Annotated in this window: 101 protein-coding genes, 1 tRNA gene and 3 pseudogenes; 71 read left to right on the forward strand and 34 right to left on the reverse strand. The window is 65.1% G+C overall.

The window, feature by feature from the left end; genetic code table 11:
- From EZJ19_RS03000 to EZJ19_RS16550, 5 genes and pseudogenes are all read left to right on the forward strand, one after another.
- On the forward strand, positions 1–889 hold an 889-nt coding region (locus EZJ19_RS03000), incomplete at its 5' end, for a large ribosomal subunit assembly factor BipA (RefSeq protein WP_476704067.1).
- A gap of 416 nt (positions 890–1,305) precedes the next feature.
- Complete coding sequence (locus EZJ19_RS03005; protein ID WP_131444818.1) at positions 1,306–2,088, forward strand: M90 family metallopeptidase; 783 nt, start codon at positions 1,306–1,308, stop codon at positions 2,086–2,088.
- On the forward strand, positions 2,069–2,452 hold the full coding sequence (locus EZJ19_RS03010) for a thioredoxin family protein (RefSeq protein WP_131444819.1): 384 nt from the start codon (positions 2,069–2,071) through the stop codon (positions 2,450–2,452). Before EZJ19_RS03005 ends, EZJ19_RS03010 begins: the two co-directional genes overlap by 20 nt.
- Before the next feature lie 97 nt (positions 2,453–2,549).
- Positions 2,550–3,221 (forward strand): annotated as a pseudogene (locus EZJ19_RS16545) (aminotransferase class I/II-fold pyridoxal phosphate-dependent enzyme); the annotation flags it as partial.
- Between the two features lie 122 nt (positions 3,222–3,343).
- Entirely contained in the window at positions 3,344–3,604 is a 261-nt protein-coding gene (locus EZJ19_RS16550; protein ID WP_276320095.1) for an aminotransferase class I/II-fold pyridoxal phosphate-dependent enzyme, read from the forward strand.
- Here the strand turns inward: EZJ19_RS16550 and cysC are convergent, their stop codons facing one another.
- From cysC to EZJ19_RS03025, 3 genes are read right to left on the reverse strand one after another with little or no spacing between them, the layout of a single operon-like run.
- Positions 3,605–4,225 carry an adenylyl-sulfate kinase gene (gene cysC / locus EZJ19_RS03020; RefSeq protein WP_131444820.1) on the reverse strand — a complete coding sequence of 207 codons (621 nt, stop codon included), beginning with the start codon at positions 4,223–4,225 and terminating at the stop codon, positions 3,605–3,607.
- 25 nt (positions 4,226–4,250) lie between these two features.
- Positions 4,251–4,514: a TSUP family transporter gene (locus EZJ19_RS15980; protein WP_206199299.1), complete on the reverse strand. Its 264-nt coding sequence runs from the start codon at positions 4,512–4,514 to the stop codon at positions 4,251–4,253.
- On the reverse strand, positions 4,466–5,155 hold the full coding sequence (locus EZJ19_RS03025) for a sulfite exporter TauE/SafE family protein (RefSeq protein ID WP_206199300.1): 690 nt from the start codon (positions 5,153–5,155) through the stop codon (positions 4,466–4,468). Before EZJ19_RS03025 ends, EZJ19_RS15980 begins: the two co-directional genes overlap by 49 nt.
- Positions 5,156–5,344: 189 nt before the next feature.
- Between EZJ19_RS03025 and EZJ19_RS03030 the strand changes: the two genes are divergently transcribed.
- Positions 5,345–6,487 carry a sigma-54 interaction domain-containing protein gene (locus EZJ19_RS03030; protein ID WP_206199301.1) on the forward strand — a complete coding sequence of 381 codons (1,143 nt, stop codon included), beginning with the start codon at positions 5,345–5,347 and terminating at the stop codon, positions 6,485–6,487.
- A 55-nt stretch (positions 6,488–6,542) separates the two neighbouring features.
- Here EZJ19_RS03030 and EZJ19_RS03035 read toward each other — a convergent pair whose 3' ends face one another.
- Both EZJ19_RS03035 and EZJ19_RS03040 read right to left on the reverse strand, forming a co-directional pair.
- On the reverse strand, positions 6,543–6,746 hold the full coding sequence (locus EZJ19_RS03035; protein WP_131444822.1) for a hypothetical protein: 204 nt from the start codon (positions 6,744–6,746) through the stop codon (positions 6,543–6,545).
- A 142-nt stretch (positions 6,747–6,888) separates the two neighbouring features.
- A complete protein-coding gene (locus EZJ19_RS03040) occupies positions 6,889–8,046 on the reverse strand; it encodes a cupin domain-containing protein (protein WP_131444823.1) in 1,158 nt (385 codons plus the stop codon).
- Positions 8,047–8,096: 50 nt separating this feature from the next.
- Here EZJ19_RS03040 and EZJ19_RS03045 point away from each other — a divergent pair, with 50 nt between their 5' ends.
- From EZJ19_RS03045 to tilS, 4 genes are read left to right on the forward strand one after another with little or no spacing between them, the layout of a single operon-like run.
- The gene (locus EZJ19_RS03045; protein WP_131444824.1) at positions 8,097–8,561 is read left to right on the forward strand and encodes a peroxiredoxin; all 465 of its coding nucleotides are present in this window, start codon (positions 8,097–8,099) and stop codon (positions 8,559–8,561) included.
- The gene (locus EZJ19_RS03050) at positions 8,562–9,053 is read left to right on the forward strand and encodes an FKBP-type peptidyl-prolyl cis-trans isomerase (protein WP_131444825.1); all 492 of its coding nucleotides are present in this window, start codon (positions 8,562–8,564) and stop codon (positions 9,051–9,053) included.
- Positions 9,054–9,106: 53 nt separating this feature from the next.
- Positions 9,107–10,102 (forward strand): acetyl-CoA carboxylase carboxyltransferase subunit alpha, encoded by a 996-nt coding sequence (locus EZJ19_RS03055; RefSeq protein ID WP_131444826.1) that lies wholly within the window; start codon positions 9,107–9,109, stop codon positions 10,100–10,102.
- Between the two features lie 56 nt (positions 10,103–10,158).
- On the forward strand, positions 10,159–11,475 hold the full coding sequence (gene tilS / locus EZJ19_RS03060; protein ID WP_131444827.1) for a tRNA lysidine(34) synthetase TilS: 1,317 nt from the start codon (positions 10,159–10,161) through the stop codon (positions 11,473–11,475).
- Here the strand turns inward: tilS and EZJ19_RS16555 are convergent.
- The gene (locus EZJ19_RS16555) at positions 11,447–12,058 is read right to left on the reverse strand and encodes an SPOR domain-containing protein (protein WP_131444828.1); all 612 of its coding nucleotides are present in this window, start codon (positions 12,056–12,058) and stop codon (positions 11,447–11,449) included. The two genes, tilS and EZJ19_RS16555, sit on opposite strands and share 29 nt — an antisense overlap.
- A 101-nt stretch (positions 12,059–12,159) precedes the next feature.
- On the opposite strand from EZJ19_RS16555, the gene ndk reads away from it, so the two are divergent.
- The 41 genes and pseudogenes from ndk to EZJ19_RS03270 all read left to right on the forward strand — a co-directional run bounded on the left by ndk (position 12,160) and on the right by EZJ19_RS03270 (position 56,379).
- Entirely contained in the window at positions 12,160–12,585 is a 426-nt protein-coding gene (gene ndk / locus EZJ19_RS03070) for a nucleoside-diphosphate kinase (RefSeq protein WP_131444829.1), read from the forward strand.
- Positions 12,585–13,667 carry a dual-specificity RNA methyltransferase RlmN gene (rlmN, locus tag EZJ19_RS03075; protein ID WP_131444830.1) on the forward strand — a complete coding sequence of 361 codons (1,083 nt, stop codon included), beginning with the start codon at positions 12,585–12,587 and terminating at the stop codon, positions 13,665–13,667. The genes ndk and rlmN overlap by 1 nt, the downstream gene beginning before the upstream one ends.
- Positions 13,664–14,455 (forward strand): type IV pilus biogenesis/stability protein PilW, encoded by a 792-nt coding sequence (gene pilW, locus EZJ19_RS03080; RefSeq protein ID WP_131444831.1) that lies wholly within the window; start codon positions 13,664–13,666, stop codon positions 14,453–14,455. Before rlmN ends, pilW begins: the two co-directional genes overlap by 4 nt.
- Positions 14,452–15,420: a helix-turn-helix domain-containing protein gene (locus tag EZJ19_RS03085; protein ID WP_131444832.1), complete on the forward strand. Its 969-nt coding sequence runs from the start codon at positions 14,452–14,454 to the stop codon at positions 15,418–15,420. Before pilW ends, EZJ19_RS03085 begins: the two co-directional genes overlap by 4 nt.
- Positions 15,417–16,643 carry a flavodoxin-dependent (E)-4-hydroxy-3-methylbut-2-enyl-diphosphate synthase gene (gene ispG / locus EZJ19_RS03090; RefSeq protein WP_131444833.1) on the forward strand — a complete coding sequence of 409 codons (1,227 nt, stop codon included), beginning with the start codon at positions 15,417–15,419 and terminating at the stop codon, positions 16,641–16,643. Before EZJ19_RS03085 ends, ispG begins: the two co-directional genes overlap by 4 nt.
- Before the next feature lie 55 nt (positions 16,644–16,698).
- Complete coding sequence (gene hisS, locus EZJ19_RS03095) at positions 16,699–17,964, forward strand: histidine--tRNA ligase (protein WP_131444834.1); 1,266 nt, start codon at positions 16,699–16,701, stop codon at positions 17,962–17,964.
- 2 nt (positions 17,965–17,966) lie between these two features.
- Complete coding sequence (locus EZJ19_RS03100) at positions 17,967–18,596, forward strand: YfgM family protein (RefSeq protein WP_165873435.1); 630 nt, start codon at positions 17,967–17,969, stop codon at positions 18,594–18,596.
- A 1-nt stretch (position 18,597) separates the two neighbouring features.
- On the forward strand, positions 18,598–19,770 hold the full coding sequence (gene bamB / locus EZJ19_RS03105) for an outer membrane protein assembly factor BamB (protein WP_165873436.1): 1,173 nt from the start codon (positions 18,598–18,600) through the stop codon (positions 19,768–19,770).
- Positions 19,767–21,164 (forward strand): ribosome biogenesis GTPase Der, encoded by a 1,398-nt coding sequence (gene der / locus EZJ19_RS03110; protein ID WP_131444837.1) that lies wholly within the window; start codon positions 19,767–19,769, stop codon positions 21,162–21,164. Before bamB ends, der begins: the two co-directional genes overlap by 4 nt.
- Before the next feature lie 209 nt (positions 21,165–21,373).
- Positions 21,374–21,607 (forward strand): RNA chaperone Hfq, encoded by a 234-nt coding sequence (hfq, locus tag EZJ19_RS03115; RefSeq protein WP_131444838.1) that lies wholly within the window; start codon positions 21,374–21,376, stop codon positions 21,605–21,607.
- Positions 21,608–21,705: 98 nt separating this feature from the next.
- On the forward strand, positions 21,706–22,866 hold the full coding sequence (hflX, locus tag EZJ19_RS03120) for a GTPase HflX (RefSeq protein ID WP_131444839.1): 1,161 nt from the start codon (positions 21,706–21,708) through the stop codon (positions 22,864–22,866).
- Positions 22,853–24,049 (forward strand): FtsH protease activity modulator HflK, encoded by a 1,197-nt coding sequence (hflK, locus tag EZJ19_RS03125; RefSeq protein WP_131444840.1) that lies wholly within the window; start codon positions 22,853–22,855, stop codon positions 24,047–24,049. The genes hflX and hflK overlap by 14 nt, the downstream gene beginning before the upstream one ends.
- The gene (hflC, locus tag EZJ19_RS03130) at positions 24,046–24,921 is read left to right on the forward strand and encodes a protease modulator HflC (RefSeq protein WP_131444841.1); all 876 of its coding nucleotides are present in this window, start codon (positions 24,046–24,048) and stop codon (positions 24,919–24,921) included. Before hflK ends, hflC begins: the two co-directional genes overlap by 4 nt.
- Complete coding sequence (locus EZJ19_RS03135) at positions 24,918–25,109, forward strand: DUF2065 domain-containing protein (protein WP_420813098.1); 192 nt, start codon at positions 24,918–24,920, stop codon at positions 25,107–25,109. The genes hflC and EZJ19_RS03135 overlap by 4 nt, the downstream gene beginning before the upstream one ends.
- Positions 25,106–26,257, forward strand: a complete 1,152-nt coding sequence (locus tag EZJ19_RS03140) for an ATP phosphoribosyltransferase regulatory subunit (protein WP_131444842.1) — start codon at positions 25,106–25,108, stop codon at positions 26,255–26,257. The genes EZJ19_RS03135 and EZJ19_RS03140 overlap by 4 nt, the downstream gene beginning before the upstream one ends.
- Positions 26,258–26,279: 22 nt before the next feature.
- Positions 26,280–27,572, forward strand: a complete 1,293-nt coding sequence (locus tag EZJ19_RS03145) for an adenylosuccinate synthase (protein ID WP_131444843.1) — start codon at positions 26,280–26,282, stop codon at positions 27,570–27,572.
- A 221-nt stretch (positions 27,573–27,793) separates the two neighbouring features.
- Positions 27,794–28,972: an XrtB/PEP-CTERM-associated polysaccharide biosynthesis outer membrane protein EpsL gene (epsL, locus tag EZJ19_RS03150; protein ID WP_131444844.1), complete on the forward strand. Its 1,179-nt coding sequence runs from the start codon at positions 27,794–27,796 to the stop codon at positions 28,970–28,972.
- 229 nt (positions 28,973–29,201) lie between these two features.
- A complete protein-coding gene (locus EZJ19_RS03155; RefSeq protein ID WP_131444845.1) occupies positions 29,202–29,789 on the forward strand; it encodes an FxDxF family PEP-CTERM protein in 588 nt (195 codons plus the stop codon).
- Between the two features lie 57 nt (positions 29,790–29,846).
- On the forward strand, positions 29,847–30,344 hold the full coding sequence (locus tag EZJ19_RS03160; protein WP_131444846.1) for an FxDxF family PEP-CTERM protein: 498 nt from the start codon (positions 29,847–29,849) through the stop codon (positions 30,342–30,344).
- A gap of 76 nt (positions 30,345–30,420) precedes the next feature.
- The gene (locus EZJ19_RS03165; protein ID WP_131444847.1) at positions 30,421–31,392 is read left to right on the forward strand and encodes an EpsD family peptidyl-prolyl cis-trans isomerase; all 972 of its coding nucleotides are present in this window, start codon (positions 30,421–30,423) and stop codon (positions 31,390–31,392) included.
- Between the two features lie 52 nt (positions 31,393–31,444).
- Positions 31,445–32,248, forward strand: coding sequence for a polysaccharide export protein EpsE (epsE, locus tag EZJ19_RS03170; protein ID WP_206199302.1), 804 nt, complete (start codon positions 31,445–31,447; stop codon positions 32,246–32,248).
- A 17-nt stretch (positions 32,249–32,265) separates the two neighbouring features.
- Positions 32,266–33,630: a chain length determinant protein EpsF gene (gene epsF / locus EZJ19_RS03175; protein ID WP_131444849.1), complete on the forward strand. Its 1,365-nt coding sequence runs from the start codon at positions 32,266–32,268 to the stop codon at positions 33,628–33,630.
- Between the two features lie 10 nt (positions 33,631–33,640).
- A complete protein-coding gene (gene epsG, locus EZJ19_RS03180; protein ID WP_131444850.1) occupies positions 33,641–34,498 on the forward strand; it encodes a chain length determinant protein tyrosine kinase EpsG in 858 nt (285 codons plus the stop codon).
- Between the two features lie 33 nt (positions 34,499–34,531).
- Positions 34,532–35,437: an exosortase B gene (gene xrtB, locus EZJ19_RS03185; protein ID WP_240754630.1), complete on the forward strand. Its 906-nt coding sequence runs from the start codon at positions 34,532–34,534 to the stop codon at positions 35,435–35,437.
- Positions 35,438–35,454: 17 nt separating this feature from the next.
- A pseudogene (locus tag EZJ19_RS03190) lies at positions 35,455–37,196 on the forward strand (bifunctional sulfate adenylyltransferase/adenylylsulfate kinase).
- Positions 37,196–37,888: an exosortase-associated protein EpsI, B-type gene (epsI, locus tag EZJ19_RS03195; RefSeq protein ID WP_131444852.1), complete on the forward strand. Its 693-nt coding sequence runs from the start codon at positions 37,196–37,198 to the stop codon at positions 37,886–37,888. Before EZJ19_RS03190 ends, epsI begins: the two are co-directional and overlap by 1 nt.
- 349 nt (positions 37,889–38,237) lie before the next feature.
- Complete coding sequence (locus EZJ19_RS03200; RefSeq protein WP_165873437.1) at positions 38,238–39,641, forward strand: hypothetical protein; 1,404 nt, start codon at positions 38,238–38,240, stop codon at positions 39,639–39,641.
- Between the two features lie 10 nt (positions 39,642–39,651).
- Positions 39,652–40,842 carry a glycosyltransferase family 4 protein gene (locus tag EZJ19_RS03205; RefSeq protein ID WP_165873438.1) on the forward strand — a complete coding sequence of 397 codons (1,191 nt, stop codon included), beginning with the start codon at positions 39,652–39,654 and terminating at the stop codon, positions 40,840–40,842.
- Positions 40,843–40,845: 3 nt separating this feature from the next.
- Positions 40,846–41,760: a sulfotransferase family protein gene (locus tag EZJ19_RS03210; protein ID WP_131444855.1), complete on the forward strand. Its 915-nt coding sequence runs from the start codon at positions 40,846–40,848 to the stop codon at positions 41,758–41,760.
- A 115-nt stretch (positions 41,761–41,875) separates the two neighbouring features.
- Positions 41,876–43,423 (forward strand): hypothetical protein, encoded by a 1,548-nt coding sequence (locus EZJ19_RS03215; protein WP_131444856.1) that lies wholly within the window; start codon positions 41,876–41,878, stop codon positions 43,421–43,423.
- Between the two features lie 121 nt (positions 43,424–43,544).
- Entirely contained in the window at positions 43,545–44,930 is a 1,386-nt protein-coding gene (locus EZJ19_RS03220) for a lipopolysaccharide biosynthesis protein (protein WP_165873439.1), read from the forward strand.
- A gap of 189 nt (positions 44,931–45,119) precedes the next feature.
- Complete coding sequence (locus EZJ19_RS03225; RefSeq protein ID WP_131444858.1) at positions 45,120–46,178, forward strand: glycosyltransferase family 2 protein; 1,059 nt, start codon at positions 45,120–45,122, stop codon at positions 46,176–46,178.
- 52 nt (positions 46,179–46,230) lie between these two features.
- Complete coding sequence (locus EZJ19_RS03230) at positions 46,231–47,067, forward strand: sulfotransferase domain-containing protein (protein ID WP_131444859.1); 837 nt, start codon at positions 46,231–46,233, stop codon at positions 47,065–47,067.
- A 72-nt stretch (positions 47,068–47,139) separates the two neighbouring features.
- Positions 47,140–48,345, forward strand: coding sequence for a glycosyltransferase family 4 protein (locus EZJ19_RS03235; RefSeq protein ID WP_131444860.1), 1,206 nt, complete (start codon positions 47,140–47,142; stop codon positions 48,343–48,345).
- Between the two features lie 3 nt (positions 48,346–48,348).
- Positions 48,349–49,500, forward strand: a complete 1,152-nt coding sequence (locus EZJ19_RS03240) for a radical SAM protein (RefSeq protein ID WP_131444861.1) — start codon at positions 48,349–48,351, stop codon at positions 49,498–49,500.
- Between the two features lie 35 nt (positions 49,501–49,535).
- Positions 49,536–50,636, forward strand: a complete 1,101-nt coding sequence (locus EZJ19_RS03245) for a glycosyltransferase family 4 protein (protein ID WP_131444965.1) — start codon at positions 49,536–49,538, stop codon at positions 50,634–50,636.
- Between the two features lie 382 nt (positions 50,637–51,018).
- The gene (epsA, locus tag EZJ19_RS03250; RefSeq protein WP_240754631.1) at positions 51,019–51,771 is read left to right on the forward strand and encodes an XrtB/PEP-CTERM-associated transcriptional regulator EpsA; all 753 of its coding nucleotides are present in this window, start codon (positions 51,019–51,021) and stop codon (positions 51,769–51,771) included.
- A gap of 129 nt (positions 51,772–51,900) precedes the next feature.
- Positions 51,901–53,208, forward strand: coding sequence for an undecaprenyl-phosphate glucose phosphotransferase (locus EZJ19_RS03255; RefSeq protein ID WP_240754638.1), 1,308 nt, complete (start codon positions 51,901–51,903; stop codon positions 53,206–53,208).
- Positions 53,209–53,336: 128 nt separating this feature from the next.
- Positions 53,337–54,641: a nucleotide sugar dehydrogenase gene (locus EZJ19_RS03260; RefSeq protein WP_131444864.1), complete on the forward strand. Its 1,305-nt coding sequence runs from the start codon at positions 53,337–53,339 to the stop codon at positions 54,639–54,641.
- A gap of 64 nt (positions 54,642–54,705) precedes the next feature.
- Entirely contained in the window at positions 54,706–55,725 is a 1,020-nt protein-coding gene (gene galE / locus EZJ19_RS03265; protein ID WP_131444865.1) for a UDP-glucose 4-epimerase GalE, read from the forward strand.
- A gap of 141 nt (positions 55,726–55,866) precedes the next feature.
- The gene (locus tag EZJ19_RS03270; protein ID WP_165873440.1) at positions 55,867–56,379 is read left to right on the forward strand and encodes a PEP-CTERM sorting domain-containing protein; all 513 of its coding nucleotides are present in this window, start codon (positions 55,867–55,869) and stop codon (positions 56,377–56,379) included.
- Between the two features lie 319 nt (positions 56,380–56,698).
- Here EZJ19_RS03270 and EZJ19_RS03275 read toward each other — a convergent pair.
- Positions 56,699–56,785, reverse strand: a tRNA-Leu gene (locus tag EZJ19_RS03275).
- Between the two features lie 54 nt (positions 56,786–56,839).
- Between EZJ19_RS03275 and rnr the strand changes: the two genes are divergently transcribed.
- The 14 genes from rnr (at position 56,840) to EZJ19_RS03345 (ending at position 75,232) form a co-directional block, all read left to right on the forward strand.
- On the forward strand, positions 56,840–59,173 hold the full coding sequence (gene rnr, locus EZJ19_RS03280; RefSeq protein WP_131444867.1) for a ribonuclease R: 2,334 nt from the start codon (positions 56,840–56,842) through the stop codon (positions 59,171–59,173).
- A gap of 264 nt (positions 59,174–59,437) precedes the next feature.
- Positions 59,438–60,181 (forward strand): 23S rRNA (guanosine(2251)-2'-O)-methyltransferase RlmB, encoded by a 744-nt coding sequence (rlmB, locus tag EZJ19_RS03285; protein ID WP_131444868.1) that lies wholly within the window; start codon positions 59,438–59,440, stop codon positions 60,179–60,181.
- A 2-nt stretch (positions 60,182–60,183) separates the two neighbouring features.
- Positions 60,184–60,732 (forward strand): hypoxanthine-guanine phosphoribosyltransferase, encoded by a 549-nt coding sequence (locus EZJ19_RS03290; protein ID WP_131444869.1) that lies wholly within the window; start codon positions 60,184–60,186, stop codon positions 60,730–60,732.
- Positions 60,733–60,734: 2 nt separating this feature from the next.
- Positions 60,735–61,493 carry an S-methyl-5'-thioinosine phosphorylase gene (locus tag EZJ19_RS03295; protein WP_131444870.1) on the forward strand — a complete coding sequence of 253 codons (759 nt, stop codon included), beginning with the start codon at positions 60,735–60,737 and terminating at the stop codon, positions 61,491–61,493.
- 155 nt (positions 61,494–61,648) lie between these two features.
- Complete coding sequence (locus EZJ19_RS03300) at positions 61,649–62,470, forward strand: flagellin (RefSeq protein ID WP_131444871.1); 822 nt, start codon at positions 61,649–61,651, stop codon at positions 62,468–62,470.
- A 71-nt stretch (positions 62,471–62,541) separates the two neighbouring features.
- Positions 62,542–63,213: a hypothetical protein gene (locus EZJ19_RS03305; protein WP_131444872.1), complete on the forward strand. Its 672-nt coding sequence runs from the start codon at positions 62,542–62,544 to the stop codon at positions 63,211–63,213.
- 7 nt (positions 63,214–63,220) lie between these two features.
- A complete protein-coding gene (locus EZJ19_RS03310; RefSeq protein WP_131444873.1) occupies positions 63,221–63,619 on the forward strand; it encodes a flagellar biosynthesis repressor FlbT in 399 nt (132 codons plus the stop codon).
- The gene (gene flaF, locus EZJ19_RS03315) at positions 63,600–63,977 is read left to right on the forward strand and encodes a flagellar biosynthesis regulator FlaF (protein WP_131444874.1); all 378 of its coding nucleotides are present in this window, start codon (positions 63,600–63,602) and stop codon (positions 63,975–63,977) included. Before EZJ19_RS03310 ends, flaF begins: the two co-directional genes overlap by 20 nt.
- Positions 63,978–64,059: 82 nt before the next feature.
- A complete protein-coding gene (locus tag EZJ19_RS03320) occupies positions 64,060–64,896 on the forward strand; it encodes a class I SAM-dependent methyltransferase (RefSeq protein WP_131444875.1) in 837 nt (278 codons plus the stop codon).
- 12 nt (positions 64,897–64,908) lie between these two features.
- Positions 64,909–67,542 carry a glycosyltransferase gene (locus EZJ19_RS03325; RefSeq protein WP_206199304.1) on the forward strand — a complete coding sequence of 878 codons (2,634 nt, stop codon included), beginning with the start codon at positions 64,909–64,911 and terminating at the stop codon, positions 67,540–67,542.
- 118 nt (positions 67,543–67,660) lie between these two features.
- Positions 67,661–73,177, forward strand: a complete 5,517-nt coding sequence (locus tag EZJ19_RS03330) for a rhamnan synthesis F family protein (protein WP_165873441.1) — start codon at positions 67,661–67,663, stop codon at positions 73,175–73,177.
- 37 nt (positions 73,178–73,214) lie between these two features.
- Complete coding sequence (locus EZJ19_RS03335; RefSeq protein WP_131444877.1) at positions 73,215–73,583, forward strand: DUF2802 domain-containing protein; 369 nt, start codon at positions 73,215–73,217, stop codon at positions 73,581–73,583.
- Positions 73,584–73,713: 130 nt separating this feature from the next.
- On the forward strand, positions 73,714–74,961 hold the full coding sequence (gene fliK, locus EZJ19_RS03340; protein WP_131444878.1) for a flagellar hook-length control protein FliK: 1,248 nt from the start codon (positions 73,714–73,716) through the stop codon (positions 74,959–74,961).
- The gene (locus tag EZJ19_RS03345; protein WP_131444879.1) at positions 74,948–75,232 is read left to right on the forward strand and encodes an EscU/YscU/HrcU family type III secretion system export apparatus switch protein; all 285 of its coding nucleotides are present in this window, start codon (positions 74,948–74,950) and stop codon (positions 75,230–75,232) included. The genes fliK and EZJ19_RS03345 overlap by 14 nt, the downstream gene beginning before the upstream one ends.
- Here the strand turns inward: EZJ19_RS03345 and EZJ19_RS03350 are convergent.
- Complete coding sequence (locus EZJ19_RS03350) at positions 75,229–77,784, reverse strand: [protein-PII] uridylyltransferase (RefSeq protein WP_131444880.1); 2,556 nt, start codon at positions 77,782–77,784, stop codon at positions 75,229–75,231. The genes EZJ19_RS03345 and EZJ19_RS03350 overlap by 4 nt on opposite strands.
- 98 nt (positions 77,785–77,882) lie before the next feature.
- A complete protein-coding gene (gene map / locus EZJ19_RS03355) occupies positions 77,883–78,686 on the reverse strand; it encodes a type I methionyl aminopeptidase (RefSeq protein ID WP_131444881.1) in 804 nt (267 codons plus the stop codon).
- A gap of 102 nt (positions 78,687–78,788) precedes the next feature.
- Here map and EZJ19_RS16755 point away from each other — a divergent pair, with 102 nt between their 5' ends.
- Complete coding sequence (locus EZJ19_RS16755; RefSeq protein ID WP_131444967.1) at positions 78,789–79,292, forward strand: putative metalloprotease CJM1_0395 family protein; 504 nt, start codon at positions 78,789–78,791, stop codon at positions 79,290–79,292.
- Positions 79,293–79,823: 531 nt separating this feature from the next.
- Here EZJ19_RS16755 and EZJ19_RS16680 read toward each other — a convergent pair.
- Positions 79,824–80,864 (reverse strand): annotated as a pseudogene (locus EZJ19_RS16680) (methyltransferase domain-containing protein); the annotation flags it as partial.
- 127 nt (positions 80,865–80,991) lie between these two features.
- On the opposite strand from EZJ19_RS16680, the gene EZJ19_RS03375 reads away from it, so the two are divergent.
- A complete protein-coding gene (locus EZJ19_RS03375; protein WP_131444882.1) occupies positions 80,992–81,573 on the forward strand; it encodes a TMEM175 family protein in 582 nt (193 codons plus the stop codon).
- Positions 81,574–81,593: 20 nt separating this feature from the next.
- On the opposite strand, the gene EZJ19_RS03380 is transcribed toward EZJ19_RS03375, so the two are convergent.
- Together EZJ19_RS03380 and metG are read right to left on the reverse strand one after the other, a co-directional pair.
- On the reverse strand, positions 81,594–82,073 hold the full coding sequence (locus EZJ19_RS03380; protein WP_131444883.1) for a Crp/Fnr family transcriptional regulator: 480 nt from the start codon (positions 82,071–82,073) through the stop codon (positions 81,594–81,596).
- 40 nt (positions 82,074–82,113) lie between these two features.
- Positions 82,114–84,186 (reverse strand): methionine--tRNA ligase, encoded by a 2,073-nt coding sequence (gene metG / locus EZJ19_RS03385; protein ID WP_131444884.1) that lies wholly within the window; start codon positions 84,184–84,186, stop codon positions 82,114–82,116.
- Between the two features lie 204 nt (positions 84,187–84,390).
- Here metG and EZJ19_RS03390 point away from each other — a divergent pair, with 204 nt between their 5' ends.
- From EZJ19_RS03390 to EZJ19_RS03400, 3 genes are all read left to right on the forward strand, one after another.
- A complete protein-coding gene (locus EZJ19_RS03390) occupies positions 84,391–85,224 on the forward strand; it encodes an N-acetylmuramoyl-L-alanine amidase (RefSeq protein WP_131444885.1) in 834 nt (277 codons plus the stop codon).
- A 55-nt stretch (positions 85,225–85,279) separates the two neighbouring features.
- Positions 85,280–85,705, forward strand: a complete 426-nt coding sequence (locus EZJ19_RS03395) for a hypothetical protein (RefSeq protein WP_131444886.1) — start codon at positions 85,280–85,282, stop codon at positions 85,703–85,705.
- A gap of 111 nt (positions 85,706–85,816) precedes the next feature.
- Positions 85,817–87,145 (forward strand): MFS transporter, encoded by a 1,329-nt coding sequence (locus tag EZJ19_RS03400; RefSeq protein WP_240754632.1) that lies wholly within the window; start codon positions 85,817–85,819, stop codon positions 87,143–87,145.
- Here the strand turns inward: EZJ19_RS03400 and EZJ19_RS03405 are convergent.
- The 21 genes from EZJ19_RS03405 to EZJ19_RS03505 all read right to left on the reverse strand — a co-directional run bounded on the left by EZJ19_RS03405 (position 87,102) and on the right by EZJ19_RS03505 (position 114,193).
- Positions 87,102–88,733 carry an ATP-binding domain-containing protein gene (locus EZJ19_RS03405; protein ID WP_131444887.1) on the reverse strand — a complete coding sequence of 544 codons (1,632 nt, stop codon included), beginning with the start codon at positions 88,731–88,733 and terminating at the stop codon, positions 87,102–87,104. The two genes, EZJ19_RS03400 and EZJ19_RS03405, sit on opposite strands and share 44 nt — an antisense overlap.
- A gap of 14 nt (positions 88,734–88,747) precedes the next feature.
- Positions 88,748–89,086 carry a hypothetical protein gene (locus EZJ19_RS03410; RefSeq protein WP_131444888.1) on the reverse strand — a complete coding sequence of 113 codons (339 nt, stop codon included), beginning with the start codon at positions 89,084–89,086 and terminating at the stop codon, positions 88,748–88,750.
- A 53-nt stretch (positions 89,087–89,139) separates the two neighbouring features.
- Positions 89,140–90,837, reverse strand: coding sequence for a TadG family pilus assembly protein (locus EZJ19_RS03415; protein ID WP_131444889.1), 1,698 nt, complete (start codon positions 90,835–90,837; stop codon positions 89,140–89,142).
- Positions 90,838–90,861: 24 nt separating this feature from the next.
- Positions 90,862–91,167, reverse strand: coding sequence for a DUF3613 domain-containing protein (locus EZJ19_RS03420; protein ID WP_131444890.1), 306 nt, complete (start codon positions 91,165–91,167; stop codon positions 90,862–90,864).
- Positions 91,157–91,774, reverse strand: a complete 618-nt coding sequence (locus EZJ19_RS03425) for a response regulator (RefSeq protein ID WP_131444891.1) — start codon at positions 91,772–91,774, stop codon at positions 91,157–91,159. Before EZJ19_RS03425 ends, EZJ19_RS03420 begins: the two co-directional genes overlap by 11 nt.
- Before the next feature lie 61 nt (positions 91,775–91,835).
- Positions 91,836–92,576, reverse strand: a complete 741-nt coding sequence (locus tag EZJ19_RS03430; RefSeq protein ID WP_131444892.1) for a tetratricopeptide repeat protein — start codon at positions 92,574–92,576, stop codon at positions 91,836–91,838.
- The gene (locus EZJ19_RS03435; RefSeq protein WP_131444893.1) at positions 92,573–93,517 is read right to left on the reverse strand and encodes a type II secretion system F family protein; all 945 of its coding nucleotides are present in this window, start codon (positions 93,515–93,517) and stop codon (positions 92,573–92,575) included. Before EZJ19_RS03435 ends, EZJ19_RS03430 begins: the two co-directional genes overlap by 4 nt.
- Positions 93,518–93,528: 11 nt before the next feature.
- Positions 93,529–94,461: a type II secretion system F family protein gene (locus EZJ19_RS03440; protein ID WP_131444894.1), complete on the reverse strand. Its 933-nt coding sequence runs from the start codon at positions 94,459–94,461 to the stop codon at positions 93,529–93,531.
- Positions 94,458–95,759 carry a TadA family conjugal transfer-associated ATPase gene (locus EZJ19_RS03445; protein ID WP_165873442.1) on the reverse strand — a complete coding sequence of 434 codons (1,302 nt, stop codon included), beginning with the start codon at positions 95,757–95,759 and terminating at the stop codon, positions 94,458–94,460. The genes EZJ19_RS03440 and EZJ19_RS03445 overlap by 4 nt, the downstream gene beginning before the upstream one ends.
- A gap of 13 nt (positions 95,760–95,772) precedes the next feature.
- Entirely contained in the window at positions 95,773–96,957 is a 1,185-nt protein-coding gene (locus tag EZJ19_RS03450) for a CpaE/TadZ family protein (RefSeq protein WP_131444896.1), read from the reverse strand.
- A gap of 13 nt (positions 96,958–96,970) precedes the next feature.
- Complete coding sequence (locus tag EZJ19_RS03455; protein WP_131444897.1) at positions 96,971–98,350, reverse strand: type II and III secretion system protein family protein; 1,380 nt, start codon at positions 98,348–98,350, stop codon at positions 96,971–96,973.
- 38 nt (positions 98,351–98,388) lie between these two features.
- Complete coding sequence (gene cpaB, locus EZJ19_RS03460; RefSeq protein WP_165873443.1) at positions 98,389–99,387, reverse strand: Flp pilus assembly protein CpaB; 999 nt, start codon at positions 99,385–99,387, stop codon at positions 98,389–98,391.
- A gap of 32 nt (positions 99,388–99,419) precedes the next feature.
- Positions 99,420–99,866, reverse strand: a complete 447-nt coding sequence (locus EZJ19_RS03465) for a TadE/TadG family type IV pilus assembly protein (protein WP_131444899.1) — start codon at positions 99,864–99,866, stop codon at positions 99,420–99,422.
- 7 nt (positions 99,867–99,873) lie between these two features.
- Entirely contained in the window at positions 99,874–100,362 is a 489-nt protein-coding gene (locus tag EZJ19_RS03470; RefSeq protein ID WP_131444900.1) for a prepilin peptidase, read from the reverse strand.
- A 58-nt stretch (positions 100,363–100,420) separates the two neighbouring features.
- The gene (locus EZJ19_RS03475; RefSeq protein WP_131444901.1) at positions 100,421–100,591 is read right to left on the reverse strand and encodes a Flp family type IVb pilin; all 171 of its coding nucleotides are present in this window, start codon (positions 100,589–100,591) and stop codon (positions 100,421–100,423) included.
- 336 nt (positions 100,592–100,927) lie between these two features.
- Positions 100,928–101,332: a response regulator transcription factor gene (locus tag EZJ19_RS03480; protein ID WP_206199305.1), complete on the reverse strand. Its 405-nt coding sequence runs from the start codon at positions 101,330–101,332 to the stop codon at positions 100,928–100,930.
- A gap of 6 nt (positions 101,333–101,338) precedes the next feature.
- Positions 101,339–103,909 (reverse strand): PAS domain S-box protein, encoded by a 2,571-nt coding sequence (locus tag EZJ19_RS03485; protein ID WP_165873445.1) that lies wholly within the window; start codon positions 103,907–103,909, stop codon positions 101,339–101,341.
- A gap of 132 nt (positions 103,910–104,041) precedes the next feature.
- Positions 104,042–106,096: a putative bifunctional diguanylate cyclase/phosphodiesterase gene (locus EZJ19_RS03490; RefSeq protein WP_165873446.1), complete on the reverse strand. Its 2,055-nt coding sequence runs from the start codon at positions 106,094–106,096 to the stop codon at positions 104,042–104,044.
- A 254-nt stretch (positions 106,097–106,350) separates the two neighbouring features.
- Positions 106,351–106,626, reverse strand: a complete 276-nt coding sequence (locus EZJ19_RS03495; protein ID WP_131444904.1) for a hypothetical protein — start codon at positions 106,624–106,626, stop codon at positions 106,351–106,353.
- Positions 106,627–106,650: 24 nt separating this feature from the next.
- Positions 106,651–106,929, reverse strand: coding sequence for a hypothetical protein (locus EZJ19_RS03500; RefSeq protein ID WP_131444905.1), 279 nt, complete (start codon positions 106,927–106,929; stop codon positions 106,651–106,653).
- A gap of 115 nt (positions 106,930–107,044) precedes the next feature.
- On the reverse strand, positions 107,045–114,193 hold the full coding sequence (locus EZJ19_RS03505; RefSeq protein ID WP_131444906.1) for a retention module-containing protein: 7,149 nt from the start codon (positions 114,191–114,193) through the stop codon (positions 107,045–107,047).
- Positions 114,194–114,347: 154 nt separating this feature from the next.
- Here EZJ19_RS03505 and EZJ19_RS03510 point away from each other — a divergent pair, with 154 nt between their 5' ends.
- Positions 114,348–114,545 carry a hypothetical protein gene (locus EZJ19_RS03510; RefSeq protein ID WP_131444907.1) on the forward strand — a complete coding sequence of 66 codons (198 nt, stop codon included), beginning with the start codon at positions 114,348–114,350 and terminating at the stop codon, positions 114,543–114,545.
- A gap of 298 nt (positions 114,546–114,843) precedes the next feature.
- Here EZJ19_RS03510 and EZJ19_RS03515 read toward each other — a convergent pair whose 3' ends face one another.
- Positions 114,844–115,056 carry a hypothetical protein gene (locus tag EZJ19_RS03515; RefSeq protein WP_131444908.1) on the reverse strand — a complete coding sequence of 71 codons (213 nt, stop codon included), beginning with the start codon at positions 115,054–115,056 and terminating at the stop codon, positions 114,844–114,846.
- Positions 115,057–115,343 lie beyond the last annotated feature (287 nt).

A 115,343-nucleotide genomic window follows, 5' to 3' on the forward strand; every position in this document is an offset into this window, starting at 1 on the left:
CATGAACTTCCAGGTCAACTCCTCGCCCTTCGCCGGCAAGGAAGGCAAGTACGTCACCAGCCGCAACATCCGCGACCGCCTGCAGAAGGAACTCAACACCAACGTCGCCCTGCGCGTCGAGGACACCGCCGACACCGACGTGTTCAAGGTCTCCGGCCGCGGCGAGCTGCACCTGACCATCCTGCTGGAGAACATGCGCCGGGAAGGCTACGAACTGGCCGTGTCGCGGCCGCAGGTGGTCACCCGCGAGGTCGACGGCGAGAAGCAGGAGCCTTACGAGCTGCTCACCATCGACGTCGAGGAGGAGCACCAGGGCGCCATCATGGAGGAAATCGGCCTCCGGCGCGGCGACATGCTGGACATGGTGCCGGACGGCCACGGCCGCGTCCGCCTCGAATACCGCATCCCGGCCCGGGGCCTGATCGGCTTCCAGGGCGAGTTCCTGACCATGACCCGGGGCACCGGCCTGATGAGCCACGTCTTCGACGACTGGGGCCCGATCCGTCCGGACATGCCCGGCCGCCGCAACGGCGTGCTCATCTCCGCCGAAGACGGTCCCGCCGTGGCCTACGCCCTGTGGAAGCTGCAGGACCGCGGCCGCATGTTCGTCAACCCGGGCGACCCGCTCTACGAGGGCATCATCGTCGGCGTGCACAGCCGCGAGAACGACCTGGTGGTGAACCCGATCAAGGGCAAGCAGCTCACCAACGTGCGTGCTTCGGGAACGGATGAAGCGGTGCGCCTGGTACCGCCCATCGAGATGTCCCTGGAGCGCGCCGTCGAGTTCATCGAGGACGACGAACTGGTCGAGATCACGCCCAAGTCGATCCGCCTGCGCAAGCGCCATCTCAAGGAACACGAGCGGCGGCGTGCGGCGCGCGAGGCCTGAGTGTCGGCGGAGGCTGACATGGGCGCAGCGCATGTCAAGCCGCGCAGCGGCGGCCGTAGCCAACACCCTGGGCGTGCGGCGCGCGAGGCCTGAGTGTCGGCGGAGGCTGACATGGGCGCAGCGCATGTCAAGCCGCGTAGCGGCGGCCGTAGCCAACACCCTGGGCGTGCGGCGCGCGAGGCCTGAGTGTCGGCGGAGGCTGACATGGGCGCAGCGCATGTCAAGCCGCGCAGCGGCGGCCGTAGCCAACACCCTGGGCGTGCGGCGCGCGAGGCCTGAGTGTCGGCGGAGGCTGACATGGGCGCAGCGCATGTCAAGCCGCGTAGCGGCGGCCGCAGCCAACACCTTGGGCGTGCGGCGCGCGAGGCCTGAAATGGCCGCTCGCCCGTGCCGGGCGCGCTGCGCCGGGTGAGGGCATGGCCGGCTTCCTGAAGTCCCTGTTTTCGGCCGGGCAGTCCCTGCAGCTGGACCCGGGCGCCTGGGCGGAGGCCCTGGCGCTGCCGGTATTCGACGGCCTCGCGGCCGATGACGCCGCCAGGTTGCGCGAATTGGCCGGCCGCCTGCTTGCCGACAAGACGTTCAGCGGTGCCGCCGGCCATGCCGTCGACGCCGCCATGGCGACCCGGATCGCCGCCTTCGCGGCCCTGCCGGTGCTCAACCTGGGCTACGACTGGTACAAGGGCTGGAGCGAGGTCATCGTCTATCCGGCCGAGTTCGTGCCCGAGCGCGAGATCGTCGACGACTACGGCATCGTCCACCGGGTGCGCCAGCCGCTGTCCGGCGAGGCCTGGGAGGGCGGGCCCCTGGTGTTGTCCTGGGACGACGTGCTGTATTCGGGCGGCGGCCAGGGCTACAACGTGGTGATCCACGAGTTCGCCCACAAGCTCGACATGAAGAACGGCGCCGTCGACGGCCTGCCGCCGCTCCATTCCGGGCTCGCGGTGGCCGACTGGGCGGCCGCGTTCGGGCAGGCCTATGCCGATTTCTGCCGCCGGGTCGACGCCGGCGAGGAGACCGCCATCGATCCCTATGCCTCCGAGAGTCCGGCGGAGTTCTTCGCCGTCCTGTCGGAATGTTTCTTCGAGATGCCGGACGTCTTGGCGGACGACTATCCGGCGCTCTACGAACGCCTGCGGCGTTTCTACAAACAGGATCCCCTTTCCCGTCTGGAGAGTTCATATGACACTGCAACTACATGACCACGACCATCAGGACGCGGTGTGCGACAAGTGCATCTTCGACACCGACACCCATCACTTCGACGCCGACGTCATCGAGGGCTCCAAGAGCCATCTCGTCCTGGTCGACCTGTGGGCGGACTGGTGCGGGCCGTGCCATTTCCTCACCCCGGTGCTCACCAAGGTGATCCCGGAGTACGGCGGCAAGGTGCGCCTGGCCAAGGTCGAGGTCGACGAGGGCGACAACATGAAGATCGCCGGCCGCAACGGCGCGAGAGGCTTCCCGACCGTGCTGGTGTACAAGAACGGCGAGGTGGTGGACCGCTTCCACGGCGCCAAGCCCGAGCACTTCGTCCGTGAACTCATCGACAAGCATCTGGCCTGAGCCGGCGGACCGGCTCGCCGACATCGAGCCCTTCCGGGTCATGGCCGTGCTCACCCGGGCACGGGCCATGCAGGCGGCCGGGCGGGACATCGTCCACATGGAGGTGGGCGAACCGGACTTCGCGACCCCGGAACCGATCGTCGAGGCCGGCATCCGGGCCCTGCGCGCCGGCCATACCCACTACACGCCGGCCCTCGGCCTGCCCGAGCTGCGTTCGGCGATCGCCGGCTACTACGCGGCCCGGCACGGGGTCGCCGTCGCGGCCGAGCGGGTGGCGGTCACGCCGGGCGCGTCGGGTGCCCTGCTCCTGGTCATGGCGGCGCTGTTCAACCCGGGCGAGGAGGTCCTCCTGGCCGATCCCGGTTATCCCTGCAACCGCCACTTCGCCCGCCTGGTCGAGGCCGCGGGCGTCGGCGTGCCGGTCGGCCCGGAGACCGGCTTCCAGCTCACCGCCGAGTTGGTCGAGCGGCACTGGGGGCCGCGCACGCGCGGCGTCCTGGTCGCCAATCCGGGCAACCCGACCGGCACCGTCATCCCGGCCGCCGAACTGGCCGCCATCCACGCCGCGGTGCGCGCGCGCGGCGGCTGGCTGATCGTCGACGAGATATACCACGAGCTGATCTATGGCGCCGACGAGCCCAGCGCGGCCGGCCTGGGCGAGGACGTCGTGGTCGTCAACAGCTTCTCGAAATACTGGCTGATGACCGGCTGGCGCCTCGGCTGGCTGCTCGCCCCGGCCTTCCTCATGGCGGCCATCGAGCGCCTGGCCCAGAACGTCTTCCTGGCCGCGCCGACTCCCGCCCAGCACGCGGCCCTGGCGGCCCTGGGCCGGAGGCGCGCGCCCTGCTGGAGGCGCGCAAGGCGGAATTGGCGCGGCGGCGCGACTACCTGGTGCCGGAACTGCGCCGGCTGGGCTTCGGCGTGCCGGTGGTGCCGCAGGGCGCCTTCTACGTCTATGCCGACGTCGGTGGCTTCGCCGCCGACGCCGAGTCCTTCGCCGCCGACCTGCTCGAGCGGGCCGGCGTCGCGGTCACGCCGGGCAGCGATTTCGGCCGCTACCGGGCCGAGCGCCACGTCCGCTTCGCCTATACGACCGAGGTCGCGCGCCTGCAGGAGGCGGTGGCCCGGATCGCCGCCCACCTGGCCCGTTAGCTAGGCCGCGTCGACGTCCAGGTAGCGGAGCACCTGGGCGGTCGCCTCCTGGGGCGTGAGGATGTCGTTCCTGAGTACGATCTCCGGTGCCTCGGGCGCCTCGTAGGGATCGTCGATGCCGGTGAAGCCGAGGCCGTGGCCGGCCGCCAGGGCCTCGCGCGCCTTGCGGTACAGGCCCTTGGGATCGCGGCTCTCGCAGACCGCGATGGGGACGTCGACCAGCACCTCGACGAACGGCAGGCCGACTTCGCGGTGCAGTTGCCGGACCCGGTCGCGGTCGGCGCGATAGGGGCTGATGAAACTGGTGATGGCGATCACGCCGGTGTCCGCGTACAACCGGGCCACTTCGCCGATGCGGCGGATGTTCTCCTCGCGGTCGGCGGCACTGAAGCCGAGATTCTTGTTGAGGCCGTGGCGTATGTTGTCGCCGTCCAGGACGTAGGCCAGGCGGCCGCGCCCGAGCAGGGCATGTTCCAGGGTGAAGGCGAGGGTGCTCTTGCCCGAGCCGCTCAGGCCGGTGAACCAGATGGTCATGCCTTTCTGGCCGAGCAGGGCCTCGCGTTCGGTGCGGCTGACGTGGCCGCTGTGCCAGGTGATGTTGGTGGCGCGTATTTCGGTCATGCGGGGGCTCCGGTGGCGCGGGGGATCAGATCAACTTGAGCAGGGCGAAGGCGCCGAGCAGCAGGGTGGCCCAGCCGACCACGCCGCGCAGGGCGGCTTCCGAGGTCCGGCTGACGGTGAGCGTTGCCATCGGCACCGAGAGCATGGCGCCGGCCATGAGCGGCGCGGCCAGTTCCCAGGCGATCGACTTGCCGGCCGCCAGGTAGGCCAGGACCCCGACCAGGCAGGTGAGCGACTCGGCTACCGAAGTGACCGCGACGGCATGTTTGGCGGGCAGGCCGGAGACCACCTGGCCGGCGGTGACCAGGGGCCGTAGCCGCCGCCGGAGAGGCCCTTGTTGAAGGCGGCGACGGCGCCCACGGCGACGATGCCACTGGCCCGGTAGGGCACCTGGCGGCGCCGCGTAAGCAGGATCACGACGCCCATGGCCAGGATGATGGCGGTGATGCCGATGCCGAGCCAGAACTTCGAGATGCTCACCGCCAGCCAGACCGCGAGCAGGGCGCCGACGCCGCTCAGGCTGGCGAGCAGCAGTACGGTCCGGCGCGCGTGGCGGTCACCGAGGAAGTCGACGTTGCCGTCGTGCTGGTGCAGGACCCCGGCCGCGACGCCGGTCATCAGTTCGCTCAGCAGGATGGCCGGGACGATCTGCAGCGGTTCGAAGCCGGCCACCAGGAGCAGTGGCGTCAGCGTGGTGCCGTAGCCCATGCCCAGGCTGGAGTCCATGAACTCGCAGGCCAGGGCGGCCAGGAAGATGGCGAGCAAGGTGAACCCCGGCAGGCCGAGGGCGCTCCGCGTGGCGAGGTCGCCGCCGGGCAGGAAATGCAGGCCGGTCAATACCAGCACCGTGGCGCCGACCAGGCCCAGCCAGACCCGGGTGCGCCGGCTCGACAGCGGTGGTAGGGCGGCGGCGAAGGCGAGGGCAGGCATGGCGGGCTCCTTGATGACGGACGCCACGGCCCACGCAAGCGGCGTGCCGGCTCTGCCCGGCCGCCCCGGAAGCCGCCCGGGGGCAGGGCCTGCCGGGGAAACGCGACTGGCGTAACGTGGCGCCCTGGCCTAGTCTGTTAAATATCACGGATAAATCATTTATATTTCATGGAAAACGATGATATTTCATTGGACTCAGGTGAAATCTCTGAGCTGGACGCCCTGGCGGCGTTGTGTGTCGAGGACGACGCCGGCGTCGACGACTTTCTCGTCGAACTGGGCCGCAACCTGGGGCCGGGCAGTCGCCGCCTGCTGCAGCGGCTGGCCGCGGAACGCCAGGCCGGGCGCCAGAAGCGGCCGGGCGGCAACCAGGCCATCGTCGGCGCCGAGGCCGGGCTGCGCGAGGTCATGGCGGCGGTGCGTCAGGTCGGTCGCTCCGACGCCCCGGTCCTGATCCTGGGCGAGACCGGGACCGGCAAGGAGGTCGTGGCGCGGGCGGTGCACCAGCATTCCCGGCGCGCCGGCGGCCCGTTCCTGCGCGTGAACTGCGGGGCCATCCCGGCGGAACTGATCGACTCGGAACTGTTCGGCCACGAGCGCGGCAGCTTCACCGGTGCGGTGGCCACGCGCAAGGGCTGGTTCGAGCGCGCCGACGGTGGCACCTTGTTTCTGGACGAGATCGGCGAACTGCCCCTCGCGGCCCAGGTCCGCCTGCTGCGCGTCCTCCAGGACGGCAGTTTCCAGCGCGTCGGCGGCGAGCACGTGCTCAACGTCGACGTCCGCCTGGTCGCGGCCACCAACCGCGACCTGCGCCAGGCGGTCGGCGTCGGCGCGTTCCGCGAGGACCTGTGGTTCCGCATCGCGGTGTTCCCCATCCCGTTGCCGCCCTTGCGCGAACGCCTGCAGGACATCCCGGCCCTGGCCGCGCATTTCTCGCTCCGGGCGGCCGAGCGTCTGGGTTTGCCGCCGCGCATGCCGGACGCCGCCGACCTGGACCTGCTGGCGGCCTATCCCTGGCCCGGCAACGTGCGCGAACTGGCGTCGGTGATCGAGCGTGCGGCCATCCTCGGCGACGGACACAGGCTGGAGGTGGCGCGGGCCCTAGGGGCGGTGCCCACGCCGGCGCGCGCGACCGTCGGGGAGACCTCGCCGGCGGCCCCGGTCGAGGACCTGGAGACGGTCATCCGCCGCCATATCGAAAGCGTCTTGGCCTCCTGCCACGGCCGCGTCGAAGGTCCGCACGGCGCGGCCCGGTTGCTGCGCGTGAATCCACATACCCTGCGTTCGAAGATGCGCAAGCTGGGCGTCGACGCCGGACGTTTCCGCGCCTAGCGCGGACATAAAAAAAGCCGGCCCGAAGGCCGGCTTCCACGCGACAAGTAACGAATTACTTGGCGGGTTCGGCGGGAGCAGCCGGGGCAGCTTCCGGGGCCGGGGCGGCAGCTTCGGGAGCCGGAGCAGCCGGGGCGGCTTCAGGAGCGGGAGCCGGAGCGGCGGCTTCGGGAGCCGGCATCGGAGCGGCTTCTTCCTTCTTGCCACAGGCGGACAGACCCAGGGCCAGGAGGGCGGCGAGCAGGACGGAATATTTCATTTGATATTTCCTTAATAAAAAGTTGATCAACGAACTTGCGATCCGCGGCAAGTAGCTAACGAATCGACGCTGGATTCTAGCAAAACGATCAACTAATGCTAGAGGTTCCGATAGTCTTTTTTATACTCGTGTCACCCTAGTATTAATGTCCGATGTGCAGGTATCCGCTGCAGTACCAGTCGTGCAGGAGCGCCGCCGCAACCGCGTCCGCTTCCCCGGCCGGAAGGGTCCGGCTGTCGGCCAGTTGGCGCAGCATGGGGGCCAGGCCGGGCTCGGCGTCCAGGCGTTCGCCGTTGATGTAGAAGGCGTCACCCAGGTAGAGCATGAGGGTGCGCGGATCCAGGCGCGCGCCCTTGGCCGCCAGGCGGCGCCCGAACGCGGCGGCGGACAGTGGCCGCTCGGGCGGGTCGAAGAAGATGTGCGGTTTCGGCTCGCTGAGGTAGCGGCCGATGAACTCGTCCATGTCGGCATCGTTCCAGCGTACGCGCCGGATCATGTCCTTGAGCCCGCGCACCATGCCGTCGGGAATGCGGCCGGGCTGGCGGGAATAGCGCAGGTCCGGATCGGCGTAGACGCCGTCCAGGCACAGGGTGTCCTGCAGATAGATCAGGAACTGGGTGGCGATCTCCTGCGTGTTGGGAGTGCGGAAGCCGATCGACCAGGTCATGCAGTCGGTCAGCGCGACGCCGTTATGGGCGTACTGCGGCGGCAGGTAGAGCATGTCGCCGGGTTCCAGGTCCCAGGATTGGTCGACCCGGAAGCGCTTGAGGATACGCAGCGGACAGTCGTCGACCACCTCCAGGTCGTCCTGGGCGCTGATCTCCCAGCGCCGGCGGCCGAGGCCCTGGATCAAGAAGACGTCGTAGGCGTCGAAGTGGGGCCCGACGCCGCCGCCGGGCGGGGCGAAGCTGACCATGAGGTCGTCGAGGCGCGCGTAGGGGACGAAGTTGAAGGCGTTCAGCAGGGCGTCGCCGCGGCCATCGAGCAGGTTGACGCCGGACACCAGCAGGCTCCAGTCCTTCCTGGGCAGGGCGGCCAGTTCGGCCGCCGTGAACGGACCGTGCTTGACCCGCCAGTTGTCGCGCACGTGGCGCACCAGGCGGCTTTCGGCTTCCTCGCGGCAGGCCAGATCCATCAGCCCGGCGCCGTCGATGACGTGCTCCAGGCCGGGGACGGCATTGCGGATGAGCAGGGGTTTCTTGTGCCAGTATTCGCGGAAGAAACGGGTTGGCGAGAGGCCGCCCAAAAGGGCTTTCAGATCGGGAACTGCGAATTCAATCGGGCGATTGCGCTTTGTCATGGCCGGGCTCATATAATGGCTGCGTGTCCCACTGATGTCATGAGGTCGATATGTTGAAACCGGGCGACGAGGCACCGGATTTCGAATTGCCGGATGCCGACATGGAGATCGTCCGGCTGGCGGATATGAGAAAGGAGCGCAACGTCGTGCTCTATTTCTACGTTCGCGATAATACGCCCGGCTGCACGACCGAGGCCATTGAATTCAGTGACCTGGAAGGCGATTTCGCCCGGCTCGGCTGCGTTGTGCTGGGCGTGTCGCGCGACGATTGCATCAGCCACGGGGTATTCCGCGACAAGCACGGCATCTCGGTCCGCCTGCTGGCCGACAAGGACTGCGTCGTCTGCCGGGCTTACGGCGTGCTGGTGAACAAGGAGGTGGATGGCGTGATGCGGGAAAGCGCGCAGCGTTCGACCTTCCTGATCGACCGTGCCGGCAAGGTGCGTCAGGCGCTCTACGGCGTGACGGCCAAAGGCCACGCCGAGGAAATGCTCAAACTGGTAAAGGAACTCTAAATGCAAATTGGCAAGGACACCGTCGTCTCCATCTCCTACCGTCTCACCACCGGTCAGGGCGACCTGCTGGAGGAGGCTTCCAGCGACCATCCGGCCGCCTATCTGCACGGTGGCTACGACGGCATCTTCCCCAAGGTCGAGGCGGCCCTGGAAGGCAAGGAAGCCGGCGCCGAGGCGGAGGTCATGCTGGAGCCCGAGGATGCCTTCGGCGACTATGACGCCGAGCTGGTGCGCATGGAGGACGTCAACCTGTTCCCGGCCGAGGTCGCGGTCGGCATGCAGTTCGAGGGCGTCAGCGAGGATGGCCAGCACCGCATGCTCTACACGGTTACCGACATCGCCGACGGCAAGGTCGTGGTGGACGGCAACCATCCGCTCGCCGGCCAGTCCCTGCGTGTCCAGTGCCGCGTCGTCGACGTGCGCGCCGCCCTGCCGGAAGAGATCGAGCACGGCCACGTGCACGGTCCCGAAGGCCACCATCACCACCACTGAGGGGGCCGGCGCGGTACAATGCGCGCCCCCGACATCGATACCCGTTCCGGCACATGAAAGTCACGTTCCTGGATTTTGAACAGCCGATCGCCGAGCTGGAAGCCAAGATAGAAACCCTCCTGGAAGGGACCGAGAAGGAAGCCGGTTCCGACGAGCAGGAGGAGAAACGGGTCGACCTGGCGCCGGAGATCCAACGCCTGCGCAAGAAGAGCGTCACCCTGACCAAGGACATCTACGCCAAGCTGAACGCCTGGCAGATTTCCCAGGTGGCCCGGCATCCGCAACGGCCCTACACCCTGGACTACATCAAGGGCCTGTTCACCGATTTCGAGGAGCTGCACGGCGACCGTGCGTTCTCGGACGACGCCGCCATCGTCGGCGGCCTGGCCCGCTTCCAGGGCGAGCCGGTGGTGGTGATCGGCCACCAGAAGGGACGCGACACCAAGGAGCGCCAGTACCGCAACTTCGGCATGCCGCGCCCGGAAGGCTACCGCAAGGCCCTGCGCCTGATGCGCCTGGCCGAGAAGTTCCAACTGCCGGTGATGACCTTCATCGACACCCCGGGCGCCTATCCCGGCATCGACGCCGAAGAGCGCGGGCAGTCCGAGGCCATCGCCCGCAACCTGTACGTCATGGCCGAGCTGAAGACGCCCATCATCTGCACGATCATCGGCGAGGGCGGTTCCGGCGGTGCCCTGGCGATCGGTGTCGGCGACGTGGTGCAGATGCTGCAATACTCCACCTATTCGGTGATCTCGCCGGAAGGTTGCGCCTCCATCCTGTGGAAGAGCGCCGACAAGGCGCCGCTGGCGGCCGAGAGCCTGGGCATCACGGCGCCGCGCCTGAAGACCCTGGGCCTGATCGACAAGGTCGTCCATGAGCCGGTCGGCGGTGCCCAGCGCGACCCCGACGCCATGATGGAAAACCTGCGCGACGCCCTGGTCGATGCCCTCATGGAGGTGCGCGAGCAGCCCATGGACGTCCTCCTCAACACCCGCTATGCCCGCCTCATGGGCTATGGCAAGTTCAAAGAGACGCGCGCCCGCTGAAGCCGCCGCGGCCGGCCGGCCCGGCCGTCCGGGCGCCCGGACGGGCTACGGTTGCAATGGCCGTTGACCTGGCCGCGCATGTCCGCGATTTCCTGAGCCCCCGCCTGCCGCCCGCCGCCCGCCTGTGCGTGGGTTATTCCGGCGGCCTCGATTCCTCCGTCCTCCTGCACATCCTGGCCGATTTGCGCGGCCAGCTGGGCTACGCGCTCGCCGCCGTGCACGTGCACCACGGCCTGGCGGCCGAGGCCGATGCCTGGGCGGCGCACTGTGCCGCCCAGTGCGACCGCCTCGGGGTGCCGCTCAGCGTGCGTCGGGTCGCCGTCGGCCGGCACGGACACGGCCTCGAGGCGGCGGCGCGCGCGGCCCGCTACCAGGCCTACCGCGACCAGGCGGCCGACTTCATCGTCCTCGCCCACCACCGCGACGACCAGGCCGAGACGCTGTTGTTCCGGCTCCTGCGCGGTGCCGGCGTGCACGGTCTGGCGGCCATGGCGGCGGAACGTGCCGATCCGGCCGGGCGTCTGCTCAGGCCGCTCCTGGCGATTCCCCGCGCCGACCTGGCGGCCTACGCACGCGAGCACGGCGTCGCCCACGTCGACGACGCCAGCAACGGCGACCTCGCGCTCACCCGCAACTGGCTGCGCCACACCGTGCTGCCGGAGCTGGAATCGCGTTTTCCGGCCAGCCGCGTGGTACTCGCGCGCACCGCCGAACAACTGGCCGAGAGTGCCGGCCTGCTCGACGATCTGGCGGCCGCCGACCTGGCCCGCTGCGGCGACACTGACGGTCTGCGCCTGGCCGCCCTGGCCACCCTGGCGCCGGCCCGGGCGCGCAACCTGCTGCGCTATTGGCTGCACCGGCAGGCGGGTGTCCTGCCCGGGCGCGCCTGGCTGGCCGAGGCCATGGCGCAACTGCTCGACGCCGGCACGGACCGGCAGCCCGAACTGGCGCTCGGCGAGTGGCGCCTGCGCCGCCGCCACGGCCTCGCGGTGCTGGTGGCGCCGGGCCCGGAAACGGCGCCGGAACGCTTCTGGCAAGGCGAGCCGGAACTGGACCTGGGCGGCCGCGGCCGCCTGCGTTTCGAGCCGGCGCTCGGCGACGGGCTGGCGGCCGGCTGCCTGGCCGGGCAGGCGGTACGCGTCGGCTGGCGGGCCGGCGGCGAGCGCCTGCGTCCGGATTGCCGGCGCCCGGGCCGGACCCTGAAGAATCTCCTGCGCGAGGCCGGCATTCCGGCCGACCAGCGCGGCCAGCTGCCGTTGCTGTTCGTCGGCGACCGGCTCGCCTGGGCGGCCGGCCTGGGCGTCGATTGCGCCTGTCAGGCCGGCCCGGGGGCGCCCGGCTGGCTCATTTCGTGGTGCCCACCAGGCCGCTGACACCGAGGCGCTTGAGTTCGGCCTGGGCCTTCTCGGCCTCGGCGCGGTCGCGGAACGGCCCCACCTGGACGCGCGTCTCCGTGTAGGCGCGGATGCCCTGGCGATTCAGGCGGGCGACCAACTCCTGGGCGTTGCGCGGGTTGCTGAACACGCCGAGTTGGACCACGTAGTCGCCACTGGCGGCGGCGGGTTGCGGCGCGGCCGGCCGGGGCGCGGGGGTTGCGCTGGCGGCCGGGGCGGGCGGGTGGTTGGCGCGTGCCGGCGGCGTGACGGGTACGGCCATCTGCGGGGCCGGCGGGGGCGGCGGTGCGACCGGGGCGTCGGCGGCCGGGGGGCTGGCCGCGTCGCCCGGTTCGGTGCCAGGCGCGTCGCTCGCCTGCGGTGCCGCCGGCGGCGGCGCGACCGGGGCGGACACGATGGGCGACGGGGGCGTCGGCTTCGCCGCCGGCGCTGCCTTGCCGGAGCGGTCCAGCCACCACAGGGCGGCCAAGGCAAGGGCGGTCACCAGCCCGGCGACGGCCAGGCGCGCGGTTGCCTTGCGACGGATGTCGGAGCCTTCTTCCCGGACGCTTTCCTCGGCCACGGCGATCTCCTGTTGTCATTGAATCGCCTTCATTTTAAGGGGGTTTCGTGCTATTTTTGCCGGCCTTTTACAGTCCTTTTTTCCATCCGGAGATTTACCAAGTGGCTATCCAACGCACCCTGTCCATCATCAAGCCCGATGCCGTCGGCAAGAACGTGATCGGCAAGATCTACAGCCGGTTCGAATCCAACGGCCTGAAGATCATCGCCGCCAAGATGTTCCACCTGTCGCGCGCCGAGGCCGAAGGCTTCTACGCCGTGCACAAGGGCCGCCCGTTCTTCAACGACCTGGTCGAGTTCATGATCTCCGGCCCGGTCATGGTCCAGGTCCTGGAAGGCGAGGAAGCCATTGCCAAGAACCGCGAACTGATGGGCGCCACCGACCCGAAGAAGGCCGACCCGGGCACCATCCGCGCCGATTTCGCCCAGTCCATCGACGCCAACGCCGTGCACGGCTCCGACGCCCCGGAGACCGCCGCGGTCGAGATCGCCTATTTCTTCCCCAGCCACGAGATCTATTCTCGTTGATGGCCGTCAATCTGCTCGACTTCGACCTCAAGGGCCTCACCGACTGGTTCCAGGAAATCGGTGAGAAGCCCTTCCGCGCCAAGCAGGTGCTGCGTTGGCTGCACCAGTACGGCGCGGACGATTTCGAGCAGATGACCGATCTGGCCAAGAGCCTGCGCGCCAAGCTGCAGGAGATGGCCGAGATCCGCCCCCCGGTGCTGCTCAAGGAGCAGTCCTCCGACGACGGCACCCGCAAATTCCTGCTCGAAGTCGGCCCCGGCAACCATGTCGAGACCGTCTTCATCCCCGACGGCGAGCGCGGCACCCTGTGCGTGTCCACCCAGGTGGGCTGCGCCCTGGAATGCCGGTTCTGCTCGACCGGCCGGCAGGGCTTCAACCGCAACCTGACGGTGGCCGAGATCATCGGCCAGCTCTGGTGGGCCAACAAGGCCCTCGGGCGTGACCCGAAAGGGGAACGGATCATCTCGAACGTGGTCCTGATGGGCATGGGCGAGCCCCTGCTCAACTACGACAACACGGTCAAGGCCGTTTCCCTGATGCTGGACGACCACGCCTACGGGCTGTCGCGCCGGCGCGTCACCGTGTCCACCTCCGGCATCGTGCCGGCCATGGACCGCCTGCGCGAGGACATGCCGGTGGCCCTGGCGGTGTCGCTGCATGCGCCCAACGACACGCTGCGCGACGAACTGGTGCCGGTCAACCGCAAGTACCCGCTGGCCGAACTGATGGCCGCCTGCCGGCGTTACCTGGACAACGCGCCGCGCGACTTCATCACCTTCGAATACGTCATGCTGGACGGCGTCAACGACCGGCCCGAGCATGTCGAGCAACTGGTCGAACTGGTGCGCGACGTGCCGTGCAAGTTCAACCTGATCCCGTTCAATCCCTTCCCCAACTCGGGTTATCGCCGTTCCCCCGGCGAGCGGGTGCGCGCCTTCGCCGCCCGCCTGATGGCCGAGGGCATCGTCACGACGACGCGCAAGACGCGCGGCGACGACATCGACGCTGCCTGCGGCCAACTGGCCGGACAGGTGGTCGACAAGACCCGACGCACCCTCAAACGCATGGAGACCGCAGCATGAAGACTGGCTGGTTTTCCCTATTCGTCGCCATCGTCCTGGGCGGCTGTGCCGCCCAGCCCGGCACCCAGCCGGCCGGGCAGGACAGCGCGGCCATGGAGTCGGCAAGTCCGCGTGCCCGCGTGCATACCGAACTGGCGGCGCTCTACTACACCCGGCGCCAGTTCGCCATCTCCCTGCAGGAACTGCAGGAGGCCTTGCAGGCCGACGGCGCCTACGCCCCGGCCTACAACATGAGCGGCCTGGTGCACGCCGAACTCCTCGAGGACAAGCAGGCCGAGGCCGACTTCCTCCGCTCCCTCGAGCTGGCGCCGCAGTATGCCGAGGCGCACAACAACTACGGTTATTTCCTGTGCACGCGCAAGCGCCGCGACGAGGCCATGGCCCAGTATGAGCTGGCCTGGAAGAATCCCCTCTACCCGACCCCGGAACGCGCCCTGGCCAACGCCGGACTGTGCGCCCTGCGCGCCGGCAACCTGGACGAGGCGGAGAACTACGCCAAGCGCGCCCTGGTCCGGGCCGAATACCAGCCCCAGGCCACCCTGGTGATGGCCGAGATTCACCTCCGCCGCGGCAATGCCCCGATGGCCCGGTCGCTGCTGCGCCAGGTCGAGGCGCACGGCGGCCTCGATGCCGGCGCGCTCTGGCTCGCCGTCAAGGTGGAACGCGCCTCCGGCAACCGCGAGGCGGAGGCCAGCTACGGCCTGCAACTGCGGCGCAGCTATCCGGAGGCGCCGGAGACCGCCTGGCTGCTGAACAGCCAGTACGACATGCCGGGGGACCGGCCATGAGCGAGGTGTTGAGCGAAGGCTACGGCCGCATCCTCGCCGAGGCACGCGAGGCCAAGGGCCTGACGGTCGCCCAGGTCGCCGACAAGCTGAAGCTGACCGGCCGGCAGATCGAGGCGATCGAGGCCGAGGACGCCAGCCGCCTGCCGGCACCGGTGTTCGTGCGCGGCTTCGTGCGCAACTACGCCCGCCTGGTCGGGGTTTCCGTCGATGCCCTGCCGGTGGCCGAACAGGCCCCGGTGGCGAGCACGCAGGCGATCACCGCACATTCCGAGGAGGTCCATTTCCGGACCTCGCCGGTGCGCCGCTGGCTGCTCCTGCCGATGGTCGTCTTCCTGCTCTTCCTGCTGGTGGTGGCGGCCCTGTACGCCTGGCTGAGCCAGGGCGAGGAGGCCTATCTGCCGACGCCGCCGGCGCCGACCAGCCAGCCGGTGCCGTTGCCCGCCATGCCGGACGCCACCCTGCCGGCGCCGATGGCACCGGTGCCGCCGGCGGAGGGCGGCGTGCCCGGCCAGCCGGGCGCCGAGGCCGCCCCGGCGACCGCGGTGGCGCCGTCGGCGGCCGTGCCCGCGGTGTTGCCGCCGGCCGCCCAGCCGGTCCCGGTCCCGCCGGCTCCGGCCAAGCCCGTCCCCGTCCAGGCGCCGGTGGCGCAGGCCGCCCCGGCCGCGGCGCGGGCGCCCGTGCCGCCGGTGCCCGAGTTGCCGGTCTTCCCGCCGGCCCCGGCCGGGCCGGCGCACGTCGTCCAACTGGTCGCCGAGCAGAACGATTCCTGGATCCAGGTTATGTCGGGCGACGAGAAGCGCTACAGCCGGCTGCTGCGGATCGGTGAGCAGCTCACCCTGCGCGGCACGCCGCCGTTCCGCCTGGTGGTCGGCAACGCCGCCGGCGTGCGTCTGCAATACGACGGCCGCGGCATCGACCTGAAGCCGTATACCGGCGACAAGGTAGCGAGGTTGACCCTGGAATGAGCCATCCCGTGGTGCGGCGCCCGGCGCGGCGCGTTCTGGTCGGCGGTGTCCCGGTGGGCGGCGGCGCGCCGGTCGTGGTGCAGTCGATGACCAACACCGACACGGCCGACGTCGCCGCCAGCGTGGCGCAGACCTATGACCTCTGGCGCGCCGGCTCGGAACTGGTCCGGCTCACGGTCAACACCCTGGAGGCCGCCGCGGCGGTGCCGCTCATCCGCGCCAAGCTCGACGCCATGGGCTGCCAGGTGCCGCTGATCGGCGATTTCCACTTCAACGGCCACAAGCTGCTCACCCAGGTGCCCGAGTGCGCGCAGGCCCTGGCCAAGCTGCGCATCAATCCCGGCAACGTCGGCCGCGGCGCCAAGCGCGACGACCAGTTCGCCACCCTGATCGAGATCGCCTGCCGGTACGACAAGCCGGTGCGCATCGGTGTCAACTGGGGCAGCCTGGACCAGGAACTGCTGGCCCGCATGATGGACGACAACAGCCGGCGTGCCGAGCCGCACGCCGCCGAGGACGTCATGCGCCACGCGCTCATCGCCTCGGCCCTGGAGTCGGCCGCGCGCGCCGAGGAACTGGGCCTGGGCGCCGACAAGATCATCCTGTCCTGCAAGCTGTCCGGCGTGCAGGACCTGGTGCGCGTCTACCGCGACCTGGCGGCGCGTTGCGACTACGCCCTGCACCTGGGCCTGACCGAGGCCGGCATGGGCTCCAAGGGCATCGTCGCGTCGACGGCCGCGCTGGCCATCCTGCTCCAGGAAGGCATCGGCGACACCATCCGGGTATCGCTCACGCCGGAGCCGGGCGAATCGCGCACCAAGGAGGTCCAGGTCGGCCAGGAGATCCTGCAGACCATGGGCCTGCGCTCGTTTACCCCGCTGGTGACCGCCTGTCCCGGCTGCGGCCGGACCACCTCGACCTTCTTCCAGGAGCTGGCGCAGCGCATCCAGAACTGGCTGCGCAACCAGATGCCGGTCTGGCGCGGCCTCTATCCGGGCGTCGAGGACATGAGCGTGGCGGTGATGGGCTGCGTGGTCAACGGCCCCGGCGAGTCCAAGCACGCCAACGTCGGCATCTCGCTGCCGGGCAGCAACGAGACCCCGGTGGCGCCGGTCTACGAGGACGGCGTCAAGACCGTCACCCTCAAGGGCGAGCACATCGCCGAGGAATTCCAGGCCATCGTCGAGGCCTACGTGCAACGAACCTACGGGGGCGGGGCGTGACCGGCGCCGGGTCGGCGCGCCGCGACTCCGAACTTCCATCCTTGACGGCTTCACCATGAACGACAACCTGCGCGCCGTGCGCGGCATGAACGACATCCTGCCCGGAGACATCGCGCTCTGGCAGCACTTCGAGGCGACCATCCGGGACTGGCTGGCGAGCTACGGCTACCTGGAGATGCGCACCCCCATCCTGGAACACACCGCCTTGTTCAAGCGCGCCATCGGCGAGGTCACCGACATCGTCGAGAAGGAGATGTACACCTTCGTCGACGAGCTGAACGGCGAGTCGCTCACCTTGCGCCCGGAAGGCACCGCGTCGGCCGTGCGTGCGGCGGTCGAGCACAACATGCTGTTCGACGGTGGCAAGCGGCTCTGGTACCAGGGCCCGATGTTCCGCCACGAACGGCCGCAGAAGGGCCGCTACCGGCAGTTCCACCAGGTCGGCGTCGAGGCCCTGGGCTACGCCGGCCCCGACATGGACGTCGAGCACCTGCTGATGACCGCCCGGCTCTGGAAGGCGCTCGGCCTGGCCGAGTTCGTGCGCCTGGAGATCAACACCCTGGGCGGCGCCGAATCGCGCGCCCGTCACCGGGCCAAGCTGATCGAGTACTTCGAGGCGCACAAGGAGCAACTGGACGAGGACGCCCAGCGCCGCCTGTACAGCAACCCGCTGCGCATCCTGGACACCAAGAACCCCGCCATGCAGGCCCTGGTCGAGGCGGCGCCCAAGCTGATCGACGAACTGGACGAGGCGGCCCTGGGCCATTTCGCCGCGGTCAAGCAGGGCCTCGAGTCGGCCGGCATCGCCTACACCGTCAACCCGCGCCTGGTGCGCGGCCTGGATTACTACAACTACACCGTGTTCGAGTGGGTGACCGATCGGCTCGGCGCCCAGGGCACGGTGTGCGCCGGCGGCCGCTACGACGGCCTGGTCGCCCAGTTGGGCGGCAAGCCGGCCCCGGCCTGCGGCTACGCCATGGGCGTGGAGCGGCTGCTGGCGCTGCTCGCCGAGACCGGGCAGAATCCCGCCGGCGCGACGCCCGACGCCTACCTGGTCAACGTCGGCGAGGCGGCTACCCGCTTCGCCATGACCGTGGCGGAGACCCTGCGCGATGCCGGCCTCAAGGTCGTCCTGCACTGCGGCGGTGGCAGTTTCAAGTCACAGATGAAGAAGGCCGACGCCAGCGCCGCCCGGTTCGCCGTGATCATCGGCGACGACGAGGCGGCGGCGGGCGAGGCCTCGGTCAAGCCGCTGCGCGGCGAGGGCGCCCAGGAACGGGTCGGACTGGCCGGTCTGGCGACGATTATCAGCAAGGAATGAAGATGGCACTCGATCTCGAAGAACAGGAACAGTTGGACGAATTCAAGGCTTGGTGGAAGCAGAACGGTACCTACGTGATCGCCGCCGTGGCCGTGTTCGTGATCGGCGTGTCGGGCTGGAAAGGCTGGCAGATCTGGTCGGCCAAGCAGGCCGGCGAAGCGATGGCCCTCTACGAGCGGGCGGTGCAGGCGGCCATGGCCAACGACCCGAAGACGGTCAAGGAAGTGACCGGGCAGATCATGGACGGCTATAGCGGTTCCGGCTACGCGGTTCCGGCCGCCTGGCTGGCGGGCAAGACCAATTTCGTGGCCGGCGACCTGAAGAGCGCCCGGGCCCAGTACCAGTACGCCCTCGACCATGCCGGCGACAAGGGCCTGCAGCAGCTGGCCCGTCTGCGTCTGGCCTCCGTCCAGTTGGACGAGAAGGATTACGACGGCGCCCTCAAGACCCTGGCGGTCGAGCCGGACGCCGCCTTCGCGGCCCTGTTCGCGGATCTCAAGGGCGACGTCCTGGTCGAGCAGGGCAAGAAGGACGAGGCCCGGGCCGCCTACCAGCTGGCCCTGGACAAGATCGACGCCACCAGCCCGATGAAGGCCATGGTGGAAGCCAAACTGGATGGCCTGGGAGGCTGACATGAAGGTATTGCTGGCACTGTTGTTGGCGGCCGCTCTGGCTGGCTGCAGCACCACCAAGAACGTCATCGGGGACGTCGGCGGCTGGTTCGGCCTGTCCGGCGGTTCGGCCAAGACCAAGCCGGCCGAACTGGCGGAGATCAAGCCGGTCGCCAAGCTCACCCGCCTGTGGGACGTCAACGTCGGCGCGGGCAAGCCGTACGCCTTCTCGCCGGCCAGCGACGGCCAGGCGGTCTACGCGGCGAGTGCCGACGGCCGCGTCGTCAAGCTCGATCTGGCCACCGGCAAGGAAGTCTGGCGCGCCGAGGCCAAGCAGAGCCTGTCGGCCGGCGTCGGCGTCGGCTCCGGCGTGGTCCTGGTCGGTACGCCCAAGGGCCAGGTGCTGGCCTTCCGGACCGACAACGGCCAACTCGACTGGACCGCGACCCTGTCGGGCGAGATCCTCACCGCGCCGGTCGCGGCCGGCGGCCTCGTGGCGGCGCGCGGCAACGATGGCCGCATCTGGCTGTTCGATGCCGCCGACGGCAAGCAGCGCTGGGTCTACAGCCGGGTCCTGCCCGCCCTCATCTCGCGCCTGCAGGGCGACCTCCTGCTGACCAGCCGGGCCTTGTTCGCCGGCCACCCGGGCGGCAAGCTGACCGCCCTGTCGCTGGCCAACGGCGCCCCGCTCTGGGAGGCCAACGTGGCCCTGCCCAAGGGCGTGACCGAACTCGAACGCATCGCCGACGTCGCCGGCGCGCTGGCGGCGGACGACCACCTGGTCTGTGCCGGCGCCTACCAGGGCCGGCTCGGCTGTTTCGACCAGACCACCGGCAACCCGGTCTGGATGCGCGACTTCTCGAGTCCGGGCGGTGTCGCCATGGGCCCGCGCTTCCTGTTCGCCGCCGACGAGCATTCCATCATCCAGGGCTACGACAAGCTGCGTGGCGCCAGCCTGTGGAAGCAGGAGAGCCTGCTCGACCGCGAGGTGCTGACGCCGGTGGTATTCAGCAAGTACGTTGCCGTCGCCGACTACCAGGGCATCGTGCACCTGCTCAGCCTGGAAGAGGGCGCCCTGGTCGGCCGGGCCGGCACCGACGGCAGCGCGGTGATCGGCCACATGCAGGCGCTCGGTGACGACGGCCTGCTGGTGCAGACCGTCAACGGCGGCGTGTACGCGTTCAAGATCCAGTGAAACCCACCATCGTCCTGGTCGGCCGCCCCAACGTCGGCAAGTCGACCCTGTTCAACCGCCTGACCAAGACCCGGGCGGCGCTGGTGCATGACCAGCCCGGCCTGACCCGCGATCGCCACTACGGCCATGGCCGGGTCGGCGGCAAGCCCTACCTGGTGGTCGACACCGGTGGCTTCGAGCCCGTGGTGGACGGCGGCATCCTGGCCGAGATGGCCCGGCAGACCCTGCAGGCGGTGGACGAGGGCGACGCCATCGTCTTCCTGGTCGATGGCCGCGCCGGCGCCACGCCCCAGGACAAGATCATCGCCGACCGCCTGCGCCGGACCGGCCGGCCGGTGTTCGTGGCCGTCAACAAGACCGAAGGCATGCGTTCGGACGTCGCCGTCTCGGAGTTCCACGAACTCGGCCTGGGCGCGCCCTATGCCGTGTCCGGGGCCCACGGCGAGGGCGTGCGCGAACTCATGGAACTGGTCCTGGAAGCCTTCGAGGCGGCCGAGGACGAGAGTGTCGAGGACCATCCGCGCATCGCCATCGTCGGCCGTCCCAACGTCGGCAAGTCCACCCTGGTCAACACCCTGGTGGGCGAGGAGCGCGTGATCGCCTTCGACCAGCCGGGCACGACGCGCGACTCGATCTACGTCGAATTCGAACGGGCGGGGCGCAAGTACACCCTGATCGACACCGCCGGCGTGCGGCGCAAGGGCAAGGTCACCGAGACGGTGGAGAAGTTCTCCGTCATCAAGACCCTGCAGGCCATCGAGGACGCCAACGTCGCCGTCCTGGTCCTGGACGCCAAGCAGGATATCGCCGAGCAGGATGCCCACCTGGCCGGCTTCATCCTCGAGGCCGGCCGCGCCCTTGTGGTGGCGATCAACAAGTGGGACGACACCGACGACTACCGGCGCAACCAGATCAAGCAGGAACTGGCCCGCAAGCTGGATTTCCTCTCCTTCGCCAAGTTCCACTACATCTCGGCCCTGAAGAATACCGGGGTGCCGAGCCTGTTGAAGTCCATCGACGAGGCCTACCGGGCGGCCATGATCAAGCTGCCGACGCCGCGCCTTACCGCCGTCCTGCAGGAGGCGGTGGCCCGGCACAACCCGGCCCGCGCCGGCCAGTTCCGGCCGAAGCCGAAGTACGCCCACCAAGGGGGCATGAACCCGCCCGTCATCGTGGTGCACGGCAACCACATGGAGAGCCTCGAAGGCGGTTACCAGCGCTATCTGGAGAACTGCTTCCGCGAGGCCTTCGAGATCCAGGGCACGCCGCTGCGGGTGGAATTCCGGACCGGCCACAATCCGTTCGAGAACCGCAAGCCGAAGGCGCCGCCATCCAAGGACGAGGTCCACAAGGCCCTGCGCCTGCGCCGCCAGCGCACCAAGAAATTCGGCTGAGCCGGCGCCTGGCACGGCGCCGCGCCGGGCGATGGCGAGGTGGCCCGGCGGGAACGGAACTTGCCGGCGCCGGCGACGTCCATGTGGTTGGCAATATTTGCAAAATCCTGCATATTCAGGATGCATGTATCCGGCGATAGGTTAAAATCCCGGTCCCGCGGGTCGCGTCGCGACTTGCGCAATTGAATTGATTCATAAGGAATAACGCCATGAGCAAAGGGCAGCAGTTACAAGACCCGTTTTTGAACGCACTGCGCCAGGAGCAGGTGCAGGTTTCCGTTTATCTTGTGAACGGCATCAAGTTGCAGGGCTATATCGACAGCTATGACCAGTACGTCGTGCTGCTCAAGAATGCCGTGACCCAGATGGTCTACAAGCACGCCATCTCCACCGTGGTGCCGGCACGCGCCGTCGCCTACCGTCAGCCGGGCGAGGAAGACTGAGCGTCCCCGCCTGCGTTGCCCGCCCGCCTGGCGGCCCAGCCCTCCCGTTTCCGGCAGGCAGGCCGGCGCCGGCCCCCGGGCACCCGAATTGAACCTCGATGTTTGATCGTCCGCAGACGTCCGATGCCACCGGACGCGGGTTGTCCGTGGTCCTGGCCAGCGTCAACTTCGGCGACCCCGAGTACGCCGACAGCCTGGCCGAACTCAAACTGCTCGCCGGCGGCGCCGGCCTGGCCGTCGCCGAGGTTGTGCAGGGCCGCCGCGAGCGTCCGGACGCCGCCTTGTTCGTCGGCAGCGGCAAGGCCGACGAGATCGCCGAGGCGGCCCGGGCGACCGAGTCCAGCCTGGTGATCTTCAACCACGAACTCTCGCCGGTACAGGAGCGCAACCTGGAACGGCGCATCCAGTGCCGGGTGCTCGACCGCACCGCCCTGATCCTGGAAATATTCGCCCAGCGTGCCCGCTCCAACGAGGGCAAGCTGCAGGTCGAACTGGCCCAGTTGCGCCACTACGCCACCCGCCTGGTGCGCGGCTGGAGCCACCTGGAGCGCCAGAAGGGCGGCATCGGCATGCGCGGCGGTCCGGGCGAGACCCAGCTCGAGCTGGACCGCCGGATGATCAACGCCAAGATCAAGAACATCGAGGGCCGCCTGGCCAAGCTGGAGAAGAGCCGTGCCCTGCAACGGCGGGCCCGCCAGCGCGGCGGCGCGCTCTCGGTCTCCCTGGTCGGCTACACGAACGCCGGCAAGTCGACCCTGTTCAACACCCTGACCCGTGCCAAGGTGTACGCCGCCGACCAGCTGTTCGCCACCCTCGACACCACCTCGCGCAAACTCTGGCTGCCGGACGTCGGCCAGGTGGTGCTGTCCGACACGGTGGGTTTCATCACCCATCTGCCGCACACCCTGGTGGCCGCCTTCCACGCCACCCTGGAGGAGACCGCCAAGGCGGACCTGCTCCTGCACGTGGTCGACTCGGCGAGCCCGAACCGGGATCGCCAGGTCGAGGAGGTCGACAAGGTGCTGGACGAGATCGGCGCCCACGAAGTGCCGCGCATCGTGGTCATGAACAAGATCGACCTGACCGGTGTGGAGCCGGCGGTCGCGCTGGACGAGTGTGGTAACATTTCGCGCGTGTCGCTGAGCGCCAGAACGGGCGCCGGCATCGATCTGCTGCGGCAGGCACTGGTGCAATTCGCCCAGGACCGGCGCGGGCCGGAATCACAACAAACTGAAATCGGACAAGATGGCTTGGAATGATCCCCAGTGGGGTAACGACCGGGGCGGTGGCAATGGTGGTCCGCCCGACCTGGACGAGCTTTGGCGGCGCTTCAACCAGCGCCTGAACGGCCTGTTTGGCGGCAAGCAGGGTGGCGGCAACGTCAACGGCAGCGGCGGTCGCGGCGCGGCGAACTTCCATGTCCCGGGCGGCGCCGGCCTGTTGCTGATCTTGGCGGTCATGGTCTGGCTGGCCTCCGGGTTCTACATCGTCGATACCGGGCAACGCGGTGTCGTCCTGCGCTTCGGCAAGTACGTCGAGACGACCCAGCCGGGTCCGCGCTGGCATCTGCCGTATCCGTTCGAGTCCGCCGAGGTGGTCAACGTCGAGCAGGTGCGTACCGTCGAGGTGGGCTACCGGGGCGGCGGCGGCAAGAACCTGTCCGAATCCCTCATGCTGACCGACGACGAGAACATCATCGACCTGCAGCTTTCCGTGCAATACACCCTGAAGAGCCCGGAAGACTGGCTGTTCATGAACCGCGATCCCGAGGAGACCGTCAAGCAGGCGGCCGAGACCGCGATCCGCGAGATCGTCGGCAAGAACAAGATGGACTTCGTCCTCTACGAGGGCCGCGCCGAGGTGACCGACCGGGCCAGCAAGCTGATGCAGAACATCCTCGACCGCTACAAGACCGGTGTCGCGATCAGCAAGGTCAACCTGCAGAACGCCCAGCCGCCCGAACAGGTGCAGGCGGCCTTCGACGACGCCGTCAAGGCCGGCCAGGACCGCGAGCGCCTGAAGAACGAGGGCCAGGCCTACGCCAACGACGTCATCCCGAAGGCCAAGGGCGTCGCCGCGCGCCTGAACCAGGAAGCCCTCGGCTACCAGCAGAAGGTGGTTGCCGACGCCCAGGGCGAGGCCGACCGTTTCAGCAAGATCGCCGTGGAGTACGCCAAGGCACCCCAGGTGACCCGCGAGCGCATGTACCAGGATGCCATGCAACAGGTGATGAGCAACACGACCAAGGTCCTGGTCGACGACAAGCAGGGCGGCAACCTGCTCTATCTGCCCCTCGACAAGCTGATGCAGGCGGCCGGAGCCGCGTCCGCCCAGGCGGCCACGCCGGCCACCCCGGCGGCCACGACCAGTGCCCCGGCGGCCGATACCGACCCGCGCAACCGGGATCTCTTCCGCGGACGTGATCGGGAGGCCCGGCCATGAAACTGCTCGGCAGCCTGATCGTTCCCATCGTCCTCGCCCTGGTGCTGCTGTCGCTGTCGATCTTCACGGTCGACCAGCGCCAGGCGGCCATCGTCTTCCAGCTCGGCGAGGTGGTCAGCATCAAGCGCGAACCGGGGCTCTACTTCAAGTTGCCCCTGGTGCAGAACGTGCGCTGGTTCGATACCCGCATCCTGACCCTGGACGCGGTCGATCCGGAGCGCTTCCTCACCTCGGAGAAGAAGAACGTCCTGGTCGACTACTTCGTCAAGTGGCGCATCTTCGACGTCCAGAAGTTCTACGTCAGCTTCGCCGGCGACGAACAGCGCGCCCTCAACCGCCTGGCGCAGACGATCAACGACGGCATGCGCGCCGAGTTCGGCAAGCGGACGGTGCATGACGTGGTGTCGGGCGAACGCGACGACATCATGGAGAAGCTGCGTGCCTCGGCCGACCAGGATGCCCGCCGGTTCGGCGTCCAGGTCATGGACGTGCGCATCAAGCGGGTCGAGCTGCCCACCGAGGTGAGCGATTCGGTCTACCGGCGCATGGAGGCGGAACGGAAACGGGTCGCCAACGAGCAGCGCTCGACCGGCGCGGCCGAAGCCGAGCAGATCAAGGCCGACGCCGACAAGCAGCGCGAGGTGATCATCGCCGAGGCCTATCGCGACGCCCAGAAGATCAAGGGCGACGGCGACGCCAAGGCCACCGCCATCTACGCCGCCGCCTACACCAAGAACCCGGAGTTCTATGCCTTCTATCGCAGCATGGAGGCCTACAAAGCCAGCTTCAGGGACAAGACCGACGTCCTCGTGCTGCAGCCGAATTCCGATTTCTTCCGCTACATGAAGTCGCCCCGTGGCAGCAGCAAGTGAACCTGGGCGACATCTTCGTGCCCGCGCTGGCACTGATGCTGGTGCTGGAAGGCGTCCTGCCCTTCCTGGCTCCGGCCACCTGGCGTGAGGCCTTTGTCCGCATGACCGCCCTGCGGGACGGCCAGATCCGCTTCATGGGTCTGGCGTCCATGCTGAGCGGCCTGTTTCTGCTCCTGATTACCCGATGACGCACGCCTGGCTACTGCCCGAATACATCGAAGACATCCTGCCGCCCTATGCGCGCCAGGCCGAGATGCTGCGCCGCCGCCTGCTCGACCTGCTCGACGGCTACGGTTACGAACTGGTCTGTCCGCCCATGATCGAGTACCTCGAATCGCTCCTCACCGGCGCGGCGGGCGACCTCGACCTGAAGACCTTCAAGATGGTGGACGGCCTGTCCGGCCGCATGATGGGCCTGCGCGCCGACATCACGCCGCAGGCCGCCCGTATCGACGCCCACCTGCTCAACCGCCAGGGCGTCACCCGCCTGTGTTACGCGGGGCCCGTGCTGCATGCCCGGCCCGAAGGCCTGGCCGGATCGCGCGAGCCCTACCAGCTCGGTGCGGAACTGTTCGGCCATGCCGGCCTCGAGGCGGACCGCGAGATACTCCAGCTGCTGGTTGCGGCCCTGGCGGCGACCGGCCTGCCGGAGGTCCGCATCAGCCTCGGCCACGTCGGCCTGTTCCGGGCCCTGAGTGCCGCAGCCGGGGTGTCCGCCGAGGTGGAACGGCCGTTGTTCCGCGCCCTGCGTGCCAAGGATGCGCCGACCCTGGCGCAGTTGACCGAGGGGCTGGCCGGGCACTGGCGGGCCGCCTTCCTGCGCTTGCCCGAGCTGTACGGCGACGTCTCGGTGCTCGCCGCGGCACGGGCCGAGCTGCCTGACCTGCCCGGCGTCGTCCGCGCCCTCGACGACCTCGAGGCGCTGCTGGCCGTGGACGGCGGCCGCGGCCTGGCCGTCGACCTTTCCGACCTGCGCGGATTCGGCTACCACACCGGCGCGGTGTTCGCCGCCTACGTCGGCGGCCAGGCCCAGTCGGTCGCCCTGGGCGGCCGCTACGACAACACCGGCGCGGTGTTCGGGCGCAGCCGTCCGGCGACCGGCTTCAGCCTGGACCTGCGCCGCATCCTGAACAGCCTGCCTGAACCGGCCGCCCGGCCCGGAATCCTGGCGCCGCTCGGCGGCGACGCCGCGTTGGCCGGTCGCGTCGCCGAGTTGCGCGCGGCCGGCGAGCGGGTGGTGACCGAATTCCCGGGCCAGGCCGGCACGGGCGCTGACCTGGGCTGCGACCGAAAACTGGTGCGCGAGGCGGGCGCCTGGACCATCATTCCTTTGTAACCAAACCTGATTTGGAATCGCTATGAGCAAGAACGTCGTCGTGATCGGCACCCAGTGGGGTGACGAAGGCAAGGGCAAGATCGTTGACTGGCTGACCGACCGCGCCCAAGGGGTGGTCCGCTTCCAGGGTGGCCACAACGCCGGCCATACCCTGGTGGTGGGGGGCAAGAAGACCGTGCTGCACCTGATCCCCTCGGGCATCCTGCGCGACAACGTGCACTGCTACATCGGCAACGGCGTGGTCTGCTCGCCGGAGGCCCTGATCGACGAAGTCGCGATGCTGGAGAAGGAAGGCGTCGACGTCACCGGCCGGATGACCATCTCCGAGGCCTGCCCGTTGATCCTGCCCCACCACGTCGCCCTCGACCATGCCCGCGAGGCCGCCAAGGGCGCCGGCAAGATCGGCACCACGGGGCGCGGCATCGGCCCGGCCTACGAGGACAAGATCGCCCGCCGCGCCATCCGCATGCAGGACCTGCTGCACCGCGAACGTTTCGCCGCCAAGCTGGGCGAGGTGCTGGACTATCACAACTACGTCCTGAAGAACTACTTCAAGTGGGAAACGGTCGACTTCCACAAGACCCTGGACCAGGCCATGGAACTGGCCGAGAAGATCAAGCCCATGATCGGCGACGTGCCGCGCAAGCTCTACGAAGCCAACAAGCGCGGCGAGAACCTGCTGTTCGAGGGGGCCCAAGGCACCCTGCTGGACATCGACCACGGCACCTATCCGTTCGTCACCTCGTCCAACTGCACCGCCGGCGGCGCGGCCACCGGCACCGGCATGGGGCCGTCCAGCATGCACTACATCCTGGGGATCACCAAGGCCTACACCACCCGGGTCGGCTCCGGCCCGTTCCCGACCGAGCTGTTCGACGACAACGGCAAGTGGCTGGCCGAGAAGGGTCACGAATTCGGCGCCACCACGGGGCGTGCCCGCCGGTGCGGCTGGTTCGATGCCGCCGCGCTCAAGCGCTCGATCCAGATCAACGGCATCTCCGGCCTCTGCGTGACCAAGCTGGACGTCCTGGACGGCATGGAGACGGTACGCATCGCCACCGGCTACAAGCTCGACGGCGAGGTGTGCGACATCCTGCCGGTCGGTTCCGAAGCCCTGTCCGGCTGCGAACCGGTCTACGAGGAACTGCCGGGCTGGAAGGAAAGCACCGTCGGCGTCGCCCGCTTCGAGGACCTGCCGGCCAACGCGCAGTCCTACCTCGATCGCATGCAGGAACTCTGCGGCGTGCCCATCGACATCGTCTCCACCGGCCCCGACCGCGAAGAGACCATCGTGCGCCGGCATCCGTTCGAGTGACCGCCCCCGGCCGGCCGGTGCAATGCCGGCTGGCTGCGCAATGATGCCGGACTGGCTCCGGCGTTCTCCCGTCTGCACCGGCCATCCATCCGGCCGGCGTCCTGGCGGTGGCGGCAGGACAACAAAACCAAGGTCGCCGCTATTCCCGTGCCGCGGGAGATAAGATTTGTAATAAAACTGGCATTATCATAAAAAATTAATAATCCAACGCGCGGCGAATCATGAGCGAATTCATAGGGAGAATGGCCGGCCGGTTGAGCGTGCTGTCCGCCATGCTGGTCAGCGCCGGTGTCTGGGCCGACGACGCGGACGTCTTCAACCTCTATGCCGACGCCGGCTACACCTACGACAGCAACCTGTTCCGGGTGGACGACGGGGCGGCCCTGCCGTGGGGCAAGAAGTCGGACAACGTCCTGACCGCCGACGTCGGGGTCAGCATCGACAAACCGTTCAGCCAGCAGCGCTTCAGGCTGGACGCCTCGGTCGGACGCAATCGCTACAGCAACCACAGCTTTCTCGACTACGACAGCTTCCAATACAGTGGCCGCTTGGACTGGCACGTCAGTCCGCGCATCTCCGGCGTGGCCAGTTCGGACCGCACCGAGGCCTTGGTCGGCTTCGACGCCAAGAACGATTTCAACCGCACGGTCCGCACCCGCACCAACAACCGCTTCGAGGCCGATTTCCACGTCGTCAGCCGTTGGCACGCGCTCGCCGGCTACCTCCAGGAAAAGCAGTCGGACAGCTACAACGACGTCAGCCAGGATCGCGACTTCGACCTGAAGGGCTGGAGCGCCGGCCTGCGTTACGACCCGGGCTCGGGGCGCAAGCTCGAATTCCGCTACATCAGCCGGAACGGCCGCTATCGAAGCACGGTCGGCAACTTCGACCAGACCGAGTATGAGGCCCGCCTGGTCTACCCGGTCGACGACAAGACGCGCATCGAGGCGGTGGCCGCCTATGTCGATCGCAACCACGACGACGATCCCCAGCGCGACTACGACGGTTGGCGGGCACGTGCGACCCTGACCTGGGCGGCCACCGGGAAGCTGGGCGTGCGCGCCGAGTACGAGCGCCAGTTGCGCTCCTGGCAGGACGTCTACAGCAGCTATTACACGGCCGACAACCTCAGCGTCGGGCCTTACTGGTCGATCACGGCGAAACAGACGCTGGCGGCGAGCCTGGTCTACGGGCGCGACCAGTACGGGGGGGCGCCGAGTTCATGGGCCGGCCCGTCGCGGGACGACAAGCGCAACGCGCTGGTCTTGACCTGGTCCTGGGAACCGACCCGGACGACCGGCGTGACCGCCACGGCGCGCCGGCAGAATCGTGACTCGAACTATCCCGGTTTCGACTACACGGACACGATGGTCGGCGTCGGCGTCCATGTCGCTTTCTAGGTTGTCGCGCCGGGCACCGGCCTTGCCCGGGCTTGGCCGGCCCCGTCGGCATCGCTCTGCAGTCGCCGTCCGGCGCGGAAAACGACCATCGTGTGTGTCTCCCGTGCAACACAAAGAAATACGAAATATATAAAAAATTGATAGCCTGAACGGGTCATTGATAATATTGCACCCAGTTTGGCCTAATACAGCTACCCATTACTGGTTGCTTATATAAGGAGGTTTAATCATGAAGGTCGGGAGTAAGATTTCCACGGCGCTTGCGGGCGCCGCCCTGGTGTTCGCCGCCAATGCCCACGCCTACTATGACGATCTCGACGTCATTCCGAGCGGCGAGAACACCCACAACCTGCTGTTCCCGGGAGCGTTCACCGATTACCTGCGCTTCTCGGTCGGCGAATCCTCCATCTCCCTGCTCGATGCTTCCGGGCAAGTGGTCGGCAGCGTCAACGACATGCCGAACTCGGTCAATCTCGCCGGCATGGTGCTGTTGTCGGTGAACATCGACGACCTCGCGGTCGATCTCTATTCGGCCAGCGCGAGCACCTGCTCCTACGCCAACCAGAACTGCACGGGTACCTTGGTCGCCAGTCTGGGTAGCGGGGACAACATCAGCTTCACCACCCCCGCGCTCGACCCGGGTTACTACTTCTTCAAGGTGACCGGCAACACCACCGGGATCGCGGGCCAGTATTCCTATTCCGTCGCCGCGGTGCCGGAACCCGGCGAGTTGGCCATGATGCTGTCCGGCCTCGGCCTGCTCGGCTTCATGGTGCATCGGCGTACCACGACACAACAAGGACAACCGCGCGCCTGACCGTTCGCCCGTCCTGCTCAACGCTTTACCAACTGTAATTTACCGAGGAGTCAAAACATGAATTTTCGTAACGTGTTGTTCGGTGCCCTGCTGGGCGCCGGTGTGATGTCGGCGGGTACCGCCATGGCCACCACCTACGATGTCGACGAGACCCAGATGCTCGCCGATGTCTGGTCCATGGACGTCAGCGGCCTGAACGGTGCCTTCAGCGATTCTTTCGTCTTCGACCTGACCGATCCGACCATGATCGACGTGAGCGCCTTGAGCCTGACCACCAAGTCCTCGCGCGTGAACAACTTCGCCGTGTCCCTGGACGGTGTCGACCAGACCGTGACCGTCGACGGCAGCTGGGCCTACGTCTTGGATACCGACACCCTGGCGGCGGGTACCCACACCCTGACCGTGACCGGCCAAGGCAACAAGGCGAACGGTGGCAGCTACAGCGTCTACCTGTCCGCCGCCCCGGTTCCGGAACCCGGCGAATGGGCCCTGATGCTGTCCGGCCTCGGCATGCTCGGTTACATGGCCCGGCGTCGTAATAAAAGCGCCGTGTGAGTGCTATAGATTCGAGGGCGAGGGTGCAATCCCCTCGCTTTTTTTTGCTCACTCGAAACGCAACCGGATCAATCCAATGCCTCTGATGCCCATCGTCTCCCGTCCCCACTGGGCCGGAATGTTGCTCGCCGCCTGCCTTGCCGCTGCGCTCCTGTCCGGGTGCGGTGACAAGAAGGATGGGAAGACGGCCAGCCAGGTACTGGCCAAGGTGAACGGCGACGAAATTTCCGTGCACCAGCTCAATCACGTGCTGGCCCGCCAGCCCAAGCTCGCCAATGCGCCCGAGGCCGTGCGCAAGCAGGTGCTCGACAAGCTCATCGACCGCCAACTGGCCTACCAGCAGGCGATGAAGGACGAACTCGATCGTACGCCCGAGGTGATGATGGCGATCGAGGAGGCGAAATACGACATCATCGCCGGCGCCTATCTGCGCAAGCTCTCCGCCGGCCAGGCCGCCCCGAGTCGGGAAGAGGCCGAGAAGTACTTCAACGATCATCCGGACCTGTTCGCCAAGCGCAAGATCTATCGCCTGCGCGAACTGGCCCTGCCGAACGGCCTGCCGCAGGCTGCCGACGTCAAGACGGCGGTGGCCCAGGGGCAATCGCTGGACGCGATCGCCGCCAGCCTGAAGGCCCAGAACGTCCCCTTCCAGGCTCGGATCGCCGTGCAGGCGGCCGAGCAACTGCCCATCGACGCGCTGGCGAGACTCGGCGCGGCGGGCAATGGCCAAATGGTCATGTACGAAGGGCCGCAGACCCTTTCGCTCTACCAGGTGCTGGAATCGCAGGCCCGCCCGGTCGATCTGACCGCCGCGTTGCCGAAGATCAACGAGTATCTCGCCGCCCAGCAGGCCGCCAAGGCCGCGAGCGCGGAGATGAAGCGCTTGCGCGAGACGGCCAAGATCGAATACGTCGGCGAGCTCGGCCAGCCGGCCGAGGCGGCGGCACCCGCGCCGGCAGCCAGTCCCGCACCCGCACCCGCCCCGGCTACGCCGGACAGCGCCCTGTCCCATGACGAGGCGGCGAAGGGCGTGGCCGGATTGAAGTGAGGCGATGCCGGCCGCCGGTCGCGGAACGGATTGCAATAAAAAGGATATGCACATGCGCTTGTTGGTGATGTCTTTCGCCGTACTGCTCCTGACCTGGTTGGCCGGGCCGGCGCGCGCCGCCGAGGCGGCGCCCGAATACGCGCTGGCCTCGGGCGACACGATCAAGATCACGGTGTTCCAGAACCCCGACCTGACCCTGGAGACGCGGGTGTCGGAGAACGGTGCGATCACCTACCCGTTGCTCGGTGAGGTCAAGCTGGGTGGGCTGACGATGGCGGGTGCGGAACGACGGCTCGCCGACGGCCTGGAACGCGGCGGCTTCCTCAAGCAGCCTCAGGTCAACATCGAACTCCTGCAGGTGCGCGGCAACCAGGTCTCCGTGCTCGGCCTCGTCAACCGGCCCGGGCGCTACCCGCTCGACGCCGCCAACATCCGGTTGAGCGAGGCCCTGGCCATGGCGGGCGGCGTCGCGCCGGGCGGTGCCGACACGGTCGTCCTGAGCGGGGTCCGGCAGGGCAAGCCCTACCGCGTCCAAGCGGACATCGCGGCGATGTTCCTGGACGACCAGCGTAGCGCGGATGTCTACGTGGCCGGCGGGGATACCCTCTACGTCCACCGCGCCCCGGTCTTCTACATCTACGGCGAGGTCCAGCGCCCGGGCGTCTATCGCCTGGAACGGGGCATGACCGTCATGCAAGGCCTGGCTCAGGGCGGCGGCCCCACGCTGCGGGGCAGCGAGAAGTCGCTCAAGGTGGTGCGCCGGTACGGCGACGCCAAGGCCGAGGAGATCGCGCCCGCCAAGTCCGACGCCCTCAAGGCGGACGACGTGATCTACGTGCCCGAGAGTCTGTTCTGACCAACAGGAATGATCGAATGAACTTCGCGACCTTTATTGCCATCCTGCGCGCCCGCCTGTGGCTCATGCTCGGGGTGCTCGGGGTGACCGTGGCCACCGCGGTGGCGGTCAGCCTGATCCTGCCGCCGACCTACAAGGCGACCAGCACCATCGTCGTGGACGCCAAGAGCAAGGACCCGGTGACCGGGGCGATGATCCCCGTGCAACTGCTGTCCGGCTACGTCGCGACCCAGGTCGACATCATCACCAGCCACAACGTGGCGGTGAAGGTGGTCAACCACCTGAAGCTGGCCGACATCCCGCAGGTCAAGGCAGATTTCCAGACGGCCACGGAAGGCAAGGGCAACATCCGTGACTGGCTGGCCGACAAGCTGGTCGAGAACCTGTCGGTCGACCCGTCGCGGGAATCCAGTGCCGTGGGAATCAGCTTCAAGGGCGCCGACCCGAAGTTCGCAGCCGTCGTCGCCAACGCTTTCGCAAGCGCCTACATCGATACCAACCTGGAATTGCGGACCGAGCCCGCCCGCCAGGTCAGCGCCTGGTACGAGAACCAGCTCAAGCAACTGCGCGGCAATCTGGAACAGGCACAGACCGCGTTGTCCAATTACCAGCGCGAGCACGGCCTGGTGGCTTCGGACGAACGCCTGGACGTCGAGACCTCACGGCTGGGCGAACTGTCCAGCCAGCTGGTGGCGGCCCAGTCGAGCAGCATCGACGCGGCGTCGCGCCAGAGCGGCGACGGCGCCGATGTCATGAACAGCGGCGTGGTGCAGCAACTGCGTACCGACCTCGCCCGGCGCGAGGCCGAGCTGGCCCAGCTGGCGCAGAACCTCGGTCAGAATCATCCGCAATACCTCCGCTCCAAGGCCGAGGTCGACACGCTGCGTGCCAAGCTGGAAGCCGAAAAGACCGCCGCGACCCGGGTCGTCACGACCACGGCCAGCGCGGCGCGTCAGCGCGAGGCCAACCTGCGCGGGGCGGTGGCCGGGCAGAAGGCGCGGGTGCTGGCGCTCAAGCAGCAGCGCGACGAGGTCTCGGTGCTCGTGCGCGACGTCCAGAACGCGCAACAGATCTACGACGCCGCGCTGCAGCGCTACAGCCAGAGCCAGCTCGAGGCGCAGACCACCCAGACCGATATCGCCGTCCTGAACCCGGCCATCGCGCCGATCAAGCCCGACAGTCCCAAGCTGCTGCTCAACGTCGTGCTCGCCGTGTTCCTGGGCGGCATGCTGGCCGTCGGCGTGGCATTCCTGATGGAGATGCTCGACCGCCGGGTCCGGGCGCCGGAGGACATCGTCGATTTGCTCGGCGTCCCCGTCCTCGGCGTGCTGTCCGCGAAGCCGGGCGGCTGGTTCAAGAGCCGAGCCGCCGCCTTAACCTGAGAGCGCCACCATGAATGCACCCATGACCCCGATCCAGTCCGGCAATATCGGCGCCGCGTTGTTCGACAGCGGCAAGATCAACGCCGAACAACTCGACAGCATCCTGCAATACCAGAAGGAGCATCAGGTCCGTTTCGGCGAGGCGGCGGTCGCGCTGCGCTTCGTATCGGAAGGCGACATCGCCCAGGTCCTTGCCAAGCAGTTCGACTATCCGTATCTCAGCCAGGGCGAAAGCCGGCTCAGTACGGAGCTGGTCGCGGCCTACCAGCCGTTCTCGAACACGGTGGAAAACCTCAGGGCGTTGCGCAACCAGCTGATGCTGCGTTGGCTGGACCGGCAGGAGGGCACCAACACGCTGGCCATCGTCAGCGCCGGCCGCGGCGAGGGGCGCAGCTGGCTGGCCGCCAATCTGGCCATCGTGTTCTCGCAGCTGGGCGAGCACACCCTGCTGGTCGACGCCGACCTGCGCAACCCGCGCCAGCATCGCCTGTTCGGGTTGGACAACCGCGACGGCCTGTCGCAACTTCTGGCCGAGCGGGCGACCTCGAGTTCGCTCAGCCAGGTGGCCAATTTCCGCGACCTGACGGTCCTGACGGCCGGCCCGACGCCGCCCAATCCGCAGGAGCTGATCTGCTGTTCGACCTTCATATCGCTGGTCAACGAATGGCAACAGCAATATGACGTGGTCCTGATCGATACGCCGGCCATGAGCCAGTCCGTCGACGCCCAGTCGATCGCCGGGCGCGCCCGCGGCGCCTTGCTCGTCGCCCGCAAGGACACCACGCCGCTCGCCTCCCTGGCCCTGGTCCAGGAGATGCTGACGACCGCCGACGCGAGCATCGTCGGCGCCGTGGTCAACGAATTCTGACCGGCCACGGTACGTTGACGCATGACGGCCTCGATGACCTCCCGAGTTGCCGGGGCGCCGCCGGCCTGGCTGGCCTGGCTGCCGGTCCTGCTGGGATTGGCGGTCCTTTACCTGCCCACCTGGTGGGACCTGGCTCATGGCCTCTGGCTGGCCGATGAGCAGGCCCACGGGCCGCTCATCCTGCTGGTTTCGCTCTACCTGGCTTGGCAGCAGCGCGCTGCCTTCGCGGCGGATTCCGACGTCCCCAGCCCCGCTGCGGCCGGGCACACCCGGCCCGTTCTAGGCTGGGGCGTGCTGCTTTTCGGCCTGTTGGCGTACGCCCTGGGTCGCTCCCAGGAAATACTGCTGTTCGAGGTCGGGTCCCAGATCCCCGTCCTGTTCGGGGTACTGCTCATCACCCTGGGCGGACCGGCGGTGCGCAGGCTTTGGTTCCCGGTCCTGTTCCTGGCCTTCATGGTGCCGTTGCCCGGCTTCGTCGTCGACGGCCTGACCGGCCCGCTCAAGCAGTTCGTCTCGGCGGCCGCGTCGAACATCCTCCATGGGGTCGGCTACCCGGTCGCCCGGTCGGGCGTGATCCTGACCATCGGCGCGTACCAGCTCCTGGTGGCCGATGCCTGTTCCGGATTGCACTCCATCTTCAGCCTGTCCGCCCTGGGCCTGCTCTACATGCACCTGATGCGGCATACCGGCGTGCTGCGCAACGCCCTGTTGCTGGCGAGCATCGTGCCCATTGCGGTGGCCGCCAACGTGGTCCGGGTGATCCTGCTGATCCTGATCACCTACCACTTCGGTGACGCGGCGGGACAAGGTTTTGCACATGACTTCACGGGAATGGTTCTTTTCATGGTTGGACTTTTGGCGATGATGGGCTTCGATGTCCTGCTCGGCGCGGTGGCATTCCGTAACCGGCCCCGGAGCGAGTCCGGGTCGACTCGGTAGAGGCGTAGGCGAACGGCATGGATGCACTGATCCCTCCCTACGGCGACGAACTGACCGAATTGCTCGTCGAGCCCGGACGAGCGGCGGAAATCCGCCAGCAAACCCTGGCCATGGCCTCGCTGGACCTGACCTGGACCCAGATTTGCCAGCTCGAACTGATGCTCAACGGGGCGCTCTCGCCGCTGCGGGGCTACCTGGGCCGGGCCGATTTCGAAAGCGTACTCACCACCCTGACGCTGACGGACGGGCGTCCGTGGCCCATGCCCATCACGCTGGCCGTGAGCGAAAAGGCGGCGCAGGCGCTCAAACCCGGCCAGACCGTCGCGCTACGGGACGGCGAGGGCTTCATGCCCGCCATCCTGCACGTCAGCGAGACCTGGCCAGCCGATCCCGATGGCGAGTCCGCGATGGCGGCAGGCGCGGGCGTGCCGCTCAGCCAACCCCTGGCCCAGCCGGGGCAGCACTACGTCGCCGGCCGTGTCGAGGGTGTCGCCCTGCCGCCGCGGCACGATTTCCCCTCGGTGCGCCACACTCCGCGCGAGCTGCGTGAACAGTTCGTGCGCCGGGGCTGGCGCCGGGTGCTCGCCAGCCAACCCGGCCGGCCCATGCACCGGCCCCAGCTCGAATTCATGCAGCAGGCGGCCGCCCGCCACGAGGCGAACCTGTTGCTGCAGCCCACCGCCGGCTCGGATCCGGTGCTCGAATCCAGTCACGTCACCCTGGTCCGCGCCTGTCAGGCCGTGCTGCCGCGTCTGCCGTCGGCCACCACCCTGTTTGCCCTGAGCCCCATGATCCCGCTGCCCGCGGGCCCGCGGGAGACGTTGCTGCGTGCCATCACCGCCCGCAACTATGGCTGTTCCCACCTCATCGTCGGGGGCGAGACCCTGGAAACGGGGACCCGCCGGCGCGGCCAGGACTACGCGTCCGGGCCCCGCCACGAAGCACACGACGAGCCCGCACAGAACGGGCAGCAAACGCAGAACACCGCCTTCCAGGCCTGCCTGGAGGCGGTGTCGGTCACATTGATCCCATTCCCACGCATGGTCTACGTCGAGGACCGCGACGAGTACCTCCCCCAGGAGGAGGCGCCGCCCTACAGCCGCAAACAGGTCATGGGCGGCCAGGAACTCAACCGCCGGATGATGCTGGGCTTGAAGATCCCCGACTGGTTCACCTACCCGGAAGTCGTCGAAGAACTGCGCCGCTCCTATCCGCCGCGCCGCCAGCAAGGGTTCACCGTGTTCTTCACCGGCCTCTCTGGTGCCGGAAAGTCGACGTTGGCCAAAGCTCTCGCCGTCAAGCTGATGGAAATGGGCGGCCGCCGCGTCACCCTGTTGGACGGCGACATCGTCCGCAAGAACCTGTCCTCCGAGCTTGGATTCTCCAGGGAGCACCGGGACATCAACATCCGCCGGATCGGCTTCGTCGCCAGCGAGATCACCAAGCATGGGGCATCGCCATCTGTGCCCCCATCGCACCCTATGCCAAGACCCGCGCGGCGGTGCGGGAGATGATCGAGGGCTGGGGCGGCTTCCTGGAGATTCATGTCTCCACGCCGATCGAGGTCTGCGAGGGACGGGACCGGAAAGGTTTGTACGCGAAGGCCCGATCCGGCCTGATTCCCGAATTCACCGGGGTTTCCGACCCCTACGAGATCCCGGAGCAGCCGGAACTGGCGATCGATACGTCCCGGTACACCGTGGATGAGGCGGTTCAGAGCGTCATCCTGAAGCTGGAACATGAAGGATATTTGCGGTGATGAAGCGCAGTCTGCATTACCTCTACGTTTGCTTGACTATGCTGGCGGCGGCTGGGCTCGCCAACGCCCTCAAGCCGACAGAGATGCTTGCCGACCAAGGTCCCAAGGTTGACCTAGAAACCATGATTCCCAGGCAATTCGGGGACTGGAAAATGGAGCAAGACATCGGCCAACTGATGGTTAACCCGGAAGTGCAGGCCAAGGTAGACAGAATTTATAGTCAGACGCTGTCCCGAACTTACATTAACGGCAATGGCGAACGCGTCATGCTGGCTATCGCGTATGGCGGCAACCAGAGCGATTCCATGGCGGTGCATAAACCAGAGGTCTGCTATCCCGCGCAGGGGTTTCAACTGCTAAATAACAGGGAGGATGCCTTCTCGACGGGGCAAGGCGATATCCCGATCAAGCGGCTTGTAGCCAAGCAGGGTGGACGCATAGAGCCAATTACCTACTGGACTACAATGGGCGATATGGCCGTGATGAGCAGTAGCGTCAAATGGAAGTTGGAACAAATAAAATACGGTCTTACCGGAAAAATTCCGGATGGTTTGCTATTCCGAATTTCAAGTCTCCAGTCGGATGAAGGCGCTGCTTACCGGTTGCAGGATCATTTTGCACATTCGTTGCTCGGTGCACTAACCCCAGAGGGTAGGCGCCATATCATTGGCATGATTGGTCAAGGTGTATGAAAGGGACATTAATTGGCATTGCGACACAGAAATGCGCTTCGTCGTGCCTTTATGATATTCTGGCTGAGCAGCAAGAAGCTATTGTTTGTGAGAAAAATAAACAGTATATACTTTGCAATAAATATTGGCGTGGGTATGAACTGAATGAAGCCGAATTCTCCGGGAAAGCCGGAGTTACCTTCGCAATGGGAGCTGGGTGGCAATGAATGCCCACGTTGCCCACTCACGCACTAGAGCAGCTTGGATAAACACGGCCTCAGTCTTACTGTTCAGTCTCCCTGTTGCATTATTTCTTGGGCTAGTATCCTCTACGAGTGACCTACTTATCGCAGGGGTATTCGGTGGAGCAATGGCTGCAGTTGCAGTTGCATTCTTTCCGCGTTTGCTACTGTGGTCCGCCATCATCGGAAGCCTGGTAATCGCTGGTAGCGTCCGTCTCTATTTCCCGGCCTTTCAGTCCATGAGTTGGCTGATTGCTGGCGCGGCCTCTCTCCTTCTTCTGTATGTGGTTGCAGAAGGGTTTAAAAAAGCTGCCGTATATCAACGCACCAGTACTCCAGGCATTATTCTGTTAGCGTGCGTTTTTATCCTGCTAGCCGTTTTTACAACCCTTTTTAACCATGGAGCACTAGGGACGACTATATCTGGCATAAAAGGCTATTTTCAGATATGGCCGCTTCTTTTTGTGATGGCACTCGTCCGATGGGACGAGGCAACCATGCGGGCCTTCCCCAAGGCGATGTTCTGGATCGCGCTAATACAAATCCCATTTGTCTTGCAGCAATACCTTGTTCTCGTCCCTGAGCGAACTGGAATGGGATTCGGCATTGTGCCAGTCGATATAGTCTCTGGCACATTCGGCGGTGACAGGCGTGGTGGTGGCGCGAACGCCACCTTGGCGTTATTCATGGTGACGGTATGGGCAGGGATATTGGCCCGCTGGAAACTCAATTTAATGTCGAACTGGGGTATGTTCCTGGCCAGTCTCCTGCTGCTTTTTCCACTGTTCGTCAACGAAACCAAGGTTGCGGTGATCTACCTTGCAATGGTGTTTCTAGCGCTCTACTGGGAAGACCTTGCAAAACGCCCCCATGTTTTCTTGATCGGCGTTGTTTCTACGGCGTTGATGATTTTTGCACTGCTCACCTCATACGTGGCTATCCACGCCAATGAACGTGGCATCACCATGGAAACCTACATACAGGGGTCCATCGACGAGAACTTCGGGGATTTGCGTAACCGGTGGTCAACGTACCTCAACCGTTACTCCGTCTATGGCTTTTGGGCACAGCACCACGGCTTGCAAGACCCTAGCCATACCCTGATAGGTCACGGACTAGCGCAGTCTAAGGAGGCAACTGGCGGTGCCATTCCCATCAAGAGTCTTGCCACTGATCATTATGCGCACATGGGGATTGGATTGACCGCCGTTCCGGCAATGCTATGGGACGTTGGATTGATTGGCACATGCATTATTCTAGCCATGTTCTGGTGGGGGTGGCGGACTGCCAGCCTTGTCGCACGCCATTACTATTCAGACGGAAACATGTACGCCTTATTCAGGGCCATCCAGGCCATGATTCCCGTATTTGCGCTGAGTTTGGCCCACAAGAATTTCTTTGTATTCGACTTGCCATACCAGACTCTGGTCATTGGTACGCTGGGCTACATTGCCTACTGGCAACGCCGAATGAATGAAGACTTGAACCTTAGGGAGATTACGGCCAAGCCATCCAACGATGGACAGCCGTAGCCAGCATCGCATGACCGAGCAATACAAATATCGATATTTTTATTTCAAGAACGGAGACGTCGCCGCACAGGTTGAGCGGGTTTTAGCCCTCAACGGGAAAAAACCAACTGGTGGCCCTGACGCATTCATCGCCGATTTTCTGGAGAAGGGCCAAGTCAGCGCAGTCACGGTCGCCGCATTTTTGGATCAGGACCAGACTGTCGAACATGGCACGATGCGCGCACGAACCTACTGCAACGTTGGCTTATGGCATCGGCTGAAAACTTTAATTCGATATCCGAAGGAGATTCTGGCGGCAAAGCCGGAGCGCATCCTATGTGGTCGCCAAGGGTATGCACTGGCCATTTGCTTGATTGCTGGAAAGGTTCTGCACGCCCCTGTGGTTTTTTCTGCCCACAATCGGTTGAGCGGTCAGGCCGCAGGTATCAAGGGACGTATCCGCAATGGCTTGGACGCTTGGTTGATCCGGCGCTGTGATGCTGCCATTTGCCATGGTCCATACCTAGCCCAGGAACTGGCCGATATTGGTCTGCCGCCGGATCGCATCACCGTATTTGATTCAGGTTGCGCCGACTTGTGCCCCGACGGCGGATTTCAGGATGTTCAGCCACCCTTGCCGCCACGCATTCTGTTTCTCGGGAGGATGGTGAGGGAAAAAGGAATTTTTGATTTACTTGAGGCTTTCCATTGCCTCATCAAGGATGGAATGACTGCTCAACTGGTCTACGCAGGTGATGGAACTGATCGACTCATATTGGCCAAGAAAGTGCAGGAGTTCGGCCTCCAAGCCCATGTCCAACTGTTGGGACCAATCCCTCATGGTGATATTGGTGCCCTCATCCAGTCGGCTTGGGCCATGGTTACTCCTACCCGCAGCGAATTTCCGGAGGGACGCTGTATGTCTGCCATGGAAGCTTTGGCCATTGGGACTCCGGTCATCGCACCAAACGACGGACCATTCCCTTATCTCATTAATAGTGGTGTAAACGGAATCCTGTACAAGCAGAACTCGTTGCCTGAGCTAACCAAAGCATTGGCGGCCATCATCAGCACCAATGAATTGAGAACGGAGTTGTCCGTGAACTGCTGGGAAAGTCGATATTTTCTTCTGCGGCCGGAAAAGACATTTGGGGAAGCGGTAATGAGTGCACTCAATAGATCGACGCTTAGAGAAGATATTGTAACTACCTTACGGAATTAGCGAATGCGCAAAGAACATGTCATGACTACTCTCTCAAGTGATTGGGTAGCCAGATTTCATAGATACAAGGAAAAATCCGCAGTTTTGGCGGCAGACGCTACTCGTAGCATTGAATGGCATATCGGGGGCGGCAAGAGGTATTTTAATCGGTACTTTGACGAACTTGTGTCTGCGCACAAATGGTGTTTTATCGTCGGCTGCAACAATTCCGGAACAAGTATCCTGCAACGAGTCCTAGAAAATACTGGCCAAGTGTCTACTTTGCCGATGGAAGGTCAAATGTATACACGGATATTTCGGCGCGCCAGAAAGAGAGGACACGAGAGGGTGTGGTCTGAGTATCTAGATGATCTTGTTGTTCGTCGAGATGCCTCAAAAGAGCGCGCTCGGCGGCTTCTTTTTGACTGGATGCGCGACCTTCAGTTGCCAATTGCTCCGGTAATAGTGGAAAAGACACCTGCTAACGTCGCAAGAATGAGGTGGATTGACAGCAACTTTCCAACTGCGCATTTCATTGGCCTCGTGAGGGACGGATATGCCGTATGTGAGGGCATAAAAAGAAAGGGGCGCCAGCCGATAGCACATGCAGCCAAACATTGGGCAATGGTGAATGAAATTATGCTAGAGGAGTCTTGTCACGTAAGGAACTACTTGAGAGTTAGCTATGAGGACATCACGGATGATCCTGAACAAGTATCGACTAGAATCGCTGAATTCCTGAATCTAGACAAACGAAAGATATCAGAATCATTTCGTCATAAATATCAGATACATAACATGGCGGACGGTAGGGAGTCGGCGGTGGTAAACTATAATTCTGAAAGCATAAAAAGGCTTAGCCAAGACGAGATAAATCTGGTTGAGAAAATTGCGGCAGAAACGCTTAATAAACTTGGCTACGCGAAGCCCGTAAGATAATTAGCTTATGGCCGTCTAGCCATGGGGATGTCATGGCCTTTTTTGGATCAAACAGGTTCAAAATAAATGTCTGAAAAAGCCTGCTATGTAGGCGGCAGTTCGGAGATCTGTTTAAATGAATATATACCATCTACGTTTTCTAACTGCTGCCGTGTCGTTTGTGTTGGTACAAGGGTGCGCTGCCGACTCGCTGCCAACCGACCAGCTGATTGAGGTGCAGGCGAGTACGGATGCAGTCATCAACGTCTTTCCAACGATTTTACGGAGGTTGCCGGATCATTTTCTGGGCTTGAACTTTGAGTCGCAAATCTTCGAGTCAGATGCGCTTGAGGCTGGAAGTTCGCAACTTAAGCCTGGTCTCCTTAGGCAGTACCAAGTATTGCCTGGGTTGGTCTACCGCTACCCTGGCGGCCTCATGGCCAACCATTTCAATTGGGAATGGGCCATGGGGCCTGCCATTTACCGCACGCCGCAAAAACTGGCCGACTGGGCCGCCCCCGTGCCGGCGCGATTCGGGGCAGAGGAATACTTGTCTTTTCTGAACGACGTGAACGGCCGGTTTTGGTACACCTTAAACCTGAATGGCTGGAGCACCACCAGCATGGATGCGGAGTTACCCTCCGCGACGGTGGCGGCAAGCAATGGGCGCTTGGCAGCATTCATTCGGGACCAAGCGCCGTCGGGTCCCCGCTATTACCAGTTGGGGAATGAACTGGATCGAAACGAATATGAGTGGCCGACAAGCAAGTACATCGAGCGCGCCAGTGACACCATCGCGGCAATGAGCCAAGCCGACCCAGATGCCAAGTTTGTCGCGTTCCTCCGGGATTTCAACCTGACGTACCAGAAATCCAGTGGCAAAAGCCCTTACAAGACCTTTAACCAAGCTGTGCTGGATGCACTGCCGATGGTGAATGACCTGTCCTTTCAATACTACTACGATGATCTGCGCAGTGAGCTGCTCCTCCGGAGTTCCATCCCCTGGCGGTTGAAGATGTTCCAGGCAGCCATTCGGGATGCCACTGCCGCGCGCCAAGGGCGCGCGCCGAACGTGTGGATTACGGAGCACGGCCGTTCGCGTAACCCGGATATCACGGGCCGTTTGGCGAACACATTCACGTCCGGCTTGGCTGGAGCTCTGTCGGCGGCGGATTTCTGGATTGCCACGGCCCAGATGCCCGCCATTCAGGGTGCATTCTTGTATTCCGTGGGGCAGTGGAGCATCTTCAACAACGCTGGCTCTGGTGTGCAACCATTGCCGATGTATTGGGTGCTGCGGCTATTGAACGATAACCGCCTGCCTAACGTTCTTGCGACTCAGACGAACAGTCCTAATGAAAGCGGCTACATCGGCGGATATGACGTGCGGGCCGTGGCATTGGCCGATGACACATTCGCCAACTTGGGGCTATGGGTGGTCAATCGGGCGGCCCAGCCCCATGAGATCAACGTAGAGTTGCCGGTTTTTGGAGGCCAAAAGGTTTCCGTTCGGCACGATTTTATTGCTGGCCGAGTGGGCGTTGCAGCTGATCAGGATCGTCAGACGCCGGGGGTATTTTTTCGCCAGCCGGCTAGGACCGTGACCGTAGGGGCTGATGGGGTGCTGGTCGTCGGGGTTCCGGCCAATTCGGTTTCCTGCTTCCGCATTTCATTGGCGAACTGACTTGCAGCACCACTATGGCATAGAGGCGGTTCGCTCCAGCCTCGTTCACTTTCTGACGGGCAAAGCACTAACCGCCCTGCTATCCGCTGGGGCTTTGCTCCTAGTGGCTAGAACGCTGCCAGTGGCAGCCTTTGCCGCCTACTCGGTGTTTCAGGCGGTTGTTCTGATCATCGGGCTGGTTTCCAGCTTTGGTGTGGGCCAGACGATGTTCCGGTATGTGCCCGAACTCAGGGCGACAAACAACAACTTGCCCATGTACCGGCTGATATTTGCCGGCACCAGCACTCAGATGCTGGTCATCGCCGCTGCCCTGACGTTGGCGTGGGGTACTCGGGAGTGGTGGGCACCTTCGTTCCAGTTGGTGAGTTGGCTGCCCTGGCTATTGTTGTATCTGCCGGTAGGCTGGTTGCGGCTGACGAATATGTTCATCTTCCGCACGATGGAATCGCTGCTCTGGCAGAAAGCGACGCAGTACAGCTTGGCTGCCGGGGCTTTTCTCAGGTTCAGCACGTCGGGGCTGCTGCTGCTACAGGGTGCACTCACGCTGCAGACCGTGATCTTGACGGAGATCGTTAGCGAGAGCGTGGTATTTCTATTCTTGTTGAGTGGATTTTACCGACGCTGGAAAGCGGACCCTTATAGGGCCGATGGGTACGATGGTTGGTTTGATGAAAACCGCCCAAGAATTCGCCGCTATGCGGTATGGGGTTATCTGCAAGCATTGGCAAACATGTTGTACGGGGGGGCAGCCAATCGGGTAGCAGCCAGTGCCATGTTACCCCCCGGTCTGGTGGGGGTCTTTGGCTTTGTGGATAGCCTCATGGATTATGGCCAGCGTTATCTGCCTACCCGCATGTTGAACGGAATGATTCAGCCAATGTTCTTTGCGCGTTACGCCGCCAGCGGTAACTTTGAGGAAATCGCGCGTCTTGCCAACATGACCTTCCGCGCGAGCCTAGTGGCGCTGGGCTTCCCCAGTGTGATTCTCCTCGTCGGCGGCGTGGTACTTCTGGATTGGGCGACAGCTGGTAAATATGGCGAGGCTGCCCCCATCTTGATTGGCCTTCTGTTCGTGCTTAGCTTGGAAAGCTTACGTTCACAACTGGAGATCATAGTACGTGCTATCGAGCGTAACGAGATCTTCCTAGTCAGCAATCTCACCCTTTCGAGTTCCCTGCCTGTGGCATTGATTCTGCTTCCCCATATTGGCTTATGGGGGTTCGTGGTGGGCGGGATGGCTGGCAACGTCTTCTCGATTGCCGTAGTGCTGATGTGGTTCCACAGACTGAAGCTGCATTTTAGGTTTGATTGGTTAATGACAGCGCACGCGCTGCTGTTGGCCGCAGGCTCAGGAGTGCTGGGTTGCTGGGCCGCGTCACACCTTTCTGTCTGGCTGGGCTGCGGTGCGGGCTTGCTGGCTTATGGGTTTTTGCTCCTGATCTGGCCGCCTATCAAAACAGACGAACGCGCCTTATTGTTGCAACTCATGAAGCGCAGACCAGCATGATTAGGCGCCTCGTGAACCCTATTCGGCGACCAGATAACGCCTTAGTCCAAGGGCACAACGTTATTATCGGCCTTTGCCTAGCCGTTTCCGCAAGTGTTGTTCACTGCGACGCCCAGCGGATGACGTATCCAATCACCCTCAAAGCTGGACATCTCGTAACCATTTAACTTGTTTATATAGAGCAATTCCATGCGTAGAGTCGGTCAGGTTGCCCCACACGTCAGCATCATTATAAAAGCGCTTAACGAAGAGGATCATATTGAAAAGGCCATTGAATCGGCTATCGCGGCAATCTCCGATTTCTCTGGTGAAGTGATCCTCGCGGACAGTTGTTCTACGGATCGAACAATAGAATTGGCAAGTCGATATCCAATTACTATCGTGCAATTAGGCAATTGCGCTGAAAAGTGTTGTGGTATTGGCCCACAACTTGGCTATCACGTGGCTAAAGGCGAGTATATTTACATTCTCGATGGGGATATGGAGCTATACCCAAAATTCTTACAACATGCCATCGCATTGATGCATCATGATCCAACAGTTGGGGCGGTCGCTGGTCTAGAGGAAATCATCGGAGGGCAAGGGTACGAACTTGAAATTAGAAAGAAGCAAACTGTCGGCCGAATGTACCCAGGCCTACAAAGCTGGCTGGACTGTGGGGGGCTTTATAGGCGATCTGCTCTGAATGCACTCGGTTACTTCACCAATCGAAACCTCCACAGTTTCGAGGAAATGGACCTTGGTTTACGTCTTACGTCTGCAGGCTGGCGTTTGCAGCGACTCAATGAACCCGCTTTTAAGCACCATGTACATAACGACGACAGTTTCCGGTTGATGAAGCGAAGGTGGATCAGTCGATATGTGGATGGTGCCGGTGAACTGTTGCATGCCGCAGTGGGAAAGCCGTACCTTCTCACAGTTTTGTGGCGACATAAGATGTACGCGGCTTTTAGCGTCTATTGGCTGCTGTTCGCAGGCACGCTTTTTGTTCTCCCAATTAGTCCATTTCCCACCGCGTTGTTAAGTGTTGCATTGGTGGCGTTCACTGTGGTCCAAATCATTCGGAAGGGTAGCATCAGCAACGGAATTTTTAGTGTTTTAAACCTGCAGGTCTACACCGCAGGCTGGATTAGGGGGCTTGTTCGAAAACAAGTCAATCCCGAATATCCAGTTGACTATATTGTCCTCCAGAATTCTCCAGAAGATGGCGCCAATAATATGCTGCCGTCTGTAAGCACGAAGATATAAATTGTATCATTTTTTTGGTGCTTTTTTGTGATTCGAATTAAAAGGCAGAAAAATGCGTAGATTTGTTGGTATTGGCGCACAGAAATGCGCGTCTTCATGGCTTTACGATATTCTTGCCGACCATCCCGCGGTTTCGGTTAGTACCGTCAAGGAGGTTAATTTTTTTTCCTACCACTACGAAAACGGATACAAGTGGTATGGCCGCCAGTTCAACAGCAAACCGAAAGCATCTTTGGTCGGCGAAATATCGCCGTCCTATTTTAATGAGTGTTCAGTGCCAGCCAGGGTAAAACTGCTTGACGCATCAACGCTTATTCTGGTGTCGTTAAGAGACCCCGTTGAACGCGCTTTGTCCCAGCATAGGCACATGGTAAGAATTGGGCGCATCGATCCCCGCAATGCCAGCTTTGAGGATGCTCTTAGAGACAATCCGAGCTATCTGGAACAGGGTATGTATGCTCGACATATGGCCCGCTGGTATGAGAACTTTCCTAAGCAGCAGATTAAAGTAGTCCTAATGCAAGACATAAAAATGGACCCAGATGGTGTTGCGGGTGATGTTTATTCCTATCTCGATATCGACCCAAACCATACTTCTTCCAGCCTGCATCAAAAATCTAATGAAAGCTATGCCGTCAAGTACAGAACGTTTGGAAATACGGTTGAGACCATTCGGAGCGCGGCAAGAAGCGTTGGCCTTGGCGCTGTTTGGAGCCTAGCGGGAAATGTCGGCTTACAAAAAATCTATCGAAAGATAAATAGAATTCCAAGTAACGACATCATTCCGCCTGTGTTGCCAGAGACTATCGCCTATCTGAAGAATATGTATCGCCAAGATACGCTTCGTCTTCAAGATATGGTTGAACGTGACCTCTGTTGTTGGTTGTAGAGTGCCCTTAGAGTTGCCTCATCATATTCTCATGCCCATGATGATTTATTTAAAGATGGCGATGGTAGTCGCGTGAAAATATTGCAAGCAAACAAATTCTTCTTTCCTAACGGAGGGTCGGAGACCGTCATGTTCCAGGAACGGGAATTCCTTCTCGGCCTAGGCAATGAAACCGTCGATTTTTCCATGGAGGATCCGCGGAACCTGGATAGTCCCTATAAGGCATCTTTCGTACGCACCCAGGATTACCGTAGCCGGCAGGGTAAGCTTACGAAGGTGATGTCCGCGGTTCAGTTCATTCATTCTAGAGAGGCGGCCAATAAGATGGCTAGCTTGGTGCGCAAGACCCGGCCGGACATCGTGCATTGCCATAACATCTATCACCAACTTACGCCCTCGATCATCGGTGCGGCTAAGTTGTTTGGAATCCCGGTAGTGCTGACGCTGCATGACTATAAGCTTGTGTGCCCGACGTATAACCGATTGCGGGGCGGGCAGCCCTGCTCGGCTTGTTTGACGGGGAACTTCCGGGAGGCGTTGGTCCATCGCTGTGCGTCGGGCTCGTTTGGGAAGAGTGCTCTGCTCTACGTCGAAGCCACAGTCCAACGGTGGATGGGCAACTACGAAAAGGTTGATGCGTACATTGCGCCAAGCCGCTTCATGTCTGAGGCCATCGCGCACAGGGTGCCTAAAGAACGCATCCATTTGCTGTACAACGGGGTGGGTACCGATCTGGTACAGGGGAGTGGAGCCGATGACGGATATGCGCTCTATCTTGGACGCCTGAGCTCGGAGAAGGGAGTTGGCAGCCTGCTCGTGGCCCACGAGTCTTCGGGCGGGGCGTGGCCGCTGGTGGTGGCGGGGACGGGACCCTTGGAAGCCGATCTCAGATCGCAATACAAGAAAGCTAAATTTATTGGCCACGTAACGGGGGACGAACTCCGCGATGTGATCGACAGGGCCGCTGTCATCGTCGTGCCGTCGGAGTGGTACGAGAACTGTCCGATGTCAGTGCTCGAAGCCATGGCTTACGGTAAACCCGTGGTGGGCAGCCGGATCGGGGGCATCCCCGAATTGGTCGCCGATGGAGAGACCGGGTTGCTGTTCGAACCCGGAAACAAGGATGACCTGGCCGCGGCGATGGCCAGGTTGATGGGTGCGCCGGAACTCAGGAGACAACTGGGTCAGGCAGCGAGGAAGAGGGTTGAGGAGGAGTTTTCATTGGCCAAGCACAACGCCGGCTTGATGAATGTCTACAAATCTGTCCTGGGAGGTTGAAAGATGGCTGCTGAATACCCGACCGACGTTTCGATCATCACGACTTATCGTTGCCAGATGCGCTGCAAGATGTGCGACATCTGGGAGAACCCGACTGACAAGAAGCGGGAAATTACGGCTAAGGACTTGGAGGTGCTTCCGAACTTCAAGTTCGTGAACATCACGGGTGGCGAGCCGTTCGTCCGGCGCGACTTGGAGGAAATCGTCGACGTCATGTTCCGCAAGTCTGACCGGGTGGTTATCTCGACGTCCGGCTGGCATACGGACCGGATCATCAAAATGGCCGAGAAATATCCCAATATTGGCATCCGGGTAAGCATCGAAGGGTTGTCCGAGAAGAATGATGACCTGCGTGGCCGCGACGGTACCTTCGACCGGGCCTTGCGGGTGCTGTTGACGCTGAAGGAAATGGGGGTCAAGGACATAGGTTATGGCTGCACGGTTTCCAATCACAACTCGGCCGACATGCTTTGGTTGTATAAGTTGTCGCGCGAGTTGGGGATGGAGTTCGCCACGGCCGCTTTCCATAATTCCTACTATTTCCACAAAGACGACAACGAGATCACCAACAAGGATGAGGTGATCCGCAACTTCCATAAGCTGATCGAGGAGTTGCTCAAGGAGAATTCGCCGAAGAGTTGGTATCGCGCGTTCTTCAACCTGGGCCTGATCAACTACATCCGTGGCAATCCGCGGATGCTGCCTTGCGAGGCTGGGACTGCCAATTTCTTCGTCGATCCCTACGGGGAAGCCTTTCCTTGTAACGGCCTGGAAGAGCGTTACTGGAAGGAATCGATGGGGAACATCCGGGCTGTGGCGCGATTCGAGGACCTGTGGTTCAGCGAGCAGGCGGAGAAGGTACGCGCTCAGGTTCGCACCTGCCCCAAGAACTGCTGGATGGTGGGTACGGCGGCGCCGGTGATGAAGAAATACATCAAGCATCCAACTGCATGGGTCGCCAAGAACAAGATCAAGTCGTTCCTCGGCAAACCGATCTGCATCGATCATGTTCCGCATTACGACGTCGGGCAGGATTCGCGCCAGGGTGATCTGCGCGAGACCGGGGTTCCGGGGCAACCCATCACCTTCCGGCAACGTGAGCCTGAGGTGGTGTTGTCTGAGGCCGAGCTGGCCGACATGTTGCGGGCCGATTAGGCGTGGCGGAGGCTGTCTTGCCTATTCAGGTGTTGATGCTCGGCTTGCGGGGGTTTCCGGGTGTCCAAGGGGGGGTGGAAACGCATGCCCAACACCTGTGCCCATTGCTTGCAGCCGCCGGGTGCCATGTCGAGGTCATCGTCCGATCGGCTTACCAGCCGCCTTCTGTCGGGGACCACTGGCAAGGGGTACGTTTCCGGCGATTGTGGGCACCTAAGTCGAAGGGCCTTGAGGCGATAGTGCATTCCTTCCTCGGGGTGCTGTACGCCGGCCTGATACGCCGGCCCGACGTATTGCATATCCAGGCCATCGGCCCGGCCGTGATGACGCCGCTAGCCAGACTGTTCGGGCTGAGAGTGGTGGTGACGCACCACGGGCCCGATTACGACCGCCAGAAATGGGGGCAGGTTGCGAGGTGGGTGCTGCAACTGGGTGAGCGCTTCGGCATGCGCTGGTCTCACGGGCGCATCGTGATATCGGAGGTCATCCGCGGACTCGTACGGCAGAAGCATGGCCGAGAGAGCACCCTGATTCCGAACGGAGTCGTGTTGCCCGATCTGCCGGACAGTGCCGATGCGCTGGCCAAATTTGGGCTGGATGCGGGTCGGTACGTGGTGTTGGTTAGCCGCTTGGTTCCGGAGAAACGCCATTTTGACCTCATCAGAGCCTTCGACCAAGCGGCATTGCCAGGATGGAAACTGGCCATCGTGGGGGCCTCGGACCATCCCGACGAATATGTCCGTAGTGTGATCGAGGCCGCGAAGGCAACGCCGGGCACGGTCTGCACGGGCTTGCAGACGGGAGAGGCACTACGGCAGCTGTACGCCCACGCGGGGATATTTGTCTTGCCTTCCTCTCATGAAGGGTTGCCGATTGCCCTGCTCGAAGCCCTGTCCTACGGCTTGCCGGTGGTCGCCAGCGATATCCCCGCCAACCTCGAGGTGGGGCTGCCGGCGGCGCACTATTTTCCCTTGGGGGACACAGAGGCGTTGGCCGAGCGACTGCGCGCCTTCGCGGCTCAGCCACTAACGCCAGGTCTGCGCAACGAGCGCCGCGCGTGGGTCAAGACCCGGTTCGACTGGCACGATATCGCTCGCCGCACGTTGCTGGTGTATCAGGCGGTGGTGAAGTCCTGACGCTTCCAAGCGAATCACCTCGGCTTGTCGCCTTCTGCGTTCAATTGCCTGGCACACGAGTGCGCATAAATGGTGCATACGAAATAGCAATGCGCATAAAATGGACATGTAAGCTTGTTTTATCATTTATGCACTAGTTGGTTCGGCTGCGAAATCATCAGCGGTCACGCCTGAAATGGGGGGGTCATGAGCATGCTGTACAGTTTGTTCGCCGCCACGATTGCCATTGGGTGATACGTAACATACGTTTTTAAAACGAGTTTTGTATTGTGACGCGGACGCATGGCGGGATTGCTGCGCCGCGGGCTGAGCCGAATTCGCGGCGATGAGGAAGACGGCGCAGTTATTGCTTACATCAAGAAAAATTCTACCGGGGAATGTCATGAGATCGCATATCGATATGCGAGGTTGGGAGGCACTGCGGGCCGTTGCCCGCCAAGCCTCCGCGATCAGCCGCCATGTCGACTTCTTCAAATGGCTGCAAGGGGAGGTAAGCGTGCTCCTGCCGCACGACGTACTGGTGGCGGTCTGGGGGGATTTCGCGACCGGTCATCTCAGCTACGACGTGGCCTCCAACATCGCCGACATCGGCACCTGCCAAGTCATGTCGGGAGACGATGCCGGCCCGCTGATGCGGGAACTGCACAGGCGTTGGCTGGCCGGCGGCGAGCGCTGGTACGTGCTCGAAGATTTCGAATCGGTAGGCACCGGGCGTACCGTGAACTCGAGTATCGCGGCTCTGGGCCGGATGCGCTCCGCGCTGGTCCACGGTATCCACGATCGCCGCGGTGGCAGCGATTGCATCTACGTGTTCTTCGACAAGGACATCGTGATCGACGTCGAGCCGGCGATTCTGGAAATTCTCGTTCCTCAGATCGATGCCGTATTGAGGCGGGTCGAGTGCCTGGTGCCCGATATTCGGACAGACGGCGATCCGGGCCCTTGCGAGATCAGCGGGCGCGAGCACGAGATCATGCAATGGGTCCGTTCGGGCAAGACCAACCACGAGATCGGGCTGATCTTGAACATCAGCCCGAACACCGTCAAAAACCACCTCAAGCGCATATTCCACAAGCTGAATGTCAGCAGCCGGGCACAGGCGGTCGCCAAGTATGGCAGCCTGGCCAGAGGCTGAAACGGACTCCATGAAGCCATGAACGCAATCAACGGACAGATAGGCCACCCCACGCTTCCTCATCTCGCCTTGGGCGAAGGGGGGGGTAATCGGCTGCTGGCCAGCCTCGAGCGGCTGATCGATCCGCTCATGATCATGTTCTCGCTCATGCTGCTGGCCGAGTATTTCCTGGGCGAATTGCGCTCGCGCCATGTCCTGCTCGCGCTCGCGATGTTCGCCGTGACCTATCCGGGCCGCAGCCGCTTGAATTGCCCGCCGGCACGGATGGTGCTCAAGGTGTTGGCGAGCTGGGCGGTCCTCGGTTCGCTGGTGTTGCTGTTCCTTTGGGGTAGCCACTTCCTGGCCTATTTCGAGCTGCCCCTGCTGCTGGTCTGGATGGCGGTGGCGCCGGCGGCCGTGATCGGGGGCCATGTGGCGTTCCGGTTCGCGCTGCCTTACCTCCAGGTGCTCGAAGGACCTCCGGAGCGGGTGGTCCTCGCCGGGGCCAATTCGCAAGGCTTGGAACTGGCCCGGCGCTTGCGCGCCAGCCCCTATCACAACGTCGACGTGCTCGGCTTCTTCGACGACCGCGCCGAGACCCGCCTGGGCGAGCGCGGCGACCACCCGCTGCTCGGCCAGATCGCCGACCTGCCGGACTACGTGAAGACCCATTCGGTGAGCACCATCTACCTGTCGTTGCCGATGGCCTCCCAGCCACGCATCCTGAGCCTGCTCGATGCCTTGCGCGATACCACGGTATCGACCTACTTCGTGCCTGACATGTTCGTGACCGACCTGATCCAGGCCAGGGTGGATTCGGTAAGCGGGATGCCCGTCGTGTCGGTGTGCGAGACGCCGTTCCGCGGCTGGAACGGCTTCCTCAAGCGGGCCAGCGACATCTTCCTTTCGACGGTCATCCTGTTGCTGCTCTCGCCGCTGATGACCGCCATCGCGCTCGCCGTGAAGGCGACCTCGCCCGGCCCGGTGATCTTCAAGCAGCGCCGCTATGGCTTGGAGGGCGAGGAGATCTACGTCTACAAGTTCCGCTCCATGACCGTGTGCGAGGATGGCGGGACGATCCGCCAGGCGCAGAAGAACGACAGCCGCCTGACCCCGATCGGCGGCTTCCTGCGCAAGTCCTCGCTGGACGAGTTGCCGCAGTTCATAAACGTCCTGCAGGGGCGCATGAGCATCGTCGGACCGCGTCCGCACGCGGTCGCCCACAACGAGATGTATCGCAAGGTCATCAAGGGCTACATGATCCGCCACAAGGTCAAGCCGGGCATCACCGGTTGGGCGCAGGTGAACGGCTACCGGGGCGAGACCGAGACCTTGGACAAGATGCAGAAACGGGTCGAATACGACCTCGAATACCTGCGCCACTGGTCACTGCGTTTCGACCTGTACATCGTCTTCAAGACGGTCTGGGTGCTCTCCGGACAGCAAAACGCGTATTGAGAGGCGGCGCGGGCATGGGGAGATCCCGGCACCCCGGGTGCGGCCCCTCGTGTCCTGCGCCGGGACGGCGCGCCGCGACCCGGTTAGACTTCCGGCTCGCTGAACCTTGTTGACAGGATTGCTGACCGATGAGCCTCGATTCCCTGCTGTCGAAACTGAACGATAAATCCGCCGTCATCGGCATCGTCGGGTTGGGCTACGTCGGCCTGCCCCTGCTGCTGCGCTATGTCGAGGCCGGCTACCGGGTCCTCGGCCTGGACATCGACCCGGACAAGCCCGGCAAGCTGCATCGTGGCGAGACCTATATCAAGCACATCCCGGCTGCCGCGATCGCCGCGGCGCGCCATGGCTTCGAGGCGACCACGGATTTCGCCCGGGCGCGCGAGGCCGACGCCCTCATCCTGTGCGTGCCGACGCCCCTGGACGATCACCGCGAGCCCGACCTGAGTTTCGTCCTGGGTACCACCGATTCCCTGGTGCCGCATCTCCGGCCCGGCCAGGTCGTGTCGCTGGAAAGCACTACCTATCCGGGCACCACGGACGAGGAACTGCTGCCGCGGGTCGAGTCGACCGGCCTCAAGGTCGGCCGCGACATCGCCCTGGTCTTCTCGCCGGAACGCGAGGACCCGGGCAATCCCGACTTCACCACCCGGACCATCCCGAAAGTGGTCGGCGGCGTCACCCCGGCCTGCCTGGAGGTCGGCCGGGCGCTGTACGGCCAGGTGATCGACCGGGTGGTGCCGGTCAGCTCCACGCGCGCGGCGGAGATGACCAAGCTGCTCGAGAACATCCACCGTGCGGTCAACATCGGCCTGGTCAACGAGATGAAGATCGTCGCCGACCGCATGGCCATCGACATCCACGAGGTGATCCGGGCCGCCGCCACCAAGCCGTTCGGCTTCGTGCCCTACTGGCCGGGGCCCGGTCTGGGTGGACACTGCATCCCCATCGATCCGTTCTACCTGACCTGGAAGGCGCGCGAGTACGGCATCAACACCCGCTTCATCGAACTGGCGGGTGAGGTGAACAGCCACATGCCGCACTGGGTGGTGGGCAAGGTCGCCGACGCCCTCAACGAGCACCGCAAGTCGGTCAAGGGTAGCCGGATACTGGTGCTGGGGATCGCCTACAAGAAGAACATCGACGACATGCGTGAATCGCCGGCGGTCGAACTGATGGCCCAGCTGCGCGACAAGGGGGCGCTGATCGATTACGCGGACCCCTTCGTGCCGACCTTCCCGAAGATGCGGGCGCATCGGTTCGATCTCGCCAGCGTGCCGGTCACCGCGGAGACGCTGGCGGCCTACGACTGTGTCCTCGTGGCGACCGACCATGACGTCTTCGACTACGAGTTGATCCGGCGCCACGCCCAACTGATCGTCGACACGCGGGGCGTCTACCTGGAACCGGCCGCCAACGTGGTCAAGGCCTGAGCCGCAGGACAGCGAACGGCCACGGGACCTTATTTATTTACGACAACATCTCGAAGGGACGGTAATGGAATTATTGGTGACCGGCGGTGCCGGCTATATCGGCAGCCATACCTGCATAGAATTGGTGCGGGCCGGCCATGAGCCGATCGTGGTGGACAACCTGTGCAACAGCAAGACCGAGGCGATACGCCGGGTCGAGCGCATCGTCGGCCGGCCGCTGACCTTTCATCAGGCGGACGTACGCGACCGCGAGAAGATGCGCGACATCTTCGCCCGCCACAGGATTGGCGCCGTGGTCCACTTCGCCGGCCTCAAGGCGGTCGGCGAATCGGTCGCGCAGCCTCTGCGTTACTACGACAACAACGTCTCCGGCACCCTGGTGCTGTGCGAGACGATGGCCGAGGCGGGGGTCAAGCGCATCGTCTTCAGTTCCTCGGCGACCGTGTACGGCGACCCGCATGCGGTGCCGATCCGGGAGGACTTCCCGGTCGGGGCGACGACCAATCCCTATGGCCGCAGCAAATTCATGGTCGAGGAGATCCTGCGTGACCTGCACCTTTCCGATCCGGACTGGCGGGTGGGCCTGCTGCGCTACTTCAATCCGGTCGGGGCGCACGAGTCGGGCCTGATCGGCGAGGACCCCAACGGCATCCCGAACAACCTCATGCCCTACATCGCCCAGGTCGCCGTCGGCCGCCGGCCCTACCTGAACGTGTTCGGCGACGGTTATGCGACGCCGGACGGCACCGGCGTGCGCGACTACATCCACGTCGTCGACCTCGCGCTCGGCCACGTTGCCGCCCTGCGCTATCTGGAAGACCATCCGGGCGTGCTGACCGTCAACCTCGGGACCGGGCGTGGCTACAGCGTGCTCGAGATGGCCCGGGCGTTCGCGACCGCGAGCGGCCGCGAAGTACCGTACCGGATCGCCGCGCCGCGCGCGGGCGACATCGCCTGCTGCTATGCCGATCCGGCCTTGGCCGAGCGCCTGCTGGGGTGGCGTGCGCAACGCGGCATCGAGGCGATGTGCGCGGACACCTGGCGCTGGCAGGACGGCAACCCAAACGGCTACAGCGAGGCCTGACGCTCGTCCGGTGGCGGGTACACCATGGATATGTCATGCGTATTTCCACGTCGGCCCCGCTGTCGGCCCGTTCGGGTCATTGCCGGAGTGGTTGTACGCAGCAAGAATTCGACGTAAGTAATTCCACTTACGGAGATGACCATGAAACTCTCACGGCTGTTCGCGGCGTTCAGTGCCGCCATGTTGGTCGCTGGGTCGGCGGCGGCCGGCACCTATACGGATACCGACAGCGTCAGTTTCACGCTGACCGACACCGCGGACGTAACGTTTGCGTACAACTATGACGAACTGCTCTACTACACGTTCGACCAGGGCAGCAAGGCGGGCGGCCGGGTTGCGGCCATCAGTTCGCTGGTATGGACCGACGTCTACGGCAACCAGACTTCGATCGACGCCACCTTGGACGGTTCCGCCGACAGCGGTAGCTTCACCGTCAGCGGCCTCGGTGCCGGCACCTACACGGCCAGTCTGACCGGCACCTGGGTTTACCAGGGTGAGTTCGGTACCACGGCGACCTATCTGTCCGGTGGAAATGCCAGCCTCGGCTACGCCGTCACGCCGGTACCGGAGCCTGCCGAGATAGCGCTGATGCTTACCGGGCTTGGCCTTGTCGGTGGCGCCGTGCGGCGCCGACGCGCCGTCGACATGCGCTGAAGCAGACCGTCCCTTCGCTTTGCTTTTGCCTGGCGCCTACGGGCGCGGCAGGCTTTTCCCTTCCAGTTTGGCGAACGCGTCTGTACCATTGGCGGCGCCTGGGCCCTGCCGGGGTCGACCGTCTTCCGGACTGCCCCGGGGGATACCGGACGCGGAACTTGGGCGCCGATACGATACGACTAGGACGGATGAGCTTGTTTGGAACCCTGCAGCCGCTTGCCGACGCGAGCGGGCCGGCCGCGCCGGAAAAAGAAAAAGCCGCAGAACGTGATGTTCATGCGGCTTTTCGTACTGCTGAAAAACTGCTTGGCAGTTTATTTGGTGCCCAGGAGAGGACTCGAACCTCCACACCGTTGCCGGCGCTAGGACCTGAACCTAGTGCGTCTACCAATTCCGCCACCTGGGCAAAGAGGGGCGCATTCTAGCGACGCCTTATTCACCCTGTCAACGTGAGTTTTTAATGTCTGAAAAAAAATCTGCAAAAAATTCCAAAGCGCGCGGCCAGAAGGGGCTGCGCTGGCAGGACCCGTTCCTGCAGCGCGAGCGCGACAAATACGATTACCCGTTGCCGAGCCGGGAATTCATCCTGCAACTGGTCGAGGAGGCCGGCGGCCCGCTGCCCGCCGATGACCTGGCCTTCAGGCTCGATATCGACGTCGACGAGAGCGAATCCTTCAATCGCCGCCTTGCCGCCATGCAGCGCGACGGCCAGCTGGTCATCAACCGGCGCGGCGACCTCTGCCTGCCCGACAAGATCGAGCTCAAGGCCGGCCGCGTCGAAGGCCATGCCGACGGCTTCGGCTTCTTCATCCCGGACGACGCCTCCGGCGACATGTTCCTGTCCGAGAAGGAGATGCATCAGGTCCTGCACGGCGACCGCGTGATGTGCCGCGAGCGCGGCCTGGACCGGCGCGGGCGCAAGGAGGGCAAGATCGTCGAGGTGTTGGATCGGGCCAACAGCCGCGTGGTCGGCCGCTTGTACCGCGAGCATGGCCACCAGTGGGTGGTGGCGGAGAACAAGCGCATCAACCAGGACATCATCATTCCGCCCACGGAGTCGCTCAAGGTCGGCTTCGGCCAGGTGGTGACGGTCGACATCGTCGAGCAGCCGACCAAGCACGCCCCGGCCATGGGCCGCATCGTCGACGTCCTGGGCAACTATGCCGACCCGGGCATGGAGATCGAGATCGCCCTGCGCAAGCACGACCTGCCCTTCGAGTTCCCCAAGGAGGTGGCGGCCCAGGCGAAGAAGCTGCCCAAGGGCGTGCTCAAGCGCGACCTGGAGGGACGCGAGGATGTCCGCGACCTGGCCCTGGTGACCATCGACGGCGAGGATTCGCGCGACTTCGACGACGCGGTCTACTGCGAGCCGCTCGGGCGCGGCTTCAAGCTCTGGGTGGCGATCGCCGACGTCTCCCATTACGTCCAGCCCGGCTCGCCGCTGGACAAGGAGGCCTACGAGCGCGGCAACTCGGTGTACTTCCCGCGCCGGGTGATTCCCATGCTGCCGGAGGAACTGTCCAACGGCCTGTGCTCGCTCAACCCCAAGGTCGACCGTGCCTGCATGGTGTGCGAGATGGAGATCGCCGGGACCGGCACGATCAAGAAATACCGGTTCTTCCCGGCCGTGATGCACTCCAAGGCGCGCCTGACCTACACCCAGGTCTGGGACTGGCTCAACGACGCCAAGAAGGTGCCGAAGGACCAGGCGGATCTGCTGCCCCACGTCGAGAACCTGTACAAGCTGTTCAAGGTGCTGCTCAAGGCGCGCGGCAAGCGCGGCGCCATCGACTTCGAAACCCTGGAAACCAAGATGGTGTTCGACGACGCCAGCGGCAAGATCGAGAAGATCGTCCCCTACGCGCGCAACGATGCCCATCGCCTCATCGAGGAATGCATGCTGGCCGCCAACGTGTGCGCCTCGGAGTTCCTCAAGAAGCGCAAGCATCCGGCCTTGTACCGCATCCACGAGGGCCCGACCCTGGTCAAGCTGAAGGCGCTGCACGAGTTCATGGCCGAGTTCGGCTTCGTACTCGCCGGCGGCGACGATCCGCATGCCAAGGACTATGCCGACCTGCTGGCCAAGATCAAGGGGCGGCCGGACGAGCAACTCCTGCAGACGGTGATGCTGCGCTCCCTGCAGCAGGCCGTGTACAGCCCGGAGAACGTCGGCCACTTCGGCCTCGCCTACGAGTCCTATACCCATTTCACCTCGCCGATCCGTCGTTACCCCGACCTGCTGGTGCACCGCGCCATCCGCGCCTGCCTGGTCGGCGAAACCTACCGGCCGGGCAACTGGCAGCAGATCGGCGAGCATTGCTCGATGACCGAGCGGCGCGCCGACGAGGCGACCCGCGACGTGGTGTCCTGGCTGAAGTGCTACTACATGCGCGACAAGCTGGGCGAGGAGTTCGACGGTGTCATCTCGGCGGTGACCAGCTTCGGCATCTTCGTCGCCCTGGACGAGGTCTTCGTCGAGGGCCTGGTGCACGTATCCGAACTGGGCCAGGACTACTTCCACTACGACGGTGCCCGGCACCAGATGCTGGGCGAGCGCACCGGCAAGCGCTTCCGCCTGGGCGACCGGGTCCGCATCAAGGTGGCCCAGGTCGAGCTGGAGAGCTCAAAGATCGACTTCGTCATGGCGGAAGAGCCCGCGCCGGCGCCGAAACCGGGCGCCCCGAAACCGGGCGCCCCGAAACCGGCCAAGGCAGGCAAGGCGGAACCCGCTAAAATCACGGCCCCTGCCAAGAAGGCGGCCAAGAAGCCGGCCGCGAAGAAATCGAAACCATGAGCCAACGCTCTCTGATATACGGTTTTGGCTACGGCCGCTCGCGATGCTCGCTTAACCTGCCTGGCGGCAGGTTAGCCTGCACCGAAACCTCCTTTGTGAACGTGGCCCGAAGTGGCGCTGGGGGTCGTGCATGAGCCAACGCTCCCTGATATACGGTTTTGGCTACGGCCGCTCGCGATGCTCGCTTAACCTGCCTGGCGGCAGGTCAGCCTGCACCGAAACCTCCTTTGTGAACGTGGCCCGAAGTGGCTTTTGGGGTCGTGCATGAGCCAACGCTCTCTGATATACGGCTTTCATGCCGTCCTGTCGCGGCTGCGCCACCACCCCGGCAGCGTCCAGGTCATCTACCTGGACGAGGCCCGACGCGACAAGCGGGCCCAGGAGGCGCGCCGGCTGGCCGAGGAGAAAGGGGTCAAGCTGGTGGCCAGCGAGGCCAGCCGGCTGGAGGAGATGGCGCACGGCAAGTCGCAGGGCATCGTCGCCTTCGCCGAGCCGATCCAACTCGCCCGCACCCTAGACGAGGTCCTGGAGGACCTGACCGAGCCGGCCTTGCTGCTGGTCCTGGACGGCGTCACCGATCCGCACAATCTGGGTGCCTGCCTGCGCAGCGCCGACGCCTTCGGCGCCCATGCCGTGATCGTGCCCAAGGACCGTGCGGCCAGCCTCAACGCCACGGCGATGAAGGCGGCCAGCGGTGCCGCCGACGCGGTGCCGTTCATCCCGGTGACCAACTTGGCGCGCGCCCTGCGCGAGCTCAAGGAGCGCGGCATCCTGATCGTCGGCACCGACCTGGAAGCGAGCATCGCGGTCGCCGATGCGGACTTCTCGGGCCCGGCCGCCCTGGTCCTGGGCGCCGAGGGTACCGGCATGCGCCGCCTGACCCGGGAACACTGCGATGTCCTGGTCCGCATCCCCATGTACGGCCAGGTCGAGAGCCTGAACGTCTCGGTGTCGGCCGGGGTCTGCCTGTACGAAGCGCGCCGGCAGCGGGCTGGCCTGGAGGCTTGAACATGACGGAAATCGACAAGGCCTGGACGATGTTCAGGAGCGCCGAGCTCGTCTACGACCAGGCGGCGATCGAGCAGGCGCTCGATCGGCTGGGGGCGCAGATCAGCGCACGCCTGGCGGACAGCTTTCCGGTCGCGCTGTGCGTGATGGGCGGGGCCGTGGTGTTCGCCGGCCAGCTTCTGCCGCGTCTGGCCTTTCCCCTGCAATTCGATTACCTGCACGCGACCCGCTACCGCGATGGCACCCGGGGCGGCGAGATCGAATGGTGTGCGCTGCCGCGCGGCGAAGTCGACGGGCGCGTGGTCCTGCTCATGGACGACATCCTGGACGAGGGCTACACCCTGGCCGCGGTCAAGGCCAAACTGCTCGAACTGGGCGCGGCGCGGGTCGAGGTCGCGGTGCTGGCCGAGAAGGAACTCGGTCGCGCCAAGCCGATCGAGGCCGACTACGTCGGCCTCATGTTGCCGGACCGCTATGTCTTCGGCATGGGCATGGACGCCTACGGCCTGTGGCGCAACCTGCCCGCCATCTACGCTCTGAAGGAGGATTGACCATGCTGGCCATCATCGGCGGCAGTGGCCTGACCCAGTTGCCCGGCCTGCACATCAGCCGGCGCGAGGTCGTGCGCACCCCGTACGGCATGCCCTCCGGTGCGCTGACCTTCGGCCAGCTCGACGGCCACGGCATCGTCTTCCTCGCCCGTCACGGCTACGGCCATACGGTGCCGCCCCATCTGGTGAACTACCGCGCCAACCTGTGGGCGCTGCACGCCCAGAAGGTCACCCACGTCCTGTCCATCGCCACGGTCGGCGGCATCCACCCCGACATGCGCCCCGGGCGCCTGGCGGTTCCCGACCAGATCGTCGATTACACGCATGGCCGCGAGACCACCTACGCGGAATACGGCAACGGCGACCCGGTCACCCACCACGACTTCACCTGGCCGTATTGCGACGAGATGCGCCAGCGTTGCATGGCGGCCCTGGCCGAGTGCGGCGAGGACTTCGTCGCCGGAGGCGTCTACGGCTGCGTGCAAGGTCCGCGCCTGGAGACCAAGGCCGAGATCGAGCGCATGGCGCGCGACGGTTGCGACATGGTCGGCATGACCGGCATGCCGGAGGCCTACCTGGCCAAGGAACTGGGCCTCTGCTACGCGGCGGTCGCGGCGTCGGTGAACTGGGCGGCGGGGCGCCAGGATAGTGCCCTGACCATCTCCGGCGACCAGATCGAGGCGACCATGGCCCAGATCATGGAACGTGTACGCCGGGTTCTGTTGAGTGTCGCCCGCCTGGAGTTCGCCGCCGGCGGCTGATCACGGCCGCACCCGGACAAGCGGCAAAAAACTTTTTCGTCCGCCACTAAAGTTTTTCTACTCAATGCCGTAATCGGGGGCAACCACATCGATCGCGATGTCGGTAACGGAGAGGAGAAGCCTCTCTCGACTCGAACCTAGAATAGGAGTTCATCATGGCCTACGGCGACATCTCCCTGACCGCCTCAATGCGTAACGTGCTGGTTTCCCTCCAGCAGAACAGCACTTTGTTGGACCGTACTTCGGAACGGCTGTCCACCGGTAAGAAGGTCAACAGTGCCTTGGACAACCCGGCCAGCTTCTTTGCCGCCAAGTCGCACACCGACCGCGCCTCGCAGCTCGACGGCCGCAAGGACTCCATCGGCGAAGCGATCCAGACCATCAAGGCCGCCGACAGCGGCGTGACGGCGATCACGACCCTGATCGAAACCGCGCGTGGTCTGCTTTCCCAGGCCCGTTCCACGACGGACACCACCGCTCTGAACAACCTGGCGAGCCAGTACACCGAAGTGCTGAGCCAAATCGACAACATCGCGACCGATTCGAACTACAAGGGCATCAACCTGCTGAACAGCGATACCCTGTCGGTTGCCTTCAACGAGGACAACAGCACCAACATCACCATCTCCGGCTTCGATGCCACTTCCACCGGCCTGTCCATCGGCACCGCCACCGATAGCACGGCCATCGACACCTCGGCTGAAATCGATACCCTGGAAACCTCCCTCAACGATGCCCTGACCTCCCTGCGCACCAATTCCGCTGGTCTGGCGTCCAACCTGGCGATCCTGTCCGCGCGCGATTCCTTCATCACCAGCCTGAACAACGTGCTGACCGAAGGCGCGACCAAGCTGACCGCCGCGGATACCAACGAGGAAGGTGCCAACATGCTGATCCTGCAGACCAGGCAGCAGTTGGGTACCACGGCGCTGTCGATCGCTTCGCAGGCGGCTCAGAGCGTGCTGCGGCTGTTCTAACCAGCGTCCTCGCGACGTGACGTCCGGCCGGCAGGGGGCAACCCCTCCGGCCGATGGTACGGGAGGCGGCAATGGTAAACGAGATGACTGTTATCGGATCGGCATCCGTTGCCCGGGATTATGGCTTGGCCACCGCATCGCAGGGGCCGGTCGTCACTGCGAACGGGTCCGCGCTGCCGGGCGGTTCGGGTGTCAGTCTTTCAGCCGGCACATTCTCCGGCTTGGCCAGCGCCAAGGATGCCACCGCGGATGTCGCGGTATCGGTCCGGGAAGTCGGCAAGGCACTGGAGCAGGTCGGGGTCCTCTTGGGGCAACTCGATCAGCAGGTCGGGCAGGTGAAGAACTATCCGCCTTTCCCGCCGGGCAACGAGCAGCGGGCGGCGTATATCAACAGCTTGAACGGTCTGCGCCGGCAGATGGAGGCGGTGAGCGTGCCGCCGGTGGACAATGGCAGCGAACCGGTTTTCTATCCGAAGGAAACCGAGCTGCCCGTGCTGGACGCCGGTGCCGCGACCGATGGTGAGGTCGCTGCCCTGGGGAACCAGGCGGCCGATGTGCGAGCCCAGGTGGACCGGCTTCTTGGCGACCTGCACACGCGGTTCGCGGACCAACTGCCCGGCCAGATGGCGCAGGGCGGTGGCGAAACGGAAGTGCTGGCGCTGGTTTCCAGTGTCGGACGTCAGTTGGCGGCCGCACCGCAGGCGATGACCCAGGCGGGTACGGCCGCGGTGGCGGGCCTGTAAGGTTGCCGTGTCACTTCGCATCACACTGAAACCGGGCGAAAAGATATTCATCGGCGGCGCCGTCGTCCAGAACGGCGACAGTGCCGCCGACTTTTCCATCCTCAACGACACCCCACTCCTGCGGGAAAAGGACATCCTTACCGAGGACAAGGCCGACTCGGTGTGCAAGCGGATCTACCTCTGCGTGCAGTTGATGTACATCGACGTCGCCAACATCACGAAATATCAGCAGACCTACCGCCGTCTGCTTGAGGAGGTCATCGCCGCGGCACCCAGCACCGTGGATTATCTGGCCACCATCAACACCGATTTGGCTTGCGGCAGGTATTATCAAGCCCTCAAAGGGGCCAGGAAACTGGTCGACTATGAACAGGAGCTAATCGATCATGCCCGCCAATCCGCTTGATGCCTATCAGGAAGTCGAAAAGGCCACTTTGACCGGTCGCGAACTCGAGGCCAGCGTGCTCATGCGCGCCGCCATGCGGCTCGCCGAACTGCGGAACAACTGGGACGCGCCCGGCCGGGAATCCGAGCTCGACGACGCCTTGCGTTACAACCAGCGCATATGGACCGTGTTCCAGGCCGAGTTGCTCGACGAGGAAAACCCGCTGCCGGAGGAGATCAAGCGCAATCTGATCAGCCTTTCGGCATTCGTCGACCGCCGTACCTTCGACGTGATGGCGTTCCCGGATGCGGACAAGCTGGATATTCTGATATCCATCAACAAGAACATTGCGGCCGGACTGCGCGGCGAGGCGGCCTGACCGCGCGCTCGTCTCCGAACGCCGTGCCGGGTGGCGGCGAGGCCGGCCGGGCGCCGATACCATCTCTTGCGGGGGAGCAGCGATGCTGGATCTGGCCTTGATCTACAGCGTGAAGGACCAGGGGCAGGCCGAGCACTATTTCCAGCACGTCTATCCGATGCTGGACGGCATCCAACGCAACTATGTCCGGGACCTGGCGAGTTACGGGCTGCTGGGCTACTGTCCCGCCTGCGGCGTCGGCGAGGTGCAGATCGACTACATGTTCTCGGCCGACGGCAAGACCCCGGTCTGGCGCGAGCGCGGCGTTTGCCGCTGCGGTCTGAACACCCGCATGCGCGCCACGCTCGACTGGATCGTGACGAGCGAAACGCTCAACCGTACGAGCGTCGTCTATTGCAGCGAGGGGAAGACGGCGTTCTACAAGGCCTTGCTGGATTTCCTGCCGCTCACCATCGGCAGTGAGTACATCCCCAACCAGGCGCCGCTCGGCTCCGTCGATCGCCATGGCCTGCGTTGTGAAAGTCTCGAGCAACTGAGTTTCGCCGATGACAGCTTCGACTTGCTGGTCAGCCTGGACGTGCTGGAGCATGTGTTTGACTTCGAAGCCGCACTCGACAACATGCTGCGCGTCCTCAAGCCGGGCGGCGTCGCTTTGGTCACCGTACCCTTCCAATTCGGCCGCGAGCGTACCCAGCGCCGTGCCGAGGTCGACGCCGGCGGCCGCCTCGTGCACCGCCTGCCGCCGGTCTACCATGGCGATCCGATCAGCGGTGTCGGGGCGCTGCTGGTTTACGACTTCGGTTGGGACCTGATCGACTATGCCAAGGCCATCGGCTTTCGTGACGTCGAGTTTCTCTTCATCTGGTCGGAGGCGAAGAAATACCTGGGCATCAATTACATCCTGCGCATGCGGAAGTAGGGAGACCGGGACTTGGCTGACGCCCCGCTCACCCAGCCGGCCGGCCCCATGACGGTCCAACTGGTCGCCATGGTACGCGGCGACGCGGCACGGCTGCTGCCGGGCACCCTGGCCGCACTGGCGGTGCCGCAGGCCGCCGGTTGGCATCTCACGGTGTTGGCCGACTCCCGCGTGCCAGCGGATTTCGTCCCCGGTGGCGCCACCGATTGGCAGTACTGCCCGAGCGGCGAGTTGCTGGCCGAGGCCAACCGGCTGATTGCGGCCGGGCAGGCCGGCTGGGTCGGCATGATCGAGGCAGGGGACGTCCTGGCGACCGAGGCCTACGTCCGCCTGGCTGCAGAGGCGGGCCGCCACCCGGGCTGGCTCGCGTTCTACAGTGACGAGGCCGCCCTCGATGAGACGGGCCGTCCGGGGGCACCGTTCTTCAAGACCGACTTCAACATCGACCTCCTGCGTTCGGCCTCGTTTGCCGTCGGCGGCCTGCTGCTGGTGCGCCGGTCGGCTTTTCTGGCGTGCGGAGGTTTCGACCCCGCCGCCGAGGGCGTCGATCTGTTCGACTTGTGCCTGCGCCTGTACGAGGCGGGCGGTGGGGCGGCCATCGGCCACGTTGCCGAGGTGCTCTACCTGCGTCATCCGGAGGGCGGGCACAGCCTGCGGGGGACCGACGAGATGGTCGCGGCACGCAACCGTTCACTGCTCGATCACCTGCATCGCTGCGGCCTGGAGGCCAGCCTGGACGAAGGCTATCTGCAAGGGACCTACCGGTTGCGCTATCGACATGCCGGACATCCGTTGGTGTCGATCATCGTCCCGACCAAGAACCAGAGGGCCTTCCTGGCCCGCTGCCTCAGCACACTGGTGGCGAAGACCGCCTATCCGAACTTCGAGGTGCTGGTGGTCGACAACGGTAGCACCGAGCCAGATGCCCTGGCCTACCTCGCCGGCCTCCCGCAGGCCGATGCGCGAATTCGCGTCCTGGCCAGCCCCGGGCCGTTCAATTTCGCGGCCATGAACAACCAGGCCGCCAGGGAGGCGCGCGGCGAGTACCTGCTCCTGCTCAACAACGACACGGCCGTGCTGCACGAGGACTGGCTGGACGAGATGATGGCCCACGCCCGGCGTCCCGAGGTCGGCGTGGTCGGTGCCCGCCTGATCTATCCGACCGGCAAGATTCAGCATGCCGGGGTCGTGCTCGGCCTCAACAACAGTCCGGCCGACCACCCGTACCTGGGCAGCGAGCTGGCCGACGTCGGCTACTACGGACGCCTGCAACTGGTCCAGGACCTGTCCGCCGTGACCGGGGCCTGCCTGCTCGTGGCGCGGCCGTTGTACGAGCAGGTCGGCGGCCTGGACGAGGCGGCCTTCCAGGTTTCCTTCAACGATATCGATCTCTGCCTGAAGATAGGCGAATTGGGCCGGCTGATCGTCTGGACGCCGTTCGCCACCCTGCTGCACGAGGGTTCGGCCAGCCAGGCGTCGGAAACCGAACGGGCGACGCTGACCGACCGGCAGCGCCGGTTCCTGGCCGAGCGGCAGCATTTCTACGCCAAGTGGCGCCGCCAGATCGCCTTCGATCCGGCCTACAACCGCAACCTCAGCCTGCGCGGCCGGTACCCGGAAGCGGAGCCCGAGGCCATGCTGCGGCTGGCGCCGGACGATCGGCCGCGGCCGCGTATCCTGGCGCACCCCGGCGACCGCGCCGGTAGCGGCGAATACCGCGTACTTGCGCCGATGCGCGCGTTGAACGGCGCCGGCCGGGTCGACGGGCTGGAGAGCAGCCGCTACCTGGGCGTTCCCGAGCTGATCCGGTTCGAGCCGGACAGCATCGTCCTGCAACGCCAGATCGAGAACCGCAACATCGAGTTGATCGAGGGCTATGCCCGCAATAGCCGGGCATTCAAGGTGTTCGAGCTCGACGACCTGTTGTTCAATCCGCCGGTCAGGCACGTCGCCAGCGCGCAGGTCGCCAACCTGCCCGAGTTGAAGAAGCGTCTGCGCAAGGCCATCGGCCTGTGCGACCGTCTGGTCGTATCCACCGACTACCTGGCCGAGGCGATGCGCGAGTACGCAACGGATATCGTCGTCTGCCCGAACTACATCGAGGCCGCCCGGTGGCAGGGCCTGAAGGCACTCAGGCGGGCGGCCGCGAAACCGCGCATCGGCTGGGCCGGCAGCCTGGGCCACGAGGGCGATCTCGCCCTCATCGTCGACGTCGTCAAGGCCACGCTGGCGGAGGCCGACTGGGTGTTTCTAGGCTACTGCCCGGAAAGTCTCAAGGCGGCGGTCGAATTCCATCCACTGGTGAAGTTGGACGACTACCCGGCAAAGTTGGCGTCCCTCAACTTGGATCTGGCCGTTGCGCCGCTCGAAGACTTGCCGTTCAACCACGCAAAGAGCCATCTGCGTCTGCTCGAATATGGCGCCCTGGGGTGCCCGGTCGTCTGCTCCGATGTCACCCCCTATCGTGGTGAGTTCCCGGTTCGGCGGGTACGAAACCGCCATAGGGAGTGGCTGGAGGCCATACGGGGGTACCTGGCTGAACCCGATGAACTGCAGAGAGCAGGCGCGACCCTGAGGCAGTTTGTCACCGAGCGCTGGACACTGGAAACCCATCTCGAATCCTGGCTGAAGGCCTGGATGCCATGACCGTCCGGTTGGCGTTGCGCCGGAGAGTCACGGACGGCTGGACCGACGGCAGCCCGGGCTCAGTTGCAGACGGATCACCCGATGGCAGGCATAACAGAAGGCGAAAGGGCAGCTTGTGGTGAACTCGAAGGACAACTTCTTCATTAAGGATGGCTACACAGCCCGGACAACAGCCAACTATTTCGAGGATTCACTCGTTGGTACCGAGGGTGTCCTGCATCAGCCGCACGTTTACGCCTTTGCCGGATACCTGGCCAAGAAATTCGCATGTACGCATATCCTGGATATCGGCTGTGGCCGTGCCGTCAAACTCGCCGACCTGCACCCGGATTTTGAGATCGTAGGCGTCGATATCGGCAGCAATATCGAGTACTGCAGGAGCCATTATGGCTTCGGAACTTGGCTTACGTTGGACCTGGAGACGGCGGAGGGCGACTTGCTGTCACCGGAGGTGCTTCAGAAGACCGTGCTGGTATGTTCCGACGTGATCGAGCACCTGGTCGATCCGAAGCCGCTTCTGGGATTCATTTCGAGGTGCCTCGACCATGCGCCCGTTGCGATCTTGTCCACTCCTGAGCGCGATCTCGTTCGCGGTGTCGACGATGCCGGTCCCCCGGCCAATACGGCCCATGTCCGCGAGTGGAACCAAGCGGAGCTGGGCCTGCTCCTTCAGGACTTCGGGTTCGATGTGGCGTTTCTGGGGCTCACCTGTAACAACAATCGGGACTGGGCCAAGAAGACGACGCTCGCAGTCCTGCACGGCCGGGCGTTGCCACCGAGGCAGGTCGCCTGCGCCACGGATTTCCGCGTGGTCGCGTTCATGACGGCTTACAACGAAGCGGACATCATCTTCCATTCCATCCGCCATCTGATTGATCAGGGGGTCGATGTCTACCTCATCGACAACTGGTCGACCGACGACACGGTCGCCCATGCCACACCGTTGCTTGGCAAGGGCCTGATCGCCATAGAGCAATTTCCACCCGGTGGCCCTACCGGTACATATGATTGGCACGCGTTGCTCACCCGGGTGGAGGAGTTGGCTCAGGCGATCCAGGCAAACTGGTATTTGCACCACGACGCCGACGAGATCAGGGAGGCACCCTGGTCGGACATGCGTCTCCGTGAGGCCTTCGCCTATGTGGAAAGAATGGGCTTCAACGCGGTGGATCACACGGTTATCGAATTCAGACCGGTGGACGACGGGTTCGAATCGGGTACCGACTACGGGACCTACTTCAGGCACTGGGAGTTCGGTTGCAAACCGGGGCACTTCAAGCAGGTCAAGGCCTGGCGGTCGTCGGGCGTCAGGGTGGATTTGGCGCGCTCAGGAGGCCATGAGGCCGCGTTCGAAGACCGTCGCGTATTTCCGTACAAGTTCCTGTTGCGTCATTACCCCGTGCGGTCGCAAGGGCACGGGGTGAAAAAGGTATTTGCCGAAAGAAAGCAACGGTTCAATCCCCTTGAACGGGTCGAGAAGGGATGGCACGTCCATTATGACGACATTGTCCAAGGCCACAATTTCGTCCGTTCCGAGATGGGATTAAGCCGCTTCGAAGAAGAAACGTTTTGTTCGGACTATCTGGTTGAACGTCTTTCCGGGCTAGGCATCCTCGACAGGCCTGCCCAGCCAAGGCCCGACACGGCTCGTGGTATCGCCAGACTCACCGTCGTCCTCGGTATGCACCGCAGCGGGACCAGCGCGCTGACCAGGGCGCTTCAGGCCCTCGGTGTCGACTTGGGTGAGTCCCTGATACCGGGGGTGGCCGACAATAACGAGAAGGGGTTCTTCGAAGATACCGAGGTCAATAAGCTCAACAACGAGCTCTTGGAGGCACTCGGGGCGAACTGGCATACGTTGACGGCAATCGATCCGGCGGCTCTGCAGGGGCCGGGGCTGGAATCGTTCAGGGTGCGCGCCGCCGAGCTTCTGGGCAGCAAGATCAAGACAAGCCATTTCGGCCTCAAGGATCCGCGCCTGTCCCGGCTACTGCCCTTCTGGCAAACCGTGTTCGAGACGCAGGGCCTAAGCGTGTCCTATGTGATCTCCGTACGAAACCCGCTCAGCGTGGCTCAGTCCTTGGCGAGGCGCGACGGCTTCACCGTCGAGAAGAGCGGATTTCTATGGCTGGGGCATGTCATTCCCGCTGTCCTCGGAACCTCTGGTGCGGCGCGGATCGTCGTCGACTATGACCGTCTGATGGCGGACCCGGTCAGGGAGATGAGCCGGCTGGCGCGTGCCTTGGGTCTGCCGTTCCATGAGACTGCTCGATCCATTGTGGATTATTGCCAGGCGTTTCTCGAGAGCCGGCTCCAACATAACCTCTGCTCCGCCGAGGAACTCAGGCGCGAGCCCCGGATCAGTGCGGATACTCGTGCGGCATATGAGCTGCTTCGTCTGGCGGCATGTGATGACGTTTCCTTGGATGACGCCGAGACCGTGGCGCGTTTCGAGGGCTTCAAGCGCCGTTACGATGATATGGCCACACCGTTTGCGTACATGGACGCGGCGGACAGACATCTCGCCGACTGCCTGTTCCGTCAAGGCGAACTGCAGGCGAAGTTGGAAGGTGCCGAGGGTCAGCTTCGGCAGCTTGGTTCCGACATGGCAACCGTCCAACGTGCACTGAACGCAACATTGGCTACCAACGTTGCGCTGAAGCGGCACCTCGATGACCTGTCCGCCAGGCTGACCAAGCGTGACGCGCTGGTTTTCCAACTGGCCCAGTTACTGACCGAAGACGTGCAGATGTTCGCGTCGATCCGGCAGACGACGCAAAAGGGAAACCGCCAGCTCCTGACGCAGACGATCAACAAGGCTTCGGATGGGAAGCGTGTTGCTGGCGTGACGGAAGTCTTGCGGGAGGTCCAGGCGGTCCTGCAGGACAGCAGGGCGGTCCAGGCGGGGCGCGCGGCCGGTGTGGTGTCGCAGGGTAAGGGCGGGGCAGGAGTCGACGAGACGATCCCGACGTATCGCATCGGCATCATGGCGCACGTGTATTACGTCGACCTGTTCGACGAGATTTGCGCCGTGCTCGCGCGTTTCCCCTATCCCTATGCCCTTCTGGTCTCGGTGGTCGACGAGGCGGCGGCCGAGACGGTGCGCGGCGCGGCGGCCCAACTCGCCAACCTGACCCGCCTCGACGTCCGGGTGGTGGCCAACCGGGGCCGCGACCTGGCGCCGTTCTTCGTCGCCTTCCGGGACGATATCCTGGCCCTCGACCTGGTCTGCCACGTCCATACCAAGAAGTCCCTCTATACGGGTACGGAGCGGACCGGCTGGCGGCAATACCTTTACCAGAACCTGCTTGGCACGCCGGAGCGCGTGGGCGCCATATTCGGGCGCTTTGCCGCCGACCCGAAGCTGGGCGTGGTGTATCCGGAGAGCTATCCCGGCATGCCGTTCTGGGGCCACACCTGGTTGTCCAACAAGGCGATCGCCATGCAGCTCGCCCAGCGCCTAGGCTACCGCATCGACCCCGGCGAGTACCTCGATTTCCCGGCCGGCTCGATGTTCTGGGCGCGTCCACAGGCGCTCAAGCCACTCTTCGACCTCAACCTCGGTGTCGACAGCTTCCCGGTCGAATCCGGGCAGACCGACGGTACCTTGCAACACGCCCTCGAGCGCTATCTGGGGGTCGTCCCGGCCCTGGCAGGCTACACCCTGGGTGTACTTGCCGACGATGGCAGTCTGCGCCCGACCGGCGGCAAGAACTGGCGCCACCATCTCGCGGCGCCGCTGGCGGGCAAGCTCGTGGCGGCGGCGGCCCGTGCCCGGATCGTCTCGGTGGATGTTTTCGATACCCTGGTCATGCGGCCGTTCCTGCACCCGGACGTGGTGTTCGATTTCATCGGCGAATTTCTCCAGGCGCGCCATGGCCTGGCCGATTTCAAGAGGTTGCGCAAGCAGGCGGAGGCCAGGGCCCGGCAGGCCAAAGGAGGGCGCGACGTCGACCTGGACGACATCTACGCCAGCTTCCAGGCCCACTTCCCGGCCGACCCCGCCCTGATCGACGAACTCAAGGAGATCGAGCAGGGCATGGAACTCTGGTTCACCCGCCCGCGCAGCCAGCCGATACGCCTGCTGCGGCAACTGGCCGAACAGGGCATGCGCATCGTCGCGGTGTCCGACATGTACCTGCCGGCCGCGCTGATCCGCCGCATGCTCGACCACGTTGGGGCCGACTTCGTCCAGACCCTGTACCTGTCCAGCGAAACCGGCTGGCGCAAGGACACGGGCGAGGCCTGGCGCCAATTGCCGGTGCGCGAAGGGGTCGAGCCGGGCGCTTGGCTGCACGTCGGCGATAATGAACACTCGGACATCCAGCTGCCGGTGGACGCCGGGTTCCTGCCGCCGGTCCACATCCTCAGGCCGGCGGCGATGCTGGCGACCTTGCCCTGCCTCAGCGCCCTGCACCGGCGCGACTTCCTGCCCTGGCCGGACCAGCTCTGGCTCGGCCTGGTGGGCAATCGCCTGGCCGAGCTGAGCGACCGTTCGCCGGCCGCCTTCGGCGATGCGTTGCGTCTGGACGGCCTCGCCGACATCGGCTACCTGTGCTTCGGCCCGGTCGTCGCCAACTATGTTCTATGGCTCGCCCGCCGCTGTGCCGGCGCCGGGCATCGGGCCCTGCTCTTCCTGAGCCGCGAAGGCTACCTGCTGGAAAAGGTCTTCGCCGCCTTACAGGCCTCGATACCGGCGCTGGCCGGGATGCAGGGCCGCTATTTCCTGACCTCGAGGCGGGCTGCCGGGGTCGCCGCGATGCAGACGCGGGACGACCTCGGTTACCTGTTGGGCGCCCATTTCAAAGGCCGTGTCGGCGACCTGATCCGCGCCCGCTTCGGGGACGATATCCTGGCCGCCTATCGCGCCGCGGGCGATCTCGACCTCGACCGCGAGGTGACGCTCCCGGCCATGAAGGACGCGGTCCTGTCCGGCATGTTGGCCAGCCGTGCGGCGATCCTCGAGATTGCCGCACGGGAGCGCGCGGCCTACCTGGACTATTGGCGGGCCGAGGTGCCGGACGGCCCGGCGGCCCTGTCCGACCTCGGTTTCTCGGGCACCATCCAAAAGTTCCTCATGGCGCTGACCGGCCGCAAGTTGGACGGCTTCTATTTCGCCACGACGGCCAAGGTCGCCGGCCTGAAGCAACTCGGCGTCGCGGTCGAGGGCCTGTATGGCGATGGCGTGGCCCTGCAGCACGCGGGCGTGCCGGTATTCGACTACAGCCTGATTCTGGAGGCGGTGCTCACGGCGCCGGCCGGGCAGTTCCAGCATTTCGAGCGGAGCGGGGAAGGGCTGCGGCCGGTGTTCAAGCAGGCCGGCCACAGCCAGACGCATTTCGACCGCGTCGCGGCGATCCAGCAGGGCATGCTCGACTTCGTCGCCGACCTGGTGGCGGCGGTCGGTGAGCGCATCTACGATGCCGAGTTCGACCGTGACCTGGTGCAGGTGCCGTTGCGCCTGCTGGTCGACGGCACCTGGTCGCTGGGCGAGCACGAAGCGCTCTTTTCGGTGGAAGACGACTTCTCGGGATTTGGCGAGATATCCTGCTTCCAGCACTATCGGCGCTTGGCCGAGCGGCCGGGCCCCGCCGAGCCGGCCGGTCGGGCCGAAGGACCCGCGGAAACGGGCTAGCGACAAGCGGTGACCCGTCCGGCTATGCTTCGGCCCCATGATGGAACTGACGATCACCTGGCGCGAATTCCTGTTGGCGGTATGTTTCGCCGGGGCGGCCTACCTGCTGGTCGGGCTGGCCCGGCAGCGCGTGGCGCGAGGCCGCCGGGACACGGAACTGGCGGAGCTGCGCAGCGAGCTGGCGGCCCTGCGCCAGCGCCTGGAGGCACTTGAAAACACGGTCGACGCGGCGCCCGGCGGTGCGGCGGCGGCCGCCGGGACCGAGGCCTACGACTACGCCGTCCAGTACGCCCGCCAAGGCATGATCGCGCCGGAGATCGCCGCCCGTTGCGGCATTTCCCGCGACGAGGCGACCTTGATCGTGGCCATGCACGGCAAGGGCCGGGAGATCGCGCCTCCGGGCTAAATCATTGATCTGGCTCAAGCCTGGGGCAATCCGGTCGATAACGCGGTGTAGCCACGTCACGGATCCATGAATGCCATGTCCGCCCAGTTCGCCGCCTTTCCGCTGCCGGTAGCCGCGGTCTGCCGCTGACATGAACATCACGGCCCTGCCCGAACTGCTGCTGTCCTGGCTGAGGAATCCGGGTGGCACGGCGCAGGCCGGGAAGGAATCCGGGCTCGGCCAGCTCAAGCCGGGTAGCCAGTACGATGGCCAGGTCCTCGAAGCCCTGCCGAACGGGCGCAACGTGGTCCAGGTCGCCAACCAGGCCATGGACATGGCCCTGCCGCAGCAGGCCCGCCCCGGCGACGTGGTCAGGCTGACCTTCCTCAGCCTGTCGCCGCGGCCGACCTTCGTCCTCGACGCGGCCCCGGCCCCGGCCACCGCGCCGGTGAGCGTCAGCCAGGCCGCGCAGCAGGTCAATGCCCTGGTGCGCTATGTGCCGATCGATGCCGCCACGCCGGTGCCCGGAAACACGATCGCCGGCGCCACCGCGACCACGCAGGCACTCGCCCAGGCCATGCCGAACGCCTCCCCCGACCCCGCACGGACCGGGAATGCGTCGGCCGCGGGCGCCGCGGCCGTGCCGACCGGGCGCCCGCTGGTCGCGAATCCGGCCATCCTGCTCGCGCCCGCGCCTGCCAATGTGCCGGCGTCCGCGGTGCTGCCCGGACCGGCCATCCCGGCCATGACGCTGGCCGGCGAGGCGGTCGACGGCGCGCGCGCGGCGTTGGGCTCGCAGACGGCACTGGCCACCGCCCAGGGCGTGGTGGCCGACCAGGCCAGCCCGGCCCGGCTGCTGCCCATGCGTCTGCAGCAGACCGTCAAGGAGAGCGGGCTGTTCTACGAGTCCCATCTGGGCAAGTGGGTACGCGGCGAACTGGGCTTGGAGACGATCCAGCGGGAACCGCAGGCACGTCTGTCGCAGGCGCCCGGGCCGCGTCTCGACCTGCCGGACCTGGAAGGCATGCCCGAGCAGGCCGCGCGCCTGGCCAGCCGGCAGTTGCACCTGCTCGAAGGCGGCCCGTTCGTCTGGCAGGGCCAGGTCTGGCCCGGCCAGGTGGCCGAGTGGCAGGTCGGCGAACGGGATCAGGAGGGTGCCGAAGACGCCGCCGCCGGCCAGAAGTGGCATTCACGCCTGCGTCTCACGCTGCCCCGGCTGGGCACCGTCGCGGCCGATCTGGACGTCGGCGCCCTGGGCTTGCGTGTCCGCCTGCGCCCCGGCCAGCCGGACACCCTGGCCGAGATCAAGGCCGCCTTGCCCGAACTGGTGCAGCGTCTGCGCGACGCCGAACTGAACCTGTCCAGCGTTCAGGCCGAGTTGGCAGATGCCGATCAATGAATACCGCCAACAGGCCGTGGCCTTGCGCTACGGCGAGGGCGACGGCGCCCCGCGCGTGGTCGCCAAGGGCAACGGCCGCCTGGCCGAGGAGATCATCGCCCGCGCCCGGGCGGCCGGCGTGTTCGTGCACGAATCGCCCGAACTGGTCGCGCTGCTCATGCAGGTCGACCTGGACGACCGTATCCCGCCCGCCCTGTACGTCGCGGTGGCGGAACTGCTCGCCTGGTTGTACCGGCTCGAGCAGGGTGCCGCGGGCGGCCCGGAAGCCTAGGCCAGGGCGTCGATCAGGTCGCGTTCGATGGCCAGGCGCGCTTCCGGCTGGACCAGCCGGTCGCCCGTCACCACGAAGACGTCCTCCACCCGTTGTCCCATGGTATTGATGCGCGCCGTCCGCACCACCACGCGATGGCGGCCGAGCAGGCGCGCGATGTCGTAGAGCAGGCCCGGGCGGTCGCCGGCCTTCACCGTGAGCAGCCACGCGTTCGGGTCCACCCCGGCGCTCAGCATCGCTTCGGGGCGGATCGGGAAGGCCTTCAACTGGCGCGGCAGGCGGCCCGGCGCGATGTCGGCGAGCGGCGCCCGCGCCTTGAGGGTCTCGGTCAGTTCGAACTCGATGTAGCTGAGGATGTCGCGGTAGGCCACCCGGCTTTGTTCGTCCATGACCAGGAAGGTATCCAGGGCGCGGCCGTCGCGGGTGGTATGGATGCGTGCCTGCAGGACCGAGTAGCGCATGCCGGCGAAGAAGCCGCAGATGCGGGAAAACAGGGCCTCCTCGTCGGGGGCGTGCACCAGCACCTCGACGCCTTCGCCGATGGGCGCCAGGCGGGCCCGCACGATGATGTCCTGGCGGCCCAGGAGCGGCAGCAGGCGGCGGGTGTGCCAGGCGATCTCCTGGGCCTCGTGGCGCAGGAAGTAGATGTCGTCGAGCTGCTGCCAGAGCTTCTTCTCGGCGCCGTCCGAGTAGCCGTACAGGCGCATGGTGGCGAGCGCCTCTTCCTTGCGCTGCTCGACCAGGTCGGTATGCGGCGCGTGGCCCTCCAGGAGACGCCGGCTGGCCAGGTAGAGCTCGCGGATCAGCTTTTCCTTCCAGGAGTTCCAGATCGCCGGATTGGTGCCCCGTATGTCGGCGACGGTGAGCAGGAAGAGGCCGGTCAAGCGGTCGAGCGTGGCGCAATGGCGGGTGAACTCGGCGATGACCTCGGGGTTGGCGAGGTCCTGCTTCTGCGCCGTATCCGACAGCGTCAGGTGTTCCCCGACCAGCCAGGCGACCTCCTCGGCCTCCTGCTTGCTGAGTCCGTGGGCGCGGCAGAAGCGGCGGGCATCCGCCATGCCCAGGCGCGAATGGTCGCCGCCCCGGCCCTTGGCGATGTCGTGGAACAGGGCCGCCAGGTAGAGCCGGTCGCGCTGCCCGAATTCCCGCATCACCCGGTGCGCGAACGGCAGTTCGTGGTCGTACTCGGGCATGGCCATGCGGCGCAGGTTGCGCAGCACCATGAGGGTGTGCTCGTCGACCGGGTGGATGTGGTAGAGGTCGTGCTGCATCTGGCCGGTGATGCGGCCAAAGGCGGGCAGGTAGCGGCCCAGGATGCCGAGCCGGTGCATCAGTCGCAGGGCCAGGGTGAGGCCGTGCGTCTGCCGGAACAGGGTGATGAAACGGGTGCGGTTCTCGGGGTCGCGCCGGAATGCCGCGTCGACGAGCTTACGGCCGCGCCGGAGGGCGCGCAGCGTGGTCGGGGTGAATCCGCTCAGGTCGGGATGCTGCTGGAGCACCAGGAAGGCATCCAGCATGGCCGACGGCCGGCGCGAGAAGAGTTCGGGATCGACGAGGTCGATGCGGTTGTCGCGGATGGCGAAATCGGGGTGGTCGGGGAGGGGCGCGGTGCGGCTGTCCGGTTGCAGGCGTTCGCGCACGCAGCCGAGCACGAATTCGTTGATCAGGGACAGGTGGCGTGCGGCCCGGAAGTAGCGCTGCATCAGGTGCTCGGAGGCCCGCCGGCCCGGGTGGGCGTGGTAGCCCATCTCGGCCGCCAGGCGTTCCTGGAACTCGAACAGCAGGCGATCCTCGCGCCGGTTCGCCGCCAGGTGCAGGCGGATGCGCAGGTGGCTCAGGAAGCTCAACTGGGCGACCACCTGGCGGGCCTCGCCGGCGCTCATCAGGCCGACCCGGGCCAGGCCGGGGAAATCGGCCGGCAGGCCGACCGCCTGGCAGACCCAGCCCGCGGTCTGGACGTCGCGCAGGCCGCCCGGGCTTTCCTTGAGGTTGGGCTCGAGCAACAGGGCCCGGTCGGCGAATCGGCCGTGGCGGTTGCGCTGTTCGAGGCGCTTGGCCTTGAAGAAGGCGTGCGGTTCGAGGTGGACGTCGAATTCGCGTCGGAAGCGCCGGTATACCGTGCGGTTGCCGGCCAGCAGGCGGGAATCCAGCAGGTTGGTCTGAATGGTGATGTCGCCGGCGGCTTCGTCCAGGCACTCCGAGACGCGACGGACACTGTGGCCGACGTGCAGGCCGAGGTCCCAGAGCAGGCCGATCAAGGGCTCGAAGCGGGCCTCCTCGGCCGCCGGCAGGTCGTCGTCGAGGAGGATCAGCAGGTCGACGTCGGAGTGCGGGTAGAGCTCGTCGCGGCCATAACCGCCGACGGCGACCAGGGCAGTGGCGGCGGGAAGGTCGTGGGCCTGCCAGACTTCCTGAAGCAGGCGGTCCGCGGCGCGCGAGAGGCCGCGCAGGAGCGGACGCGCGCGCCGACGGGCGAGGTAGTCGTCGATCAGTCGTTGCCGGTCCGCGCCGTACTGTTGGCGCCATTGCGCGACGACGGAGAAGTCCACCATGCGATTACTCCGGGAATCCTGTCCGGGGCGGGGGCGAATGCCGGTCCGGCTGGGCGAGTGGGGTGGCGTCGTTCATGCCGCTCTCCTCGCCGCCCCGGTCAGGCCGGCACGAAGGCCGGCGGCGGCGGGGTGCCGGCCGAGACCGTCAGTACCTCGTAGCCCGTCTCGGTGACCAGCACGGCGTGTTCCCACTGCGCCGACAGCGAGTGGTCCTTGGTCACCACGGTCCAGCCGTCGCCGAGCATGCGGATATCCTTGCGGCCGGCATTGATCATCGGTTCGATGGTGAAGATCATGCCCGGCTGCATCATCTCGCCGGTACCGGCCTTGCCGTAGTGCAGGACGTGCGGGTCCTCGTGGAACCGGGCGCCGACGCCGTGGCCGCAGAACTCGCGCACGACGGAGAAGCCGTTCGCCTCGGCATGCTTCTGGATGGCCTCGCCGATGTCGCCGAAGTGGCCGCCCGCGCGGACCGCGAGGATGCCCTTCCACATGCATTCGTAGGTGACCTCGGTGAGGCGCTTGGCCTGGATCGAGGTCTCGCCGATCATGAACATGCGCGAGGTGTCGCCATGCCAGCCGTCCTTGATGACGGTGATGTCCATGTTCATGACGTCGCCGGACTTCAGCTTCTTGTCGCCCGGCACGCCGTGGCAGACCTGATGGTTGACCGAGGTGCAGACCGACTTCGGGTAGGGCTTGTGGCCCGGCGGGGCATAGTTCAGCGGTGCCGGCACGCAGCCCTGCACCTCGACCATGTAGTCGTGGCAGAGCTTGTCCAGCTCGCCCGTGGTGACGCCGGGCTGGACGTAGGGGGTGATGTAATCGAGGACTTCGGACGCGAGCCGGCAGGCGACCCGCATTTTGGCTATTTCTTCGGCCGTTTTGATGACGATGGACATGTAGCAGAATCAGACCGTGGACTGAGGCAGGTTAGTAAGCGGATGTGGAAAAGTAAAGCACAGGCTACCATCAGGTCGTCGATATCGTGAAACATTCCCGCAATGGCCATAGGGGCGTTAGGCGCTTCCGGCAGCCTCCAGGCGCTGCAATCGGCCCGTGCCGCGACCGGGCAGGCGGCCCTTACGCCGGAACAACAGCAGCAGGTCGTGCGCCTCAAGCAGATCGACCAGAAGGTGCATGCCCACGAGGCGGCGCACCAGGCGGCCGGCGCCGGGCTGACCAGCGGCGCCAGCTACCAGTACGTGCGCGGCCCGGACGGTCGCCAGTACGCCGTGGCCGGGGAAGTGAAGATCGACGTCTCGCCGGCGCAGACGCCGAGCCAAACCGTCGACAAGGCGAAGCGCATCCAGGCGGCGGCCCTGGCGCCGGCCGACCCGTCCGCGCAGGATCGTGCCGTGGCCGCCCAGGCGGCGCAGATGGCCATGCAGGCGCAGGCTGAACTCAGCCGTGCCAACCAGGCCGGTGGGCTGGACCGGAATGCCGCCCTGGCGGCCTACGACAACCAGGAACCGGTGCCGGCACCGACCTTGAGCCTGTTCGCCTGACGTGGCCGATCCGGCCGGCGCATTCAGGCGGTTGGCCGACGTTCGAAGGCGGTGAAACTGCCGCTGCCGTCGGATATCGCCGCGTTTGTCACCGAGGCCGCCGGCGGACCGCGCCGGGCCCAGGCGATGAGCGCGGCGACGGCGGCCTCGTCGCCCTGGACCGTCGCTTCCACGCTGCCGTCGCGGCAGTTGCGCACCCAGCCGGCGACGCCCAGGCGATCGGCTTCGGCGCGCATGGAATCGCGGTACCACACCCCCTGCACCTTGCCGGATATCACCAGGTGCCGGGTGATCACGCCTTGTCCCCCAGACGGCGTGGATGGGGTCCGACCAGGGCGTCTGGGCCGCGTAGCGGTCGTCCTCGGGGCGGATCAGACCGGTCAGGGAGAAGGTATTCAGGCCGGTCCAGCCACCGTCGCGCAGGAAGTATTCGAGTACCAGTCCGCTCCGTTCGAACGGGTGCGCGTCGATCCAGACGCGGATCGCCTTGGGCGGGAAATAGCGGTTCGAGAACACCAGGGCGAAGCGGCCGCCCGGCTTGAGGACCCGGCGAACATCGGCGAACACCTCGAACGGCCGTACCAGGTATTCCACCGATACCGTGCAGACCACGGCGTCGAAATGGGCGTCCGGGTAGGGCAGGCATGGGTCGGCGTTGAGGTCGTGCAGCGTGCGGTCGGCCAGGGCCGGGTTGGCGTCGAGTTCCTCGCGGTTCATGCCGAGGCCGGCGACCGTGCCGGGCTGGGCCAGTTCGAGGTGCGACTTCCAGCCGCTCATGAGGTCGAGCACGCGGGCGCCGGGTGCCAGCAGGCGGGCATAGAGCTTCTCGACCTGGCGGGTGGCGGTGCGGTCCAGGTGGTCGACCAGGCGCGCGCCGCGGTAGAACTCGCCGTCGGGCTCCTCGCGGCCGCGCGCGAAGGCGTCGGCGGCGAAGAAGTCGGTCGGCCGGTCGTGCCAGCGCACCTGCATGCCGGGCCCCTTGCCGGCGATCAGGTCGGGGACGTCCTGGGCGGTGCCGCCGCGCTGCGCCCCGGCCTGCCAGGCCTTGAGGATGCGCGCGCTGACGGTGAGCGGCCGGTCGGCCAACGGATGGTTGAGGTCGGCGACCAGCGTGTCTTCCGCCAGGTCGGCGATCCGGAACGGCGTGATGTCGTCGGAGGTGATGTCGCGCACGCCAGCGATCAGGCCCTTGGGATAGAAGCGGCCGGCGCGCGGTTCGACGGCGCGGCCGTCGATCTCGCGGCGCTCGAAGCGGCGGGCGTCGACGCTGGGGCACAGGGCGGCCTCGTAACCGGGCACCAACTGGCCGGGCGCGAATTCGACCGTCCGGCTGGCACCGACCGCCTGGTCGGTGACGGCGGCCGCCAGTTCGGGCGGGAACCAGTCGCGCCACAGGTTGAGTTGGCTGGCGACGTAAAGGTCGTTGTGGTTGGCGTGTTCGGATTGCCAGCGCAGGGCAAATTCGATGGCGGCGAAGTCGCGGCCGGTGGTGTGGTCGAGGGGCGCGCGCCCGGCGGTACCGCTGGCCGCGGCTTCCTCAAGCGAGTAGAACTCGTCGGCAAACAGATTCATGGGGGAAACGATCAGGCAGTCGATGCCCGATTCTCGCTCTCGCCCGGCGCGTCGACAAGCCGCCCGGTTGCCGGTCCGGCACCCGAGCCACTATGCTGGGGCGGTTCCACGCGAGGAGGAAACGGGTATGGGGAAGAACCGCCTGGAGGCGTTCAGCGACGGTGTACTGGCGATCATCATCACGATCATGGTGCTGGAGATGAAGGTGCCGCACGGGGAGGACCTGGCGACCCTGACGCCGCTCGTCCCCGTGTTCCTGAGCTACGTTTTGAGCTTCGTCTACATCGGCATCTACTGGAACAACCACCACCACATGCTGCATGCCACCGACCGGGTGAGCGGTGCCATCCTGTGGGCCAACCTGCACCTGCTGTTCTGGCTGTCGCTGTTCCCGTTCGTGACCGGCTGGATGGGCGAGAACCACTTCGCGCCCTTGCCGGTGGCGCTCTACGGGGCGGTGCTGCTGCTGGCCTCGCTGGCCTACTGGCTGCTGCAGAGGACGATCGTCGCCGACCAGGGCGACGGCTCGCTGCTCGCCCGGGCGATCGGCAACGACGCCAAAGGCAAGCTGTCGCCGCTGCTGTACGCCTCGGCGATCCCGCTCGCCTTCGTCTCGACCGGGCTGGCCCAGGTCCTTTACGTCGGCGTGGCGTTGATGTGGCTGGTGCCCGACCGCCGCATCGAACGGGTGCTCGGCCGGGGCGAATGACCCGGATCGGCCGGTCCGGGTCAGTAGCGGCCGTGCTGATGGGTGATGTAGTTGTTCATCTCGACCTGCTGCTGGTTCATGCGCCGCAGGGTGTTGTGGACGCCGCGGATGATGGCGCGCATGACCCGGAACACCATGTGCGGGTTGCTGTCCAGCAGGGGATCGAAACGCTCGCGGGTCATGCTGAACACGGCCGTCGGGCCGAGGGCGCGCAGGGTCGCGGTATGTTCCAGGCCGTCGATGAAGCCGAGTTCGCCGGCCAGTTCGCCATGGCGCAACACGTGCAGGGTGACCCAGTCGCCGCCGGCGGCCGGACGCGTCACGGCGAGGTTGCCGGCGATGACGATGTGCAGGCTGTTGTCGACCTCGCCTTCCTTGATCAGGACCTCGCCGTCCTTCATCTCCCGGACCGTGCCGAGCTCGGTGAACAGCTCGCATTCCTCTTCACTCAGGTCCTTGCCGAGTACCGAACCCAGGATGATGCATTGGTTGTTGCTCATATTCCTTTCCCTTCTGCGTTGTCGGAACGCTCCGGCCGGATTATTTCACCCGCATGCCGGGCTGGGCGCCGGCGTCGGGCGACAGGATGAACAGGCCCGGGGCGTCGCCGGAGGCAGCCAGGACCATGCCTTCGCTCATGCCGAACTTCATCTTGCGCGGCGCCAGGTTGGCGACCATGACGGTCAGGCGGCCGACCAGGCTCTCCGGCGCGTAGGCTGACTTGATGCCGGCGAACACCTGCCTGGGCTTGGCCTCGCCGATGTCCAGTTCCAGGCGCAGCAGCTTGTCGGCGCCGTCGACGTGGCTGGCCGAGACGATGCGGGCGATGCGCAGGTCGACCTTGGCGAAGTCGTCGATGCCGATGTAGTGGGCGTCGGCCGCCTTGGCGTCGTCGCTCTGGGCAGCGTGCTGCTGGTGTTCGGCGTGGCGTGCCGGGGCCGGTTCCGGGGTGGGGGCCAGGCTTTGCTTGTTGGCCTCGACCATGGCCTCGACCTGTTTGGCGTCGACCCGGGTCATCAGGTGCTTGTATTCGTTGATGGCGTGGCCGGCCGGCAGCGCGGCCCAGCTGCCGCCCCAGGCCAGTGCCGGCACGTTGAGGAAGGCTTCGACCTGTGCGGCCAGCATGGGCAGGACCGGCTTCAGGTACAGGGTCAGGTCGCGGAACAGGGTCAGCGCGGTCGAGCAGACCTGGTGCAATTCGGCCTCCCGGCCCTCCTGCTTGGCCATCTCCCAGGGCTTCCGGTCGGCGATGTACAGGTTGGCGACGTCGGCCAGGCGCATGATCTCGCGCAGGGCACGGCCGTAGTCCCGGGTCTCGTAGCTCTGGGCGATCTCGCCGGCCTCGAAGGCGGCCTGAAATTCGGCCGTGGCGGCCGCATCGACCGGTCCCAGCCGGCCGGCGAACTTCTTGGTGATGAAGCCGGCGCAGCGGCTGGCGATGTTGACGTACTTGCCCACCAGGTCGGCGTTCACCCGGGCGGTGAAGTCCTCCAGGTTGAGGTCGATGTCTTCCATGGAGCCGTTCAGCTTGGCGGCGTAGTAGTAGCGCAGCCATTCCGGGTTGAGATGCTGGAGGTAGCTCTCGGCGGTGATGAAGGTGCCGCGCGACTTCGACATCTTGCTGCCGTTGACGGTCAGGAAGCCGTGGCAGAACACGCCGGTGGGGGTGCGGAAGCCGGCGTGGTGCAGCTCGGCGGGCCAGAACAGGGCGTGGAAATAGAGGATGTCCTTGCCGATGAAATGATAGACCTCGGCCTCGGAGTCGGGCCGCCAGAATTCGCCGAACTCCATGCCATTCCTGTCGCACAGGTTCTGGAAGCTGCCCATGTAGCCGATCGGGGCGTCCAGCCAGACGTAGTAGTACTTGCCGGGGGCGCCGGGGATCTCGAAGCCGAAGTAGGGCGCGTCGCGCGAGATGTCCCAGTCGGACAGGCCGCCCGACAGCCACTCGTTGAGCTTGTTGCCGGCCTCGGCCTGGACGTGCGGCGGCACGATCCAGCCCTGCAGGAAGTCGGCGCAGCGCGGGTCGGAAAGCTTGAAGAAGTAGTGGTCCGAGGTCTTCCTGACCGGCTTGGCGCCGGATACGGCGGAATAGGGGTCGATCAGCTCGGTGGGCTGGTAGGTGGCGCCGCAGGCCTCGCAGTTGTCGCCGTACTGGTCCTTGGCGTGGCACTTCGGACACTCACCCTTGATGAAGCGGTCGGGCAGGAACATCGCCTTTTCGGGGTCGTAGAACTGCTCGATGGCACGGACCTCGATCAGGCCGGCCTCCTTCAGACGGGTATAGATGGTGTCGGCGTAGTGGCGGGTTTCCGGGCTGTTGGTGGAGTAGTAGTTGTCGAAGGCGACGTGGAAACCGTCGAAGTCGCGCTTGTGCTCGTGCCAGACCCGGTCGATCAGCTGTTCCGGGCTGATGCCCTCCTTCTCGGCGCGCAGCATGATCGGCGTGCCGTGGGTGTCGTCGGCGCAGCAGTAGTAGCACTCGTTGCCGTGCATCTTCTGGAAGCGCACCCAGATGTCGGTCTGGATGTATTCGACCAGGTGACCGAGGTGGATGCTGCCGTTGGCGTAGGGAAGGGCGGAGGTGACGAGGATCTTGCGCGGGCTGGACATGATGTTGGGTGGCTACGTAACACTCGGCATTGTAGGGGATGGCGGGCCCGGTTGCTGTGCCGGCGACCGGGCCCGGCGGGATTTTGCACCCCGGGGACAATTCGCAGGAAATGAAAATTTCGATACTAGAATCAAATCAGGTCCGCCGCCGGCGCGGGTGATCCGCCTGGCGGCGGGCACAACGCCACCAGCGAGGAGCCTGCCATGAAGATCGTTAACCATCGCCTTGTCGGCGACGACGGCAATCCGGTCGCCTATGTCGCCAGTCCCAACCGGGGCGTGGAGATGACCCCGGAATATCTGATCATGCACTACACCAGCGGCAGTACCGCGGAGGGTGCGATCGCCTGGCTGTGCAACCCGGCCGCCAAGGCGTCCGCCCACCTGGTCATCGGGCGCGACGGTGTGGCGACCCAACTGGTCCCGTTCAATCGGGTGGCCTGGCACGCCGGGCAATCGCAATGGGCGGGCCGCAGCGGCCTGAACGGGTTTTCGATCGGCATCGAACTGGACAATGCCGGCCATCTGGAAAGGGCCGGCGGGCGCTGGGTCTCGGCCGCCAGCAAGCGGGTGTACGCGGACGACGACGTCCTGGTGGCCAACCACAAGCAGGACCAGCCGGGTACGCCGCCGTCGGGGTGGCACGAGTACAGCGAGGCGCAGATGGCGGTCGCCTTCGAAGTCGGGCTGGCCCTGGTGGCCAAGTACGGTCTGCGCGACGTGCTCGGCCACGAGGACATCGCGCCCAGGCGCAAGTCCGACCCGGGGCCGGCCTTCCCGATGGCGAGCTTCCGCGCCCGTCTGATGGGCCGCGCCGACAGTGCCCTGGACGTGTACGAGACCAGCGTGGCGCTCAACGTTCGGGCCGGCCCGGGCACCGAGTACATGGTGTTGGAGGGGAGTCCGTTGCCGGTGGCGGCCAGGGTCGCGTTGCTGGAACGGCAGGGCGTCTGGTGGCGCGTCGACGTCCTCGACACGGTCGCCGGAGTCATGGACATGGTCGGCTGGTGCCACAGCCGTTACCTGGTCAAGGTTTGAACAGGGCATGGCTATAGTGCGTGGGTAGAGGGGGATCACCGAAAGGAGCGTTTCCATGCACATGCGTTACACGCTATTGGCCGCCGCGGCCCTCGCCATGCTCGCGGCCTCCGGCGCGCTCGCCGACACGCCGTCACAGGCGCCGGCCCAGTCACCTGTCCAGGCTCAACCCTTGCCGTACGGCTACATGAACCCGTTCGACCCGAACTGGTGGCTGGCCACCTTGAACAACATGATGCGCCTGTACAGCGTGCCGATGACGCCGCCCGCCGGCAGCCCGGCGGCGCCCGCGCCGGTCGTGCCGTTCTTCCCGTTCTACGTCCCGGCCGTCGCCGCGCCGGCCACGCCCGCCCAGGACAGTGGCGCCTACGTGGCGACCGAGACCCCGTACGGGACGATCTACACCTTCAACTATGCCGACCCGAGCGCCTGGAGCAATATCTTCGCGCAGCCCTACGGAGCGCCCGGGACGGGCCGCTGACGGGTACCGCCGCCGCGCCCGCGCCGGGTGGCGCGGGCCGGCCCGGCCGACTGTCGGCCCGGGCGATTAGCCGTTAAGCTTGCCGTCCTCATCAGCGCGAGGACGTTGCCTTTGTCATCGAGAACCCTGCAGCCGGGTGTCGGCAAGGTCGAGGCCTGGGCCTGGGCGATGTTCGACTTCGCCAATTCCGGCTACACGACGGTGGTCATCACCGCCGTCTACAACGCCTACTTCGTCGCCGCCATCGCCGGCAACGCCGATTGGGCCAGCCTGGCCTGGACCCTGGCATTGGCCGTCTCCTACGCCCTGATCATGGTCAGCGCCCCCGGCCTGGGTGCCTGGGCGGACCGCAACCTGGCCAAGAAACGGCTGCTCGCCGCCAGCGTCGCCGGCTGCGTACTCACGACCGCGGCGCTCGGGCTGGCCGGACCGGGTGACCTCTGGCTGGCCGCGACGCTGGTGGTGGCGAGCAATTTCTTCTTCGGTACCGGCGAGAACCTGATCGCCGCCTTCCTGCCGGAACTGGCGCGCGGTCGCGGCCTGGGCCGCCTGTCGGGCTGGGGCTGGGGCCTCGGTTACCTGGGCGGCATGCTGACCCTGGGCCTGTGCCTCGCCTACATCGGCCATGCCCAGGGCCGCGGCCTGGGGGCCGAGACCTTCGTGCCGGCCAGTTTGCTGATCACCGCGGGTGTGTTCCTGCTGGCCAGCCTGCCCACCTTCCTGTTTCTCCGGGAACGCGGCCAGGTCGGGAACGGCCCCGGGACAGCCGGCGGCCCGGGCGTAGCCGGCGCCTACCGGCAGCTCTGGCGTTCGCTCGGCGCCAGCCGGCGCTTTCCGGACCTGGCGCGCTTTCTGGTCTGCATCGTCTTCTACCAGGCCGGCGTGCAGGCCGTGATCGCCCTGGCCGCCGTGTATGCCCAGCAGGCGATGCATTTCGACACCCGGGAGACGGTGGTGCTGATCCTGGTGGTCAATGTCGCCGCGGCCTTCGGGGCTCTGGCCTTCGGGCACGTCCAGGACCGCATCGGGCACCGCCGGGCCATCGCGATCACCCTGGTCGGCTGGCTGGTCACGGTGGTCCTGGCCTGGCTGGCCAGCGACGCGCCGAAGTTCTGGCTGGCGGCCAACGTGGCCGGGCTGTGCCTGGGCGCCTCGCAATCCGCGGGACGGGCGCTGGTCGGCTACCTGAGCCCGCCGGCACGCCGGGCCGAGTTCTTCGGCCTGTGGGGCCTGGCGGTCAAGCTGTCCGCGATCCTCGGGCCGGTGACCTACGGCCTGGCCGTCTGGCTGTCGGGTGGCGACCATCGCCTGGCCATGCTGTCGCTGGCCGGCTATTTCCTGGTCGGGCTGGCCATATTGGTTTTCGTCGACCCGCGTCGCGGCCGCCGGCTGGCGCTCAGCGACCGGCCTCGACGGCCCGCGCGGCCCGTTCCGACATGACCAGGACCAACTTCAGGGTGGCCCGGGTCATGCCGACGAACAGCTTGCGCACGGTCGCCTCGTCGAGCGTCTCGAAGTCGATCTCGGTGAACAGCACGCAGGGCGCCGAGCGGCCCTTGAAGCGGTAGACCGAGTCGACCAGCAGGTCGCCCTCGCTGTATACCGGACTGCCGAGCAGGTCGTACTTGTTGGTGAAGGCCTTGAGGCTGTGCGGGCCGAGGTGGTCGAGCGGGGTGAAGCGGGATCGCTCGCGGCCACGGAAGGTGATCAGGGCGATGTTCTCCTTGCCGAAGCCGGCACCCAGGCCACGCGTGACCGCCGTCTTGGTCCGCTCCAGCAGTTCCTCGGCGTCGGCGTAGCGGAGCACCTCGACCTCGACGCCGGAAACCGGGCTGCCGGCGGCGGCCGCCTGCTCCGGCGCTAGGAGGCCGTTCAGGTAGTCGAGGATGGCGCGCGGGGTCCGGTAATTCGTGTCGGCGCGCAAGGTCACCCAGCCGGCCCAGTCCAGACCGGGGCGGCCGTAGAGATTCTGCATCGGGTCTTCCAGCCACCAGGCGCGGCCATCCGGGCGCAGGAGGCGCAGAAGACTGGCGCGCCAGTCCGGTTCGAAGTCCTGGCCTTCGTCGACGACCAGTTCGTCGAATTGCCAATCGGGCTCGGGCCGGTAGTCGGCCAGGAATTGCTCCAGGCCGCGGAAGGCGTCGGGGCGGGCGAAGTCGGGTGCCCGGCCGGTCGCGCGCAGGATGCGGTCGCCGAGCTGGTGGTAGGTGGCCACCAGCGTGCCGGGAGGTGCCAGGAGGGCGATGTGATCGGCCAGCGGCCGGTTGTAGCAGACGTAGAGCGGGCGCCGGCCTGCCGCAACGGCATCGCGGACCACCTGGAGGGCGAGCTGCGTCTTGCCGGAACCGGCGGTGCCGGTGATGCGCAGGCGGAACGGCCGGCAGTCGATGTGGCGCGCCCAGTGGGCCAGGCCACCCGCCAGACGGGTGTAGACCTGTCGGCTCCGGCCGATGGCGGCATCGACGTCGGGCACCAGATGCAGCTCGTCGCGCAGGAAGCGGTGTACCTTGGCGGCGAGCGGTGCCGCCGCCTCATCGCCCAGGAGGGTGCGCACGACGTCGAGCAAGCGGCCGCGTTTCCCGGCATCGACGATGCGGCTGGGGTCGATGCCGGCCGTGCCGGGCGACTTGACGACGTAGTCGGGGCAATGGAGAAGCGCGTCGACCGCCGGGCCGGCGCCCTGGCAGGCCGCATTCAGCCGGCTGCGCAAGGCCTCGGTGTGCCGGGCCATGTGGACGACGAGGCGTCTGCCCCGTTCGCCGCCGGGCTTCGCCAGGCCGTCCGCGGTTTCCTCCAGCAGGCCCGTCTTCTGTTCGATCAGGAGCAGGCGGCCGGCCGGGTTGACGATGATGAAGTCGATCTCGCCGATGCAGGCATGGCCCTCCTGGACGCGCGTCCAGTGCACACCGTGATAGACCGTGTAGCTGTCCGGGAGGCCATCGGCGAGCCGTTCGAGGGTCTCGATTTCGCGCGCCGCGGCACCGACCGGCTTGAGTTCGCGCCAGCCGTCCGGGTGCACTCTGGCCATGGCGGAACTTGGGATCAGGCGTCCGGCGTGACCGGCTTGGGTTTGTTGTGCTGCTTGCCCCGGGACTTGTTCCGGTTCGGCTTGTTGCTGGCCTTGGGAGCCCCGTCAGGGGCCTTCGCGGCGACCTTGTTGACGGGCGGCTTGTTCGGCTTGTTGTGGCTCTTGCGCTGGGGCTGCGGCTGCGCCGGCACCAGGCGCATGTCGCGGCCGGGGCCGTTTTCGCGGTTGCCCGGGGCGAGGGTGATTTCCAGCTCGACGATTTCGTCCCACTGGGCCTCGGTACGCTGGCTGTCCGGAATGGCCAGCAGGGCCTGGAGCCGGCGGCGGGGGGAGAGGGGTTGCTCGTTGTCCATGCAGGTATTATCCCACTACCTGGGCCGGTTTTGTGAGCGCCGCGCGGGCCGGGTCAGCGGACTAGGCGCGGCACGCCGCAATTCAGGTAGAAATTGGTCACGTCCGCGTAACCGAGTTGCAGGCCGAGCAGGGACAGCACCGGCGCCAGCACGGCATCCAGCAGCTGCAGGACGGGCACGAGCAGCGCCAGAATCTGTTTCAACAGATCCGCAACCGTAAAAGGTGGCAGCCCCAAGAGCGCAGCGACGAGGTCTAAGACGATCTGGATGAGCTCGCCGAGGACGCCTTCGACCCGCAGCGACAAGCTGTTGATCAGGCTGGTGAACAGGCCGGCCGTCTCGATGCCCGAGATGCGCTGGGTGTTGTTGTCGTCGAACGGTCCGTTGAAGACCAGATCGCCACCACCGCCGGGCAGTTCGATGGCCGCCTTGGCATAGACCGTGAGCAGCCCCAGAACGTCGAGTATCTTGGCTTCCTCGACGGTGGCGGAGGTCTCCTTGTTGGTCATGGCATCGTCGTTGATCTCGCCGATGTAGATACCGGCGATACCGGAGCTGGCGCCGATGGTGACCGTGCTGTTGTTGATCGGGTTGGCGCAGACGACGCTTTTCAGCCAGGCGTTGCCCTGGGCGAGTTCGACGTAGATCGGCAGGTGCAGCACGTCGCCGAGCATTTCCAGTACCTTGACGTCTATCTTCAGGCGGGCCTGGGCGGTGTGGGCCTGGGTCAGCCATTCGCCGTTGCCGTCGGTTCCGGGCGGACCGATGGCGATGCTGGGCGGCTCGATCAGCGACAGCGCCAGGTCGAGGGACAGGATGCCCGGCAGGTTGACGTTGGTGATCGGGACGTTGAGGAAGTTGTCGCCGTTCGCCACCTGGGCGGCCAGGGAGATCAACTGCAGGACGTTCAATTCGGCGCTCGCCGCGGCGTTGCTGTCGGCGATGGACAGCTTGAGGAGGTCGGCCAGCTTGAGGTGCAGGTCGCCGAGCACCGACAGGTTGGCCAGATTGAGCAGGTTGACGTAGGCGATGTTGTCCTGGCCGAGCGCGTTGGCGGTGAGCAGCATCAGGTCGGCCAGCGTCAGGTCGGCATTCAACAACTCGTCGACGGTACCCACCGAGGCGTCCGCCTTGACGAGGTCGAGCAGGGTGACGTGCGCGGTCGCGAGGCCCTGGTATGACACGGCGTCGAGGCTGAGCTTGGTGTGCAGCAGCTTGCCGAGGATGGCATTCAGGAGGATGGACTGGCTGGTATCGATGCTGAGCAGCCCGGAGCCGATGGAGAAGCCGGCCACGGCCGTGCGCGTCGCGGTCGCGGTGGCGACGATCTCGCGGGTGCCGACCAGGAAGAAATAAGGCTGCTGGGTGGTGACCCGGACCTGGACGGCGTTTTGGTCGGTGCCGCCGGGCATGAACGTGCCGAGATAGACGCCGTCCGGCGTCGTGCTGTCGTAACGGCCGGTTGTCACCTCCATGGTGTTGGTGTGCGCCCCGGGGATCGAAAAGCCGTTCTGCGAAGCGGTATCGGTGGCGATCAGTGCGGCATTGGGGAGGTCGCTCACCGCCGACAGGGCGGCCGTATCCGCCACCTTCTGCAATTCGCGCTTGGTATAGAACAGGCTGCCGAGGTCCACGGCCATCATCGCCGCGGCGAGCAAGGCGGCCATGCTGACGGCGGCCAGGATGCTGATGGCACCGGTTTGCCGGGGCTTGCCGATCGATACGGCGAATTGCTGCTGCGGGCGTGGCATTGCCGCGTTACCTCTGTGGCCGGATTACTTGGAGTTCAGCTTGGTGCTCGAGGCGACCGTGTCCTTGAAATCCGGCATCGGTTTGTCGAAGCTCTCCAGATAACGCTTGTAGGATGCCGAGGCGACGTCGCCGGACACCGGATTCAAGGTGCCGGCCGCGGAGCCTTCCCGCTGCAGTTCGAGCATCCGTTCCGTGGAACCGCCGATGACGATGGCGGCCGGTCCGTTCGTCTGCGCCGCTTGCTCCTCGGCACCGGCGGGGCCGGATAGCAGCAACGAGGACAGCAAAAGGCCCGACGCGTAGGCGAGGCGATGCGAATTAGGCGACATGTGAACTCTCCGAGATTTTCCTGTGGGCGAGACAGGCTTTGATGTAGCCGAGCAGTTGGTCGAACGAAACGGGCTTGGTGAAAACGGTGATGTCGGCGGGCAGGCTGCCTTTTTCCTCGATTTCTTCCCGCTTCAGCGCGGTCACCACGACGATATCCAGATTGCGCAGGGCATCGTCGTTGCGTAATAGGTTGACGATCTCGAAGCCGTCTACGCCCGGCATCTTGAGGTCGGTGATGAGCAGATCCGGTTGCCCGCGGCCGATGACGATGAGGGCTTCGTATACGCTGGAGACGAAGGTGACCTGGATGGGTATCTGCCAACCTTCCATGGTCATCTGATAAAGCTTGACCATGTCTTCGTCATCTTCGAGGACCAAAATATTGAATAAATTGGAAGAGGGCGGCGGCATCTGGCCTTTGCCCATGCGCTGCTGGATCAGTTCGTTCACGGCACTCATCGGCAGCCGGCGATGGCCGCCGTCGGTCTTCCAGGCCTTCAGTACGCCGCTCTCCACCCAGAGTTGGACGGTACGCAGCGAGACACCCAGCATCTGGGCGGCTTCCCGTGTCGTGCAATAGACTTCTTGGACATTCGTATTTTTCATCGGGGCGACCTAATTCGAATAAAACGGACGTTTAAGGGAAAATACTCAATATTGTGCCATTTTACGGGCTATTGCGTCCCTTTAGGGCGTCCGCTTTGTCCTTGATTTCTTTGCGTTGGTTTTCCGATAGCCGGTACCAGTCCATGATCCCCTCCGCCCGGCTCTGTTTGTTGTCCAGCACGTAGTAGAGCGCGAGATTGGCGCCGGCCCGGGTGTCCTGCGGGTCGAGTTCCGTGGCTTTGTGCAAATTGAAACCCGCATCGGCCATCTGGCTGGTGAGCAACTGGACGTATCCGAGGTCGTTGAGGACTACGGCGTTGGTCGGATCGAGCTCGGCGGCCCGGTTGAGCGCCTGGAGGGCGGCGTTGAAATCGCCCTGTTTGCTGGCGATGAGCCCGAGGCCGTGTTGCGCGCCCGCCTCGTAAGGGCTTTTCATCAGGCTCTCGTAGAGCAGCGAAGCCTTGTTCACGTAGCCGGTCTCGCGCAGCGCATCGGCACGCAAAAGGACCGCCTTCTTCTCGCCCGGCCAACGCCTGTCGAACGCATCCAGATGGGCCAAGGAGGCGAAATACAGGCCTTTGTCCTGCAGCTTGGCGATCAACTGCAGATAGAGGGCGGGATCGGTCGCCAAGTCGGCACGCGCACCCTTGTCCTCGTCGGTAATCGGCTTGATGGTGGTCGTGACCGGGTTGGCGATCGTCGCGCCGTCGGCGGCCAGGACGGACGACCAAGGCGCCGACAACGCCAGCAGCCCCGCCAACGCGGCGGCGGCCATCGGGGCAGAGGGCACCCAGCGGATCATGATGGCGTGTTGCTCAAAGCCCGGATGAGGGCCAGGAAGCCGGGGCCGGCGGTGATGATCAACAGGGCCGGCAACAGGAACAGCACCATGACGACCACCATGCGGGTGGCGAGCTTGCCGACGTAATCCTGCATCTGGAAACGGCGGTTCTCGCCGAGCCGGACCGCGAACCGCTTCAAGGGCTCCTGCAGGCCGGCGCCATAGCGGTCGGAATCGTTGATCAGGGCGATCAGTTCACGCAAGTCCGTGAGGCCGAGCTGGTCGGCCATCTGTTGCAGGGCAGCGGCGCGCGAACGCCCGGACTTGATGGCGACTTGCACGTAGGCAAATTCGTGGGCCAGGGCGGGCAGGCCGATGCGCTGTTCCTCGGCGAACAACTGGATGGACTGTTCGAAGCTCACCCCGGCGCCGTGCATCATGCGTACGTAATCGACGAACAGCGGAATCTCGTTGGCGATGACGCCGAGGCGCCGTTTGGCCATGGCGGAGAGCACGAACTTGGGCGCGAGGTAGGCGACGGCGACCGCGGCGACGACCTTCAGCCAGGCATTGCTCGAACCGCTTGCCAGCGCGTAGCTCGCGAACAGGGCCAGGATGACGACGGTCAGGATGGTCCGGATGGCCTGGAAATACACGAACGGCCGAATCCCGCGGTAGCCTGCCCGGATCAGCAGCAGGCGTACTTCGTTCTCGTGTTCCGACGGCGTTCCGGCCCGCGTCTGGCCGGTCAGCGTAAGGGCCAGGCGTTCCCACAGGGACTTGCTGTCCAGGAGTTCCTCGATCTCGGCCGTCTCGCCATCGTGGACGCGGGCCTCCAGGCGGTCGAGCTGGCGCCGGCGGCGGATCTGGTTGGATATCTGCAGGTGGTAGCCATAGATCAGCCAACCGGTTCCGAATACGGCCAGGCCGACGGTGAGTGCGATGATCCAGGGCATCGACATGGTGCGGTCCCTTATTGCGTCGGCAGTTTGGCCATGCGGAACAACAGCCACATGCCGATGACTTGCATCATGAAAGCGCCGACCAACAGCTTGTAACCGGTCGGATCCGTCCACATGCCGAGCAGATAGCCCGGGTTGCGGATGATGATCATGCTGCCCACGAGCACGGGCAGGGCGCTCAATATCCAGGCGCTGGCGCGCGTTTCCGAGGTCATGGCGCGGAGTTCCTTCTGGCCGCGCTCGCGTTCGCGCATGGCCAGGGAGATGCGCTCGAGCACGCTGCGGGCATTGCCGCCGTAGCGGACGCCGAGGTAGAACACCGAAGCCAGGAAGCTGAGTTCCCGGATGGAGTAGCTCTCGGCGACCTGGCTCATCGCGTCCTCCAGTGCCATGCCGGCCTGGGTCCGGACCAGAATCTGAGTGGTGATACTGCGCAGCGGCTCTTCACATTCGGCGCTGGCGTTGCGGAAGGCGAGTTCGATGCTGACCCCGACGCTCAGGATGCGCGCCACGGTATCGACGAACCCCGGCAACTGCTCGACGACCCGGGTGGCGTACCCTTCGATGCGCCAACGCAGGAAGAAGGTCAGGCCGATCGGGTAGAGGACGACCAGACCCACCAAGGCGCCCTTGATCCCGAACGCGAGACCACCCAGCAGGGCTAGTACCGGGGCCGGTGCGGCCAGCAGCGCATACAGGCGCGCCGAGGGCGCGAAGCCGGCGCGTTGCAGCCAGGTTTCCAGGAAGGGCAGGGGCTTGACCACCTTTTGCGGCACCGGTGCGGCGCGCCCCCCGGGCGCGAGTTCGTTCTGGTGGAAGACGGACTCCAGGCGCTCCAGGGTCTTGCTCGAGCGCTGTTTCTCGGAGCCCGAACGCCAGGCGAACACCCCCGCGGCGATCAGGCACAGGATGGCCAGGAGGATGATCAGATAGAATTCCGTCACATGGCCTCCGCTCGGCTACGTGCGGGACTCCAGAACCGCTTCAGTTTGAGCGACTTGGGTTGGCAGTGGGTGTTGACCCAGCCTTCGCGGCCGTTGGCCAGCGCGGGCTCGTAGCGGTAGTACTCCTGGAGCGAGACGACGTTGTCCTCGACTCCGGTGATCCCGGCGATGGACATCACACGGCGCTTGCCGTTGGACAGGCGGGCCAGGTGGACGACCATGTCGATGGCACCGGCGATCTGCCGGCGCAGATTGGTTTCGCTGCCCTGCCAACCGCCGAAGCTGAGCAGCATCTCGAGCCGGTGCAGGCATTCGCCCGCCGAGTTGGCGTGTATGGTCGACATGGAGCCGTCGTGGCCGGTGTTCATGGCCTGCAGCATTTCGACCGCCTCGCCGCCACGGACTTCGCCGACGATGATGCGGTCCGGGCGCATGCGCAGGCTGTTGCGCACGAGGTCGCGCGCGGTCACTTCGGCCACCTCTTCCAGCCCGGCCGGCCGGGTTTCCAGGCGTACCACGTGTTCGTGCAACAGTTGCAGTTCGGCGGCGTCCTCGATGGTGATGATGCGCTCGCCCTCGGGAATGTACTGGGTGAGCATGTTCAGGAACGAGGTCTTGCCGGAGCCGGTGCCGCCGCTGATGATGATGTTGCAGCGGGCCACCGTCGCCTGGTGCAGGAAGTCCAGCATCTCGTCGGTCAGGGTGCCGTAGGCGAGCAGGTCGGAGGCCTCCAGGGCGCGGGTGCGGAACTTGCGGATCGAGACCACCGGGCCGTTGATCGAGACGGGTGGGATGATGACGTTGATACGCCCACCGTTGGGCAGGCGCGCGTCCACCATGGGGCTGCCCTCGTCGACTCGGCGGCCGAGCGGCGCGATGATGCGCTGCACGATACGCATCAGGTGCTTGTTGTCGATGAAGCGGATCTTGCTCTTCTGCAACAGGCCGTTGCGCTCGATGAAGACTTCCTTGTAGCCGTTGATCAGGATGTCCGACACCGATTCGTCCGCCATCAGGCTTTGCAGCGGGCCGAGACCGGTCAGTTCGTCGGTCAGGTCGCCGACGATGCGCTGGATGTCGGTCGCGTTGAGCGGCATCCGGTTGGTCGACGTGAACGCCTCGACCTCCTGGGCCACGAAACGCTTGACCATCGTTGGCGTCCAGTTGGCGAAGTCGGTCCCGAGGTCCTCGATGCGGTCCACCAAGCGGCCGTGCATCATGCCCTTGATGTCCTGGAACTCATCCGACTGGTGGAACTCGCTGTTGGGGTCCTGGCCCAGTGCGAAATCGAAATCCATGCCCGTTTCCTCGTTACGCATAGCTGAACATCTTGCGCAGGACCGACATGTTCTGCGCCGGGTTCCGGACGCCGGTCACGCCGGTCAGGGTGGTGGCGATGCCGCGCAAGGCGTTGAGATAGGGATCGTTCGGCGCGACTTCCAGCAACGGCTTGCCGATGTTGGCGCAGGCGATCATCTTTTCCGTGCGCTGGGGCAGGTGGCCATCCAGGCGAATCTGCAGGTTCTCGGCGATCTGCGCCGGGGCCATGTCGATGCGGGTGTCGTACTTGCCGGTCAGCATGCCGATGCGTTCGGCGTCGAAACCGCGGTCACGCAGGTTGCCCAGCATCTGGCGGGCCGAGTAGACGGACGGGATGGTCTGCTCGCAGACCAGGTGGACATGGTCGGAGATGCCGAGGGCGTAGAGCAGCAGGTCGAGGCCGGCGAAGCCACCCAGATCGACCACGACCACCTTGAAGTAGGACTTCAGCAGGCTGAGCATGGTCATGGCGTCGGTCGGCGTGATGTCGCGCAACTCGGCCAGGTTCTGCGGCAGCGACATGATCGCCAGGCCGCTCTTGTGGTGTGCGAAGGCGGTGTTCAGCAAGGCCTGGTCGAAGCGGCGCAGGCTGCGCACGGCATCGCAGAAATTGAACGCGACCTTGGTGTCCAGGTACAACGCGGCGTCTCCGGACGGATAACCGAAGTCGAGCAGCAGCACCGGCTGGTCAGGCAGATATTCCTGCTTGAGAAGCAGGGACAGATGCATGGCGGCGGTGGTGGTGCCGACCCCGGGACGGGCGCCCAGCATGGTGATCATCTTGCCGCTCGGCTGGGCCGGCAGGGATGGCGACTGCTCCAGGATGCTCTTGACCGTGCGCATCGCATCCATGGGCGACTGCAACTCGACGAAGTCGCGGGCGCCGGCCCGCATCGCCTCGAGGATGAGGCCGCTGTCGGCGCGATGGGCGAAACCGACCACCCAGAGGCGCGGATAGACGACGAGCAGGCTGCGGGTGAGCTCGGCCGCCTTCTCGGCATTGTCGCCGATGAAGTCGATGAAGATGATGTCGGTGCCCAGGGAGCCGACCAGCTGGGCGAGCAGATCGGTGTTCCAGTGCAGCCAGACCGATGTGCCGATGCTCTTCAGCGCGTCGTTCAGCTCGTTGAAACGGGTTTCGTTATCCGTGACGACGATGAATCGTTTTTCGACCATGATCCGGCGAGTCCTATTTTGAAAGTCCGGTGAAGCGGGCGGCCTCTTCCTGGTCGGATTGCAGGAGCATGCGCCAGAGGCTTGGGTTGTAGTTGGCCAGGTCGGCGCCGGGCAACGGCCCGAGTTGGGCGTTGGCGGCGAGCGGCCGGACCAGCTTGGGCGTGACGATGATCAGCAGTTCCTTATCGTCGCGCGACAGGCTGGCGTGCTTGAAGAACGCGCCCAGTACCGGGATGTCGCCCAGGCCGGGGAACTTGTCCAGGCTTTTCACGACGCGTTGGCTGACCAGGCCGCCGATCACGTAGCTTTCGCCGTTGCCCAGCTCGATGCTGGTATCGGCGCGTCGGGTGAGCAGGCTCGGTACGGTGACGCCGTTGATGGCGATGGAGTTGTCGAAGTCGAGGTCGCTGACCTCGGGGGCGATCTTCAGGGCGATGCGATTTTCCGCGAGGACGGTAGGCGCGACGTCGAGGCGGATGCCATACGGCTTGTACTGGATGGTGGTCTGGCCGAGTGCTTGCGGTACCGGCACCGGGAACTCGCCACCGGCCAGGAAGCTCGCGGTCTGGCCGCTCTGGGCCAGCAGCGATGGCTGCGCAAGGGTCCGGGCGAAGCCGTTGCCTTCGAGCATGCCGAGCAGGCCGATCACGTCGCCCGAGGGGGAGCCGAGCAAGAGGGTGAACGCGCTGGAAACCGGATTGGCCGAAGTCTCCACGGAGATGCCGCTGCCGGCGGACGCCGTGACCTTGGTCAACGAACCCGGCGTGAAGGTGCCGAAGGTGATGGCGGAGGCGGTCGAGAACAGGTCGAGGCCAGCCTCCTTGAGCACGCTGCGGCTGAGTTCGACGACCCGGACATCGATCTGGACTTCACCCGCATAAGGCATCTTGCTGGCATCCTGGACCGGGCCTTTGCCCTCGCCGTCGGCGTGCAGGGCGATTTGCTTGGCCTTTTCGTGCTCCACCATGCCGGGCGCGGTGCCCTCGAGCAACAGCAGGTCGCCGGACGACTTCAGGCGCAAGCCGGGAAACTCGTCCAACTGGGCGCTCTCGGCGGGCTTGTTGACCTGGATGGTGTAGTAGCTCGGCAGCTTGCCGGCCTTGTCCCATACCAGGAGGCTGGTCGCACCGGGCTTGATGCCCTGGACCAGGATGTCCTGCTTGCTGAGCATCTTGATCTCGGCGATCTGCTCGTCGCCCACGGCAACGCGCTGGGCCGCCTTGTCCAGCTTGACGGCCAACTGGCTGCCCGCCTCGACTTGGTAGATCTGGGCCGGTGGCTCGGCACGGACGGGCACGAGGCCAATGGGCAGCAACAGGGTCGCCAGGAGCACGATCCGGGCGACGGTTGCGTTCGAGACGCGGCCAAGCCGCTTCTTCATGTCAGTAGTCATCTGCCAACCCTTGTTATTTCCGGTGGTTCCAATGGTTTTCACGGCCGCGTCCCGGACGTCGCCACGCGCACGGTCTTTTCCTTCAGGCCATGCATGACGATGACGGTCGCCGTTTGACTGCTGCGCCCACGTTTGCCCGTCTTCGCGCCGGCCTGGCTTTGCACCGGGGGCGCCGTCTTCTCGGTCATGGCGATGAGCTGGGTGAGGGTCAGGGGGGCGGGCGGGGCGACGACGGCCACCGCTGCCGGAACGACGGCGGCCGGGGCGGCCGGGGCGACGCCGGGCTTCGCGGCGTCCGTCGCCGGGGTCACCAGCACTTCCGCGCCCTGCGGTTGCTCGTGCGGGCGCAGGGCGAGGATCAGACGGCCGCTTTCCGAGGCGAGTACCAACTTGTCGATGTCAGGCACCTTGACGGCCAGGACCGCCGTCTTCGGCATCTCCGCGCTACGCGAGGCGGCCCCGCCGGAGACCGGCACCTTGCCGCCGACGGCCGCGCTGCCGCCCGCCATGGCGCCGACGTCCTTGCTGCCGAAGGCGAGGACAGGCAACTTCTCCAACAACAGGCGCGACTGGGTGTTGGCGATCTCGGTGCCGTTGCGGCGCAGGGTGAAGAAGACGTCGACGATGTCGCCGGGGAGCAGGCGGTTGCCGACCCCGATCACCTCGTCGACGTGGATGGCCACGGCACGCTCGTCCGCCGCGATGTGCTGCAGCATGGCGCGCAGGCCACCGCCCAGGCGTTCCTGAAGTAGCGGCTCGCCGGCCGCGATGTCGGCCGAGGCGACCTTGCCGATCACCGAATTGAGGTCGCTGAACGCCCCATCAGGCCGGGACGGAAACAGCGATGTCTTCACCATCTCGGGACTGACCTCGGTATCGGCCGGGATGCGGACTTGGGCGACCACGACGGGTAGCATCTTGGGCTGCGCGGCCTTTTGTTCGGCCGCCATGCGGGAACTCAAAATCCAAGCGTAGGCGCCTAGCAGCAATGCCAGAACGACCAAGGCCAGTCCGACGATTTTTTGCGTTTTTCCCACGATATCGAATCCTTATGATGGGTTGAAGCCGGTCATGAGATCTGCACGACCGCCTGCGCGGTCAGGGTGTCCGGCAGGACGATGCCTAGGCCGGGGATGGCAGGGATGATGGGGTTGGCTGCGTAGTCGTAGGTGATGGTGACCTTGACGCAGGTGAAGGCCGCGGTGGTCGCGACGCAATCCGTGTTGACGACGGGGGTCGGCGCCCTGGCGCCCAGCCAACTGACGGCCGTCGTCGCCGTACTCAGCGCGAGCGCCTCGCGGGCAGCGATGTCGCCGACGTCCTGGAGGGCGGCACGTGCCCCTTCGTTGACCGCCTGGGTGAACGTATGGCGGAGCGCGAACACCACGCCGTAGGCGATGGCGCCGTACATGACCATGAAGAAGAGCACGAAGACCAAGGCGAACTCAACCGCTGCGGCCCCGCGCTGACGTGTCCGGCGTCCCTCACGCAATTTTTGTGGTCCCCTATCGTTCATCTTGTCCTCAGGTTCCCATCGGCACCCCGGTGTAGACCTTGACGAAGTTCCAGCCGATGAAGGCTACCGCCATACCCGCGCCGTATGGGATGCGGCGCCGCAGTCGGAGATCGAGTTCGGCAACCGTCAAACGATCGGCGAGCGTGGGACGCATCATCAGGGCCAAGCCGTACACCCCTCCCAGCAGGCTGCCCCCAAGCAGCACGCCGAGCAGACACTTCACGCCACCCAGCCAACCGATCACGGCGCACAACTTGACGTCCCCCGCTCCCATCCAGCCCATCCGGTAGGCAGGCCAGAACACCACCAGCGCCAAGACGGCTGTTCCCGCGCCATCCGATATCCGGACGCCGTACGGCATGGCCCCGGAGACCAGGCCGTACAGGCCGCCCAGCGCCGCCCCGGCCAGCAGCAGCCAGTTCGGTAACCGCCGCTGCCGCCAGTCGTATACAGCCAACCATCCGGCCCAGATAACCAGGACAGCCGCGATCAGCATGTTGTTGGCAATGCCTCTACGCGTTGATGTTTCCCGGAATGGTTGGCTTCAGTGATCGTCAGGAAGAGGTCAGGGCGGTGACGATAGAGGTAAATTTGGTGACCAGCGCTTCGCCGATATCGGTCACCACACCGATGATGACGACCGCGATCAGCGCCGCCATGAGGCCGTACTCGATGGCGGTTGCGCCTTCTTCGTCACGGGCGAATTGTTTGATTGCATTCCACATGTTCGTAAACCTCCACATAGCCAGAAAAGATGTACCCCATCCTCGCCCGACCACTGGCCTGGAGAGCCTGCCCGGCGGGACCGATCGATCGACGCATGGTATCACTTATAGCGTCTTTACGAAGTTTATCCGGTTTCTATTGGTCCACAATCCGGCGGATTGGGGAATAGGTGTATTTACTGATAAATGGAGATTTTAGTCCGATGAACGGTCGGTCGTCCGGACACGGAACCTTGTCGTGGTGGGTCGTTCCGGCTTCTGCTGCGTGCCGCCCAAGGGTCAAGGAGAGCGCGTCGACGCCCGGAAAACGTGCCGCGGCAAGGGGTCGGGCATGATTCAGGCGGTCTGAGAGCGCATGATCAAATCATTCAATTCTAATGGACTGAATGGCTTGAGCATGTAGTGATCGGCGCCTGCGCGCAGGCCTTCTTCGATGTCCCGTTGCTGCCCTTTCGCGCTCAGCAGGACGATGAACGGGCGTGGCGTGGTCGTTTCAGCGCGCAAAGACCGGCAAACCTGATAGCCATCCAGGCCGCCGGGCATCATGACGTCGAGAATGATGACATCGGGTCGCCGTTCCTGTGCCATGCGCAGCGCCTCCGCTCCGTTCGTCGCCAAGAGCAATTCGGCACCCAGTGGGGCCAAGGCAAGCCGCAACAGCAGCCGGATGTCCTCCTGGTCGTCGACCAGCAGAATCCGTTTGGCGGCCATGTCGGGCGGAGGAACGGGCTCGGTTGTCATGACAGGTTAGCCTTTGCTGATGGTCGGATCGACGACGGGCAGCCACAGGGTGACCTCGGTGCCGTGGCCGAATTCGCTGGTGACGGTGACCTGGCCATTGAAGATGGCCATGATCTCTTTGACCAGGCACATGCCCAGGCCGGTGCCCGGTATCGCCCCGGAGGTGTCGGCGCGATAGAAACGGTCGAACATATGCGCCATCTGCTCGTCCGTCATGCCGATGCCCTGGTCCTGGATGCTGATACCCACGAAGGCACGGCCATTTTCGACCTTGTGTGCAGAGCTGACCAGGATCGTCCCGCCGCTCGGGGAGTATTTCAGCGCATTGCCGAGCACGTTCACCATGGCCTGCTGGAACTTGTCGGTGTCGATATGGACGCTGGCGAGATCCGGCTCGAGCTCGACTTCCAGCGAATGGGTCTCGTGCGGCACGTAAAACGTCCCGAGGGTATTCATGACCGCCGGCGCCAAGGCCTGGTCCTTGAACTTGAAGGTCTTGCTACCCCGCGCCTCGATGCGGGCGAGATCGAGCAGTTCATTGACCAGGTTGGTGAGGTTCTTGGTCTGGCGATGGATGCGCTGGATCAGATCGCGTTGCGTCGCGGCGTCGAATTCGCGCGCCAGCAGCAGTTCGGCGAAGCCGTAAATGCTCGCCATCGGGGTCCGCAACTCGTGCGCCGCCGTAGACAGGAACTCGCTCTTCATGCGGTCGATTTCCATTTGGGCGGTGACGTCGCGGAAAAAGATGACCCCGGCCTGGAGCTGTCCATTTTCGTCGCGGATATGGCGGATCAGCCACTTCAGGATGGACTTGGCGGGGTTGGCGAGATGGACGAGGTATTCGACGTCATCGGCGGTATCCACGAAATGCGGCAGGGGCTTGGCGGGATCGGACAAGGCCTGGAGGAAGCCCTCCAACTCGTCCAGCGGTTTGCCGACGATGCGTACATCCGCGAGGCCGGTCATGGCGAGGAAGGCCGGGTTGACATAGACGACCTGCCGGTCGCGGTCGATGAACACGTAGCCATCCGGGCTGAGGTCGAGAATGGTGTTGCGCTCCTTGTTGCTCCGGGTGAGGGCGTCCTGTGCCTTCTTGAGCGGGTCGATGTCGGTCAGCAGGCCGGCGATGCCGCTGCTCGCGCGGTCCGCGCCGAGGGAACGCGCATGCAGGCTGAACCAGCGGGTGCCGCCGTCCTGGGTGGTGAGCCGGAGTTCGCCGGCCACGGTACCGTGTTCGCCGCGGTTGGCCGCTTCGATCAGCCAGGTGGCCTGGCTGCGGTCCTCGGCGGCGACGAAATCCGTCAGCGGCCGTGCCAGGCTGCTGTCGATCGGGTTGCCGGTTAGGTCGGACCAAGCCGGGTTCAGGAAGGTCAGCCGGCCCTCGCCGTCGCAGCGGAAGATCACCTGGGTGACGGCGTTCACGACCGAGCGATAGGCTTCCTCGCTGCGCAGGAGTGCCGATTCGATCTCCTTGCGGGCCGTGATGTCGGTCAGGGCCCCCACCATGCGGTAAGGTTTGCCACGCTCATCCCTGAGCACGACGCCGCGTTCCAGGGCCCAGATATAGTCGTCGCCCTTGCGGCGCAGCCGGTGTTCGCTCTCGAAGAAGTCGCTGCCGCCGGTCATGTGGGCATTCAGTTGTGCCATCACCCGCGGCAGGTCGTCGGGATGCACGCGTTTGAGCCACTCTTCGGAGTGCGCCAGCACTTCGCGCTCGCCGTACCCCAGCAGGCTCTTCCAGCGCGGCGAATAGTAGGTGTGTCCGCTGTCGATGCGCCAGTCCCATATCCCCGCGTTGCTGCCATGCAGGGCGAATTTGAGGCGCTCCTCGCTCTCGGCCAGGTTGGAACGTTCCTGGCCGATGCGGTTCGCCATGTTGTCGAAGGCGCCCGCCAACCGGGCGATCGGGTCGTGGCCGACCATGTCGGCGCGTGCGGAACCGTCTCCCTGGGCGAACCGGGAGATGGCCTTGGTGACCTGACCCAGGCGTCGATTGACGCCGCGCATCATGACCAGGAACAACAACGTGCTGGCGATCAGGGCGAGCAGTGCGAACGACACCAGGGCGCTGAGGTAGTGGTAGGCGAGCCGTGCCCGTTCGGTCGAAAGGTTGCGCTGGATGACCAGGATGCCGCCGGGCTGCCGGGTATTGACGGCGCGCAGGGCCTGGAGACCGAGCAAGCCCTCGCCATCGGCCGCAATCAGGGTGCCGCCTTGTCCGTCGAGCTGTTTCAGGGCCGCCAATGCAGTCTCGTCGAAAAGGTCGGCGGCGGCCTTCGCCTGCGCATTCGCCTGGTCCGCCGCGGCCACCCGGCCGATCCGGTCGACGATGAAGTAATGCGAGCTCTTGTCCTCCATGGGCAGGAACAACTGCCGGAACCGCGCCGCCTCGTCCATTCCGTTCGGGCGTCCCCACAGGGCGTTGTCGAGTTGGTGCAATTCGCGTTCCAGCGCGACGCTCGCCTGGGTACCGAGCAGGTTGCGCGCGCTTCGGTACTGCCAATGGAGGATGTAACCGGCGCAGGCGACGGCGATCACCCAGAACAGGATGGGAAACCAGGCGGAACGGTTGATCATGCGAGCGCTTGCCTCAAAGTCGAGATATGACGAGCGTTCCCTGGGCGCCGTTGCCGGCCGGTGCCGCGGTGACGGTCGGGTCACCCGCATGGCCGCGCGGCAAGCGGGAGAAATGGGCCTGTCCGGCCGTGGTCACGGCTGGCGTGCGCCGTTGCTGGCGTCGGCAAGCGCGTTGCGCGCGTCGGCCACGGCGGTGAGCCGGGCCTGCAGCCAGGACTCGAACTCGCCTCTCGGGATGGGCTTCGAATACAGCCTTCCCTGGGCCTGGGCACATCCCTCCTCCTCGAGGAATATTTCCTGTTCCTTGGTTTCGATGCCTTCGGCGATGAGATCGAAGCCCAGGCTATGCCCCATGGCGATGATGGCGCGCGTGATGGCGGCATTGTTCTTGTCCGCCGGCAGGCCGAGCACGAACCGCTGGTGGATCTTGATGCCGCGGACGCGCAGATTCTTGAGGTAGGCGAGCGAGGCGTGGCCGATGCTGAAATCGTCGATGACGATACCGACACCCAGGTTGCGCAGGCGGTCCAGTTCCGCCAGAACGTGTGCCGTGTTGCGCAACAGGGTGTGTTCGTTGACCTCGATGACCAGGCGTCCGGGCTCCACGCCGGTTTCTTCCAGCGCACGGTTGACGCTGGCGTAGAAGTCGTTGCGCTCGATCTGCAGGCCGGCGACTTTGACCGACACGCTCCCCGAGAACAGCCCCTCCCGCGTCCAGGCCTGGATCTGGCCGCAAGCGGCGCGCAATGCCCACTCGCCGACCGAGACGATGAGCCCGGTTTCCTCGGCCACGGTGGCGAATTCGACGGCGTCGATGGTGCCCAGTTCCGGATGGTGCCAGCGCACCAGCGCCTCGACTCCGAGTACCCGGCCGCTCTGGATGTCCAACTGCGGCAGATAGCAGAGTTCCAGCTGATGCAGCTCCTGCGCCTGGCGCAGACCCTGCTCGAGCGCCATGCGCTGGTCGGCGGCCCGGGCCATTTCCTCGTCGTGGTAGCGATAGGTGTTCTTGCCGGCCTGCTTGCTGGCGTACATCGCCGTGTCGGCGGCCTTGAGCAGGGAGGTGGCGTCGTGGCCGTCCTGCGGATAGATGGCGATCCCGACGCTGGCCGTGACGTGCGCCTTGCTGCCCTGCAGGTCGACCGGCTTGTCGACGGCGGCGATGAGCTTTTCCGCCAGATGGCCGATGTGGACGGCGCTGGGCGGGTTTTCGATGATCATCGCGAACTCGTCGCCACCCATGCGGGCAACGACGTCTTCGCTGCGCAGGGTCATGCGCAGGCGGGCGGCGATCTTTTGCAGCAGCAGGTCGCCGGCGGGGTGACCGAGGCTGTCGTTCACGGTCTTGAACCCGTCCAGGTCGACCCCGAACACGGCCAACTTGTTGGAACGCCGCGCGGCCCGCTCGAGGGCCATGTTGAGCTGGATGCTCAGCAGGGTGCGGTTCGGCAGGTCGGTCAGGGCGTCGTAGTGCGCCATGTGCTTGAGTTCGTCCTCGGATTTCTTCAGCCGGCTGACGTCGGAGAACAGCCCGATATAGCTCTGCGCCGTGCCGTCCGCGCCATAGACGGCGCTCAGCGATAGCCACTGCGGATAGGATTCACCGCTTTTCCGGGTGTTGACGATCTCGCCCTGCCAATGCCCCGTGGCCAGGAGCTCGGCCCAGATGTGGCCGTAACGGAAGAACTGGGGCGTCCGGCCGATCACTTCGTCCTTGGTGAAACCGGTGATGGTGGTGAAGGCGGGATTCACCAGTTCGACGCGGCCATTGCCGTTCAGGATCACGATGCCCTCGGCGGCATGGGCGAATACCGCGGCCGCCTGACGCAGGTAGGTGCCTTGGTCAAGTTGTTCGGCCAGGCTTTTCAGCAGCAGATAGGAACCGTCCGGTTGCTGATACTGGTCGAGTATCACTTGGTAGATGACCTGGCAGGGGATATGCCGGTTGCCGTTGGTCAAGGTGAGATTGGTCGTGGCGACCGCGGCATTGCGGTCACCGAGCGCCGGCAATTGTTCGCGCCCGATGAAGGCGAACAACGAGCGTTTCAACAGCGCGTCCCGGGATTGGTCGAGCAGTTCGCAGGCGACGTCGTCGATTTCGACGATGCGGTGCTCGCGATCCAATCGGATCAACCCGGACTGATTGTTGGTCAGGACGAACCGGATGACCTTGCCGTCCTCGCTCACGCGTTTCGCCGCGCGCTGGGCTTTGGCGATGAAAGACAAGGCGAGGATGACAGCCAGTACAAGTGCAATAGCTAGAATTATTTGGACGATAGGCATGTCGTTTACCCGGGGCCAGTGAGCTTTTGCACCTTAATACTCGTTAGTCGGACTGGCGCTGTCTCCTTGCCGGATGGTTGGTCGATTTCCCGATACCAATGGCTGTCATTATATGTCGTTTTCCGGCCTGCCATTGGCGGGCCGGGGCGACCGTCGTTCTAGTGGCTCCTGACTTCCTTGGCCAGGTGCATGTCCTCGATGATCATGTTGACCGTGCATCGGTTGTCATAGGTGCCGATGAATACGCTGTCACCCCGGTCGATGTAGCGCGATTCGAGGCGCCCGCCGACTGGACAAGAATGGACTTTCCCCTTTACGAAAAAAACCGATCGAGGCATGTCCGTCAGCAATATCTTTTCGAATATCGAACTGGCCTCGGTTTCGATTTTGCGCCTGACTTGATTCGGTTTCCCTGCCCGGATATTGGTTGCCATGGCGATCTGTCCCGCTCCCTTGCGTCAAATCTGTTGGTTTCGTCGGTGCATCTTTATGTCCTGAACCATCCCGAAGACGATCCAGGCAATTCCCATGACGGAAATCACCTGGGCGGCTCCGAGTAGGACGCCAGCCTGGAGCACGAGGCCGGCGATCTGGGTGGCGACAGCCGAAAGGAAAAGTCGCAACGACCACTTCGGGAGGAAGTGGTCGGTATCGCAGACCATCAGGAGGATGGTTTGAATGAGGGTGTAGATACCGAGAACGAGCCAGCTGACGTCGAGATTGTGGAGACCTTCCATCGAGTTGTTCCTGCGGGATTCGCCCCGGTCATTGCCGCGCGCGGGACTGGCGCGACGCGACCGGGGTGGATTCCATGGGTTGAGTAGCGGTGTTTATCCTTGTGTGGCTTGCCGATCAGTCGGTGACCAGGGCGCCCTGCTGCACCATGGCCTTGATCAGGTCGGCGTCCTGGCCGTGGCTGACCCCGTACTGGTCGTACAGGTCGACGTTCTGCAGGACGATGCGTTGGTCCTCCGCGGCGGCGGTATAGGTGCCGCCGGTGAAGCCGCCGGTGGAACTGACGCGGATCACCGTGTTGCCGGCGCCGTCGGTGGTCACATCGATGTACTGGTCGAGGTTGCCGAGGTTGTTGAGGCCATGGCTCTCACCCTGGAGCAGATCCTTCAGGTTGAGCACGTCACCGTCGGTCCGGCTGAAGTCCTTGATGACGTCCTCGGCCGGCGTGCCGGGCGTGCCGCGGTCGCTCGCACGCCAAATGAAGGTGTCGCTGCCGGAACCGCCCTCGAGCAGGTCGTTGCCGGCGCCGCCTTCGATCTTGTCGTTGCCGGCACCGCCGATCAGCCAGTCGCGTCCGCTGCCACCCTTCATGGTGTCGTTACCGCCGTTGCCGACCAGGACGTCGTTGCCTTCGTAGCCGTAGATCGTGTCGACGCCGTCGCCGCCGATCAGGATGTTGTCGAGGCCGTCGCCCTTGGCGTCGAGTTCGTAGTCGGCCACGATGGTGACCTGGCCGGTGTCGGACTGGGTGCTGTCGACGTAGGTGGTGCCGGTGTAGCTGAAGCTGCCCCTGCCGGCGTTGCTCAGGTCGGCCGTGATCTCGCCGTTGTCGTAGGTGGCGCCGGTGACGCCGGTGATGGAGATGGGGTCGCCGTTCTTGTCGCTGTCGTTCCAGAGCAGCCAGTCGCTCTGGATGGTGACCTGATGGTTGCTGTAGTAGTCCATCGCCACGTAGACCGCGTCATTGCGGATGATCGGCGCAAAGTCGGTCTTCTCGGCACTGAACGAGACGCTGCTGGAGGCGACGTCGCCGTCGTTGTCGCGCAACGCGTAGGTGAACTGCTCCTGCAGCACCGTCATGCTGGTGTGGGTGTAGACGTAGTCGCCATTGTCCATGTCGACGGTCAGGGTGCCGCCCTCGGTGGTCACGGTCAGGACGTGGGTGGTTGCATCAAAGGTCCACCCCGTGCTGCCGGTACCGGATCGGACCACCGTGGTGCCGTCGAAGGTGAAGGTGTTGTCGCCGTAGACGATGCTCTCGACATAGCCGCCGTCGGCACCGAATCCGCCGTCGGTGGTCAGGTTGCCGGAAGCGGAGTACTGGACGGTCGAGGTCAGCACGGAGCTGAAGTCGTTCATGTCGTCGACCACGACCGCCGGCTGTTCGGTCCCGGTGCTGCCGCGATAGGCGATGGGCTCGAGTTCGGTGGTCGAGATATCGCTGCCCATGCCGATGGCGTAGGCATTGATGTTGTTGGCGCGCAGGAAGGCTTCCCAGGTGGCCTGCTCGGCCGGCTGGATACCGTCGTCGCTGTTCGGGCTGTCGCCGGCCGGGGTGGTTCCCAGCGTGGTCGGATCGCCGTTGTTGTAGTTCGGTTTGCCGTCGGACAGGAAGTAGGCGACGTTCTGGGCGTCGGCGAGCTTGCCCGGGTTGTCGTAGGCGTCCATGGCGGCCGCCAGCGCGGCGTCGTAGTTGGTCCAGTTCCAGGTACCGCTGAGTTGCAGGTTGTTCAGGAAGAGCAAGGCCTGGTCGGCGGTCATCCAGACCGCGGTACCCGACGCGGTGGTCGAGAACGTGGTGATGTTCACCATCACGTCGCCCATGCTGTCGTACTGCTCGATCAGTTCCTTGATGCCGGCGATGGCGGCCTTCAGCCGGGTCAGGTTTTCCATGCCGCTGGCGTCGTTCATCGAGCCGGATACGTCCAGGATCACCAGCAGGTTGGTGTTGACCGACTGCACGCCGGCGTCGACGGAGATGGGCTGGGCGGAGGGGGCGTCGTCGAGGATGTTGACGTTGAGGGAGGAGGCGGCGGAATCGCCGTCGACGTCGGAGACGGAGACGGCGATCTGGTCGACGTAATGGTCGCCGTCGGCGCCGGCCTGGCTGTCGTTGTCGACCGGGTGGGTGAGGGTGTACTGGTAGCTGAGGGAGCCGCCCTGGCCGTCGCCGCTGTAGCCGGTCAGGACCAGGGTGCCGTAGTCGGTGTCGAGGCTGATGGGATAGGTGGCGCTGTTGGTGAGCTGGGCGACGGTCAACTCGGTGCCGGCGATGGTGACGGTGTCGATGCCGTCGAGGGCCTCGAGGGTGAAGCTGCCGGACTTGACCAGGGCGGCGGCATCGGGGGCGCTGCCATCGGCGAGGGCACTCTCGCTGACGGTGAAGTCGCCGTCGCTGACGCCGAGGCCGGTGAAGGTGACGCCGTCGTCGGTCCCGTGGATGGTGACGGTGAGGGTGGCGCTGTCGTCGACCGTGCCGTCGGTCATGGTGTAGGCGAAGCTCTCGGTCAGGGTCTGGCCTTCGCCCAGGGCCTGGACGCGCCGGTCGCTGTTGTCGAGGGCATAGGCATAGGCCCCGGTGTCGGCATCCCAGGTCAGGGTGCCGTAGGTCCCCTGCAGGGTGCCGCTGGTATCGACCGTGCCGCCATGCTGGAAGCTGAGCACGTCGAGGTCGTCGCCGTCGGCGTCGGTGTCGTTGGCGAGGACGTTGCCGGTGGCCGGCTGGCTGGCATCCTCATCGATGTCGGCACTGTCGTCATGGGCGACCGGGGCGTCGTTGACGGCCCTGACCTCGAGGGTGATGTCGGCGGAGTCGGAGCCGCCCTGGCCGTCGGAGACGGTGTAGGGGATGACCAGGAGGTGGCTGGCATCGTTGTTGTAGTCGTCGGCGGGGTCGAACTTGACCTGGCCGTCGGCGGTCAGGCTGACGGTGCCGGCGAACTGGCCGGAGACGGGGTCGTAGACGGCGCTCGGGGCATAGGCCTCGGGATGGTCGGGATCGACGGCCTGGCCGTTCAGGCTGGTGATGGCGAGCTGGTCGTGCGGGGTATCCGGATCGACGTCGTTGGCGAGCGGGTCGAAGGTGCTGGTGACGTCCTCGTCGAGGGTGATGGCGTCATCCTTGGCGATGGGCGGATCGTTGACCGAATCGACGGTGAGGTTGACGGTGGCGGAGTCGGTCAGGCCGCCCGGGTCGGAGACCGTGTAGGTGAAGCTCTGGGTGCCGTTGTAGTCGGCATCCGGGGTGAAGCTGAAGTCGCCGTTCTCGCTGATCACCAGGGTGCCGTGGGCGAGATCGACCGTGGCCGTGCCGGTACTGAAGTCGAAGATCAGGTATTGGCCGTTGACCTGGGTGATGCGCAGTTCGGAGAGGCTGTTGTCGACGTCGGAATCCTGGCCGCCGGCGGCGGAGCCGTTGTCGTCGTCGGTGATGACGTTGCCGGAGAGGACGGTGTCCTCGGGGGTGGTGTAGTGGTTGTCGACGGCGTTGGGGGCGTCGTTGACGGGGTTGACGTCGAAGGTGAAGGTGTTGGGGACGTCGTCGTAGGCGCCGGCGCTGTCCTGGACGGAGAAGGTGAAGCTGGCGTAGGGGGAGCCGTTCTCGTCGGTGTCGGGGAGATAGGAGAGCTTGCCGGCGGCGATGTCGTCGGCACTGATGACCTGGCCGGCGACGACGGCCTGACCGTCGAGGAAGAGGGTGCCGTGGTCGGGCAGGGTATCGATGCGGACGGCATAGAAGGCCTGTCCGGCATCGGGATCGGAGAAGCCGAAGTCGCCGGACTGGACGACGTAGGGGGTGTCCTCGTCGGTGGTGCGGGTGACGTCGGTGCCGTCCGGGCGGGTGTTGTCGCCGACGGTGACGGTGACGGTGGCGGTATCGGAGAGGCCGTCGGGGTCGGAGAGGGTGTAGGTGATGAGGACGGGCCCGGAGACGTTGCTGGCGGGGGTGAAGAGGAGGCTGCCGTCGGGGTTGACGGAGACGGTGCCCTGGCTGGGGTCGGCGAGGACGGGGTTGGAGACGGAGAGCTGGTCGCGGGTGTTGTCGGGGTCGCTGTCGTTGGCCTTGACGTCGATGGCGACGGCGGTGTTGATGGGGGTGCTGGCGACGTCGTCGACGGCGTTGGGGGCGTCGTTGACGGGGTTGACGGTGACGTAGACGGTGGCCGGGACGGGGGTGGTGCCGTCGGAGATGGTGTAGGTGAAGCTGGTGTCGCCGAAGTAGTTGGCCTCGGGGGTGAAGGTGAGGGTGCCGTCGGCGTTGAGGGTGGCGACGCCGTGGCTGACGGAGACGGAGTCGCCGGGCTGGACGGAGGTGCCGGCGATCTTGACGATGGTGAGGGGGTCGCCGTCGACGTCGGAATCGTTGTCGAGGACGGCGATGGTGACGGGGGTGTCCTCGTTGGTGGAGGCGTGGTCGTCACCGGCGACGGGGGTGTCGTCGCCGCCGATCATCTGGATGTTGAGGTTGGCGGAGTCGGTGCCGCCGTGGCCGTCGGAGACGAAGTAGGTGAAGGTGGGGACGGGACCGTCGTAGTCCTTGGCGGGACTGAAGGTGTAGCTGCCGTCGTCGGCGAGGGTGAAGGTGCCGATGCCGGAGAGGGTGACGGCGTCGCCGGGCAGGTAGCTGTCGCCGCCGACCGAGAAGCCGGTGACGGTGAGGCTGTCGCCATCGGGGTCGGTGTCGTTGGCGAGGACGTTGCCGGTCAGGACGGTGTCCTCCAGCAAGGTCACGTTGTCGTCGTTGGCCGTCGGGGCATCGTTGACCGGGCGGACCTCGAGGGTGATGTCGGCGGAGTCGGAACCGCCCTGGCCGTCGGAGACGGTGTAGGGGATGACCAGGAGATGGCTGGCGTCGTTGTTGTAGTCGTCGGCGGGGTCGAACTTGACCTGGCCGTCGGCGGTCAGGCTGACGGTGCCGGCGAACTGGCCGGAGACGGGGTCGTAGACGGCGCTCGGGGCATAGGCCTCGGGATGGTCGGGATCGACGGCCTGGCCGTTCAGGCTGGTGATGGCGAGCTGGTCGTGCGGGGTATCCGGATCGACGTCGTTGGCGAGCGGGTCGAAGGTGCTGGTGACGTCCTCGTCGAGGGTGATGGCGTCATCCTTGGCGACGGGCGGATCGTTGACCGAATCGACGGTGAGGTTGACGGTGGCGGAGTCGGTCAGGCCGCCCGGGTCGGAGACCGTGTAGGTGAAGCTCTGGGTGCCGTTGTAGTCGGTATCCGGGGTGAAGCTGAAGTCGCCGTTCTCGCTGATCACCAGGGTGCCGTGGGCGAGCGCGACCGTGGCCGTGCCGGAGTTGAAGACCAGATCCTCGCCGTTGACCTGGGTGATGCGGAGTTCGGAGAGGCTGTTGTCGACGTCGGAATCCTGGCCGCCGGCGGCGGAGCCGTTGTCGTCGTCGGTGATGACGTTGCCGGAGAGGACGGTGTCCTCGGGGGTGGTGTAGTGGTTGGCGACGGCGTCGGGGGCGTCGTTGACGGGGTTGACGTCGAAGGTGAAGGTGTTGGGGACGTCGTCGTAGGCGCCGGCGCTGTCCTGGACGGAGAAGGTGAAGCTGGCGTAGGGGGAGCCGTTCTCGTCGGTGTCGGGGAGATAGGAGAGCTTGCCGGTGGCGATGTCGTCGGCGCTGATGACCTGGCCGGCGACGACGGCCTGACCGTCGAGGAAGAGGGTGCCGTGGTCGGGCAGGGTATCGATGCGGACGGCATAGAAGGCCTGTCCGGCATCGGGATCGGAGAAGCCGAAGTCGCCGGACTGGACGACGTAGGGGGTGTCCTCGTCGGTGGTACGGGTGACGTCGGTGCCGTCCGGGGGGGTGTTGTCGCCGACGGTGACGGTGACGGTGGCGGTATCGGAGAGGCCGTCGGGGTCGGAGAGGGTGTAGGTGATGAGGACGGGCCCGGAGACGTTGCTGGCGGGGGTGAAGAGGAGGCTGCCGTCGGGGTTGACGGAGACGGTGCCCTGGCTGGGATCGGCGAGGACGGGGTTGGAGACGGTGAGCTGGTCGCGGGTGTTGTCGGGGTCGCTGTCGTTGGCCTTGACGTCGATGTCGACGGCGGTGTTGATGGGGGTGCTGGCGACGTCGTCGACGGCGTTGGGGGCGTCGTTGACGGGGTTGACGGTGACGTAGACGGTGGCCGGGACGGGGGTGGTGCCGTCGGAGATGGTGTAGGTGAAGCTGGTATCGCCGAAGTAGTTGGCCTCGGGGGTGAAGGTGATGGTGCCGTCGGCATTGAGGGTGGCGATGCCGTGGCTGACGGAGACGGAGTCACCGGGCTGGACGGAGGTGCCGGCGATCTTGACGATGGTGAGGGGATCGCCGTCGACGTCGGAATCGTTGGCGAGGACGGCGATGGTGACGGCGGTGTCCTCGTTGGTGGTGGCGTGGTCGTCGCCGGCGACGGGGGTGTCGTCGCCGCCGATCATCTGGATGTTGAGGTTGGCGGAGTCGGTGCCGCCGTGGCCGTCGGAGACGAAGTAGGTGAAGGTCGGGACGGGGCCGTCGTAGTCCTTGGCGGGGCTGAAGGTGTAGCGGCCGTCGGCGGCGAGGGTGAAGGTGCCGATGCCGGTGAGGGTGACGGAGTCGCCGGGCAGGTAGCTGTCGCCGCCGACCGAGAAGCCGGTGACGGCGAGGTTGTCGCCGTCGGGATCGGTGTCGTTGTCGAGGACGTTGCCGGTGAGGACGGTGTCCTCGAGCAGGGTCACGTTGTCGTCGTTGGCGGTCGGGGCCTGGTTCTCGGCCAGGGGCTCGATGAGGTTGCCGCGCAGGTCGGTGACGTTGGCGCCGGCATCGGCGGTGAGGCCGGCATAGCTTTCGCCGGTGACGGATTCGACGATGCGGTCGAGGCGGACGAAGGTATGGCCTTCCTGGGTCTCGCCTCCGGTCAGGCCGGCCGCGGTCTTCTCGAGCAGGTCGTCGATCGGCTTGCCCTGCTCGATGGCCTGGATCAGGCTGTCGAGATCGGCGCTGGAGGCGTTCTGGCCCAGGTCGGTGGTGCCGATGGCGAGGTTGTTGCCGGCATTGTCGGTGTCCGCGAAGAGACCGGCGATGATCTGGTGCACGCCCGGTTCCAGAATCAGCGTGTTGCCGTCCGGATAGGCCAGCTCCACCTGCGCCCCCGCCGCCGTCACGACGATCTCGCCGTCCCGTACCGTGTCGCCCAGGTGCAGCTTGTGCAGCTTGCCCCCCTCGTCTCGTACATATGCCTCGCCGCGCAACGCCGTGACAGTCGCTTGGATGTTGGATGCAGTGTAAGTGGCCATGAATGACACCTTTCCCTTATATGCCGATCGGGGAGGAAACGAGGATGAAGGACGGGCGACAGACCCGGCCGCGGTGCGGGGCGCACCGGTGGTATCGCAGCCCGACGGGCCGCTTCGAGTACATTGACAGCGGACAGCGCCTGACTGCGCAGGCGTGTTCCTGGAAATCGTGGATCACCCCGCCGTTGGCTTGAGCGGCCAGCGTGAGGGGGCGCTCCAGGCGGGCGTGGGCGGGCGGGCACTCGGGGACGTGGCCATGCCGAATTACGCGGGGTTTGCCGTGCATTCCCGCGCAACGACGCTCAGCAGCCGCGCCAGGACGCTGCTGGACCTTTTGCATCTCGGCTTCTAAGCGACTTCCTGGCGTGGCCATGTACGACTCCGTCACTGCTGAGTTGAGTTGGGTATAACCGCCGGTAGGGGTTGAAGGCGGCTCGCCGACAGGGCGTATATGGCAAAACCACCATTTATGATTATTTTAATCATAAAACTGATAAAAGATACAAATACTCATCTCTGCCGCCATCGGCGGCGAGGGTGCCGTGCGGTCCGGGGGCTCGATCACCCGGTAGGCTGCGTGGTCCGGGACGGAGGAAAGACGAAAAAAAACCGGGGGCAGCGCCCCCGGTTTTCTTGACGCCTAGGTTGGTTTAGCCAACCAGGCCGCCCAGCAGGCCGCCGACCAGGCCGACCACGGTGGAGAGCAGGCCGCCGACCAGGCTAACCACGCTGGTCACGACGCCAGCGACCAGACCGACGACCGTGCCGACCAGATCAAACACGGGGGACAGCAGGCCGCTCAGGTCCAGAGCGCCACCGGAAACTTCGTTGATTTCTTGCTTGCTGAGCTCTTGAATAGCCATGTGAAACTCCTTGTTTACAAAGGTTAAATTCCGCCCTTCGACGGTGTGCATTGCTCCGGGTGAAGCAATTCTGCGATCCCGGGCGCCGCCGGATAGGCATCCGCTTGGCGCCCGTCATCAATCCTGTCAAACGTACTATAGCCGACATTTTATTCAGTAATGTGAAAAAAGCTATATCAATATGCGAATAGTGCATATTTTGTGTTCGTTGTGACCGGAGGGGTGCGCGACGCTCTCCTGGTGTGTCGCCGCGCCGCGCATCGGCCGGTCCGGGCCTGAGCCGGCAC

This window comes from Parasulfuritortus cantonensis (assembly GCF_004337445.1).
In the GTDB taxonomy this organism is placed as follows: domain Bacteria; phylum Pseudomonadota; class Gammaproteobacteria; order Burkholderiales; family Thiobacillaceae; genus Parasulfuritortus; species Parasulfuritortus cantonensis.

What these genes read in the sequence shown, in the direction of transcription:
- EZJ19_RS03305 (WP_131444872.1), top strand. Translation starts at nt 62,542, where the DNA reads ATGGTAAACGAGATGACTGTTATCGGATCGGCATCCGTTGCCCGGGAT.
- EZJ19_RS03155 (WP_131444845.1), top strand. Translation starts at nt 29,202, where the DNA reads ATGAAGGTCGGGAGTAAGATTTCCACGGCGCTTGCGGGCGCCGCCCTG.
- bamB (WP_165873436.1), top strand. Translation starts at nt 18,598, where the DNA reads ATGAAGGTATTGCTGGCACTGTTGTTGGCGGCCGCTCTGGCTGGCTGC.
- EZJ19_RS03480 (WP_206199305.1), bottom strand. Translation starts at nt 101,332, where the DNA reads ATGACAACCGAGCCCGTTCCTCCGCCCGACATGGCCGCCAAACGGATT.
- hfq (WP_131444838.1), top strand. Translation starts at nt 21,374, where the DNA reads ATGAGCAAAGGGCAGCAGTTACAAGACCCGTTTTTGAACGCACTGCGC.
- EZJ19_RS03140 (WP_131444842.1), top strand. Translation starts at nt 25,106, where the DNA reads ATGACGCACGCCTGGCTACTGCCCGAATACATCGAAGACATCCTGCCG.
- EZJ19_RS03240 (WP_131444861.1), top strand. Translation starts at nt 48,349, where the DNA reads ATGGCTGCTGAATACCCGACCGACGTTTCGATCATCACGACTTATCGT.
- EZJ19_RS03380 (WP_131444883.1), bottom strand. Translation starts at nt 82,073, where the DNA reads ATGAGCAACAACCAATGCATCATCCTGGGTTCGGTACTCGGCAAGGAC.
- EZJ19_RS03345 (WP_131444879.1), top strand. Translation starts at nt 74,948, where the DNA reads ATGCCGATCAATGAATACCGCCAACAGGCCGTGGCCTTGCGCTACGGC.
- rlmB (WP_131444868.1), top strand. Translation starts at nt 59,438, where the DNA reads ATGAGCCAACGCTCTCTGATATACGGCTTTCATGCCGTCCTGTCGCGG.
- EZJ19_RS03160 (WP_131444846.1), top strand. Translation starts at nt 29,847, where the DNA reads ATGAATTTTCGTAACGTGTTGTTCGGTGCCCTGCTGGGCGCCGGTGTG.
- EZJ19_RS03395 (WP_131444886.1), top strand. Translation starts at nt 85,280, where the DNA reads ATGCACATGCGTTACACGCTATTGGCCGCCGCGGCCCTCGCCATGCTC.
- galE (WP_131444865.1), top strand. Translation starts at nt 54,706, where the DNA reads ATGGAATTATTGGTGACCGGCGGTGCCGGCTATATCGGCAGCCATACC.
- EZJ19_RS03055 (WP_131444826.1), top strand. Translation starts at nt 9,107, where the DNA reads ATGAAAGTCACGTTCCTGGATTTTGAACAGCCGATCGCCGAGCTGGAA.
- EZJ19_RS03450 (WP_131444896.1), bottom strand. Translation starts at nt 96,957, where the DNA reads ATGGTCGAAAAACGATTCATCGTCGTCACGGATAACGAAACCCGTTTC.
- EZJ19_RS03165 (WP_131444847.1), top strand. Translation starts at nt 30,421, where the DNA reads ATGCCTCTGATGCCCATCGTCTCCCGTCCCCACTGGGCCGGAATGTTG.
- EZJ19_RS03465 (WP_131444899.1), bottom strand. Translation starts at nt 99,866, where the DNA reads ATGAACGATAGGGGACCACAAAAATTGCGTGAGGGACGCCGGACACGT.
- EZJ19_RS03205 (WP_165873438.1), top strand. Translation starts at nt 39,652, where the DNA reads ATGACCGAGCAATACAAATATCGATATTTTTATTTCAAGAACGGAGAC.
- xrtB (WP_240754630.1), top strand. Translation starts at nt 34,532, where the DNA reads ATGACCTCCCGAGTTGCCGGGGCGCCGCCGGCCTGGCTGGCCTGGCTG.
- EZJ19_RS03225 (WP_131444858.1), top strand. Translation starts at nt 45,120, where the DNA reads ATGCGTAGAGTCGGTCAGGTTGCCCCACACGTCAGCATCATTATAAAA.
- EZJ19_RS03415 (WP_131444889.1), bottom strand. Translation starts at nt 90,837, where the DNA reads ATGCCACGCCCGCAGCAGCAATTCGCCGTATCGATCGGCAAGCCCCGG.
- EZJ19_RS03040 (WP_131444823.1), bottom strand. Translation starts at nt 8,046, where the DNA reads ATGACAAAGCGCAATCGCCCGATTGAATTCGCAGTTCCCGATCTGAAA.
- EZJ19_RS03320 (WP_131444875.1), top strand. Translation starts at nt 64,060, where the DNA reads ATGCTGGATCTGGCCTTGATCTACAGCGTGAAGGACCAGGGGCAGGCC.
- EZJ19_RS03200 (WP_165873437.1), top strand. Translation starts at nt 38,238, where the DNA reads ATGGCTGCAGTTGCAGTTGCATTCTTTCCGCGTTTGCTACTGTGGTCC.
- cysC (WP_131444820.1), bottom strand. Translation starts at nt 4,225, where the DNA reads ATGACCGAAATACGCGCCACCAACATCACCTGGCACAGCGGCCACGTC.
- epsL (WP_131444844.1), top strand. Translation starts at nt 27,794, where the DNA reads ATGAGCGAATTCATAGGGAGAATGGCCGGCCGGTTGAGCGTGCTGTCC.
- hisS (WP_131444834.1), top strand. Translation starts at nt 16,699, where the DNA reads ATGAACGACAACCTGCGCGCCGTGCGCGGCATGAACGACATCCTGCCC.
- EZJ19_RS03005 (WP_131444818.1), top strand. Translation starts at nt 1,306, where the DNA reads ATGGCCGGCTTCCTGAAGTCCCTGTTTTCGGCCGGGCAGTCCCTGCAG.
- EZJ19_RS03145 (WP_131444843.1), top strand. Translation starts at nt 26,280, where the DNA reads ATGAGCAAGAACGTCGTCGTGATCGGCACCCAGTGGGGTGACGAAGGC.
- hflC (WP_131444841.1), top strand. Translation starts at nt 24,046, where the DNA reads ATGAAACTGCTCGGCAGCCTGATCGTTCCCATCGTCCTCGCCCTGGTG.
- EZJ19_RS03260 (WP_131444864.1), top strand. Translation starts at nt 53,337, where the DNA reads ATGAGCCTCGATTCCCTGCTGTCGAAACTGAACGATAAATCCGCCGTC.
- epsI (WP_131444852.1), top strand. Translation starts at nt 37,196, where the DNA reads ATGAAGCGCAGTCTGCATTACCTCTACGTTTGCTTGACTATGCTGGCG.
- EZJ19_RS03100 (WP_165873435.1), top strand. Translation starts at nt 17,967, where the DNA reads ATGGCACTCGATCTCGAAGAACAGGAACAGTTGGACGAATTCAAGGCT.
- epsG (WP_131444850.1), top strand. Translation starts at nt 33,641, where the DNA reads ATGAATGCACCCATGACCCCGATCCAGTCCGGCAATATCGGCGCCGCG.
- EZJ19_RS03050 (WP_131444825.1), top strand. Translation starts at nt 8,562, where the DNA reads ATGCAAATTGGCAAGGACACCGTCGTCTCCATCTCCTACCGTCTCACC.
- ispG (WP_131444833.1), top strand. Translation starts at nt 15,417, where the DNA reads ATGAGCCATCCCGTGGTGCGGCGCCCGGCGCGGCGCGTTCTGGTCGGC.
- EZJ19_RS03290 (WP_131444869.1), top strand. Translation starts at nt 60,184, where the DNA reads ATGACGGAAATCGACAAGGCCTGGACGATGTTCAGGAGCGCCGAGCTC.
- EZJ19_RS03515 (WP_131444908.1), bottom strand. Translation starts at nt 115,056, where the DNA reads ATGGCTATTCAAGAGCTCAGCAAGCAAGAAATCAACGAAGTTTCCGGT.
- EZJ19_RS03500 (WP_131444905.1), bottom strand. Translation starts at nt 106,929, where the DNA reads ATGGAAGGTCTCCACAATCTCGACGTCAGCTGGCTCGTTCTCGGTATC.
- EZJ19_RS03375 (WP_131444882.1), top strand. Translation starts at nt 80,992, where the DNA reads ATGGGGAAGAACCGCCTGGAGGCGTTCAGCGACGGTGTACTGGCGATC.
- EZJ19_RS03210 (WP_131444855.1), top strand. Translation starts at nt 40,846, where the DNA reads ATGCGCAAAGAACATGTCATGACTACTCTCTCAAGTGATTGGGTAGCC.
- epsA (WP_240754631.1), top strand. Translation starts at nt 51,019, where the DNA reads ATGAGATCGCATATCGATATGCGAGGTTGGGAGGCACTGCGGGCCGTT.
- rlmN (WP_131444830.1), top strand. Translation starts at nt 12,585, where the DNA reads ATGGCCGTCAATCTGCTCGACTTCGACCTCAAGGGCCTCACCGACTGG.
- EZJ19_RS03295 (WP_131444870.1), top strand. Translation starts at nt 60,735, where the DNA reads ATGCTGGCCATCATCGGCGGCAGTGGCCTGACCCAGTTGCCCGGCCTG.
- EZJ19_RS03300 (WP_131444871.1), top strand. Translation starts at nt 61,649, where the DNA reads ATGGCCTACGGCGACATCTCCCTGACCGCCTCAATGCGTAACGTGCTG.
- EZJ19_RS03420 (WP_131444890.1), bottom strand. Translation starts at nt 91,167, where the DNA reads ATGTCGCCTAATTCGCATCGCCTCGCCTACGCGTCGGGCCTTTTGCTG.
- EZJ19_RS03025 (WP_206199300.1), bottom strand. Translation starts at nt 5,155, where the DNA reads ATGCCTGCCCTCGCCTTCGCCGCCGCCCTACCACCGCTGTCGAGCCGG.
- EZJ19_RS03445 (WP_165873442.1), bottom strand. Translation starts at nt 95,759, where the DNA reads ATGGATTTCGATTTCGCACTGGGCCAGGACCCCAACAGCGAGTTCCAC.
- EZJ19_RS16755 (WP_131444967.1), top strand. Translation starts at nt 78,789, where the DNA reads ATGGCCATAGGGGCGTTAGGCGCTTCCGGCAGCCTCCAGGCGCTGCAA.
- EZJ19_RS03350 (WP_131444880.1), bottom strand. Translation starts at nt 77,784, where the DNA reads ATGGTGGACTTCTCCGTCGTCGCGCAATGGCGCCAACAGTACGGCGCG.
- EZJ19_RS03455 (WP_131444897.1), bottom strand. Translation starts at nt 98,350, where the DNA reads ATGACTACTGACATGAAGAAGCGGCTTGGCCGCGTCTCGAACGCAACC.
- rnr (WP_131444867.1), top strand. Translation starts at nt 56,840, where the DNA reads ATGTCTGAAAAAAAATCTGCAAAAAATTCCAAAGCGCGCGGCCAGAAG.
- tilS (WP_131444827.1), top strand. Translation starts at nt 10,159, where the DNA reads ATGGCCGTTGACCTGGCCGCGCATGTCCGCGATTTCCTGAGCCCCCGC.
- EZJ19_RS03230 (WP_131444859.1), top strand. Translation starts at nt 46,231, where the DNA reads ATGCGTAGATTTGTTGGTATTGGCGCACAGAAATGCGCGTCTTCATGG.
- EZJ19_RS03470 (WP_131444900.1), bottom strand. Translation starts at nt 100,362, where the DNA reads ATGCTGATCGCGGCTGTCCTGGTTATCTGGGCCGGATGGTTGGCTGTA.
- EZJ19_RS03010 (WP_131444819.1), top strand. Translation starts at nt 2,069, where the DNA reads ATGACACTGCAACTACATGACCACGACCATCAGGACGCGGTGTGCGAC.
- EZJ19_RS03475 (WP_131444901.1), bottom strand. Translation starts at nt 100,591, where the DNA reads ATGTGGAATGCAATCAAACAATTCGCCCGTGACGAAGAAGGCGCAACC.
- EZJ19_RS03270 (WP_165873440.1), top strand. Translation starts at nt 55,867, where the DNA reads ATGAAACTCTCACGGCTGTTCGCGGCGTTCAGTGCCGCCATGTTGGTC.
- EZJ19_RS03410 (WP_131444888.1), bottom strand. Translation starts at nt 89,086, where the DNA reads ATGGACAACGAGCAACCCCTCTCCCCCCGCCGCCGGCTCCAGGCCCTG.
- hflK (WP_131444840.1), top strand. Translation starts at nt 22,853, where the DNA reads ATGGCTTGGAATGATCCCCAGTGGGGTAACGACCGGGGCGGTGGCAAT.
- EZJ19_RS03485 (WP_165873445.1), bottom strand. Translation starts at nt 103,909, where the DNA reads ATGATCAACCGTTCCGCCTGGTTTCCCATCCTGTTCTGGGTGATCGCC.
- EZJ19_RS03255 (WP_240754638.1), top strand. Translation starts at nt 51,901, where the DNA reads ATGATCATGTTCTCGCTCATGCTGCTGGCCGAGTATTTCCTGGGCGAA.
- EZJ19_RS03425 (WP_131444891.1), bottom strand. Translation starts at nt 91,774, where the DNA reads ATGAAAAATACGAATGTCCAAGAAGTCTATTGCACGACACGGGAAGCC.
- hflX (WP_131444839.1), top strand. Translation starts at nt 21,706, where the DNA reads ATGTTTGATCGTCCGCAGACGTCCGATGCCACCGGACGCGGGTTGTCC.
- flaF (WP_131444874.1), top strand. Translation starts at nt 63,600, where the DNA reads ATGCCCGCCAATCCGCTTGATGCCTATCAGGAAGTCGAAAAGGCCACT.
- EZJ19_RS03430 (WP_131444892.1), bottom strand. Translation starts at nt 92,576, where the DNA reads ATGATCCGCTGGGTGCCCTCTGCCCCGATGGCCGCCGCCGCGTTGGCG.
- fliK (WP_131444878.1), top strand. Translation starts at nt 73,714, where the DNA reads ATGAACATCACGGCCCTGCCCGAACTGCTGCTGTCCTGGCTGAGGAAT.
- metG (WP_131444884.1), bottom strand. Translation starts at nt 84,186, where the DNA reads ATGTCCAGCCCGCGCAAGATCCTCGTCACCTCCGCCCTTCCCTACGCC.
- EZJ19_RS03085 (WP_131444832.1), top strand. Translation starts at nt 14,452, where the DNA reads ATGAGCGAGGTGTTGAGCGAAGGCTACGGCCGCATCCTCGCCGAGGCA.
- pilW (WP_131444831.1), top strand. Translation starts at nt 13,664, where the DNA reads ATGAAGACTGGCTGGTTTTCCCTATTCGTCGCCATCGTCCTGGGCGGC.
- epsE (WP_206199302.1), top strand. Translation starts at nt 31,445, where the DNA reads ATGCGCTTGTTGGTGATGTCTTTCGCCGTACTGCTCCTGACCTGGTTG.
- map (WP_131444881.1), bottom strand. Translation starts at nt 78,686, where the DNA reads ATGTCCATCGTCATCAAAACGGCCGAAGAAATAGCCAAAATGCGGGTC.
- EZJ19_RS03335 (WP_131444877.1), top strand. Translation starts at nt 73,215, where the DNA reads ATGATGGAACTGACGATCACCTGGCGCGAATTCCTGTTGGCGGTATGT.
- EZJ19_RS03045 (WP_131444824.1), top strand. Translation starts at nt 8,097, where the DNA reads ATGTTGAAACCGGGCGACGAGGCACCGGATTTCGAATTGCCGGATGCC.
- EZJ19_RS03495 (WP_131444904.1), bottom strand. Translation starts at nt 106,626, where the DNA reads ATGGCAACCAATATCCGGGCAGGGAAACCGAATCAAGTCAGGCGCAAA.
- EZJ19_RS03505 (WP_131444906.1), bottom strand. Translation starts at nt 114,193, where the DNA reads ATGGCCACTTACACTGCATCCAACATCCAAGCGACTGTCACGGCGTTG.
- EZJ19_RS03035 (WP_131444822.1), bottom strand. Translation starts at nt 6,746, where the DNA reads ATGAAATATTCCGTCCTGCTCGCCGCCCTCCTGGCCCTGGGTCTGTCC.
- epsF (WP_131444849.1), top strand. Translation starts at nt 32,266, where the DNA reads ATGAACTTCGCGACCTTTATTGCCATCCTGCGCGCCCGCCTGTGGCTC.
- EZJ19_RS03245 (WP_131444965.1), top strand. Translation starts at nt 49,536, where the DNA reads ATGCTCGGCTTGCGGGGGTTTCCGGGTGTCCAAGGGGGGGTGGAAACG.
- EZJ19_RS03215 (WP_131444856.1), top strand. Translation starts at nt 41,876, where the DNA reads ATGAATATATACCATCTACGTTTTCTAACTGCTGCCGTGTCGTTTGTG.
- EZJ19_RS03390 (WP_131444885.1), top strand. Translation starts at nt 84,391, where the DNA reads ATGAAGATCGTTAACCATCGCCTTGTCGGCGACGACGGCAATCCGGTC.
- EZJ19_RS03435 (WP_131444893.1), bottom strand. Translation starts at nt 93,517, where the DNA reads ATGTCGATGCCCTGGATCATCGCACTCACCGTCGGCCTGGCCGTATTC.
- EZJ19_RS03405 (WP_131444887.1), bottom strand. Translation starts at nt 88,733, where the DNA reads ATGGCCAGAGTGCACCCGGACGGCTGGCGCGAACTCAAGCCGGTCGGT.